Source organism: Pseudomonas sp. S8, from assembly GCF_050473925.1.
Taxonomy (GTDB): Bacteria; Pseudomonadota; Gammaproteobacteria; order Pseudomonadales; family Pseudomonadaceae; genus Aquipseudomonas; species Aquipseudomonas parakoreensis.
In genome coordinates this window covers 1152425-1267767 of record NZ_JBFDVZ010000016.1, presented here as the reverse complement: position 1 = coordinate 1267767, position 115343 = coordinate 1152425, and the positions used below count along the sequence as shown (strand labels likewise).

Below are 115343 nucleotides of genomic sequence, written 5' to 3'. Positions count from 1 at the left end.
CATGCAGAGGTGCCAAAGTTGGAATTGGCCAGTGCCAAGCACAAGCACTTTGAAGTGTTGGAAGGCCTGCGAACTCGAGATTCAGCCAAGGCCAAGGACGCGTTGCAGGCCGATATTGCTTGGGGCGATCTGATGATTGACTGGCTGGAGAAAAAAGAAAATCTGGTTGAGGCGTGAGTAGCTTTACGCGAGAAAAAAGCGCCCGAACTCCAATGCTGAAAATCGGGCGCCGTGTTTTATCGATCAGTCAAGTGTTACTGGATCTGACTCGTTGAGCCTTGCGATCCATTTCCCGCCTTTACCCCCTTGCTTGAGAGCCAGTAAAGCGTCGGGCAGTTTTCGGAAATCGAAGATCTGAAGTTCTGGTTTTGCTAAACGGCCTTCCAGCAAGCTTTCCAGCAGACGCTCTCCAGCATGTCGCAGCCGTTGCTTATCACTCGAACTGGCATGGGTATGGAAGCTGTTGAGTGCCACTTCATGCAAAGAGATCGCAGTGCCGAAAGGGGGAAGGGGGGCGACTTCCTGACGATCCTGGACGCACACCAAATGGCCGTTGTAACCCAGAAGAGGCGCAAGACCGGCTGCATGAGTACCACTCACAGTATCGAAAACGACGTGCAATCGCCGATTACCCATACCCGCTTGAAGTATCTGCTGCCAGTTGTCTTCCCGGTAATCAACAACACCGACAACACCCAGCGATTTCAGTCGCGCATGGTGCTTTTGAGCTGCAGTGGCCCACACCCGATAGCCTCGCTGTACTGCTAACTGCACAAGCACCAGACCGACCGCACCACCTGCACCCACCACTAATACGTCTTCGCTGACCTGGGGTATCTTTTCCAATGCTTGCCAGGCGGTAAGCCCAGGACAAGGCAGTGTTACCGCTATACCGTCATCAAGCGCGGAGGGCACGATTAGTACAATGCTGGCTTCCAGCAAACAGAACTCGGCAAAACTACCGTCACGTGTCAGTGATTGATGATACGCGACGCGCGTACCCGGCTTGATGGAGACATCGGGTCCTGCTGCAACGACCACACCGACGCCGTCCACCCCCGGCACGTGACCGTCCTTCCAGCTCGGGTGTCCCCAGTCGACCATTTTCCAGTCTACTGGATTCAGAGCGATTGCTCGGTTGGCAACAAGTACCTCAGACGGGCCGGGTTGCACCAGTGGCTTTCGGGTGAGTTGCAGTCCCTCAATTCCTTTCCCAGCGCTCCAAGTCCAAGCGGCAAAATCAGCATTCATTGTGTGTCCTCAGTTTTAAGCAGTTCGAACCCGTTGCGACCCTGCGACAGTATTCGAGTGGTCTACAATGACTAGCCCTTTAGACTGGAGTATCTCTGTCAGCTAGGTTCAAGAGAACCATGCTTTTAGAAAAGGTGTTGTGAAATAAAATCAATATCCGTCAGCAAGATATTATAAAGCGACCGCCCAATAACGGACTGATAAGACATTGGCTACGAGATCAATTCAACTCTACTAAATGGCTGTTTAGTAGAGCTATCAGCCTATCTGCCTTTCAATCAATGGAGCAGGCCATGAATCGAGGGAAAACAGAGATCGTGGACGTGATTGCTGCACTGGATCTGCAGCCTCATGTTGAAGGCGGCTATTTTCGCAGAACTTTTCAAACAGATCATCGTGCCATGCTGCAAACCACCCGTGGCCCACGTTACTTGGTGACTTCGATCTATTACTTGCTGACTGAAGATTCGCCGGTGGGACAGTTTCATTTCAACCAATCGGACATCCTGCATTTCTACCATCTGGGCGATCCCATCGAGTACAGCATGATCTCAGGTGACGGCTCGCTTCAAACATTGGTATTGGGTAGCGACATTCTGGCGGGACAGCTTTTGCAAATGCACGTACCTGGTGGCATCTGGAAAGCATCGCGACTGCTTGAGGGTGAACACGGGTTTGGTTTGATCAGCGAAACCGTGTCGCCAGGATTTGATTTCGCGGATATGGAGATGGGTGACAGACGCAGACTGACTGCGCAATTTCCACAGCACCGGATATTGATAGAAAAGCTGACGCGGGATGCTGATTGATGCTCACAAATTTCAGGCCATACCGAGGTTTTGGAAAATGCGGCTTCAGGTGAGCCTCTGGATTGAATGTGGCGTGCAACCGGGCTGATTCGGAAACATCCTGTTACGTGTAATGTATATTATGTTAAACAACGTATTACGTTACGTCCCTCCTGCACCAATGCCTGTAGATTGCAGACATCAAGTCAAATACAGCTAACACGCGCAACGTTTGCGATAATACCGGCCACCGCGGCGCGACAGCACATTGAGTGCTTGTGCCCCCATCTGTTAATCGGGTTTGGAGAACTTCATGCGTGACATCATTGACGGCTTTCTGCGCTTTCAGCGCGAGGTTTATCCGCAGCGTGTCGAGCTGTTCAAGCAGCTCGCGACGGCACAAAATCCCAAGGCGCTGTTTGTCACCTGCTCGGACAGTCGTGTTGTGCCGGAACTCCTTACGCAGCGTGAACCGGGCGAACTGTTCGTGATTCGTAATGCCGGCAATATTGTGCCGTCTTACGGCCCTGAGCCCGGCGGCGTTTCGGCCACCGTCGAATATGCGGTCGCTGTGCTGGGCGTCCAGGACATCGTGATCTGCGGCCATTCGGACTGCGGCGCGATGGGCGCGATTTCGCGCTGCACTTGTCTGGATCATCTGCCAGCGGTCGCTAACTGGCTCCGTCACGCGGACGCCGCGAAAGCGATTAACGCGGCGCATGAGTTCGATACGCCCGGCGCCAAGCTCGATGGCCTAGTGCGTGAAAACGTGATCGCGCAACTGGCGAATCTGCGTACGCATCCCTCAGTGGCCCTCGCGCTCGAGCAAGGCCGTCTGAATCTGCACGGCTGGGTTTACGACATCGAAGCCGGATGCATCGATGCACTTGATGGCGCGACACGGCAATTCGTCCCACTTGCAGATTCGCCGAGCACCGTCGCGATCGCTGCGCGCAACGCCCCCCAAATGTGATGGGAGAAGCCGCCGATGGCGGCTTCTTGCTTCAGATTGCCGGTCGCCTGGTTAGCCAGGCCGCCGTCTCCATCAGTGACCGGCGCTTTGGCCACCATCGACGTGCAGGATTTCGCCCGTGACGAATGGGGCGCTGTCCAGATACAACACCGCTGCGACAATGTCTTGCACGTCGCCCATGTGGCCGACCGGATGCAGGCGGCCCAGTGCGGCGTGGCTTTCCTCGCCATGCATCGGGGTCTTGATGATGCCCGGCGACACCGCGTTAACGCGGATGCCGCGCTTGGCGTACTCGATCGCCAGGGATTTGGTCGCGGCGTTCATCCCACCTTTGGTCAGCGACGCAAGCACCGATGGCACGCCCTCGATGGCGTGATCGACCAGCGATGTGGTGATGCTGACCACATGACCGCCCTCGCCTTGCTTCTCCATCTGGGCAATCGCCTGCTGCGACATATGGAAGAAGCTGCCCATGTTGGTGGCCACGGTATTTACATACTCTTCGCGGGTATAGGCCGTGAACGGCTTGGCGAGGAAGATCCCGGCGTTGTTCACCAACGTGTCGATGCGGCCAAAACGCGCTACGCCTTCGCGGATGATTTTCTCGGACGTCGCCGGATCGGCAATGTCACCGGCGACGGTCAGGATGTCCGGATCCGATGACGGCTGGATGGAGCGTGAAGTCGCCACCACTCGATAACCGAGTTTACGAAAACCTTCGACGATGCCCGCGCCCAGACCCTGGGATGCGCCAGTGACCACAACGACTTTTTTTGAATGGCTCATGATAATGCCTCGATAGTTTAAAAAAGCGGTTTCAGGTTCCTCAGCATTACCTGGGCTCCACCAGCGACTGGCGGTACTCGGTCGTGGTTATTCCTGCGTAGCCCCAGTTATCGGTATCGACTTCCTCGATCACGATGTGCGTCAGGTGCGGGTCTTTGTTGAGCACCGTCTGCATGGTTTGGGTGATCTCGGCGATCACCTGTGCTTTTTGGTCTTTGGTAACGCCATCGCGGGTGATACGAACGGTGATGAAAGGCACGGGAAAGTCTCCAGTTCGCGTCTCATCGGCATGATGAGACGGCAAGTGGAATGAACTCTATAAGCTGGCCTTGAATGAATAAATGCGCGCTCGGTTACTTCATTTATGACGCCGTGTAATGAATAAAAGCCGCGGTCCTCGCCACTGCGTCATCGACCTCGGTATGCTTTGGGCACTTCGCGAATACTCGGTGTGATGAATATGAAGCGTCATTTTGATGACCTGCAGCTAGGAAGCATCGAGCTATTTTGCCTGGCCTCGGAAACGGGCAGTTTCACAGCAGCCGCGCAGGTAGCCGGTGTGACGCCTGCAGCAGTAAGCCGCTCGATTTTGCGTCTTGAGGAGCGTTTGGGATCACGTCTCTTCGTCAGAACCACACGAAGCATCCGGATGACTGAACCCGGCCGGGTGTTCTATGAACAATGCCGACAGGCCCTGACGCAACTGGTGGAAGCACAGCAAGAAGTCATGGGCGCTCAATCGACGCCTTCAGGGCGGCTGCGCATCAGTCTTCCGACCACGTATGGGCATCACCGGATCCTGCCGCTTCTGCCGAAATTTCGGGCGCTTTATCCAGACGTCAGCGTGGATATCCATTTGGGTAACCGAAATATCGACTTTGTGGCGGAGGGCTACGATCTGGCGATTCGGGTCCGGGCTCAACCGGACTCGACCCTGATCGCCCGCTTGCTGGAGGACGCACAACTGGTCGTGGTCGCGACACCTGAATACCTGACCAGGGCCGGCACGCCAACGACACTGGATGACCTTATCACTCACGAGTGCATTCAATTTGAACTGCCCAGCAGCGGTCGTCGCATCTCATGGCTGTTCGAGGTCGATGGCAAACATCGGGAGATTTTCACAGAGGGCCGCTATTGCTGCTCGGACGATGTGCTGGGCGGCGTTACTCTGGCCAAACACAGTGCTGGTCTGTTCCAGACTTACCGATTCATTGTCGAGAACGAATTGGCCGATGGGCGCCTCGTCGAGGTACTCCAGCCCTATAATGGGCGCTCCCGGCCCTACACCCTGCTCTACCCTCATGGCCGCTACGTTCCTCAGCGGGTCCGGGCTTTCGTAGATTTTCTGCTGCAGCATCGAACCGATTGGGCGGCCACCTGAAATGACGCAAAACACGCCGGCAAGCGAATCAACAGCTCCACGGCACGCGCGGTGATGTATGGCTTTTATCAGCACTTCTGTGCAGGAGCTACAAAATGAGCATCGATTGGCTGAACTTTACGCCTTGGACTGCGTTGGGCGGAGGGGCCTTGATAGGCCTGGCGGTCGGGGTATTCGTGCTCGCCAATGGTCGCATCGCCGGCATCAGTGGCTTGATTGGCAGCGTGATGCAATTTGGCAGTGAGGGCTGGAGCGAGAAGGCATTGTTTCTTCTTGGCCTGATGCTCGCGCCACTGCTGTGGGGAGTGTTTGCCGTACTGCCGCAGATCGAGATCAAGGCAGAATGGCCGACGCTGATCATTGCGGGACTGTTCGTCGGCGTGGGCACCCGTTACGGCTCTGGCTGCACAAGTGGTCATGGGGTTTGCGGGATCTCTCGACTGTCCGCACGATCCATCACGGCAACGATGTGCTTTATGCTCACCGGTTTTGCAACGGTGTACGTCATTCGTCACATCGTGGGGGCCTGAAAATGATCAAGCTGAGCGCTTTTTTCGCAGGACTGATCTTCGGCCTTGGGCTGCTCCTGGCAGGCATGGCGAACCCCGCCAAGGTACTGGCTTTCCTGGATGTGGCCGGGGCCTGGGATCCGTCACTTGCACTGGTGATGGGAGGCGCCATCGCCGTGGCGGTCATCCCGTTGAATTGGGCGCGGAACAATAAGCAATCCTTGCTGGGAGCCCCCATGCAGTTACCGATGAAACGGGAGCTGGATGCCCGCCTGATTGGCGGCAGCCTGCTGTTCGGCATCGGTTGGGGGATGGCGGGAATCTGCCCTGGGCCAGCCGTCGCTATCCTGCTTACCGGGCACGGGCAGATCATCGTATTCGTGTTGGCCATGCTGGCCGGCATGTACCTGTTCTCTCTATTGGAACGTCGACGCAGGAGCTGATCAGGTACTTGCTTGGGGAATCCTCACATCCATTGATTTTTATCAGAAGACGCTACGAGCAATGAATTAAACCTGCCTTATCCCTTCGCTCTGATCCCGGACAGGCAGGTGATCGATGTATCAGAACCTGGCACTGCTTGCCGCTTTCCTTCTTGTCTATAGCCTGTTTGCCGGACGTTTCGAGTCGCGCCTGCTCAATGGGCCTCTGATGTTCATGCTCGCCGGGCTGATCCTTGGCCCGGCATTCCTGGGCCTGCTGCTGCCCCGGATCGACAAGGACGGCCTCCGGATCCTGGCCGAACTGACCTTGGCAATTGTGCTCTTCAGCGATGCCGCCAACGCTGATCTCAAGGTGCTGAAAGCCCACGAAGGATTACCGCTACGCTTGTTGTTGATCGGGTTGCCGCTGACCATGCTCGGGGGTTGGCTGGTCGGCATCTGGCTGTTTCCGCAGATTCCCTCGATCGAACTGGCCATCTTGGCGACTCTTCTGGCGCCCACTGATGCCGCACTGGGCAAGGCTGTCGTGAGCAACCCGAAGGTGGCGGCATCCGTGCGTGAAGGATTGAACGTGGAGAGCGGGCTCAATGACGGCATCTGCGTGCCGGTGCTGTTGATGTTCCTGGCCCTGTTGATCGAAGAACAGACGCGGTCGCCCGTCTCGCTGGCGGTGGAGCTGATTGCCGAGGAGCTTGGCATTGGTGCGCTCGTCGGCGTAGCCCTGACGTTGATCGCCTGGTTCTTGCAGCGTTACGCCGGGAAACGCCATTGGCAAACCCCCATGTGGTCACAACTGACGCTACCCGGACTGGCTCTGGTTTGCTTTGCCACCGCGCAAGCATCAGGCGGTAGCGGGTTTATCGCGGCGTTCGTTGGCGGCCTGCTCGCCAGTTATCTGTTTGCTGAACAAAAGCATGATCTGCTCAAGGCCAGTGAAGAGTTCGCCAGCCTGCTTTCCGTCATTACCTGGGTGGTGTTTGGCGCGCAGGTAATCCCCTGGGCCTGGAGCAGTTTCACGCTGAATATCTGGTTGTATGCAGTGCTCAGCCTGACCGTGGTTCGCGTACTGCCTGTGCTTATCAGTCTGGCAGGGACCGACTTCGATTTCGAAACCCGGCTGTTCATCGGCTGGTTCGGCCCGCGCGGCCTGGCAAGTATTGTCTTCGCCGTGATGATTCTGGACTACCCTCTGCAAGTCGGTCGTACGTTGGTGGCCGTTGCGGCCTGCACCGTTTTACTGAGTGTGCTGCTCCATGGTTTGAGTGCCAACCCATGGGTCTCGCGGCTGGCAAATCGTGTTCTTTGATAATTGTCAGAAATGCCACTGAGTGCCGGTGCTAGCGTTGTGACCAACAAATGGCTAAGCGTCTGTCCGAGAAACCTTCACGGAGCAGAATATGGGCAGGAACATGAGTGTTGGCAGGCAACTCGGCTTGCCCGTCGCCATTATCGTCGGCAGCCTGAGCCTGCTCGCCGGCTGCGGCAAAGAACCCCCGACCCTCGCCCGCCAAGCGCCTGATGTCACGATCATGACGGTCACCGCACGCACTACACCGGTGACCTTCGAGTTCGTTGCGCAAACCCAAAGCTCCCGCGAAGTGGAGATCCGTGCCCGGGTTGCCGGGTTCCTGGAAAAGCGGCTGTACACCGAAGGCGACCTGGTAAAAACCGGGCAGACGCTGTTTCAGATGGATCGCAAGCCCTTTGAAGCTTCATTGCTCTCGGCCCAGGGGCAACTGGCTCAACAGCAGGCACGCTGGGAGGTGGCCAAAGCCACCCTCGCCCGTGTCCGGCCGCTGGCGGCGCAGAATGCTGTCAGCAAGATGGACCTGGACAATGCCGTCGGCGATGAGCGTCAGACCAGAGCCGCCGTGCTGGCCGCCGAAGGGTCGGTGCGAACCGAACAGCTGAACCTCAGCTACACCACCATCGCCTCCCCGCTTACCGGTCTTTCAAGCTTTGCCAAAAAGCAGGAAGGCAGTTACGTCACACCCGGTGAGTCCGGACTGCTGACCACCGTCTCGCAGATGGACCCGATCTACGTCAACTTCAGTCTTTCGGAAAACGAGACGCTCAAGTTCCGCGAAGAGATTGCTTCCGGGCACCTCATATTCCCGCTGCGCAGTGAATTTGTCGTGGAAGTGGTATTGGCCGACGGCTCGGTGTTGCCTGAACAGGGGCGACTGAATTTTGCCGCGCCCTCCTACAGTCAGGACACCGGCACCTTTCTGGTCCGCGCCGTGGTCGCCAATCCCAACGGCCAATTGCGTCCCGGCCAGTTCGTGCGGGCGCGGGCCATCGGAGCTACCAGGCCGAACGCCATCGTCGTACCGCAAAAAGCCGTTCTGGAGGGGGCCAAGAGCCACTTCGTCTGGGTGATCAATGCTGCGGGCAAGCCCGAGCAACGGGTGGTCGAAGTGGGTGATTGGCACGGCGATGACTGGTTCATTACCCAAGGGTTGCAGGCCGGTGAACGGATCGTGGTCGACGGTGCGATCAGAGTCACGCCCGGAGGGCCGCTGAACATCATTGCCCCTCCTGCCCCGCCAGCTAACCAGACGCCGACAAAACCGATGGCTGCCAGCACGCAGCAAGACACCGGGCACAGCCCATGAGTATTTCCCACTACTGCATTGATCGCCCCATTTTCGCTTCGGTGATCTCAATCATCATCACCCTGGCCGGCGCGGTGGCCATGGTCAAATTGCCGGTGGCCCAGTACCCGGACATTACCCCGCCGCAAATTACCGTTTCGGCAACCTACCCCGGCGCCGATGCCCAGGTGGTGGCCAATAACGTGGCAGCGCCGATCGAGCAACAGGTCAACGGCGCCGACAACATGATTTACATGAACTCGTCGAGCTCGGCGACGGGGAACATGACCCTCAACGTGTTCTTCGAGATTGGCACCGACCCGTCCCTTGCCCAGGTCGATGTGCAAAACCGCGTCAATCTGGCCTTGCCGCAACTGCCCTCCGCCGTCCAGAGCCAAGGCATTCAGGTACAAAAAAAATCTTCCGCGTTCATGATGGTGCTTGCCGTGTATTCGGCGGGCGAGCGCTATGACAGCACCTATGTCGCCAACTACGCGAACCTCTACATTCTGGATGCAATCAAGCGCATTCCCGGGGCCAACCAGGCGAGCATTTTCGGCACGCCGGATTACGCCATGCGGATCTGGCTCAAACCCGATCGCATGGCGCAACTGGGCATTACCGCCGCTGACGTACAGACAGCGGTCGCCAACCAGAACCAGCAATTCGCCGTCGGCCGTGTCGGGCAATCGCCGACCGGCCAGGCCGTGGAGCAATCGTTCGCGGTGACCACCAAGGGCCGCCTGACGGAGCCTGCGGAGTTCGAGAACATCATCTTGCGCGCCAGCAACGACGGCGCGGCCATCGTCCGCCTGAAGGATGTAGGGCGCGCCGAACTCGGGCAGAAGGACTATTCGCTGCGCAGCACTTATCAAGGACGTCCCGCCACGCTGATCGCGGTGTATCAGCAACCGGGGGCAAACGCCCTCGATGTCTCGGCAGCGGTGACGTCGACCTTGGCACAAATGAAAACGACATTTCCCGAAGGGATCGAATACAAGATCGTGATGGACACTACCGCGTTCACCCGCGCGTCGATTTCCGAGGTGATTCACACCTTTTTCGAAGCGCTGGTGCTGGTGGTCGTGGTGGTGTTCATCTTTCTGCAGAGTCTGCGCGCCACGCTGATCCCGGTACTCGCCGTACCGGTGTCGATTGTCGGCACCTTTATCGGCATGTCCGCCCTGGGATTTTCGGTGAACATGCTCACGCTGTTCGGCATGGTGCTGGCGATCGGCATCGTGGTCGACGACGCGATCGTGGTGATTGAAAACGTCGAACGCAATATGCACGTACGCAAGATGAACCCCAAGGACGCCGCCAAACGCGCCATGGATGAAGTGGCCGGGCCGGTGGTCGCGATCGTGCTGGTGTTGTGTGCTGTGTTCGTGCCGGTGGCTTTCATGGGGGGCATCACCGGGCAGCTCTACAAACAATTTGCGATCACCATTGCCATCTCCGTGGTGATCTCCGGTCTGGTGGCGTTGACGCTTTCACCGGCCCTGGCCGCCCTGCTGCTCAAACCTCACCAAGGCGAAAAAAACGCTTTTTTCCGCTGGTTCGAGCGTAGCTTCGAACGCATGACCGAGGGCTATTCGCGTGCCGTGGCGTTCATGATCAAACGCTTTGTGCTGGCGTTGCTGCTGTTCGCCGGCATGATCGTTTTGATTGCGCTGATGGCGCAGCGCATTCCCAGTGCCTTCCTGCCACCGGAGGATCAGGGGTATCTGCTGGGCGCGCTGATCATGCCCGATGCTGCCAGCCTGGATCGCACCGCTGAAGTGGGCAAGGTCGCCAGTGACTTCTTCATGCATGACGAGGCCGTCGAGGGTGTCGCTATCGTTAACGGCTACAGCCTGCTCGATGGCCAGAACAAGAACAATGCCGGTGCCTTTTTCGTCGGGTTCAAGGATTTCGAAGAGCGCTACAAGGACTCGCAAACCATCAAGGAACAGAGTGCTCCAGCGCTCATCCAGAAAGCGGCCCGGGCCTTTTCCACGGTACAGGGCGGGATCATTTTGCCGGTCAACCCGCCATCCATACCGGGTCTGGGCACCACGGGCGGCATGGAGGTGTGGGTTCAAAGCAAGGGCGACGCCAGCGTCGGGCAACTGGCCGAGATGGTCGGCATGCTTGTCGCAAAAGCCAGGCAGCGTCCGGAACTCGGCGCCATCACCTCGACCTTCAATGTGTTTTCCCGGCAATTGCTGGTCGATGTCGACCGCGAAAAGGCCGAGACGCTGGGGGTGCCGGTGGAAGACGTGTACAGCACCATGCAAACCATGTTCGGTTCTCTGTATGTGTCTCAATTCAACAAGTTCAGCCGTCTGTGGCAGGTGATTCTGCAGGCTGAACCGAGCTACCGACTCAAGGCTGAAGACTTGCAGCAGATTTATGTACGCAGCAAGAACCCGGGGATGGTGCCGCTCAAAGCGCTGCTGACCACCCGCTACGTCACCGGCCCCGACCTGCTGACGCGCTTCAACAACTTCCCGGCAGTCAAGCTCACCGCCAACGCCGCGCCCGGCTACAGCTCCGGTCAGGCACTCAAGGCGCTGGAAGAGATCAGCGCTGAAATCATGACCAATGACTATGCCTTGGCCCTGAGTGGCGAGGCCTTCGAGGAGAAAAAAAGCGGGGGCGCTTCCTCTCAGGTGTTCATCTTCGGCCTGGTCATGGTGTTCCTGATCCTGGCCGCGCAGTACGAAAAATGGTCCCTGCCCGTCGGCGTATTGCTGGCGGTGCCCTTTGCGTTGTTCGGTGCCCTGCTCGCGGTACTGATTCGCGGGCTGAGCAACGATGTTTACTTCCAGATCGGCTTGACCATGCTGGTCGCACTGGCCGCGAAGAATGCGATCCTGATTTTCGAATTTGCGGTACTGAACCGGGAAAGCGGCATGTCTGCCTACGATGCGGCAATGACCGCCGCCAGGGAGCGGCTGCGGCCTATCGTGATGACGTCGCTGGCGTTCATTCTGGGGTGTGTCCCATTGGCCATTGCCGTCGGCGCATCGGAAAACAGCCGACACTCGATCGGCACAGGTGTCATCGGCGGGATGTTGGCGGCAACAGTCATCGCCATTTTCTTCATCCCGCTGTTCTATTACCTGGTTGAACGCTTGACCGAGAAAAAAGGCGCGCCACAACAGACCACCCCGCCGCCTTCGCTCACATCGCCCGGAGAGATCCCCGGTGGCGCTCCCCTGCACAGACATGAGGGGGAATGAATGCGCACATGCCATTTGTCGTGGTTGATTTGTCTGGGGCTCAGCGGCTGCATGCTCGGCCCGGATTACCAGCGCCCGGCCACCGACACCCCGCCGGCCTATCGCTACGCAGAGCAAGAGGCCAACGACCTGTCCAACGCGTTGTGGTGGGAACAGTTCAACGATCCGGTGCTCAATGACTTGATCCGCAGCGCGCTGGCGCAGAACAAAGACATCAAGATCGCCGCCGCCCGGGTCGAGGAGTTTCAGGGCCGTTACGGTGTGGCGCGTTCGCAGCTGTTTCCGCAAATCGGCGCCGCCGCGCAAGGCAGTCGTTCTCGGGCGCCACGCGACAATGGCCCGGTACCGCTGGACTCCAGCGTCGACCCGATTTACCAGAATTATCAGGCCACCCTGAGTGTGAGCTGGGAGCTTGACGTCTGGGGGCGCTTGCGGCGACTCAATGAGTCGGCACGGGCTGACTTGCTGGCCTCGGAAGAAGGTCGGCGGACGGTGATACTCAGCCTGGTCTCGTCGGTGGCATCGAGTTACATCGCGCTGCGCGATCTTGACCGCCAACTGGAAATCGCCCGCACCACGGCCAAGGCCCGTGGCGACTCCTACGAAATCTTCAAGCTGCGTTTCGGTGCCGGGACCATTTCTGAAATGGAATTGGCGCAAAACCTTTCGGAATTCCAGCGCACCCAGGCATCCGTTGCGCAATTCGAGTCACTGGTGGCGCAACAGGAAAACAATCTGGCGGTGCTGCTTGGGCGCAATCCGGGGCCGATCATCAGAGGCCGTGAGCTGACACAACTGTCGCTGCCATCGGTGCCCGCAGGGCTGCCTTCGGACTTGCTTGAGCGCCGCCCCGATTTGCGGCAAGCCGAGTTGAATCTGGTTTCCGCCAACGCCCGAATCGGTGCGGCCAAGGCACTGTATTTCCCGACGATATCGCTGACCGGATTGTTGGGCTCGGTCAGTAATCAACTGTCCAACCTGTTCACCGGGCCGGCCGCCACCTGGTCTTACGGGGTCGCGGCCAGCATGCCGCTCTTCACCGCTGGCGGGATCGCCGGCCAGGTGCAACAGGCTGAGGCCGTTCAAAAACAAACCTTGCTGGCTTACCAACAGTCGATCCAGTCAGCCTTCAGGGATGTTGAAAACGCCCTGGTTGCCGCGAGCAAATCCCGCGAGCAAATGACTTCTCAAGGCAATCAGGTCGAAGCCTTGCGCACCTACACCCGGTTTGCCCGGCTGCGTTACGACAACGGCTACACCAGCTACATAGAAGTGCTGGATGCCGAGCGCAGTCTGTTCGATGCCGAGCTGACCTACACCCGGACCCGGGGCTCGGTGTTCACCGCCATGATCGATGTTTACAAGGCAACAGGCGGAGGCTGGATAAACAAGGCAGACACGTTGACCTCAACCGTCGGCGAACATTGACCATGACCACGCTGCAGTGCGTTCAAGGGCTGGGCGCGGATGCACTTCGCCGATCGAGGGGTTTTCGATGACCGACACCAACAAGAAAATGAGCCTGACGGGACTCACCACTTTGGTGACCGTCAACATGATGGGCTCGGGCATCATCATGTTGCCGACCAGCATGGCGCAACTCGGGGCGGTCTCGTTGTTGTCATGGATCGTCACCGCTGTCGGTTCCATGGCCATTGCATATTGTTTTTCCCAGTGCGGCATCTTCTGTCTGCGCTCGGGCGGGTTATCCGCCTACACCGAAGAGGCGCACGCAAAGTCGGGATTCTTCCTCTGCTCGTATCTGTATTTCCTGTCACTGGCCATCGCCAACGTGGCGGTGGCCATCTCCGCAGTGGGATACATGACGTCGTTCATGCCTTGGCTGGGAAGCGGCGCCATTCCTTTGTTCATCGGAACGGTCGGCTTGCTCTGGATAACCACCGTGGCAAATTTTGGCGGCCCCGGCGTTACCGGCAAGATCGGTGCGATTACGGTCTGGGGCGTGATCATCCCGGTCGCCGGCTTGAGCCTTATCGGATGGTTCTGGTTCAAACCCGATCTGCTGATCGCCGCCTGGAACCCTTACCACCTGCCCATTTCCGAAGCGATCAGCAAAGCAATTCCGCTGACACTCTGGGCCTTTCTCGGCATGGAGTCGGCCGCCCAGGCCTCTGACGCGGTGGAAAATCCCACGCGTACGGTACCGCTGGCCTGCCTGTTCGGCACACTGGGAGCGGCGGTTGTCTACGTGCTCTCGACGACCGTCATTCAGGGGATCATTCCGAATGCCGAGCTGGCTAACTCGTCCGCGCCGTTCGCGCTGGTTTATGCGCATATGTTCAACCCGACGGTCGGCCACATCATCATGGCGTTGGCGGTGATGGCATGTGTCGGCTCGCTGTTGGGCTGGCAGTTCACCCTGGCACAAACCGCCAAGATGACGGCTGACCAGGGCATGTTTCCCAAACTGTTCTGCAAGGTCAGCGCCCGCAATGCCCCCATCGTCGGGATGCTGGTCTGCGGCGTGCTGCAGACTTTAATGGCGCTGTCGACCATTTCGCCGAACGCCAGTGCGCAGTTCGGCAAACTGGTCAGCCTCGCCGCAGTGACCAACCTGATTCCCTATGTAACAGCGGCCACCGGGCTGCTGGTCATGATGTACAAAGCCAAGGTCAGTGCCAGCGTGTACACCCGCAACACCTTGCTGTTGGTGGTGGCCGTGGCGTACTCCCTATACGCGTTGTATGCCTGCGGCAAAGATGCGGTGTTCGGCGGCATTCTGGTTCTGGTGTTCGGCTACCTGCTCTACGGCTTCCTCGCCAAACGATTTGTCGAAGTGTCTGTGCCGGTTCCCCCCCCGGGCCGACAATCCTTGACCGCCGTCTTCGTGACGGCTCAGACATCTGAATTCGAGGAACCCGCACATGAACGTAAAACTGAGCAAATCCAAACCGCTGCTACTCGTCTGCCTACTGACGCTATTGCCAGTCATGGCCCACAGCAGCACGCTTGAGCGCATCCGCACGAGCCACACGTTCACTCTCGGCTACTTGCCGGACTTCGCGCCGTTCAGCGAGCAGGTCGCCGATAAAGCCAGCGGATATGCCATCGACCTCTGTTTGAAAATAGCCGAAAAGGTCAAAAGCGAACTGGCGTTGCCCACGCTGAAGATTGCGTACCAGCCTGTGTCCCTGAACGACGAAATCAATGCCGTCAATTCGGGGAAAATCGACATTCTCTGTACACCGACCCCTCCGACACTGGTGCGGCGCTCGCAGGTCAGCTACTCGGTGCCGGTCTACACCGCCGGTCTCTCGGCCGTGGTGCGCGAGGACGCCTCCCAGCCGTTGCTTAATGTGCTCAATGGCAAGGTGGCCCATACCGGGCCAACGTGGCGTGCCACCGCGAACCTTGGGCTGTCCAATCAAACCTATGCTGCCATCGTCGGCGGTGTGACCGAGGCGTGGATACACCAGCAGATGCGTTTGCTCGGCGTGGTGGCCACGCTGGTCACGGTGGAGAACGCCGATGCAGGCCTCAAACAGGTTGCCGAAGGCAAAGCCAGTGCCTTTTTTGCTGAGCGCATGGTGCTCAAGCATCTGTTGAGCAGGAATGACCCCGAAGGTCACCTGGTGCTGCTGGAGCGGATTTTCGAGTACGCGCCGACGGCCATGGCGCTGGATCGAAACGACGAAGATTTCCGTCTGCTGGTCGACACTGCGCTGAGTGAAATGTACCGCGCCGGCGACATCGAGCAGGCGTACGACAACTACCTGGATGGCGCCGGCGAAGCGGCGAAGAAGCTGTTCAAGATCTACGCGCTACCTTGAGGGCGAGGCCACCAGAATCGGGGGCGCTCAACAGGCCTGGCGCTTCAGTTTGAGGGCCGCTGCAAAAGCCGCTTCGTCATCACCATCGAGGTCTGCAATGACTGCCCGGTGCGCTGCAGCTTGTTCAGCAGACTGGCGCCCAACCAGAGCTGGTAAAGGGTTTCTGCCAGCTGACGAGCATCAGCATCCGGCACACTTTTATCCAGCTGCCCTTCTTCCAGGCACGTCGTGATCCGCGCAACGATGCGCTCGGCGCCGTCACGCAAGGTGAGGCGCATCGACTCGGACAGGTCGGCGACTTCCGCGCTCAACTTGACCACCAGGCATTCATCGCCGTGACCTTCCAGGGTGCAGCGGTTCTGCCAGCCCTGCCAGTAATCCATCAGCCGCTCATAGGCACTGAGCCCCGGCAGTGTCAGGCGTCGCTCCATATCTGCGAGGTAGCCGACGAAGTAATCCTCCAGCAACGCCTGGCCGTAGAGTTCCTTGGATTTGAAGTAGTGATAGAACGAGCCCTTGGGCACACCGGCGGTCTGCAGGATCTCGCTCAGGCCAACGCTGGTGAAGCCCTTTTCGGCCATCATGCGGTGGCCGGTGTCGAGCAGGTGTTGGCGGGTATCGTCGTAGGTCGGTTTCATGGGCGCAAAATACCAAACATTAGACCAGTCGTATATTTCTGATGAGCAGGAGTTTGCCACAGTGATCGCGTGGAAACACGGCCGTAAAAATTTACTAGACGACCGGTCTAATATGAATCTATGCTGTGCCCGTCATTCCTTCCAAGGTGTCGCAGACGAACCCGTCGAGGACACCCGACCACCACAGGGCGCTCTATGAAAATCTTGATGGTTCTGACTTCCCACGATCAGCTTGGCAACACCGGCAAGAAAACCGGCTTCTGGCTCGAAGAGTTCGCGGCCCCCTACTACGCCTTCAAGGATGCCGGTGCACAGATCACTCTGGTATCGCCGGCTGGCGGCCAGCCGCCGCTTGATCCGAAAAGCGATGAGCCCGATGCGCAAACCGCTGAAACCGAGCGCTTTCGCAAGGACCCTGCTGCCCAACAGGCACTGGCCAACACCGGGCGCCTGGCGGATGTCAGCGCTGAGGATTTCGATGCTGTGTTCTACCCGGGTGGCCATGGCCCGCTGTGGGATCTGGCCGAGGACAAACACTCGATCGCACTGATCGAAGCCTTCGACCGCAGCAACAAACCCCACGGGTTCGTCTGCCATGCGCCGGGCGTGCTGCGCCACGTCACGGCTGCCGATGGCAAACCGTTGATTCAAGGCCGGGACGTCACCGGTTTCACCAACGCTGAAGAAGCCGCTGTGGGCCTGACCGATGTCGTGCCGTTCCTGATCGAGGACGAATTCCAGCGTCTTGGCGGGCGCTACGCCAAAGCGGCTGACTGGCAGGTTCACGTGGTGACCGATGGCCAACTGGTGACCGGTCAAAACCCTGCCAGCTCGGCAGCCGTTGCTGAAAAGCTGTTGAAGCTGTTGGCCTGAGCCACCGAGCCTCCCAGACACCGTGCGCATCACGCACGGTGTTTTTTTGCCGCATTACTAGTCGACTGGTCTAATAAGGCCAAAACAGGAACTTCATGAAAAACAGCCCTTTCTTCACGCCTTTCACCCTGGGCCAGCACACCCTGAAAAACCGCATCGTCCTGCCGCCCCTCACCCGCCAGCGCAGCACGCAACCGGGCAATGTCGCCAACGCATTGATGGCCGAGTATTACCAGCAGCGCGCCGGCGCCGGTCTGCTGGTGACCGAAGGCACGCAGATCGAGCCTCGCGGTCAGGGCTACGCCTGGACCCCCGGCATTCACACACCTGAACAAATTGCCGGATGGCGCATTGTCACCGAAGCGGTTCATGCCCGGAACGGCGTGATCTTCGCCCAGCTGTGGCACGTCGGACGTGTGTCCCACACCGCATTGCAACCCGACGGCGCGGCCCCGGTATCCGCTTCCGCCATCGCGACTGAACGGGTCAGCGTGTTCATTGAAACCACGCCGGGCGCTGGGGAGCTGGTCAAGCCATCCGCACCGCGAGCGCTGAGCACCGATGAAGTCCAGGCACTGGTTCAGCTTTATATTCAGGCGGCGCGCAATGCGATGGATGCCGGTTTTGACGGGATCGAATTGCACTGTGCCAACGGCTATCTGGTGAACCAGTTCATTTCTGCGCACAGCAATGTGCGCACCGATCAATACGGTGGCTCGCTGCACAATCGCCTGCGTTTTCTGCGCGAAGTGGTGTCGGGTGTCGCCGAGTGCATCGGCAAGGAAAAAGTCGGCGTGCGGTTCGCGCCACTGTTCACCACCACCGATGAAGCGCGCACTTATCTGGGCATGGTCGAGGAAGACCCGCACACTACTTACATCGAAGCGATCAAGGTGCTTGAGGATGTGGGGATTGCCTACCTGTCCATCGCCGAGGCGGACTGGGACGACGCGCCCGCGATGCCGCAAACATTCCGGCGCGCAGTGCGCGACACCTTCAGCGGCGCCGTCATTTACGCCGGACGCTACAACGCTGAATCCGGAGCGCAATTGCTCGAATCGGGGCTGGCGGACCTGGTGGCGTTCGGTCGGCCGTTCATGGCCAACCCGGACCTGCCGGCGCGCATCGCCAATGACTGGCCGCTCAATCCGCTGAACCCCGCCACGGTCTACGGCGGCAATGCCGAAGGCTATGTGGATTACCCGACCTACAGCGAATAATTCCGCGAATTCGCCCAGCGCTCCCACTGCCCGGGAGCGCTTTCCCCTCTGCGCCAAACGCGCGACCTCGCACGCTGCGATGTGAGGTGTTCGCATCTGCATAAAAAAGATTGCCGATTGATTGTCAGGCGGATTTTTTCAGCCTATCTTGAGTAAAACCTATACAACTAACTTAATTGCGTACAACTCTTGCGCTACGGATTGGCCCTCACGCACAGCACTGCTGCGAGTCCTCTGAATGAACCCACTACTAGCCAGCCATTACCGTGAAATTCTCGTCGGCGTCGGAGAAAACCCCGAGCGTGAAGGTCTGCTCGACACGCCCAAACGTGCGGCCAAAGCGATGCAGTATCTGTGCAACGGCTACACGATGAGCCTGGAAGACGTCACCAACGGCGCACTGTTCGAATCGCAAAGCGATGAGATGGTCATCGTCAGTGACATCGAGCTCTATTCCTTGTGTGAGCACCACATGCTGCCTTTCATCGGCAAGGCGCACGTGGCGTACATCCCCACCGGCAGGGTGCTCGGGCTGTCGAAAGTGGCGCGCGTGGTGGACATGTTCGCCCGGCGCCTGCAGATCCAGGAAAACCTCACCCGGCAAATTGCCGAGGCCATCCAGCAGATCACCGATGCCGCCGGCGTGGCCGTGGTCATTGAGGCCAGGCACATGTGCATGATGATGCGCGGCGTTGAAAAGCAGAATTCGGTCATGACCTCCTCGGTGATGCTCGGCGCGTTTCGTGACAGCACCACCACGCGTCAAGAGTTCCTGCAATTGATCGGGCGGCGAAGTTGATGTTCGACCCTCGATGGGTACGATAAACCTGTACAGCGAAAGTAGGCTGTACAAGCATGATCTTTCCAATTTCACCCTCCTGCCTGTGCCTTCAGGGAGAACGTCAATGACCCGAATTGTGCTCTTGCTGGCTCTGATACTCGGCGTTGCGAGCTGCGGCAGCGTGGATGTCAGTCGCTACGCCGATCAGCAACCGGCGTTGGATCTGCAGCGCTTTTTCAGCCAGCCGGTGAAAGCCTGGGGGATGTTTCAAAAGCGTTCCGGGGAAGTGGTCATGCGCTTCGAGGTCAACATCGTCAGCCATCGTGAAGGTGACAACCTGATTCTTGATGAGCGCTTCCTGTACAGCGACGGTACGCGCCAGCGCCGCGTCTGGACCCTGACGCCCGAGGGCCAGGGACGCTGGAGCGGGCGCGCGGGTGATGTAGTGGGCGTCGCCACAGGTCAGGTGGCCGGCAATGCGCTGCACTGGCGGTATCGCCTGAACCTGCCGGTTGATGGCTCGACCTATGAAATGAGCATGGACGACTGGATGTACCAGATGGACGAGGACACGCTGATCAATCGCACCCGCATGTCCAAGCTCGGGGTTGAAGTTGGCCAGGTGACCTTGTTCTTCCGCCGTCAGGGTGCCGGAGTCAGTCAATGAACAGCGCGTTCAGCATGACGTCCCTGGGCGATGATTATCGTGCCCTGGTGATCGGCGCCAGTGGCGCCATCGGCCGCGCGTTTTGCCAGCAGCTCAGTCAGGACCCGCGCTGTGCCGGCGTTCGTGAACTGGGGCGCCATACCGTTCCAGCGCTGGATCTCGAGCAGCCAGAATCGATCGCCAGCGCCGCCGCCGAACTGGCCGCGCAAGCGCCCTATCAGTTGATCGTGCACGCTGCGGGCCTGCTGCATCGAGAGCGGATCAAGCCGGAAAAGAGCTACAGCGCGATCGAGGCCGATGCGCTGCAAGCCGTGTTTCAAGTGAACGCGCTGGGGCCGGCGATGGTGTTGCGGCATTTTCTGCCGCTGCTTGATCCCCAAGGGGCGATGGCGATGCTCTCGGCCAAGGTTGGAAGCATCGGCGACAACCGATTGGGCGGCTGGTACGCCTATCGCGCCTCCAAGGCGGCGCTGAACATGCTGATCAAGACCGCAGCGATCGAACTGGCCCGCACCCGCCCGCAAAGCCGCTTGCTGAGTCTGCACCCGGGCACGGTCGTGTCGGGGTTGTCGCAACCTTTTCGCGGGGCATCCAGCGCCCGACCCGCGGACGTTGCCGCTGAGCAGCTACTGAACCTGATTGACCAGTTGACGCCGGCCGACAGTGGCCAGTTCTTTGCCTACGATGGACAACGCCTGCCCTGGTAGGCAAGGAGTGAAGCATGAATCTGCAAACCCTGACCGAACGCGCGGCCAACAGCGAAATTCGTGAGCTGGAGTTGCTGTCGCTCGAAGGTGGTTTTTATCTGGCCCGGGTTCGCCTGGATCACGGTCAGTTCACCTTGCTCGACGACGCGGCCAAACCGATGCACCTGCGTTCAATCACCCATCTGCGTGACTTGCTGCAGACCGTGCCGGCATTCCCATGCGTGCTGGTGCAGCAATGCGTGCACGACGAAATGTGTGGCCGTAATACCGGGCCGGTCGAAGAGCTGCGCATTCCGTTTTCGCTGGCCACGTCGTTATGAAACGAATCCTGCCGGACTGCACTGAATGAACCCGAATCGTCGGTTGTGCCTGGTGCTGGGCGATCAGTTGTCGTTCGATCTGGCCTCCTTGCAGACGCTCGACAGCGAGCGCGACACCGTGCTGCTGGTCGAGGTCATGGAAGAAGCCAGCCATGTACCGCACCATCCGCAAAAGATTGCCCTGATCTTCAGCGCCATGCGCCACTTCGCCCAGTCGCTGCGAGACCAGGGCATTCGTGTCGAATATGTGACGCTGGATGATCCGCACAACAGCGGTTCGGTGCCGGGGGAATTACGCCGTTGGCAACAGCGCTTGCAGGTCGAGCAAGTACACGTCACCGAGTGCGGTGACTGGCGCCTGGAACAATCGATCAAGGATTGTGGCCTGCCCGTTTGTTGGCACGCCGATTCGCGTTTTTTGTGCAGTCGCGCCGAGTTCGCCGCCTGGGCTGCGGGGAAAAAACAGTTGCGCATGGAGTTCTTTTATCGCGAGATGCGCCGCAAGAGTCGCTTGCTGCTCAATGGCGATGGCACGGCGGTGGGCGGTGCTTGGAACTTCGATGCCGAGAATCGCAAGTCCCTGCCCAAAGGTGTGAAAGCCCCCTACCCGATCCGTTTCAGTAACGACGCCATCACCCGCGAGGTGCTGGATCTGGTGCAGGCGCGCTTCAGCCAGCACTACGGTGCACTCGATGATTTCAATTACCCGGTCACCCATGCCGACGCGCAGGCGCTGTGGGACTATTTTCTGGATTATGGCCTGGCGGGTTTCGGTGACTATCAGGACGCCATGGCCAGTGACGAGCCGTTCCTGTTTCATGCACGCATCAGCGCCGCGCTCAATATCGGCCTGCTGGATTTGCGGCGGTTGTGCAGCGACGTCGAGTCGGCCTATTGGGCCGGCAGGATTGCCCTGAATGCCGCCGAGGGCTTCATTCGGCAACTGATCGGCTGGCGGGAATACGTGCGCGGCGTGTACTGGCTGAAAATGCCGGACTACGCACTGGGCAACGCCTTCGGCAACAGCCGTGCACTGCCAGAGTTCTACTGGACCGGTGCCACGCAGATGAACTGCATGCGCCAGGCCATCGGCCAGAGTCTGCAGCATGCCTATGCGCACCACATTCAGCGGCTGATGGTCACCGGCAATTTCGCCCTGCTCGCCGGCATTGCGCCGAGCCAGATCTGCGAATGGTATCTGGCGATCTACATGGACGCCTTCGACTGGGTCGAGTTGCCCAACACGCTGGGCATGGTCATGCATGCCGATGGCGGCTATCTCGGTTCCAAACCTTATTGCGCCAGTGGCCAATACATCAATCGCATGTCTGACTACTGCCGCGGCTGCGCCTACAAGGTCAGCGAAAGTACCGCGGACAATGCCTGCCCGTTCAATGCGTTGTACTGGCATTTTCTGATGCGCCACGGTGAACAGCTGCGCGGCAATCAGCGCATGGCGATGATGTACAAGAACCTCGACCGCATGCCGTCAGCCAAACAGGAGGCACTGTGGCAACGCGGGCAGAACCTGTTGGCGCGTCTGGATAACGGCGAATCGATCTGAAATGAACGCTCGCTTGCGCCGGTGGTGAAACTTAAGCACAACCCGCCCGGTCAACGGATGATCGGCGCTCGAGTCCTCCGCGAGCGCAATGTCCACTGCTCGTGTTGTGCTTACGCGCTCTATGCAGCCAGCCCTTGAACATTCAACAAAGCAGGTCACATGGATACCCTTGAACACCTTAGTCGCGAAGCGCTCGAGTCAGAAGTCAGGCGATTGCGTGCGGCGCTTCAAAGCACTCAGGTCGACACACAGGACGTTGACCTCGAGCGCGACATGGCGGCGCAGCTGCAAGCCAGTCGGGACGCCCTCGCCCGCAGCGAGGCTCGCTTCATCACCATTCTGGAAACCATCGAATCGGCGTTTGCCATCGTCAAGGTCAAGTTCGACGCTGACGATAAGCCGGTCGATTACTACTTCGTCGAAGCCAACCCGGCGTTCGAACACCAGTGCGGCGTCAACCTGCGCGGCAAATGGGTGACCGAGTTCGCGCCCAATCTGGAAAGCTTCTGGTTTGAAACCTACGGCCATGTGGCCAAGACCGGGGAACCGGCGAACTTCGAGAATTACGCCAACACCTTCGAGCGCTGGTTCGACGTGCGCGCCGTGCGTGTCGGCGATCCGGCCGACCGGCAGATCGCCATTCTGTTCAACGACGTCACCCAGCGGCGTGACGCCGAGGAGCGTTTGCGAGCCAGCGAGGCCATCGCGCGGGAGAACGTCGAGCGTGTGCAACTGGCGCTCGCCGCCGGCGCCATTATCGGCACCTGGCACTGGGATCTGCTCACCGATCGTTTCGCCGTGGACGAAGCATTCGCCCGGGTGTTTGACCTCGACCCGGCGCTGGGCCGCGAAGGGCTCAGCCTCGAACAAGTGATGGTGACCGTGCATCCCGAAGACCGCGATGGACTGACCAGCGCGATCAACGAAGCCATCGGCCGTGGTGGCGCCTACTCTCATCAGTACCGCGTGCGTCGCACAGACGGCAAGTACCCGTGGATCGAGGCCAACGGCCGGGTTGAGTGTGCAGACGATGGAACGCCGCTGCGCTTTCCCGGTGTACTGATCGATGTCGAGGAGCGGCGCAATGTCGAAGCGGAGCGCGACCGCGCCATTGCTGCATTGCGCGCGCTCAACGATACGTTGGAGCAGCGCGTTTCATCGCGCACCGCAGAATTGATGCAAGCCGAAGAGAAACTCCGTCAGTCACAGAAAATGGAAGCCGTCGGCCAACTGACCGGGGGCCTGGCGCATGACTTCAATAATCTGTTGGCCGGCATTTCCGGCGCACTGGAGTTGATGGGCGCACGCATCAGCCAGGGACGGCTGAACGAAGTCGACAAATACATGATGACCGCCCAGGGCGCGGTCAAGCGTGCGGCCGCCCTGACCCACCGGCTGCTGGCGTTCTCTCGACGCCAAACCCTCGATCCGCGCCCCACCGACGTCAACACGCTGATGACCGGCATGACCGAACTGATCCAGCGTACGGTTGGCCCCAGCATCGTCCTGGAAACCCGCGCCGCGCCGGGGCTTTGGCCAACGCTGGTGGATGCCAGTCAGTTGGAGAATGCTCTGCTCAACCTGTGCATCAACGCGCGCGATGCGATGCCGGACGGTGGGCGCATCACCATCGAAACCGCCAACCGCACGCTGGACGGCGAGACCGCGCGCACCCTGGACATGCCAGAGGGCGAATACCTGTGCCTGTGCGTGACCGATACCGGCACCGGCATGACCGCCGATGTCATCGCCAAGGCCTTCGACCCGTTCTTCACCACCAAACCGCTGGGCCAGGGCACGGGGCTGGGACTGTCGATGATCTATGGTTTCGCCAAGCAATCCGGCGGCCAGGTGCGCGTGCATTCGCAGGTCGGCCGGGGCACAGAAATGTGCATTTATCTGCCTCGCTATCATGGCGAACCGCTGCCGAATCAGGATCACAAGGACAACGCGCCGGCCGCCGTGCCCAAGGCAGGCGAGACCATTCTGGTGGTGGACGACGAGCCTACGGTGCGTGCGCTGCTGACTGACGTGCTCGGCGATCTCGGCTACACCTTGATAGAGGCTGCTGACAGCGTGGTCGGGCTGAAGATGTTGCGCTCGGACATTCACATCGACTTGCTGATCACCGACGTCGGCTTGCCGGGTGGCATGAACGGTCGGCAACTGGCCGATGCCGGCCGGGAAATCCGCCAGAACCTGAAGACCCTGTTCATTACCGGGTACGCGGAAAACGCGGTGATTGGTGCCGGTCAGCTTGGCCCGGACATGCAGGTGCTGACCAAGCCTTTCGCCGTCGACACGCTGGTGGCGCGGGTCAGTGACCTGATGGCGACGAAGTCCGAATAATCCGCTGCGGCGGTACGAATCCAGAGAGAGTGGCTGCGGCCAAGGAGTGATAAATGATGACGTTTCTGATTTTCCTGATCGCGTGCGGCGCTGCAGCGAGTACCGGGGTGATTTTCAAACCCGGGCCATGGTACGAAGGACTGAATAAACCCGGATTTACCCCACCCAATTGGGCGTTTCCGGTGGCCTGGACGATTATCTATCTATTGCTGGCCTGGGCCGGTTATCGCTTGAGCCTGATTCCCGGCAGTCAGACCGTGTTGGCACTGTGGGCGGCGCAGATTGCCTTGAATACGTTGTGGACGCCGGTGTTCTTCGGCGCGCATCAGGTATTGGCCGCCATGGTGATTCTGTTGGTGTTGTGGCTAGTAGTCGCGGCAATGGTGTTTCTGGCGATGCGCCTGGATGTGATCACTGGGCTGATACTGTTTCCTTATCTGGCCTGGTTGTGTGTGGCGGCGGCGTTGAATTTCTCGATTTTGCGCAACAACCGTGGGTGATCAAGCGCACCAGCCAATGTTCATTGGAGTGCTGAAGGGGGCTGGATTTCATCTATGAAAATAGAGACAGCCCCATTCTGCCAATCAGGAAAACCAGCAGAATCAGGAAAAAGATCCGAATAAAGCCACTGCCATACCGCAGTGCCAGAAAAACGCCAGTCAGCGAGCCGGCAATATTGCACAGTGCTACGACGCCACCTACAGCCCACAGAACATTTCCCGTTGGTACAAAAAACATGAGCGCGGCGCAGAACGTGCCCAGATTGACCAGCTTTGCGGAGGCGGAGGCATTTAAAAAATCAAAGCCAAAATATTTTACGAAAATGAATAGCAGAAGGCTGCCGCTACCCGGACCGAAGACGCCGTCATAAAAACCAATCAAGCCACCAAAAAAAATGCCCCACGCAATTTCCTTTGTTCCGCAATGAAATTCAGTGCTGATCAGGCCTAATCTTTTTTCCGCGAACGTATAGATCGCCATCGCTATCAAAACAAAAAAAACAACGAACTCCATGGTTTTTTTGGGAACGATTGACACTGAAAACGCGCCAATGAACGCAAAAACGAATGCCGACAGCATGGTGGGCAACATCAGTTTCCAGACAATTTTTATTCTTTTGGTATAGCTGTATATCGAAGAAAGATTGCCCGCAAGAACTGCCAGCTTATTGGTTCCAAATACGGTTGCCAAACTATATTGAGGAAGCGCATGCAAAAGTGCTGGCAGCTGTACAAGCCCGCCACCACCTACCGCTGCATCTATCAAACCACCACAGAATGCAAAAAAGCCTAAAGCGAACAACGCTTGTTCAAAATCCATTCAGGAGATCCTTTCGGGACTGAAGTTCTCCGCAAAGTATCACAACATCCTCCAGGTTAATTTTCCGCAGTAAGATATCGATGCATGGCCTCGAAAGCTCTTCCTACGCGCTCATTATAGTTGAGCATGATGCCTTTCATGCGACCGAGCTTGAAAGGTATATCCATCGCTCGACCGTACGCTTGCGCGGCGGCCAACGCATGAAGACCATGTTTGTTTTCGACTTCGCCTGAGTGCCCCATCACGTAACCTTTAGCGTTACGTAGAGCTTGAACATCCGTTTTTAGCAGAGGATTGACTTCAAGCAACTTGGCTTCAATGTACTGAGCGATGAAATTATATTCACGACCATTCCAAAGTTCTGAAGCGATAGAAACCATCATGGCATCCATGATTGAACTCTTGTGCTCTATCGAATTCAGAGCTGATTTGTGTTCTGAGACTCCAGTACTGTAAAGAAAATCTGAGAATTCATTGCATTCTCGAACTTTGTGTTGATTTTCAATCCAGGCAGTCGCGTTAAAAGCTGAAGTCATGTATTCGAACATGCCATCATGCCCAGGGTGCCCGAGCCCGAAGTCGTCTTTCGCAACTTCATGCATGTGTGCCATGACATTCAGATATTCGATGTGTCTTTCAGCAGATACGGATAGCGCGTCTGCTGAGAGTCGCATAATTATTTTTGCAGAGACCAAGCTGGTGGTTTTATGTGTTTCATTCCATCCATTAAAGAATTTCAGAACAGCCGAATCCATTGCGGCCTTTTCAAGAAACGCTTCAAATGCGTTCTCGGCATGGCGCTGGGCATCCTGGGTAATGGGATGATTAAGCACTTCCAGCATGGCATCCTGAATGTCAGGGATATGCGTGACGTTTGCCAATACGGGCTGTCTGCGCTGATTCTGCAATATCACTCGACCAGGTATTTTCAAATTCCTGATGTGCTTTGGCAGAGCGTCTATAAAAGCTTCACCAAACTCTTGCATGGATCTGTAACTATTAAATGCGTCAACGCGACTCTGCAACATGGTTGAGCTCATGAGCTTATCCTTCTCCCTAAAGATATGCCGAGTTAATCCGCTGATTTAAACTTCCACAATCAGATCAGGCTTTAAACAATATGTGACTTGAAGGGTTTCGACAAGTGACTTATAATGATCAAACCCTTCATTATAAGTGAGCAATGGCATGGAGCTTTCTCAACTTACTATGTTCAAGACTGTAGCGGATCACGGAAGTATCATTCGCGCCTCTGAATTACTGCACTGTGTGCCGTCCAACATTACCAACAGAATCAAACTTCTGGAAAAAGAACTTGGGGTATCTTTGTTTATCAGGAAAGGTCGGGGGCTTGTTATCAGCCCTTCCGGTAGATTATTTCTTGGGTATGCAAACAAAATCCTGTCTTTGTGCCAGGAATCACAAAGAGCGCTCGATCCTGCGGCGGCGCCGTCAGGACTCTTGAAGATCGGGGCAATAGAGTCATCGGCCACCGGCAGACTGCCCAAGTTGCTTTCAAAGTTTCATCAACTCTATCCGTCTGTGCAAATGCAGTTCAGCACCGGTGACTGGTCGCAGTTATTGAATGATGTGGTTGATCATAAACTCGACGGTGCCATCATTGCTGTCAATCAGGATCATCCTGATATTGAAAGTATCGAAATCTACAAGGAAGAACTGGTATTGATTGCCTCTTCAGCTGCGGGACACGTGCATAATCCGCAGGACTTGAGTGGCACGGATATATTCATGTGGCCTGAGGGCTGTCCTTATAGAAAGGCGCTGGAAAACTGGCTGCAAGCGCATGGTGTTGTTAGTCCTATAACAAGCATCGCCAGTTACGGCACCATTCTTGGGTGTGTCAGCTCTAGAGCGGGTGTTTCGTTAGTGCCCAGAGGCGTTTTTGAACAGTTTCGCAGGATCGGTGACATAAGCGGCCATGTATTTGACGACCTGTACCCAATACAGAATTATTTTATATGGAATAAAAACAGTGGACCTCATCGAGCAAAAGAAAAATTTGCGGAGCTGCTCGTAGAGGAATTCAAGGACGTCTGACGTCATTTTTACAGTTTTGCGCGCCCACTGATCTCAGTGCCTGCCCGGGGTGTTGTCCTTTCTTTGCCTTCGTTCTCGTGAGTCGAAACGGCAGCAGCCGTACGTCGGTTGATGCCTGGCACGTCGAATCGGCGTTTATCGATTCACTCTCCCTCCTTTTGATTTATACCTGTCAAAAATCCCATTTGTTCAGTCGATATAGCGACTTTGCCTCACGCTCGACCAGCCCTTGCCGGTCCCGTGAGCGCTCACGCCTGCCCGCAAACCCGCGTAGCGGCGTTGTTCTATGCTTCATTCTGAATTAGTGATTTAACTAGGTAGTTACCTAACTATATAATGCACGCCTCATTTCAACGGGACATTCAACGTGAAGCAGAGTCAACGCCTCTCGGGCATATCAAAATTCATTCTGGTCGGGCTGGGGGTGATCATCGCCCTGCTCGGCCTGGCACTTGCGGCTGGCGGAGTGAAGCTGGTCAGCCTGGGAGGGTCGTGGTACTTCCTCGTGGGCGGTCTGGTGATGGCCGTTTCCGGTCTGCTGATCGCTCGCTTCAAGACGGCCGGCGCCTGGCTGTTCGCGGCATTTCTGGTCGGGACCGCAATCTGGGCGGTGAGCGATGCCGGGCTGGTGTTCTGGCCGGTGTTCTCGCGCCTGTTCATGTTCAGCGCCGTAGGCCTGGTGGTGGCGCTGGTCTACCCGCTGCTCAAGCGTGCCAACGGTGGCGTGCCGGGGCGTGCCGCTTACGGCGTTGCCGCTGTCCTGGCCGTGGGGCTGGCGGTGGCTGCCGGCAATATGTTCGTCGCGCATCCGACTGTCGCTGCCACCGGCACGGGCCCGGGCCTGACGCCGGTTGAGCCAGACAAGGCGCAAAAAGACTGGGCGCATTACGGTAATACCGAAGGCGGCAGCCGCTTTGCTGCGCTGGACCAGATCAACCGCAACAACGTCGACAAACTGAAAGTGGCGTGGACCTACCACACCGGTGACGTCGCCGAGAGCGATGGCAACGGTGCCGAAGACCAGCTCACCCCGCTGCAAATCGGCAACAAGGTGTTCATCTGCACCCCGCACAACAACCTGATCGCGCTGGATGCCGACACCGGCAAAGAGCTGTGGAAGAACGCGATCAACGCCAAATCGAAAGTCTGGCAGCGTTGCCGTGGCATGGCCTATTTCGATGCCACCAAGGCCATCGCTCAGCCAAGCAATTCGAGCATCATCGAAGCCAAACCGGCGCCTGTCGCCAATTGCCAGCGCCGTCTGCTGACCAACACCATCGACGCTCGCCTGATCGCGGTCGATGCCGACACCGGCGAGTTCTGCCAGGGTTTCGGCAACAACGGTCAGGTTGATCTGAAGGCCGGTCTGGGCGATGTGCCGGACAGCTACTATCAGCTCTCCTCCGCTCCGCTGATGGCCGGTACCACCGTGGTGGTCGGCGGTCGTGTGGCCGACAACGTGCAAACCGACATGCCGGGTGGCGTGATCCGTGGTTTTGATGTGATCACCGGCGCCATGCGCTGGGCGTTCGACCCGGGCAACCCGCAGGATAAAAAGGCCCCGGCCGATGGCAGCACGTATGTGCGCAGCACGCCGAACAGCTGGGCGCCAATGTCCTACGACCCGGCGACCAACACCGTGTTCTTGCCGATGGGCAGCTCGTCCACCGACATCTATGGTGTCGAGCGTAGCAAACTCGATCACACTTACGGCGCCTCGGTGCTCGCGCTGGACGCCACCACCGGTGATGAACGCTGGGTGTTCCAGACCGTGCACAACGATCTCTGGGACTTCGACCTGCCGATGCAGCCGAGCCTGATCGACTTCACCAAGGACGGCAAAACCGTTCCGGCGCTGGTCATCGGCACCAAGGCTGGGCAGATCTACGTGCTCGACCGCGCCACCGGCAAGCCGTTGACCGACGTTAAAGAAGTCCCGGTCAAAGCCGCGAACATCCCGAACGAACCGTACTCGCCAACCCAGCCGAAATCGGTGGGCATGCCGCAGATCGGTGCCCAGCACCTGACTGAGTCGGACATGTGGGGCGCCACCCCGTACGACCAGTTGCTGTGTCGGATCGATTTCAAATCGATGCGTTACGACGGCCTGTACACCGCGCCGGGTACCGACAAATCGCTGAGCTTCCCGGGTTCGCTGGGCGGTATGAACTGGGGCAGCCTCTCCACTGACCCGGTCCACGGTTTCATCTTCGTCAACGACATGCGCCTGGGTCTGTGGATCCAGATGATTCCGTCGCAGAACAAGGCTCAAGCCTCGTCCGGTGGCGAAGCGTTGAACACCGGCATGGGCGCGGTACCGCTCAAAGGCACGCCGTATGCGGTGAACAAAAACCGCTTCCTGTCGGTGGCCGGCATTCCTTGCCAGGCGCCACCGTTCGGCACCCTGACCGCGATCGACATGAAGACCCAGAAAGTCGCCTGGCAGGTTCCGGTTGGCACCGTTGAAGACACCGGTCCCCTGGGCATCCGCATGCACCTGCCGATCAAGATTGGCCTGCCAACCCTGGGCGGCACCCTGTCAACTCAAGGTGGCCTGATCTTCATCGCCGGTACTCAGGACTTCTACCTGCGCGCCTTCAACAGCGGCAACGGCGAGGAAATCTGGAAAGCGCGTCTGCCGGTCGGCAGCCAGGGCGGTCCGATGACCTACGTTTCGCCGAAAACCGGCAAGCAGTACATCGTTGTCACCGCTGGCGGCGCGCGTCAGTCGACCGATCGCGGCGACTACGTGATGGCTTACGCCTTGCCGTAAACCGCAGTGCCCGTGTTGAACACGGGCGCTTTCTTTTTGCGCGCGGCACCTGAGGGTGCCGCGCCGCTTTCCGATATTGCTACCGCTTTGAGCAGGAAGATCTCCATGTTTGGTTTTACTCGTAACGGCTGGGTCAACGGCGTGCTGTTGGGCCTGACCTGCAGCGCCACCCTGCCCGCCTTCGCCGATACCGATGCAAACCTGTTGACCCGTAACACCCTGACCGGTGACTGGGGTGGCTTGCGTCACCAGATGGACCAGGACGGGATCAAGTTCACCGGCGATTACACCGGTGAAATGGCTTACAACGCCGATGGCGGCCTGCATCGCTCCGGCCGTTACTCGCAGAACATCAAGCTCGGCGCCCAGTTTGATCTGAGCAAGTTGTATGGCGTGGAGAACGCCGGCAAGGTCCAGTTGACCATCAACGACCGACGCGGCAACAGCGCCTCCGAAGACCTGGTTGGTAACCGTCTGCCGATCCAGGAAAACTACGGCGGCCTCTACACCCGACTGACGGAACTCAGCTACGAGCGCAGTCTGTTCACCCCGGCGCTCAACGTAAAACTCGGCTACATGGCCATGGGCAACGACCTCGGCGGCCTCGACAGCGGCATTCTGTGCAACTTCATGAACGCCGGTTTCTGCGGCCATCCGCTGAACATGTCCGGCGGCAGTGGCTGGACCAACTACCCCAACGCGCACCTGGGCGTGCGGGTGAAGTACGACTTGTCGTCCTCGTGGCAACTGCGCGTGGCCGCGTTCAACGTCGACCCGGAAAGCAACGGCAACTCCAGCCGCGCCTGGCATCTGGGCCCTAAACACACCACCGGCACCGTGGTGCCGATCGAGCTGGTGTACAAGCACGCGGGCCAATTGCCCGGCGAATACAAGCTGGGTTACTACTACGACAGCTCGGACGTGAAACGCATCGGCAGCGACAAAGAAGTCTCCGGGCGTGGCGGGCATTACCTGCTGATTGATCAGGCGGTATGGAGTTCGCAATCGTCCGAGGGCCGCAGCCTGCATGCGTTCGGCCAATACTCGGCAGCCAGCGAGGCGGCTTCGCCATTCAGCAAGTGGTATGGCACCGGTCTGGTGCTGTACAAACCGTTCGAAGGTCGCCCGCGTGACACCGTCGCCCTGGGCTACGGCCGCGCCGTGCCTAACCCGCGCAGCCGCGACGTGCAGCAGGACGCCGCCATGGCCAACGGCACGCAGTTCCCGAACCTGGACAGTGGCGAGCAGTTGATCGAACTCGGCTACGGCTACCAGGCCACGCCTTGGCTGACACTGCGCCCGAACCTGCAATACATCATCGAGCCGGGGGCCTTTTCCGGGCAGGACATCGACAATGCGTTGGTGTTTGGCTTGCAGGTGAAAGCTTCGCTCTGACTTCTGGCAGAACTGCAGGCAATAAAAAACCCGGCGTAATGACCGGGTTTTTTATTGCCTGACAATTGTCGTAACCAAGATGCTCAGTCAACACCGAACCTTTACCCCCAAACCTGCGTCGGAGCTAGGGCGTTAACGCTTACCGCTCGCCACGAGGTTTCCGTTTGAAAGCTGCCATCGTCAAAAAATACCGTCTGATCATCAAGACCATGGGCTACGTGGGCTGGTCGCTGTTCTGGCTGTTGCTCTGGGACATCGCCGTCACCGTCGACTTCATGTTGTTCCTCAACGCCAAGATCAACCTGCCGCTGATGCCGCTGACGCTGCTCGGTTCAGCGCTGGTGGTGCTGATCAGTTTCCGCAACAGCAGCGCGTACAACCGTTGGTGGGAAGCGCGCACGCTGTGGGGCATGATGATCAACAGCTCGCGCAGCTTCGCCCGGCAGGTGCTGACGCTGCTGGATGATCCGCAAAACGAAATCAACCCGGTGAAGGCGACGCTGTTGCGCCGCCATGTGGCGTACGTCAATTGCCTCGCCGCGCACCTGCAAGGTCAGCCTTGCCCGGAGGAGGTCCGCGCGTTTATCCCGGCAGATGAGTTCGCCCGCAGTGGCACCACCAACAACTTCGCCAACGACATCCTCACCGGCTCTGCATCGTTGCTGGCCCGGGAATACAAGGGCGGGCGTCTGGACAGCATTCGTCTGGCGCGGCTGGAATCGACCATGGTCGAGCTGTCCAACAGTCAGGGCGGGATGGAGCGGATCGCCAATACCCCGCTGCCTTACCCTTACGTGTATTTCCCGCGCCTGTTTATCTCGCTGTTCTGCCTGATTGTGCCGGTGGGGCTGGTAGAGTCGCTGGGCTGGTTCACCCCGCTCGCCTCGACCGTGGTGGGCTTCATGCTGCTGGCCATCGAGCGCATCGGCACCGACCTGCAAAGCCCTTTTCGCCATAGTGAGCACCAGATTCAGATGGAGGCTCTGTGCGAAACCATCGAGAAAAACCTGCAGTCGATGCAGCGTGATTCATTGGGGGATGCGCGCAGGGTTGAAGAGACTGTTTAAACACATGCACGCCAGGGCATGACGCCCTGGCGAGTCGCAGGTATTACTTTTTCTTTTTCGCCGGCTTGTCAGCCTTCTTTGCATCCTTGGCCTTTTCCGGCTTGCTATCGGCTTTCTTGGCAGACTTTTTCGGTTCGGCGTCTTTCTTCTTGTCTTTCTTGTCGGAAGACTTGGAAAGCGTGGAGGCTGCCGCCGATTTCTTTTCCGGCGAGGACTTTTTGTCTTTCAAGTCCTTGCTGGCTTTCGAAGCATCGTCTTTTTTGCTTTTCTTCTCGTCTTTAGCCACGTTGACCACCTCTCGGAATGTGCCGGTATTGGCACCAGGCCTGCGCGAATGAACACAAGCTGATCGTTAGGCGTGAGCGTTCGGGCGGGGTTCAGATTATTTGACTCGATCCAGCGCCCTTGACGAAGACTGGCCGTTCAACAAGTTGTCAATAGCACAGTTGTGCGACTGTTCTGGAGATAGCGCAGTGATAGGCTTTTCTGGCGTCACATTACGCGAATGCCCGATCTGTTCAGAAGGCAGGTCGGGGCCGCTGTATAAGCCCGCTGTCAGTTAACTGAAAGGATTCGAACATGAAAAAGCCCATGACAACTCTGGCCATCTGCGCGACGCTTGCTTTCGCCGCAACCGTCACAAACGCTGCCGTGCATCCAACGACCATCACTGCTCCACAGACGGTCAAGCAGGCGACCGCCTCGATTGACACGCCTTTCTCAACCCAGCGAAAAGCCGGAGAAATCCAGACGGCCAGTCTGGCCAGAAGTTGCTCCGATGAGCGCTATTCCTGGTGGGAATTCAGTGGCTGGGAAATAATCGCCTGTCTCGGAAGCGGTCAGTGGTAATTATTCAAACGAGTCTGGTGCGTGACTTATGTGCTGAGCACGCACCAGCGCCTGCCTCAAAAACCCTCCGCTCTGATGCGCCTAAATGCACGCCCCGGCTTGGGGTAATCCTCAAAACATAAAGGTAGGTATGACCGGAATGAACGACAGCCGGAAATTCCAGCGGCTGCTGATCAGGTCATCCGGATGAATCGCCGAGTACTGAATTTCCCCGGAAATTCTCACCGGCAACTTGCCGAAATTGAAGATTCGCCCAGCACCGATACCGATCGGAAACGTGACTTTATTACCGCCCTCGGCCTTCCAGTTGACCGTTACGTTGGGGGTCATGCCGATGCGCCACTGTTCCGGCCCTGGAATCGCTCGCTGAATGAAATACTGCACATTGGTCAGACTGACATCCTTGCGCTTGCTATCACCGCCAACCGACCACCAGTGCTGCGGGAAAACGCCAAGGGTCCAGTCCGGACCAAGGTACGCGGCGACGAACGCCGGGCCCAGCGAGTATTTGCCCGTGCCGAGCACGTCTTCTTCGGCAGTCGGAAACATCGCGGTCGGGCCGAACCCCCAGACCATCTTGCCACCCCCAGCAAAGCGGATCGGTTCCTTGGGCGAGAACACGCCGACGTAGGCCAGGTCACCGAAGCCGCTGGTGCGCTCGAACGGATCCTGTACAACCGAGGTGAAGTCACCGCGATCGTGCAGAATCTCGTTAGGGCCCATGCCGATCAGATTACCGGCCTTGCGGTTGACCGGGGCGCTGACGTAGCTGATCGGCAGGCGGTTGATCAGGTTCCAGTCTTCGCCAAGAGAAATCGGAAAGGTCGGCATGAAACTGTATTTACCGAGCATCCGTGTGCCGTTGCTGTGCGGTCCTTTGAGGGCGGTGTAATCGTATTGGTTGAACAGCAGGACAAGGTTGCCTACCGGATTGTCCATCAGTCTGGATATCTGTTCGGTGGACGGCTCGCAGCCGGCCTTGACCACTTCTTTCAGGTCAATGTCGAAGTCCTGTTGTAGCTGGTGACACTTTTCCGGATCGACCTTGGCCCCTGCAACTGGCGGGGAAGCCAATTCCGGCAGAGGGCTGGCGGCACAGGCCATGCCACTGAGCACGGCCGCGCAGAGTGTCAAACCTGATCGAATCCTTATCGATTGCATCGATTTGCACTCCATTTCACCAGGCGTACTGAAGGCGCAGGGTCCAAGTGTTCACGTCCGGGGAGCTTCTATTGTTTGATCAGATCACTTGGCTTCCAGCTCTGGTCAAAAAACGCCTGTTTCGGCCCATACAGCCGCACGATCACCAGGAAGCCTTTCTCCGGTACGGTCTTGATCCAGTTCTTGCCTTCACCTGGCGATTTCGGCCCGAAGTAGATGTCGGTGGAGCCGTCGCTGTTCTGCGCCGGTTTATCCATCTGATTGAGGGACGGGAACGGTTGACCATTGTCCAGACCTGAGGCGGTCAAGTTGTCATAGGCGGTGACCGACCAGAACAACGCCGCCGGGACATTGGCCGGAAGGTTGAGCTTGTAGGTCTGGGCGCCGTCGAGAAACTTGCCCTCGGCGTCTCGGGTCGTCGCGGGATACTTGGCACCGGCGCCGACCATGTTCATGACCATACCCGGACTGTCCGAATAGGCCGAGGTGAAGAACGCCACGCGCTGCTCGAGATTGGTGAAGCTGCCGCTGGATTGAAACTCGGTGTTCTCCCCGGCGAAGGTGTTCACGTATTGGCGATCCTTGTAGTACAGACCGCCCGGCTCTTTGTACAGCAAGTGACTGGTCACCACTTTGCTCATTTTGAACGCGGTGCGCGCGGCGTCATCCAGCAACTTGCGTCGCTCGGCATCCGGGGCGAAGGGCTTGCCCTTCTCGATGCCAAGGGTGTGCAAGAAGCCGCGCATGTCCATGTCCGCTGGATCGACAGCTTCGGCGTCGATAAAGCGCGACAGCATGTCGAAGTAGCGGCCGTCTTCGGGGAACAGCATGTTGATCGGTGCGCCGGTAGCGTCGGGGAATTGCATCGGCCGGGCTGAGTCCTTCTTGCCCAACGGATAGATCTTCGTGCGCTCGACTTCGGCCACCGGCACGCTAAGGTCTTTCGGGTCCTTGAAGAAGGTGCGCCAGAACAGAAACACGTTGTTGGTGCGCGAACGGTAGACGAATCCCTCGGTCGGCTCCGGCCCCTTGTAATCAGGCGGGAGCAGCACGTAGGTGCCGCCCTTGCCCTTGTCGGGGCCGGCCAGGCCAACGTCACCGCGCCAGGTCCTGCCGTCGATGGTCGGCCCGACAATCGGGCGCTGGAAGAAATCATCGAACATGCCCTGCACGCCGGGCGGTGCTTCGACCACCAGCGGACCGTACTTTGCCAGATCCAGATAGCTCATTGCGTAGACCAGATCGGAGTTTGGCGTGGTCACCAAGGTCTTGGCGTTGATGCGCTTTTTCCAGGTCGGCAAGATGTTGTAGCCCGCGCCAAACTGCTTCTCCGACGCTTCCTTCATCGACCAGATGTTGATCGCCGGCAAGGCCCACAGATACGACTGCACGGCGCGCTGGAACACCAGCTCATCGATCATGCTGCGTGCGGTCGCTTCGGTCGGGAAGCCTTTTTCAAAAGGCTGATTGGCCAGTTCTTCATAGCGCGTCGCGGCATCGGCGAGGCCGCTTAGGGAGAGGCTTACGGCCAGGGCCGTCAGTGAGGTGCGCAAACGGTTCATGGGCTGTCCTTATGAACGCAGTTGGAAAATCGGTTCAGTTGACCTTGACCACCGCCGGTGGCGTCCATTGGCCATTCATCGCGGCCGCTTCCGGCCAATAGGCGCGAACGTAGAGCGAAAAGTCCGCGCCCTTCGGCGCCGGGAGCCAGTTGCTTTCCTTGTCGGCGCCCGGCGAATCGCTCTGCACATAGAGCGTCAGCGAGCCATCGGCGTTGGTCTTGAGCGACTTGTTCTTGGTGCCGAGGGAATAACGCCCCAACGGGTTTTCGGCGAAGAAATGCTGCTGGTTGTACAGCGTCAGCGACCAGAAACCCTTGACCGGTGGCAGCGCACCTTTGGGGAAGGTCACGCTGTAGCGCTGGGCACCATTGAGCCGCACGCCGGACTCGTCCAGATCCTGATAGAAGTACTTGGTCTCGATCTGTTTGTTGACGAAGATGTTCGAACGGGCAACCGCCGTGCGCAGGAAGTAGTCGGTGCCAAACGCTGCGCCGTTGCTGATGGTGCTCCAGTGGTGTGGCAACTGTTGGCCGTAATTGCGGAACTGCAGCAGCGGCTTGACCACTTCGCTGTCAGCCTTTTGCGCTTCGTCGATCATGGCTTTTTTCAGCTCAGGATCGCGCTGAGCGATTTGTGCCAGTACCGACAATTGCGCATAGCGCGCCTCTTCTCCCGGCAGCGGTTTGGCGTCCTTGAGAATCGCCGGCAGCTCATCGAAGAACTTTTCCGGGAGCACCCAGCGCGTTTCCTCGTCACCCGACGCCTCGGCGGGGAATTTCGGCGACTGGCTCCAGTCACGCTGCTTGAGTTTGCCGTCGTATTTGGACAGCGGGTACATGTCGATGCCCGACAAATAGTGTTGGATGGCCTTGCGATCTTCGGCCGTATCGTCCTGGAATACCCGAGGGATCACGAAACCGGTATTGGTCTTTGCACGAAAGACCTGGGTGATGCCCTCAGGCACCTTGCCGTTCCAGTCCGGCCCCACCAGCAGATAGAAGCCCGGTTTGGTGCCGTACATCTTGCCCAGTTCGGCGAAGCTGTCGGAGCGCAGGTCCACCAGTTGGTAGACCCAGAATCGGTCGCCGAAGTCCGGTACCTGAATCACCACCGGTTCGATATCCAACGCAATGCTGCCCGCCCCGTAGACCACGTCCTGGTTCGGACAAGCCACCAGCCTCTCGCCGGGGGAAATGTAATCGGTGAGCATCGACAGATGATTGATCGGCGCTACGGGCACGATTCCGCCCATCAGGCCCGGCTCCGGCAGATCCTTGAATTTCTGCCGCCGGTTGAAAATATTGGCCATCGGCCAACCCCAGAAATACGCCTCACGCGCCATCATCCGTACGTAAGTTTCGGTCACCTTCACATCGGCTTCGGGGCCGGATACCTGCACTACTGGCGAAGTCTGTGCCTGCACGGCAACTGCGCCAAGCAATACAGCAGTCGCGAGCAGGCCGCTGGCGAATAAAGATGTTTTGTTCATACAGAAGGCATCCTTGCTTGGGACGGTTTCTCAGTGAATCAATCTTCCAGCGACAGATTGAACATTAGAAAAAACTAGCAGAGGAAATGAGATCGGCCAGAAAAGGTATGAAAAATTACGATCCTATTTCCATTTCTGATAACTGCTCCTCAGCTCTTGGCCGACATTCCAAGCTGAAGGCAAGAACTCTGATAAAGATCGCGACGGAAGAAAGGCATCATTCAGCCGCCTTGCGTCGCTCGGTCGAAACCGGGCTGTGGACGCCGATCAGCATTTCTGTAATTGCCACGGATCGCCAAGGCGCTCGAAGTGATAAGTGAAGAACTGCATCACTATCTGCGCTTGAACGACCACTGAGGAAACTGATCCACTGGCAATGATGGAATGTCAGTGAATGAAGTCAAACGTCCGCTTCAGCCATTCGCTGACGTTCGACTTTCTCCATCAACCAAGAACGACGATAGAGGTTTCACTCATACCTGCGCCAATCCCTGCCCGCCACAGCGGAATAATCGCGACTTATTGGCCTCGCTCTGAATCATCCGGCGCGAACGCTTTGGCAGCGGCCACGGTATCGAGGGATTCGCGCAGCAGCTGAATTTTGCCGTCTTTGGCCACCAGGCGGCCGGCGTACATTTGCCGGTAGAGGCGCCCAGTGGCAGGCACCAAGGCCTCTACGCTGTATTCGGCAAACGCCTGATCGGGTGTGTCGATCAAAAAGCGCACATTGCGAAATTTGAAATCCGGCACTTTACCGAGCAACGAGCCGATGAATCCCTCGATGGCGGCAGGGCCTTGAACGCGATGGGGTATGCCCAGCGACGCCAGGTACGGCAACTCGAGCACGCCATCCTCCGCGAAAAGTGCTGCCGCCAGGTACGGCGTCTGAATGGCATCCAGGTAATTTTGCAGTAACTCCACGGCATTTTTCATGACGACTTTCTCCGAAACGCATAAGGGACGAGCACACTGCAGGTGCTGACCTGACTACGTTAAGGGACCCCTTCGATTTCAAAAACAGACGTTAATGAAAATCATCGTTTCATAATTGAAAGCCATGTGCGCAACGTCTCATGACGGCCATCGCCATTCGGGCTGGCTTAAATGTTCGGCAAAAAAGTCCGACAGCGCTTTGATTTTCACAGGCCGTGTACGCGCCGAGGGGGTGACGAAATACAAACCGCCACGGGCCATGCTCCATTGCGGTAACACCACCACCAAACGCCCGTCTTTCAAGTACTCGCTGGCGATAAATTCCGGCAGTTCGGCGATAGCCAAGCCCTCAAGCAACACCGGCAATAACGCATCCGAGTTGGTCACCCTCAGCGGGCCGCTGGGCACCACGTCTTCTTCGCTGCCGTCTTTATGGGTGAACCGCCACACTTGGCTGCGGGCCCGGTAGGCATAACTCAGGCACGTGCGGGACGCGAGTTCGCGGGGGTGGCCAGGGTGGCCATGAGCGTCCAGATAAGCCGGTGAAGCGACCAGGTATTGAGTGACGGCACACAGTCGCCGTGCAACCAGCGAGGAATCCGGCAATACGGCGATGCGCAAGGCGGCATCGAAGCCCTCGGCGATCAGGTCTACCGAGGCATCTGAAAGGTGCAAGTCAATCGACAGCTCGGGATACTGGCGCAGCAATTGCGGCATCAGCGGTGCCACCCAACGCAAGCCAAACGACATGGGTATCGCCAAGCGTACTTGGCCGCGGGGCTGGACCGATAAATCCTGAGCCTCGCTTTCTACCTCTTCAGCCTGCCGATAAATCTCACCCGCCTTGGCCGCCATACTCGCGCCGAACTCGGTGAGCGCCAGTTGCCGCGACGTACGGTTGAACAAGCGCCCACCCAAACGCGCCTCCAACCGCGCGACCGCCCGCGATACCGTTGGCACCGACACGCTCATGACGCGCGCCGCGCCGGCGAACGAGCCCTCTTCGGCCACCTTGGCAAACATTGCCAACCCTTCGAAATCCGGAAGTCTGCTCATTTCATTTCTGCAACGATAGGTTTCAGGCAATTCTATTTTGAAAGTTTTTCCCCGTCGATAAGCTTCTCCCACACCGCAACTCACTCAATCGAAATACGGGAGAAACACCATGACTAACAAACTCGAAGGCAAAATTGCGTTGGTAACCGGCGGCACTACAGGCATCGGTCTGGCCACCGCCAAACGCTTCGCTCAGGAAGGCGCTCACGTCTATATCACGGGCCGTCGCCAAGCAGAACTGGACGCCGCTGTTACCGCAGTTGGCAACGCCACCGGCGTGCAGGTGGACTCCACCAACCTTGATCAGCTGGACGCGTTGTATCGCCAGATTGGCGCGACCCACGGCCGAATCGACGTGCTGTTCGCCAATGCTGGCGGTGGATCCATGCTGCCGCTGGGTGACATCACGGAACAGCAGTACGACGACACCTTCAATCGCAACGTAAAAGGCGTGCTGTTCACTGTGCAAAAGGCGCTGCCGCTGCTGGCTCCAAAAGCCTCGGTGATTCTCACCGGCTCTACGGCAGGCAGTTCGGGCACGGCCGCCTTCAGTGTGTACGCCGCGTCCAAGGCCGCCGTGCGCTCGTTTGCCCGCAACTGGATTCTGGATTTGAAAGACCGCCAGGTGCGCGTCAACACCATCAGCCCCGGCGCCACCCGCACGCCTGGCCTGGTTGATTTGGCCGGCCCTGATGCCGCTCAACAGCAGGGCTTGCTCGACTACCTGGCGTCGCTGATCCCCATGGGGCGTGTCGGTGAAGCGGATGAAATTGCCAGCGCCGCGTTGTTCCTGGCCTCGGATGACGCCAGTTTCGTCAACGGTATCGAGCTGTTTGTTGACGGCGGCCAAGCGCAAATCTGAGCAGTCAGCGGGCGACTGTTGCGGTCGCCCGCCACCCATTCATGAGGATCCGTTTATGAACACATTGCACTGGGCCCTGCTTGCCGCCACCCTGCCCTTGGCTGCCGGTACTTTGGCAGCGCCCTCGACTCCGCAGAGCCCACCCGCCATGAACTCCGCCGCACCGCTTCAGGTTTCAGCCATCGATCATGTCGGCATCAATGTGCCGGATATCGACGAAGCCACACGCTTTTTCTCCGCGCTGATGGGCGCACGGGTGATCTCGGATATCAGCCCTGGCAAGATCCCGGATCAGTGGAAAAGCCAATTCCGCTGGCACCGCTCCAGCGAGCTGCAACGCTTTGTGATGCTGCAAATGGACGGCGGCGCGAAGTTGGAGTTGTTTCAGTACCAAGGCTCTGAAATCAATCAGGTTCAACCCCATGGCGACGACGCCGGAGCCAGCCATGTGGCCTTGCGCACCGCCGATATTGACGGCAGCCTGGCTACCCTCAAGCGCCTGAATGTGACCATTCTCAACGAGCCCATTACCAACCCGGACGGCGTTCGCTGGTTCTATTTTCAGGCGCCGTGGGGCACGCAGATTGAGCTGGTGTCGCTGCCGCACAACGTCGGGGGCTGACCCCGCCGTTTACGAAAAACTTGTGGCTGATTAACAATCCGCCAACAGGACGGTAAGGCCCCGGTGGCAGGCACACCTATCTACATAGTTCTACCGCTGGCTTGCTCATAGCTCGAAAGGAAATGCCGCCACTGCGACTCATCCCAGAAAGAATGCCGTCTGAGTTGGGGAATGTCGTGACGCGCCGCGCCCATTGCAGTAGCACGACCGCGAGACTTCTCCAGGTCAAGCAGCGCCAGTTCGAAATCGAAGTCAGCGTCAGTAATCGACGCCTTGATAAAGATGTGTTTGGAACGCATGCAACCGTGTTGCCATTTGCCCGAGTGCAGCCGCGCCAGCATTTGCGCTAAACGTTCAAGCAGTCGCAGATGTTGCGCTGTGGTCAACAGGCTTGCAGCGCCCTGGCCATACCAGGTATCCAGATCGATGAAGCCGCCCAGGTCTTCGGTAACCAGAACACCCTGCCATAGGCCGTCAACTTTTCTCGCACCATAAAATACCGGCCTTGGTGCATTCACGCCCAGTTGCTCAAGTCTTGAAAGGGCAACGCCTTCACGCAATGCGGTGGGTCGGCCAGTGGGGTAACGCAGACTGCGGAACAAATGGCCGGTCTGACGCTTTACAAAAAACGTCTTGTCACCTTGAACAATCAGCTGGACACCGCTGGTGCCGCTGCGGCGCACATTCGGCGGTTCCACCCACGACCCGGACGTACCCCACCAAAAATCAAACTCATCGCGTGCCCTGCCCATTGTGTGCTCCATTTTTTGTAGAAATTGTTTCGTGCGACGTCGCAACAGCAGCTCAGTCTATTTGTGGACGTTAATAGTTCCCTATTTATCGTGGATGTTAGGGCCATCTTGAGGCTTTTACGCAGCGATGTGACAGAAATTGGCATGGAAGGTATTTATCCCTTCTGGGAGACCTTTGCTCGCAACGTCACATTCAGATACCGGCAGAGCGCGGTCGACACATCGAGTGACTGATGAGTGAGCCTCATAAACCCTTGCCGATTTACCCGTCTAGTACCCTTACTCACGCTCGCTTACTGTGCTCCCAACGTCTGACGGGAGATCGACATGCACAAGCGCACACTCGGAAACAGTTCACTGCAAGTGTCAGCTTTGGGCTTTGGCTGCATGGGCTTGAGCCATGGCTACGGTCCAGCGACAGAAACGGCGCAAGCGATCTCGCTGATTCGCACGGCCGTTGACCTAGGCGTCACCTTCTTCGATACCGCCGAGTTCTACGGCCCTTATCTCAATGAGCAAGTCGTCGGCGAGGCGCTGTCCCCGGTTCGTGACCAGGTCGTGATCGCCACCAAATTCGGCTTCGCCGTCGGTGCTGACAACACAAAGCAGACTCTGGACAGCCGGCCCGAACGTATTCGGGTCGCCGTCGAAGGTTCGCTGCGCCGACTGAAAACCGATTACATCGATTTGCTTTACCAACACCGCGTCGATCCGGACGTGCCGATCGAAGACGTCGCCGGGACGGTGAAAGACCTGATTAGCGAAGGCAAGGTCAAGCATTTCGGCCTGTCGGAGGCCGGTGCACAGACCATTCGCCGTGCGCACGCGGTGCAGCCGCTCACGGCGCTGCAAAGCGAATACTCGCTGTGGTGGCGCGAGCCCGAACAGGAAATCCTGCCGACGCTTTGGGAGTTGGGCATCGGCTTCGTGCCGTTCAGCCCTTTGGGCAAGGGCTTTCTCACGGGCACGGTGTCGGCGGAGGCCACTTACGGCAGCGACGATTTCCGCAGCATCGTGCCGCGCTTCAGCCAAGCGGCGCTGCAAGCCAATCAGGGGATGGTGGTACTGATTCGCCAGATCGCCGCGCAGAAACACGCAACACCGGCGCAGATCGCTTTGGCCTGGCTGCTGGCGCAGGCACCGTGGATCGTACCGATTCCGGGCACGACCAAGCTGCATCGCCTGGAAGAAAACCTCGGCGGCGCGGACATCACGCTCGATGCCGCCGAGCTGAAGGCGATTGATGTTGCGCTGGCGCAGATCCGCATCGAAGGCGAGCGCTATCCCGAGGCCCTTAAAGCGCGTGTCGGTCGATGAGCAACGATCACGATCCGCTGCGGCGCACGGTGATCGCCGCACTGGCCAGCGCTCCGCTGTTGTCGCTCGCCGACACGCAAGGCGCCAGTGAAACACCGCGCTCAGGCTCGCGGATTCTGGTCGCGTACTTTTCGCGCTCGGGCAATACCCGCGTGGTTGCCGGGCTGATCCAGCGTGGACTGGGTGCCGATCTGTTCGAGATTCGCCCGGCCCGCGCCTACCCCGAGGACTATCTGCAAACCGTGGAACAGGCGCGTCAGGAGCGTGACAGCGGCTTCGAACCCGAACTGCAAAACAAGGTTCACGCCCTCAGCGACTACGACACGATTTATCTCGGCTTTCCGATCTGGGGTGAAACCGCGCCGCCGATCGTGCGCACCTTCCTCAGCGCCCACGACCTGACCGGCAAGACCCTCATCCCCTTCAACACCCACGGCGGTTATGGCTTGGGCAACAGTCGCAGCGTGCTCGTCAAGCACGCACCGAAGACTAAGGTTCTGGAAGGTTTTGTGATGGAGGGTGAGCAAGAGCGCAAGACCATGGAGCGCGTGAATGGCTGGCTGAGCGATCACCCCCTCGCGCGTTAATCGAATTCTGTACGGAGTGACATCATGAAAATCCGCACGTTGGGCAATGGCCTGAAAGTGTCCGCACTGGGCCTTGGTTGCATGAGCATGACGTCGGCCTACGGGCCGGCTGCCGACAAAACCAGCATGATCAAGCTGATTCGTTCGGCCCACGAGCAAGGCGTCACCTTGTTCGACACCGCTGAGGCGTATGGCCCGTTCGCCAATGAAGAACTGCTGGGCGAGGCCTTGCAGCCGATCCGCGAGCAAGTCGTCATTGCTACCAAATTCGGCTTCGATATCGACCTGATCACCGGCGCACGCGGCGGCGGCACCAACAGCCGCCCGGCGCATATCCGCGCCGTGGCCGAAGCGGCGTTGAAGCGTCTGCGCACCGATTGCATCGACCTGTTTTATCAGCACCGCGTTGATCCGCAGGTACCCATCGAAGACGTCGCCGGCACGGTCAAGGAGCTGATCGCCGAGGGCAAGGTCAAGCATTTTGGCCTGTCTGAGGCGGGTGTGGAGACCATACGCCGGGCTCACGCGGTGCAACCGGTCACGGCGGTACAGAGCGAATATTCGCTGTTCTGGCGCGGCCCGGAGCTGGAACTGCTGTCGGTGCTGGAAGAACTGGGGATCGGCTTCGTTCCATTCAGCCCGCTGGGCGCCGGTTTCCTCACCGGTCAGATCGACGAGCACACGCAGTTCGACGCGAGCGATTTCCGCAATGTCGTCCCGCGCTTTTCCCCTGAAGCGCGCAGGGCCAATCTGGCGCTGGTCGATGTGGTGAAAGCCGTCGCGCAACGCAAACACGCCACGCCGGCACAAGTGGCCCTGGCCTGGTTGCTCGCACAGAAACCGTGGATTGTGCCGATCCCGGGTACGACGAAACCGCATCGCCTGGAAGAAAACCTGGGCGCGGTCGAGTTGCCATTGAGCGCAGATGATCTGCGCGTGATCAACGAGCAGATGGCGCAGATTCAGGTGCACGGTGAACGCCTGCCGGAGTCGGCACTGAAAATGACTGGACTTTGAGTCTGCCCAACGCGGCACCGCGCGCGGCGCCGCTTTCATTGACTGACCGGAGTTGATCCGATGAACCGATTGATCGCGCCACTCGTGGCTTTCTCACTCATGACCGCAGAAGCCCAGGCTGCCAGTGAAATCCGCATTACCCCGAACGGTACCCAGCCCTCGATCAAGGGCGCGGCGCAAAACTTTACCGGCGCTGTGCGCGTTGATGGCTTGTTCAAAGGTGACGCGCCCGCGCGCATCGCCGGCGGCACGGTGACCTTCGAACCTGGCGCACGCACGGCGTGGCACACCCATCCGCTGGGGCAAACACTGATCGTCACCGCTGGCGTTGGCTATGTGCAGCAAGAGGGTGGCCCGCGTCAGGAAATCCGTCCGGGCGACACTGTCTGGATTCCGCCGAACACCCGGCACTGGCACGGCGCCACGGCCAACAGTGGCATGACCCACATCGCCATTGCTGAAGCCGAGGACGGCCAGACCGTCACCTGGGCCGAGCAAGTCTCGGAGGCGCAATACGCCGGCCAATGAAGTTACAGAATGTGTCGAAGTTGTTCGTTCGGACTCTTCCGGCAAACCATCATCTGACCTCCGGGCCCCGTAACAGCGGGGCCGAGTCAGGACTCCAGCGGTTATGGCAACGTTGACTCATGAGTTTTGCTCAGGAGTGCATGCGCCTTTTCGGGGTTAATCGCCACCACCATCCTCCGTACGATCCAGCAACACCGCAGTGACCTGCAATGGATGGAGCCTTTCATGATGACCACTGACGCACGCAAGTCCACCGCCCTCCCCGCACTCATGGCGCTTTGTCTGGGCGTTGCGGCGATCTTCAGCGTTACCACTCAAGCAGCCGAGGCAGCGCAAACCATGACCAACACACCCGCCAGCGCAACGACATTGTCGAGCCAACAACAAGCGATTCCACTGATCGCGGCTTTCATGGCGACCAGCGACATGCCTCACCTCAACGCGGCGCTCAACCAGGGACTCGATGCCGGCTTGACCATCAGCGAAACCCGCGAAGTTCTGGTGCAGCTCTACGCTTATGTCGGCTTCCCGCGCAGCCTCAACGCCTTGAACGAACTGATGACGGTGGTCCAGGCCCGCAAACAGCGCGGCGTCAATGATGCGCCGGGACGCGAGCCGGGCCGCGCTGTCTCGACCGGTGACGAACTGCTGGCCGCCGGCACCGCGAATCAAACCAGAATCTCCGGCGGCCCGGTCAAAGGCCCGGTGTTCGAGTTCGCTCCGGTGATCAACCGCTTCCTGCAAACGCACTTGTTCGGCGACATCTTCGAGCGCGACAACCTCGACTGGCAAAGCCGCGAACTGGCGACCGTCGGGGCGCTGGCAGCCACGCCGGGGGTGGAATCACAGCTGCGCTCGCACATGGCGGCGAGCCTGCGCGTCGGTCTCAGCGCGGCACAGTTGCGCCAAGTTACCGAGCTGCTGAAAAAACACGGCGATGCGCAGACAGCTGAACGTGCCGACACCGCGCTGACCCAAGCCCTCGCAGCTTCGGGGGCATGACATGAAAGCTGCAAAACATTTGCTGTGCCTCTCACTGTTGAGCCTGTTGGCGGCCTGCGCAAACCCTTCCGAAGGCCCGCTGCTGATCCAGAAGCAAGGCAGCTTCGCCGCTGGCGGAACGATGATCACGGCACCGGGCACTTTCAACCCGCGCCAACCGATGGCGCCCAACGGCCAGACTTACCACGGTGACCACGCCTACGCGTTCTATCAGATCCCGGTCGATGCGCGAAAACTGCCCATCTTCATGTGGCACGGCGCGGGTCAATTTTCCAAGACCTGGGAAACCACTGCCGATGGCCGCGAGGGTTTTCAGAACATTTTTCTTCGCCGTCACTACGGCGTTTATCTGATTGATCAGCCTCGGCGTGGCGATGCCGGACGCAGCATGGTCGAGACCACACTCAAGCCTGTGCCTGACGAACAACTGTGGTTCAACCAGTTCCGCATCGGCCTGTGGCCCAACTACTTCAAAGGCGTGCAAGTGGCACAGGACGCACAAACCCGCGAGCAGTTTTTCCGGGCGATGACGCCAAACACCGGGCCGTTCGACATGGGCGTGGTCTCCGATGGCGTGTCGGCGCTGTTCGACAAAATCGGCCCGGGGATTTTGTTCACCCATTCGCAAGGTGGCGGACCGGGCTGGTTGACGGCGATCAAGAACGCCAAGGTCAAAGCCATCGTGGCATTCGAACCGGGCAGCAGTTTCGTGTTTGCTGACGGTGAAGTACCGGCGCCGATCCCCAGCGCGTTCGACACGGTGCAAGGCGCAGCGGTGCCGCTGGAGCAATTCATGGCACTGACGCGCATTCCGATTCTGATCCTCTACGGCGACAACATCCCGGAACAGGCCGTCGACCTGCCCGCTCAGGACAGTTGGCGCGCACGCTTGAAGATGGCCCGGCTTTGGCGTGACGCGGTCAATCGACATGGCGGTGATGTGCGCCTGATCCACCTGCCGGAGATTGGCATCCACGGCAACACCCACTTCCCCATGTCGGATCTGAACAACGTGCAGATCGCTGACCTGGTCGCGCAATTCCTCAAAGAAAAACAGCTGGACTGACCCCAATATTTTTGCAACTGCCGCCCTAATTGATTGCTCAGGAGCCTCATGTGAAGAACACTCTCAAAGCCACGCTCATGTCGGCATTGGTCGGCCTCTCGGCGGGCGAGGCCTTGGCCGCCGATTACAAAAAGAACCCTTTCACCCTCGCCTACGACGGCGCGATCAGCAAGAACGAACCGGGCAAGGTCAATATCCACCCGGTCAGGTACACGCTCAATGGTCTGGACATCGCCGCCAACGTGTACACCCCGGCCAACTACGACGCGAAGAAGACTTACCCGACCGTGGTCGTTGCTCACCCCAATGGCGGCGTCAAAGAACAGGTTGCCGGTCTGTATGCCCAGCGTCTGGCGGAACAGGGTTACATCACCATCACGGCCGATGCGGCCTATCAGGGCGCCAGCGGTGGTCAGCCGCGCAGCATCGATAAACCGGCGTATCGCATCGAAGACATCCACGGCATGGCCGACTTTATCAGCCAGTTTGCCGGTGTCGATGACAAGCGTCTGGGCCTGCTTGGCATCTGCGGCGGTGGCGGCTATTCGTTGGCGGCGGCGCAAACCGATAAACGCTTCAAATCGCTGGCGACCGTAAGCATGTTCAACTCGGGCCGGGTACGCCGCAACGGCTACAACGACTCGCAAATCGACAGCATCCAGCAACGTTTGCAACAGGCATCAGCAGCCCGCGCACAGGAAGCGGCCGGTGGTGCGGTGCTGTATTCGGGCGATGCCAACCTCACCGATGAGCAGATAGCCAAACTGCCCTTCGAACTGTATCGCCAGGGCTACGAGTACTACTGGAAAACCCACGCACACCCCAACTCGACCTTCAAATACACCACCAGCAGTTTGCTGGATTTGATGCGTTTCGACGCCACCGACCACATCGATCTGATCAATCAACCCTTGCTGATGATCGCCGGCAGCAAGGCCGACAGCCTGTACATGACTCAGGATGCCTTCCCCAAAGCCACCGGCACCTCGGACAAGGAAGTGTTCATTGTCGATGGCGCGACGCACATCGAAACCTACTGGGTGCCGCAATATGTTGATGCGGCGATTGGCAAGCTGAGCGAATTTTACGCACGCACCCTGTGATGAGCGCCTTGAGAGTCGCGCATCCATGCGCAACCTGCTTTCATGGAATAATCCCGCGTCCCTCATGAGAGGCCCTCATCAATGTCCCGCGCCAACCTCAACGACCTGCAAGCCTTCGTGGTGATCGCCCGCGAAGGCAGTTTTACCCGCGCAGCCGCACAGCTGGGCGTCTCGCAGTCGGCGCTGAGCCACACCATGCGCGCCCTTGAAACTCGGCTGGGCGTGCGCCTGCTGACGCGAACCACGCGCAGCGTTTCGCCGACCGAGGCCGGCCAGCGCTTGTATCAGTCGATGGCGCCGCGCTTCGATGAGATCGAACTGGAACTGGCTGCGGTCAGTGAATTTCGCGACACCCCGGCCGGTAATGTGCGGATCTCGGCGTCCGAACATGCAGCCAACAATATCCTCTGGCCGAAGCTGTTGAAGGTGCTGCCCGACTACCCGGACATCAAGGTCGAAATCACGGTCGACTATGCCCTTTCCGACATCGTTGCACAGCGCTATGACGCCGGCGTGCGTCTGGGCGATCAGGTGGCGAAGGACATGATTGCCGTGCCGATCGGTCCGTCATTGCGCATCGCGGTAGTAGGCTCTCCCGAGTATTTCAAGCACCGACCGATCCCGCAGGCACCGAGCGATCTGGCTGCGCACAACTGCATCAATCTGCGCCTGCCCACCCACGGCAGCCTGATGCAATGGGATTTTGAAAAAGACGGTCACGAACTCAAGGCGCGCGTCGAGGGGCAATGGACGTTCAACAGCAGCATGCCGATCCTGCGTGCGGCGGAGGCAGGCTGCGGGCTGGCGTTTCTGCCGGAAGACATGGTCATCAGCCAGTTGGCCAACAGCACACTGGTGCGCGTACTTGAGGATTGGTGCCAACCGTTTGCCGGTTACCACCTTTACTACCCGAATCGTCGTGAACATTCGTCAGCGTTCGGGGTTGTGGTGGATGCGCTCGTTTATAAGGAATGACGCGTTAAATTGACTCAGATCATGATTCAACTCGATTGAGGAAAATAACCCACAACTTTCTTGATCCGCATTTTCTTTGTGCTAAAAGTATTGCCGCCAGTGGCTCCTTACAGGGATGAGTAAGGGTTTGCTCATCCGCAGCCATTGCCCACGGATGCATACTTTCAACAAGGAAGTCATATGAAAATAGTTGGGCTGTCCGGGATTCTCCCGTCACGCATTATCAGCAATCAAGACGTTATAAACCTGGTCGAGGAACACTCTAAAGATACGTTCCAGGAAGACTTGCCAAAAACCTTGAAGACCATCAGCAAGTTGCTTGAAAAAAGCGGCAGCGGCACGCGGCATTGGCTGGGCGCCGACGAAACGCCGATGGAACTGATGGAGACAGCATTCAACTCCGCGCTCGCCCAGGCCAATATCGACAAGGCCGATCTGGATCTGTTGATCTATCCGAACGTTACGCGAGGCTTCATCGAGCCGGCCAACAGCACTTTCATCGCCAAGGCGCTGGGGCTGAACTGCAGAAACTTCGATGTGGTGGACGCCTGCAACGGCTGGGTGACCGCCATGGATGTCATCAACAGTAAAATGCAGGCCGGCGAGATTCGCTACGCGGCGATCGTCAATATGGAATTTGGCATGTCTGCTGGCGGGCCGGTGATGCCCAAGAACTTCTCTTTACAGTCGTCGGCGGAACTGGCTTACAAGTTTCCGAGTTTTACCATTGGCGAAGCTGTCACGGTCACCATTCTCAGTCATGAAGCCCCCGGCAACTTCAAGTTCTCGTACATCAACCGGCCGGACTTGAGTGACTTGTCGACCATCTCCCTGCCGGACTGGAAACTGTTCTGCAATGAGGAAGATATTCCGCGTATTTCACCGACCGGCGGCCAGTATCAATTCAATTCCTACGCAGCAGCCTTGCATGAAGATGGTCGCAACGAAGCGATAAAAGTCTTCAACTTGCAAAACGTCTCTGCGGCGGATGTTCATAAAGTATTTATTCATACCGGTTCACCCAAGATGTGGGAGCACATTGGGCAACTGATCGGTATTGATCACAAGCTGCACCATGTCGGGCATAAAACCGGCAACATCATTACCGCGTCCATCCCCTACGGCATCTTCGATGCGATGAGTCGTGGCGAAGCCGAGACCGGGCAGTTTTGCATGGGCTGGGCGGGCAGCGGCGGGATGGTTTTCTCCGCGCTGTCGTTTACCTTGTAGGGCCTGATGCAACTTGCCGTCGTGAGGCGGCAAGTTGCTCGTCCATGATCAAAACGGTTGATTGTTAAGACACTCTCACTGCAGACGATTCGGGCAGGCGCGGTTTCACGAATGAATGACTACAGCAACTGCGCCAGTCAGCAGGCAAACACACGCCACGGCCGTCAGGCGCAATCGCATTGGCAGGTACCAGGCTTGCAGGCTCACAACCCGAACCAACTGCCGGTCTTGCCAGAAGTGCACGACAAATCCGATGATCAACAGCAAGCAACCCACTGGCACCGGCAGTAACGTGCTGAGCCAAGCGACAAGCGCCGGCATGACACTCCACATAAGCCGGTCGCGGCGCAGTTCGTCACTCATGTTTTGCACTGACATGGCGAACCCCCAGTGCAAGGCGCCGATGAAGCTGAGGATGACAGCGCCATAGTTGACCAGCGCTACCGCCCAAAACATTCGATATTCCAAAGATGTGAGGATGAGTAGCACAAGGCCAATAAACGGTAGTAAACCGCCATAGCCCAGCAGGCAGACATACCTTGGCGGCGAGAGCGAAGATGACAGGTTCATTTCAATTGCTTCCAGTGCCCGATACACAAGACTGTAGACCCAAAAGCTCCGACCTGATGCGCACGCCGCCGCGTATAAACGCCCTTCCTCTCCAGCAGTTCGGCATGAGTGTCAGTCTGTTACGCCCAGCCCTTCCCTGACTGTATCTGTGCGTCTGGCCACTTTGCTGCGAGTATTCCTGCACTCACCTGGCGCAGTGAATTTGATGGACCTTATTGCTGATTTCCCCGAGTTTTTCCTGCCACGCTGCACGCTGCGGCGAATTCATCGTCGTGATGTCGATGCGATTTTCGCCGGGCTGTCTCACCCGCAGGTGATTGCCCACTATGGCGTGTCTTACAACAGCCTCGAAGCGACGGACGAACAGATGCGCTGGTACGACGCGTTGCTGGAAGAACGCCGGGGTATCTGGTGGGGCATCGCACTGCCGGGGCGCGATGAATGGGTGGGCGCCTGTGGCTTCAATGATTGGTCTCATGCCGATCGCAGCCTGGATATCGGCTACTGGCTGATGCCGGACTACTGGGGGCGAGGTCTGATGCAGGCTTGCCTGCCCACCCTTCTGCGCTTCGCCTTGAGCAACCTCGGCGTGCACCGCATTCACGCCGACGTCGAGCCGGAAAACCCCGCCAGCGCCCGCCTGCTGGAGCGGCTCGGTTTCGTGTTTGAGGGAACCCTGCGGGAGTTGGAGTACAAGGACGAGCGCTTCCTCAGCCTGCACCAGTACAGCCTGCTGGCCACTGACCCGGCGGCGCGAGCGTTATTGGCGGACGAGACGCCGATCCTGCGGCCATGCCGTGGCGCGGATGCACCGGCGCTGAGTGCCCTGGCCCGGCGCAGCAAGGCCCACTGGGGTTATCCCGAAGCGTGGATGGAGGCCTGGGAACCGGCGCTGACGTTAACCCCGGCACAACTGACCGGCCATTACGCGGTGCTGGTCGCGGCGGATGGCCCGCCACTGGGATTCTATGGATTGGAGCGCGACGAGGATGGCTGGCAACTGGAGCATTGCTGGGTCGACCCGTCGGCCATGAACGGAGGCCACGGACGACGCCTGGTGGAGCATGCACTGGCTGTGGCACGCGGCCTGGGCGTGTCCACCCTGTCGGTGGAGTCCGATCCGTCGGCCCAAGCCTTCTACGAGCGACTCGGTGCCCGGCATGTGCGCAATGTATCGCGCCCGGTGTGTGGCGAGCCCCGGCAACTGCCGGTACTTGAATGGTGGCTTGGTGAGTAACACTTTGTGAGAGGACAGCGGATTTATTGGCTGCTGGCGAGCTGCTTTTGGCCTATGACAGTTGTTTGTGGGTGGCAGCTATCGGCTGCGGATTCAACCGGTCGACTGATTACGGGCCCAAGGCAGTCAGTCAATAATGGATAATGGCAGAAACCGGCCCCAAGAAAACTTTAGCTGCTTAGATATCAACGCAGATTGGTCTCTGCAATGGACTGTAAATTTATGATTACTACGGTGGACCAATATGATTGCTCAAACTATTTCGTCGTCGTGCATGGCATTGACGCTCAAACCTATGAACGGATGGCTGTTCACTTTGAATGTCGTCGCGGCGGTGTGCGACCGACGGACCAAAGCAGGTTTATCTCTATCCCAGTAACAGTTGACACTCTAGGTAGCACTCTTGCTTGGGTCAAAACCGAGTTGAACGGGCGCCATTACGAGCTGCATTTGATTGTGTCCGTCGCGACAAACTTGTCTTGGGGCGAGGTTCTCATCCCCCCGCAAATAGCTTTGCTCGCTGGCCAGGCTGAAGCCGCGATTAAGATTGCGTTCCAACTCAAGCGAACTTGATCCGATGGCAGGCAGTGCCTGCTTTGTAGATCCGTCTTTCCCAAACGGCTGCTTTTGGCCGACCTATCCCAGTTGTTGCCTGTTAGCGAAGGGCTGCAATCGAATAAAAGCTGGCGTTGGCACTGCACAGCTCGCCGCCATTGCCAAGTCACTTAATCCAGGAATGGCCGCTATTTTTTCAGATAAACGCAGTCTCGATAAACGCTTCCAGCGCCTTTTCTTCGAGTATCTCGATAGAGAAATGCCCGAAGCGCTTTGGTAGCCAGATAATGCGTGCGCCGGCCGGGGATTGCAGATTCGCGCGAGGCAATGGCGCTCCATTTTCGTCTTGAGGCTGAACACCCGCGTCCATCAGCTCGTCATAGGCTTTTTCGATATCTTTCGTTGAGTAGCAGTGGCGGTAAATCATGCCTTCACCTGAAGAATCCAAAAGTTCTTTCAGATTGCCTGCCAACGGTTGCACCAGCATGAAACGTTCTTGACCTATCAGTGCAATCGCGTAGCGAACATGCAGACCGCCCCGCTCCCAGACAAGCGTTTTGGAAATCCTGGCGTTTAGTATGTGTGCGTAGTAAGCACAGGCTTCCTCGAGATTATTGACCAGTACATCTACATGACTGAACTTCAGATCCATTACATAGCCCCTGTCCAAAAGCCCCCAATCGTAATAGTCAGCCACCCGCCGGCGGACGCTATCTGATCTACCGCCCTGAATGTTGACATATTCGAATCGATCTTTTTCCCGGCTGATGCGCGGTTCGGTCGGATAGCTGAGAGATTCGTAGAAAATTCCAATACGACCTCATGGTATTCACATGTCGATATCAGACACGATCGTGGCGCAATCAGGCTACTGAATCAGCGACAAGGCCGGCTAAGGTGCCGTGTCTTCGTATCAAACGACCCCGCTCGGATCATGGGGTTGATAAGAACTGCGGCGGTTGGACGGGCTTCTTTCGGGAGTTTCAGCAGGCAACGATGGTGCTCGATCGGGTGCCCGTTCAATTCGCTTAAATGTCGATCAGCAGAGAATAAAAATACCGATGATCAGCCCGAACTCCATGGATTCGAGTAGCCAATTGGCGCAGGGCTTCAAGCCTCGTCACGTCACAATGCTGTCCATCGCCGGGATTATCGGCGCCGGTTTGTTTGTCGGTTCAGGACACGCCATTGCCGCAGCGGGGCCGGCGGTGCTGCTCGCCTATCTGTTTTCCGGTTTGCTCGTCGTGCTGGTCATGCGCATGCTCGGCGAGATGGCGGTGGCCAATCCGGACACCGGCTCGTTCTCCACCTATGCCGACCAGGCCATCGGCCGCTGGGCCGGTTTTACCATCGGCTGGTTGTACTGGTGGTTCTGGGTGCTGGTCATTCCTATCGAAGCGCTGGCAGCCGGGCATGTGTTGAACCAATGGTTTCCGCAGGTCGATGCGTGGCTGTTCGCGTTGGGATCGATCATTGCGCTGGTGGTGACCAACCTGTTCAGCGTGTCCAAATACGGTGAGTTCGAGTTCTGGTTCGCCATGGCCAAAGTGGTGGCGATCATCGGCTTCATCGGTGTCGGTTTTGCCGTGTTGATGGGCTGGGTTCCCGACCGTGAAGTCAGCGGGCTGAGCAGTCTGATGGCCACGCACGGCGGTTTTGCGCCCAACGGTTTGTCGGCGGTGGTCGGCGCTTTCATCACGATCATGTTCAGCTTCATCGGCACTGAAGCGGTGACCATTGCCGCCGCCGAATCGAATAACCCGGCGCAGAACATTGCCAAGGCCACCCGCTCGGTGATCTGGCGCATCGGCGTGTTCTACCTGCTGTCGATCTTCGTGGTCATCTCCGTGGTGCCCTGGAATGATCCGTTGCTGGCCTCGGTGGGCTCGTATCAGCGCGCCCTGGAAATCATGAACATTCCAAATGCCAAGTTCATGGTCGACGTCGTCGTCCTGATCGCCGTGGCCAGTTGCATGAACTCCTCGATCTACATTGCCTCGCGCATGTTGTACTCGCTGGGTCGTAGAGGCGATGCACCAAAAGCGCTGAAGGAGACTTCCGCGGCAGGCGTGCCGCGGGCCGCCGTGATCGCCAGCACCGTGCTGGGCGCATCGATCACCGTATGGAGCTACTTCATGCCCGCCGGACTGTTCGAGTTTCTATTGGCCAGCTCCGGGGCGATTGCCTTGCTGGTGTACCTGGCGATTGCGGTGTCGCAGCTGCGCATGCGGCGGATATTGCAACAGCGCAAGGTCGAGCTGACCTTCCGCATGTGGCTGTTTCCCTGGCTGACGTGGCTGGTGATCGGCTTCATCTGTGCGGCGCTGGCGGTCATGATGATTACTCCGCAGCACCGCACCGAAGTCACCACCACCATTGGCCTGGCGCTGGCGATTTCGTTTATCGGCTTGATGACGTCGCGTCACCCTGCCCCGGCAACGCGAGCAACGTCGGTGGGTCAGGCCTGATCCACCGCCTCGATCACGCCTTTGTCCTCACCCAGGAAGCCGCCGCTCTGATGTGCCCACAGCCGTGCATACACGCCGTTTTTCTCCAGCAATTCGGCGTGGGTGCCCTGCTCGATGATGCGTCCGTCATCCATGACAATCAGCCGGTCCATCGCCGCAATCGTCGACAGTCGATGGGCGATCGCGATCACGGTCTTGCCCTGCATCATGTCGTCGAGGCTTTCCTGAATCGCCACTTCAACCTCCGAGTCCAGCGCACTGGTGGCTTCGTCCAATAGCAGAATCGGCGCGTTCTTCAGCATCACCCGGGCAATCGCCACCCGTTGGCGCTGGCCACCGGACAGCTTGATCCCGCGCTCGCCCACCAGAGTGTCGTAACCGGTATGACCTTGGCGATCGCTCAACTGGCTGATGAATTCGTCAGCCTGGGCGTTGGCCGCCGCGCGGCGGATCTGCGCGTCGGTGGCATCGGGCCGGCCGTAGGCAATGTTGTCGCGAATCGAGCGGTGCAGCAGCGAAGTGTCCTGCGTAACCATGCCAATGGCACTGCGCAGGCTGTCTTGAGTCACGTGCGCAATGTTCTGGCCATCGATCCGAATCTCGCCACTGTCGACATCGTAGAAACGCAGCAGCAAGTTGATCAGCGTCGATTTGCCGGCACCGGAGCGGCCCACCAGACCGATCTTCTCCCCGGGACGGATGCTCAGACTCAGGCCATCGAGCACCTGACGCTCGCCACCGTAATTGAATTTCACCTTGTCGAACGTCACTGCGCCGCCCGAGGTCACCAGCACGCCGGCATCCGGCGCGTCCTGCACCTTAGTGCCCTGGGTCAGGGTCGCCATGCCGTCCTGAACGGTGCCGATGCTTTCGAACAGCGAGGTCATCTGCCACATGATCCAGTTCGACATGCCATTGATCCGCAACGCCATGGCGGTGATCGCCGCCACCGCGCCGGCGCCGACATCGCCCTGGTGCCACAGCCACAGGGCATAGCCGCCCGCTGACATGATCAATGCCACCACCAGGGCCTGATTGACGATCTCGAACAGGCTGACCAGACGCATCTGGCGAAAGCCGGTCTGTTTGAAATCCTCCATCGCCGCCCGTGCAAAGTGCGCTTCGCGGTTGGAGTGGGAGAACAGTTTCACCGTGGTGATGTTGGTGTACGCGTCGGCAATACGCCCGGTCATCATCGAGCGCGCATTGGCCTGCTCCTGGCCGACCTTGCCCAGGCGCGGCACGAAGTACCCCATGGCCAGACCGAACAACACGACCCACGCGAGAAACGGCAGCATCAGCTTCAGCGCAAAACCGCCGGCCAAGGCGATGATCGCGATGAAGTACACGCCGATCCCGGGCAGGATCTCGATCATGGTGAACAGCACGTCGCGCACGGCAAGCGCTGTCTGCATCACCTTGGTCGTGACCCGTCCGGAAAACTCATCGGAGAAAAACGAAAGGCTTTGCCGCAGCATCAGCCGATGGAAATCCCAGCGCAGGCGCAGCGGCAGGTTAATTGCCAGAATCTGGTGCTGAACCATGGTACGCAACGCCACCAGCCCGACACTGAGCACCATGACGATGCCCATGCCCCACAACACGCGACGCTCCTGTGCAGCCGCTTCCCCGCCCGCCTGCCAGGTCGAGAGCAGATCGACGACCTGGCCGAGGAAGGAAAACAGCCACGCTTCATAAACCGACACGGCGGCGCTGAGCAACGCCAGCGCGAGGACGTAGCCGCGCGCCCCCCGAGTGCAGGCCCAGAGAAACCTGGCCAGACCGCTGGGCGGCGGTGGCAACTCGTCAGGCGGGAATGGATCGAGTCTTCGTTCAAACACACGAAGCATGGTGTTCTCCAAAACAGTCAAGTCAGGGAGATTCTGCCATCGATTGGATCCCGGGAGGTGTTTGTGAAAAAGTGTGTGCTCCTGACCTGACGAGTGCCTGACATCGCTACCAAACCGCGATATGCGAATCCGCCCTCGGCTCGGTCCCGCCACACAGCACACCCGTCACCGGATCACGCAAAATGATCTGCCCGCGTCCGTAATCCGTCAGGTCACTGGCGATCTGCACCTCATGTCCACGACGGGCCAACGCATTGGCCAGATCCCTTGAAGCGCCCTGCTCGATGCCGACCTTCATGCCGCCGAGCCACTGCCAGCGCGGCGCGTCCAGTGCCGACTGCGGGTTCAGGCCGAAATCCACCAGATTCATGACCATCTGCACATGGCCTTGCGGCTGCATGTAGCCGCCCATTACGCCGAACGGTCCCAGCGCCTGGCCGTCCTTGGTGAGGAAGCCGGGAATGATCGTGTGAAAGGTCTTTTTCCCCGGCGCCAACGCGTTGGCGTGCTCGGGATCAAGGCTGAATTCCTGGCCGCGATTCTGCAGGGCGATGCCGCTGTCGGGCAGCACCACGCCTGAGCCGAAACCGTGGTAATTGCTCTGGATGAACGAAACCATATTGCCCTGCCCATCCGCCGTAGCCAGATACACCGTCCCGCTGGCATGAGGATCACCCGGCTTCGGCGGCTGCGCCTGTTCACCGATCTGAGCGCGGCGGCGGGCGCTGTACTCGTCGCTCAGTAGATCGGCGACGGCCACGCGCATGTGCAAAGGATCAGTGATGTAGTGCAGGCCATCGCTGTAGGCCAGTTTCATCGCTTCCAGCTGGCGGTGCCAGGTCTGTTGGCTGTCACGGTGGTCGAAGTCGAAGCCTTGAAGAATTTTCAGCGCCATCAGCGCCACCAGCCCTTGCCCGCTCGGCGGGATTTCCCAGACATCCACGCCGCGATAATTGACGTGGATGGGCTCGACCCACTGCGCGCGGTAATGCTCAAGATCCGTGGCGCGCAGATAGCCGCCCGTTGCCCGCGAATGCGCATCCAGGCGTTGCGCCAAATCGCCGCGATACAAACTCTCGCAACGCGTGAGGGCCAGTTCTTCGAGGGTTCGCGCCTGCGCCGGGTTACGGAAAATCTCTCCGGCCCTGGGCGCACGACCGTCAATCAGGAACGTGTCGAACCAGGCCTGCAGCCCTTCATTGCGATGGGGACTGAACTCATCCAGCGCGACCTGCCATTGATGGGCAACCACCGGCGACAGCGGAAAACCGTCTCTGGCCAGACTGATCGCCGGTTGCAGCAGATCGGCGAACGGCAACACACCAAAACGTTGCGACAGCTCGGCCCAGGCCGATGGGCAACCGGGCACCGTCACGGGCGTCCAGCCATACAACGGCATTTGCTCATGGCCGGCCGCCTTCACCGCTTCGATGCTCAGACCGGCCGGGGCATGGCCGTTGGCATTGAGGCCATGCAACTGATCCTTGAACCAGACCAGCGCAAACGCATCGCCGCCCAGGCCACACCCCGTAGGCTCGACCACGGTCAGCGCCGCCGCCGTGGCGATGGCCGCGTCAATCGCGTTACCGCCCTTTTGCAGCATCTCGATACCGGCCTGCGCGGCCAAAGGTTGGGACGCCGCAACCATGCCACGACGGGCGAAGACGCTTTGGCGTTGCGACGGATAAGGGTATTCGTGAGCAGAAAATTTCAACATGGCAAAGGCTCTTCAAATCAGCAATTCATTGGCCGGACTTGATCCGGTTCCATTCGCGGGTGATCAGACGCTGGATGTTTTCCGGCAGATCGGCGGAGACGAAGGCGTGGTTGATCAGGTCGTCAGTCGGGTAGATCCCCGGATTGCCGCTGACCTTGGGGTCCATCAGCGCCGTGGCATCCTTGTTCGGGTTGGCGTATCCGACGTAATCGCTGACCGGTGCAATCACCTCTGGGCGCAGCAGGTAATTGATAAACGCATGGGCGTTGGCGACGTTAGCGGCGTCTTTGGGGATCGCCAGCATGTCGAACCAGAGGTTCACGCCTTCCTTGGGAATCAGGTAGCGGATGTCGATGTTTTTGCCCGCCTCGCGCGCCCGGGTCTGGGCCTGCATCACGTCACCGGAGTAGCCGATCGCCACGCAAATGTCGCCGTTGGCCAGGTCGGCGGTGTACTTCGACGAGTTGAAATAGGTCACCGAAGGCCGCAACGTCATCAGCAGTTTCGACGCCTGCTTGTAATCGTCAGGCTTGACGCTGTTAGGGTCCAGCCCGAGGTAAAGCAGGGCCTGAGGAATGATCTTCACCGGTGCATCGAGAAAAGCCACGCCGCAGCTTTTCAGTTTGGCGAGGTTCTGCGGGTCGAACACCATTGACCAGGAATCGAGCGGCACATCCTTGCCCAGCACGGCGCGGACTTTCTCCTCGTTGTAGCCGATGCCTACCGTGCCCCACATGTACGGCACGGCGTATTGGTTGCCGGGGTCGGCAGCCTGCAGACGTTGCATCAAACGCGGGTCGAGGTGCTTCCAGTTATCGAGCAATCCGCGTTGCAGCGGCTGATAGGCGCCGGCGCGAATCTGCTTGGACAAAAACTGGCTGGACGGCACCACCACGTCATAGCCCGAATGCCCGGAGAGCAACTTGGCTTCGAGCATTTCATTGGTGTCGAAAATGTCGTACTGAACCTTGATCGTGCTGGCCTTTTCAAAGTTCTTCAGCGTATCGGGGCCGATGTAATCGGACCAGTTGTAGACCTTCACCACCGAGTCGGCGGCCTGAAGCATGGGGACCACGGCGGCGCAGCACAGCGCCGCGAACACACTCGATAAACGCATCGTCGATTTCCTTGTGAAATTCACAGCACGCGGCTGAGGAAGGCCTGGGTTCGGGGATGAGTCGGACGGCTGAAGATCTGTTCCGGCGGGCCTTGTTCGATCAGTTCGCCCTGATCGAGCACCACCACCCGGTCGGCGACCTCGCGGGCAAAGCCCATTTCATGGGTGACCACGACCATGGTCATGCCCTCCTCGGCCAGCTCTTTCATCACTTGCAGAACCTCGCCGACGGTTTCCGGGTCGAGGGCGCTGGTGGGTTCGTCGAACAGCATCGCCTGCGGTTTCATCGCCAACGCTCGGGCGATCGCCACTCGTTGCTGCTGGCCGCCGGAAAGCATCGACGGGTAATGCCCGGCCTTGTCTGCCAGCCCGACTCGCTTGAGCAAGGCTCGCGCCTGTTCCAGCGCAGCCTGGCGTGGCACACCCAACACCTGAATCGGTGCTTCGATGATGTTTTCCAGAGCGGTCATGTGCGGGAACAGGTTGAAGCGCTGGAACACCATGCCGATGTCGCGACGCTGGCGAGCGATGTTGCGCTCCGAATCACGCACCAGACTGCCGTCCGCCCGGGTGCGATAACCCATGGGCCGACCGCTGACCCGGATCTCCCCGCCCTGAATGTCTTCGAGCAGGTTGATGCAGCGGATAAACGTGGTTTTGCCCGAGCCCGAAGCGCCGATCAGCACCACCACTTCGCCACGGCGTACTTGCAGCGAGATGCCCTTGAGAATCTGTAGATCGCCGAAGGCCTTGTGAATGTTCAGCGCTTCGATGATCAGTTCGTCATTTGGCTGCGCCATGATTAGCGTCCCCTCAGCAGTTTCAGAGTGCTGCGACCGAACATCCGACTGGACGCCGGCGGTGGCGCAGAAGGTCGGTCGGACTGGCCGAAGCGGTTCTCCAGCCAGCGCTGAAAGAAGCCCCACAGCGTGGTGAGCAACAGGAAATAAATCGCCACCACCAGGTACAACTCGAACACCCGAAAAGTCGCCGAGGTGACCATCTGCGTGCTGAGCAACAGCTCTTGCACGCCGATCACGCTGACCAGCGTGGTGTTTTTCAGCATCACGTTGAACTCGTTGCCCAGCGGCGGCACGATCACCCGGAACGCTTGTGGCAGGACGATTCGGCGCATCAGTTTGGCGAAGGTCATGCCCAGCGAACGCCCGGCCTCGTACTGGCCCTTGTCCACGGCGCCGATACCGGCGCGGATGATCTCGGCCATGTACGCGCCTTCGTTGAGCCCCAGAGCAATGATCGCCGCCTGAATGTTGCCGGGCACCACCAGCCCGAACAGCTCAATGTCTTCGAAGCGAAAAATCCCGCCCGCCGCCAGCGCGGTGTAGAGGAAGACGATCTGCACCAGCAACGGCGTGCCGCGCATCAGCCACACATAAAAACGCACGGGCAGATGCAGCAACGGGTTCTTCGACAAACGCAACAATGCAGCGGCCAACCCCAGCACACAGCCCAGCAGCATTGCCAGCACACTGATCAGGCAGGTCAGCCAGAGCCCGGTGAGATAAACCCCGCTCGGCTGCAACAGGTATTGCCAGAACACATCCCAATTGAAGTTCATCAACGCTTACCTCAATCGAGTGTGTCGCTGGAAACGTGCCATTTGCTCAGAAGCTGGTTGTAGCTGCCGTCGCTGCGCATGTCGGTGATGATCTGCTGCACCGCAGCGCTCAGTTGCGCATCGTCCTTGCGGATGCCCAGGCCGGTAAGGATCCGGCTGAAGGCCGGGACGCCTTCTTCGAACAGATCCGGAGCCATCGCGGCGTAATAACCGGCGGTTTCCACCGTGGTGCCGTAAGCGTCGACCTGATTGATGCGCAAGGCCTGGAAGGCATCGGTGTCGGTGTTGTAGACCACCAGTTTCATCGGTGGCTTGCCGGCCTTGGTCAGGCTTTCACTTTCCGCATCGAGCAAGGTCTTGATGGTCGAGCCGTTAAGCACTGCGATCTTGTGCCCGCTCAGATCCGCCAGGGTTTTCAGCGCCTTCGGATTGCCTTTAGGCACGACGACTGCCTGGCTGGAATACATGTAGTTGACGATGTCGATCACCTCGCGGCGCTCGGGCTTGTCGAACAGCTGGTCGACGATCATGTCGCACTGTTTGGCGAGCAAGGCCGGGAGCAGTCCGGAAAACGGAATCACCCGCCAATCGACCTTCTTGTCGCCCAGGCGCTTGGCGATTTCCAGGCCCAGGTCGACGGTCAGTCCTTTGGGCTTTTGCGCTTCATCGAAAGACACCAGCGGCGGCGAATCCATGCCCGAGCAATAGGTCAGTTTGTCGACCTTGACCAGACGCTCCGGCACCGTGGGTGCAGCGAGCGCCCATTGCGAACAGAGTCCGAGGGAAATTGCAGCCAATAACAGGCGAGACGTATGCATGACCAGACACTCCAGTTCGGTTAGTAACGGGCAGTACTCAACGTCAAAACATCGGCGGACTCGTGTTCCGCTCTGTGGTTATTTTTCCGATTGCAAAAATTTGATCAGCTCGGGCACCGTGCCTTCGATGTGCTCGCGCACCACGGCTTCGGCCTTGCTGGCGTCGCCGGCACGAATCGCATCAAGGATGATCTGGTGCTCCTGGCGGGCGCTCAGGGGCTTTTCGATGTGCTGCAGCCACAGGCGCATGGGCGCTTCGATCAGCGCGTAGAGGGCGCTGATCTGCTTGAGCAACCGAGGGCGCTCGCTGAGGCTGCACAGGTATTCATGGAACTTGCGATGGCGGCTGACCCACGCCGCACTCTCGTCGCGGTAGTCATCCATTTCATCGAGAAGCCGTTCCAGCGCCGTCAACTGACGCTCGCTGATCTTGGGCACCGCGATGCGAATCGCCAGGCCCTCTAGCGCACTGCGCATCTCGAACACTTCGTGCATCTGCTCGACATCCAGACCACTGACCACCGCGCCGCGATTGGGCCTCAGCGTCACCAGACCCTGCGCATCGAGACGGCGAAACGCTTCGCGCACCGGCATGCGGCTCATGCCGATTTCACTGGCGATGTCCTCGGCTATCAACCGGTCGCCCTTGCGGTACCGACCACCGCAGATGCCCTCCAACAGAAAGTTGTAGGCCTCTTCTTCGGCGGTCATCGGTTGACGTTGATCGAAGGCAGGAGCGAATTGCATGGCAGCACCTTTTGTCTTTTTGTATCCAATTATCCACGGATACAAAAAAGCACGATGCATGCCAGATTTCGCATGAGCGTTCCATGCTTTTGATTTGTATGGTTTAAGTCGCAAATCTGCCATAAGCCCCTGCCGTGCAAGACTCGAGAGGTGCTACCCGATCGCCCATGACGAGCTCCACAAAGGTGCAATTCGGTAGCCGGGTAACACGCCACGACAAGCCCCGGCAGGGCACGGCACGCTTGCGGTCCGTTTCACTTCGTCACCATCATCTTTCTGCAGGCTCACTTAACTTCCATTAAAACCGCGATAACAACTACTAAAATTATTACCAATGACTCTTATACCCTGTCAGAACTGACAGTAGTGCTGGTTTTGAGCACGCCTTACTCTCACGCCAACACCACGCTTTTCAATTGAACACTTTTGGCCTTTGTTTATTTGGAGTGGTTCCTTAATAACAGGAGAAACATTATGTCCATAAGTGCCCCTATCATCGACACACCCGAAAATGGCGCAAGTATGCAGACGACTTCGGTTGTTCGCGGTCGCGGCAAACCCAATTGCAAAGTGACCATCAATCAATCAGGTACAGGATATGAATGGGGGGTAGGCTGGGTTGACTCGCGTGGAATCTGGGAGATCCAACTTATTCTCGCCGCAGACCCTAATGAGACCTACTGGATAACTGCTCGACAGTTTGACAGCGATGGTACCCCGTCGGGCTGGGCAAATAATGTCAGTTTTAAGGTCGTCGATGGCGACTTTGGGGTTAATCTCAGTGGCTCTATTGCAATTCAGCGCCCGCAATCAGGAGAAATCACCCCGCTTAGACCTTTAGTTGAAGGCACCGCTACGTCGCGCGCTGCGATACAGCTATATGAAGCTGGTAGCGGTAACCCTGTAGGAGGGCCTGTTTATGCAGGTGAAGACGGGCGCTGGTCTGCCGTCTACGAAGCAGCCATTATTCCTTGGCAGCAATATGGCGTGACTGCGAAACAGAGGGGGAAGAATGGGTCAGAGAGCGATTGGGCAGATAATGTGTATTTCACCGTAGAACTCATCGTTCAAGGCCCTCCTGTAATTCAACGCCCGGGCCGCGGGTCATTTGTCGATCCTAATCCTGAAGTCAGTGGCAAGGCTAAGCCCTATGCAAAAGTAGAGCTATACAAAAGCTATGTCGGGACCTTGTTGGGAACGACTTATGCCGATCAGAACGGGAATTGGTCCATTCGCTGTAACGAGGCCAGTGTCCGGGGCCAGCAATATGAGGTGACTGCCACCCAATCTGGGACAAATGGGCAGAGCGGATGGGCGGAAAATGTGTCTTTCACGGTGAATAGGTCAGCTCCAGGCAACGTCACAACTCCTCCTGAAATTCGCCAAGCAAAACTTGAATTTGGCCCACCTGGAGAAACTATTATTCATTACACAGGTACCGCTATACCCGTTGCCAAAGTGACTCTTTTCGACATAAAAGCCTCCAAGGTACTGGAGACGACCACAGCCAACCAGGACGGGAGTTGGAATATGTATCTTTATATGAAAAACATAGAGTCTGATCAGGGTCAATATAGAGTGTATGCCACGCAAGCAGGAACAGATGGAGTGCAGAGCAGTCGCTCGAATGAGTGGACTTTTCCAGTGCCTAAATAGTTCTGAGCTTACCCTCTCGACCAATAAATTATGAAGTAGAAACGTGCCATGCCTGCTTAAAGCGATCGCGAGTTAGTGGCACTCAATGTCGAAACCTCTCCACACCCTGCAGTTCAACTGCAGGTTTTTTCTCTGTTCCCTTGTTTGGCCACACGCTGTCAACCACCGTCGGATTCAAGAAATTACTGACGGGCTCATTGCAGGTCCGACGCTCAAAAACGTTCAGCATCGATTTTAAACTTGTGCAGGTGCGTATTGCTGCAGACCGCACCGTCCCCTGCGGTCCGTTTCACTGCGTCACCACCACCTTGCCGATCATCTGCGGATGCAACACGCAAAAATATTCAAACTCCCCCGGCGTATCGAATACCCAGGAAAAGCTGTCATTGGTGTCCAGCGCACCCGAGCGAAACACCTTGTGGGTTTCCGCCACCGTGTGCGGGATCTGATCATCATTGACCCACGTCACCTTGGTGCCGACGGCCACGGTCAGGTCCTTGGGGGCGAACATGAATTCCTTGATGTCGATCTTCACTTCCGCTGCCCACACCGGCATCGCCAGCAACAGGCCCACCAGTGCCAATAGTCGCGTTTTCATCGGTTTGCCCTCGGTTACACCAGTGTCGAATCAATCAGGGCCAGCGGGTGATCGCCCTGGGTCGCGCGCACATCGGTGATCCCCAGGTAATTGCGCAATTGATCCGCCGCCACCGTCATCGGTCCCGGTGACGGTGCTGCGCCCGGTGCTGGCTGCGGATAGGCGGTGCCACGGGCGGTGTGGAAGGTCATGTTGCCCTCGACTTTCTGGATCACCTGATGGATGTGCCCGTTGAGCACCGTCACCGAGCCGTACTTGCGCAGCATCGCGATCGCCTGATCGCCGTCCTCGGTGCCCCAGCCCCACGGCTGATAAACCGTCCACAACGGGATGTGGGTGAACACGACGATGGGCGTGCTGCTGCTGACTGCGCGCAAGTCATCGGCCAGCCAGGCGAGTTGCTCGGCGCCGAGGGTGGCTTCATGACCGGCCTGGAAATTGAAGACATTGATCAGCCCGATGAAATGCACGCCATGATCATCAAAGCTATACCAGCCGTTACCTTTGGTGCCCTTGCCGTAACGCTCCAGGTACAGCTTGCCGCCGCCCTCGTCGAGGGTGTCGTGTTCGCCGGGGACGTAATGCACGGTGGATGGCAGGCCCTTGAGCAACTGTGCGGCGGTGTCGAATTCTTCGGGCTTGGACAGGTGGGTGATGTCACCAGTGTGCAAGATCAGCGATGGCCGTCTGGGCAGCGCGATGACCTTGTCGATGGCCACCTGCAAGGTCTTGACCGGTTCGGGATTAGCTTCCTTGTTGAAGCCGATGTGCGAATCGCTGATCTGCACGAAGTGAAAGGTGCTGTCCAGCGCCTTGGGATCGCTGACGTTGCCTGCGTCATCCAGCGCAAAGGCTTTGGGGATGCCACCGCTCAGGGCCCAGAGAACCCCGGCCCCGGCCCACGCCGAGCATTTGAGCAGGGTTCGCCGGTCCGGGTTGAGCGGGCCGTCGGTGCGCAGCGGGTGTTTTGCTTGAATGTCCATCGATGTGTCCTCGCGGGCGAACTACAGTGAGGTAGCTGACACGAGGTAAACCTTGCGGCGTGAGGCTTTATTCCACGGCAAAAAATAAATCTTTTTGCGCGAATAAAACCTGCCGCAGCGCGGTTACAGGGGGGTGACGGTGCGGAACCGACCATGAAGCGATTTGAGGAATTGATTGCGCCCCATCTGGACGCGGCCTACAACCTTGCGCGCTGGCTTACTGGCAACGACAGCGCTGCGCGCGACGTCGTGCAGGAAAGCGCCCTGCGCGCCTTCCGGTTTTTGCAACGTTTCGCCGATGGCAACGCCAAGGCGTGGTTTCTGACCATCGTGCGCAACGAAAGCTACACCTGGCTCAAGGCTTCGGCCGGGCGCCATTGGGTCGCCATCGATGACGACCGGGTCGCTGACGAAGGCCCGCTGAGCCACAGCCAGACCCCGGAACTGCTGGCCATTCACATGGAAAATGCCGCCTTGCTCCAGCAGGCGCTGAGTGCCCTGCCGCCGGTGTTTCGCGAGGTGATTGTGCTCAAGGAACTCGAAGACATGCCTTACAAGGACATCGCCCTGGTGGTCGATATTCCGATTGGCACCGTCATGTCCAGACTGGCTCGGGCACGTGCCCTGCTCAAGCTCGAACTACTGAAGTTGCACGATCATGAATGAACTCGACTGCGCGGTTTGCCAGACACAGTTGCACGGCTATCTGGATCAGGAACTGGATCCGGCGACGGCGGCGCAGGTGACCGCGCACTTGAGCACCTGTGCCGAATGCGCGCAGCTGCACGAGCAAGCGAAATTGCTCAAGGTCAGCGTGAAGCGCCATGTACCCTACTACCCCGCGCCCGCTGCATTGGCGGCGAGCGTGTTCGCCGCAGACAAACCTGAGCCGACGTTCATCCAGCGCTGGCTAAAATGGCTGGCCCCGGCCTTTTCCGCCGCCGCGCTGGCTCTGGCGCTGGTGCTGTATGTCGCCACTCCCGGCAGCGAGCAACCCTTGATCGACGAGGCCGTGTCCAGCCACGTACGCTCGTTGATGGGCGAACACCTCAACGACGTGGTGTCGTCCGATCGCCACACCGTCAAACCGTGGTTCACCGGCAAACTCGATTTCTCGCCGCCGGTATTCGACTACACGGCGCAAGGCTTCCCCTTGCTTGGCGGGCGTCTGGATTACCTGCAACACCAGACCACCGCCGCCCTGAGCTACGGGCATGCCAAGCACATCATCAACCTGTTCATCCTGCCGACGAGCGAGGCAGACCAAGCCGTGCAGAGTCACAGCGTGCGCGGATTCAACGTGGTCTCGTGGCAGGCCGCTCATATGCGTTTCGTGCTGGTGTCGGATGTGGAGAAAGGAGAATTGGAGGTCTTGGGGCAGTTGCTCAGAGCGCAATGACGTTGCGCCAAAGGCAAAATCCCCGCGTATTCACTACGCTTGAGAAATCCGCCGCAGCGCCATTGCCAACAACAGATTGAACAATGCGCTCGGGCCGCTGTTCCAGATGAGCAAACCCTAGCTACCAAGGACGAGCATATGGACAGTTTCGCTCCTGCCACGCCGGTTCCGCCTCAGCAAAGCGCCATTACCCGCCGCCTGGCATTTGCGGTCGCCACGCTGTTCATCGTCGGGGTGATTGCTGCGATTGGCACCCTGCTCAGCATTGCCGCTCGCCTGGATCGCGAGGATGTCGAGCAAACCCGCTTCTATACGGCCCGCGCCCTGGAAAATCGCATTGCGACCTCCAAAAGCTACATCACCAGCTATGCCGACTGGACCACGGCTTACGAACACTTGCACACCCGCGTCGATACCGACTGGGCCTACACCCAGCAGAACATCGGCAAGACCCTGTTCACCAGCGACGGTTACGACGGCGTGTTTGTGCTGGATCGCAGCCGCACGAAGTACGCCGTCGTGCAAGGACAACTCGCCGACGTGGACGTCGGCAGTCTGCTCAAGGCTTCTGCCGCGTCATTGATTGATCAGGTGCAAAACCAGGCTGATCTGACTGTACCTATCAATACCTATTCGCTGTTCGACGGATGGCCGGCACTGGTTACGGCAGCGGCAATTCTGCCCAACGACGAACGTCCGGTGGGCGATCCGACACAGACCTCGGTGCTGGTGTTCGTCGACAAGCTGACGCCTGCCAAACTGCAGGCGATCGGCACTGCCTATGGCCTGCAAAACCTGAAACTTACGGCGGATGACACGCTTGCCGACGAACAGCCTCGGGTGTCGCTGAACAACACCGGTTACAGCCTCAGCGCAGACCTTGAACGTCCCGGCCGGCAACTGCTGTGGTCACTGCTGCCAACCCTCGGCGCCGTGCTGGCCGTGCTGATGCTGTTGACCGCCTATTTCTTGCGTCACGCCGTGCGATCTTCAACCTACGTCGACCACAGTTTCAGCACGCTGCAGGCTTCGAATCAGGCACTGGAGGCGGCCAACCATGCGCTGGAAGCCAGTGAAGAACGGTTTCGCGCGGTCGCCGAAGCGGCGTCGGACTGGATCTGGGAAGTCGACAGACACTTGCGCCTGACCTATCTCTCGGCGCGCTTCAGCGAAGTGACCGGCTACCCGCAAAGCGAGTGGCTGGGCCAGGGCATTGGGCAATTGGTGTCGTGCGATACCACGCCGCTGGAGCTGTGGCTGAAGAAACTCACCGAGGACAGCAATGCCAGCGACTTGCGTTGCACCTACCGCGATCACGCCGGACAGCAACGCCACTGTCGACTGTCGGCGCGGCCAATTATCGAGAAGCAAACCGTGGTCGGCTATCGCGGCACCGCCAGCGACATCACCGACGAAGTCGCCGCCCATGCGCAGATCCAGCACCTGTCGATGCACGACGCCCTCACCGGCCTGCCCAATCGCAACCAGTTGGCGCGTTATCTGGATGAAGCGCTGCTGCTCAAGGAGCACGCGCCGCCGCTGTCGCTGCTGGTGATCGACCTGGACAACTTCAAGCCGATCAACGACTCCCTCGGCCATCCGGCAGGCGACGCGGTGTTGCAGGAAGTCGCCAGTCGTCTGCGCGAATGCACCCGCGAGCACGACATCGTCGCACGCCTGGGTGGCGACGAATTCGTTGTGGTGCTCAATGGCATGGACACTCGGCAAGAGGTCGACCGCTTTTGTACCCGGCTGGTCGAGAGCCTGCATCAACCGATGCTCTTCGAGCACCATCCGTTGCACGTCGGGGCCAGCATCGGTATCGCCCTGAGCCGCCGCCAGGGCTTCGTGCCCAGCGAGTTGATCCGTTGCGCCGACATCGCGCTCTATCAGGCCAAGTCCGAGGGCAAAAACACCTGGTGCTATTTCGAAGCGCACATGAACGACCAGATCCAGACCCGCCGGCAAATGGAAAGCGACCTGCGCGGCGCGCTGAAAAACGACGAATTCATTCTGCATTACCAGCCGCGCTACACCGTCGACGGCAAGCACATCGTCTCGGTCGAGGCGCTGGTGCGCTGGCAGCACCCGACCAAGGGTCTGCTGGGCCCGGACGTGTTCATCGGCCTGGCGGAACAGACCGATCTGATCGTGGCGCTGGGACGCTGGGTGTTGCGCGAAGCCTGTGAAACCGCACTCGAATGGCCGTCAGACATCCTCCTGTCGTCAACCTGTCACCGGCACAGTTCGCCCTCAGCGATGTCGTCGAAGACGTACGCGAAGCGCTGATCCAGACCCGTTTCCCGGCCAGTCGCCTGGAACTGGAAATCACCGAAAACGTGATGCTCGTCGACACCGACGGCGCGCTGGCCACGATGAATGCGCTCAAGCAACTCGGCGTGCGCCTGAACATGGACGACTTTGGCACCGGCTATTCGTCTCTCGGCTACCTGCGCGCCTACCCGTTCGACGGGATCAAGATCGACAAGCGCTTCATCGCCTCGATCAGCAACGGCGCCAACGATCGCGCCGTGGTCCAGGCGATCATCGGCCTGGGTAAAGCCATGGGCCTGACCGTGACCGCCGAAGGCGTGGAAACCGAGGAGCAACTGGCGATTCTGGGCAAGGATCAGTGCAACGAGGTTCAGGGCTATTTCATGAGTCGGCCCATCGACAAAGCGGCATTTGCCCGGTTGCTGCAAACCGCCAGAACCGGGCCGGCCGATCATGCGCCGTCGAAGAAAGGTCGCGTCATCTAGCCGGCCTTGTATCACTGCCATTCAATCATTGAAATGCACAAAGCCCGTTTCGACACGCGTTGTTAATACGGTTTTCCTGTTGACTTCAATTGGTTTTGTTCAGGGTGTGTTTAGGGCCGTCATGCTTGAATAGTCCTCGCCGCGGGCCAGGCTCAACATCAATCTCGCGCCACACAGAAGTTCAATGCAGGCGTCACCGGACTGTCAGGATTGCGGTCAAAAGAACAACTTCACTAAAGGGTTAACGATGGATCGATATGATGCCCCGCTTGTTGTAGAGCGCACTTCGCGGGTTGGAATGTTGACGGGACTGATTACGAGAAATCCATGCCTGAGCATTTTTTTCATGACACTGGCCGTGTTCATGGCATTGCAGTACAAACCCGCGGTCCTCAACTACACAACACGCTTTGTCGACTTTGCCGATTACATGTTGCTGCACGGCATCACACTGTTCCCGATTGCCGACGACCTCAAACCCTATCCCGACTACACGGTCCTCAATACCTTGTTGGTCTACCTGGTGTCCTTGCCATTCGGCCGGGTATCCGTTCTTTCCATGGGTTTTCCGTCCTGTGTGGCCGCGTCGCTGATGCTGGTATTCATTTATCGACTGGGCGCGCTGCACAGCAAGAAGTGGGGGGCGTACGGCGTTCTTTTCAGTCTGCTGACCTGGGCTTTTCTCGACGGCGTCAACTCGCTGGCACTGGATATCTATCCGGCACTGTTAACGGTGATGTGCTTCTACTTTGCCTATACGGCCGAGATCAAAAAAGACCCGCGCCGCCTGGTGTTTCTGTACGTCGGGCTGGCACTGGGTTTCGCTTTTCGTGGGCCTATCGGCTTGATCGGACCTGCGAGTGTCATTGGCGCTTATTACTTACTGAGCCGGCAGTGGCGCATGCTGCTGTTGTTTTCACTGCTCTCGGGGGTGATTCTGACTGTTGGGGTGGTGTTACTGGCCTGGGCGGCCTACGTGCAAGGAGGGCCAGCGTTCCTCGACGAAGTGCTGAACATGCAGGGCATCGCACGCTTCGGTTCCGACCACGCGCCACGCTATTACTTCTACTTCTCGGCAGGTCTGCTGACCTACGGCATCACGGTGTTTTACGCCATCAACGTCATTCTCAAGAAGTACAAACTGTTCTTCCGTTCGAACCGCGATAGAAACATCGACCTGCTGCGCTATCTAACCGGCTGGCTGCTAGTGCTGCTGGTGCTGTTCACCCTTCCGAGTTCCAAGAAAGCACGCTATATCCTGGCAATCACCCCGGCAATTTCACTGCTGGCCGCTTACCTCTTCGTCAGCAAGGAAGCCGCCTTCGTCCGCGCCAAAAACGGCCTGCTCAACGTCTGCCTGAAGTTGCCCCTGCTTGGGTTGGGGATGCTGGTGGCGGTGCTGGTCTACAACAACTTCGCCGATGTTTCGTTACAGCCCAACTACCTGGGCGTAGTCTTGGGATTGTCTGCGCTACTGAGCTTCTACCATGGCAAACACCAGTATTTCGCCGAGCATCTCTATCGCGAGTTCATGACGCTGTCGTTTGGCGTAGCGGCTTTTCTGATTCTGGATATGTTTTTCTTCAACCCGATCACCTATCACCTGGAACTCATGATCGAACCCACACCGAAGTTTTTGCCGTATTGGTTTTGGTGAAGCCTCTTCCTGATTCATGAGTAAGCAACACGACTATTCAGTATCCACATGTTGATATCTGACAGGGTCATGACGCATCCAAGGTACTGAATCGGCGGCAGGGCCTGCACAAAAGCGGTCGTTTGGAGCGGGAAAAAATAGAGATGTCGCCCGCTATCGCGAGCGACACCTTCATCCACAGCCCCCTAATCAAGCCTTCTTGTTCGCCTCTTCCAGCGCTTTTTCAGCGTTGAACCCGTCGAAGTTCTCGAATACGCCCAGAAAGCCCGGTACGGTTACTTCTCGCGCCCAGTCGCGCTGTAGTTCGCAGTACATTTGCACCCGACTGATGAGCTTCGCGCCCGCCTGTTCCATTCTGCGCAACGCCGCCTCGTGCGCGGCGAGCGATGTGCCGCCGACCGCATCGACCGGCACATAAACGTCATAACCTTCCTGAATCGCGTCGAGCACCGGGAAGGTCAGGCACGCTTCGGTCCAGAGTGCAGTCATGATCAGCTTCTTGCGCCCGAGCGCCTTGACTGCCTGCTTGAATTGCGTGTCCTCCCAACTGTTGATCGATGTGCGGTCATAGGTCGGCAGATGGCCGAGCACCTTTTGCAACTCCTGAATCGGCGGCTTGTTGCGGCCGGTCGCGACATTGACTGTCGAGTGAATGATCGGAAGGTTGTAGTTGACCGCCGCCTTCGCGACGCTGGTTATGTTGAAGACGAGTTCATCACGCGGCATCGAGCGGATCGAAGAAACCTGAACAGGCTGATAATCGATGATGATCAACGCCGAGTTTTCCGGGGTCAGTAGCTGATCGGTATGGGGGTTGCGGAGAGTCTCGCTTGCCATCGGCAAATCCTTTTCATGGGTGACGCACGTTTGTGAATCAGGCCGGAGCCTGTGCGGGTGATGGATTCCGAGACACGTGCGAATGACGCCATGCCCGGAAAATCCATTGTGCTGTTCCCATGTTCGACGCAGTAGTAGCATTGCGCGACGTGCTGTGTCGCGAAAAGAGGAACGCAAGAGTGGACATCGAAGAACTGCAGACCTTCGTGGAAGTGGCTGATGCCGGGGGCATTTCGCAGGCTGCCCTGCGTCTTGGCGTGTCGAAATCGATCGTCAGCCGCCGCCTGGCTCGGCTTGAAACCGAATTGGGTGTGCAACTGCTGGCACGCTCCACTCGCGGGGCGGCGCTTACCGAGGCCGGTGCTACGTTCCGGGACTACGCCGCCAGGGTTTGCACCGAGATCGACATCGCCAAGGAAACGATCCTGCCCGCCGGCGCCCTCCGCGGCCGCTTGCGCGTAGCCGTGCCGCTGTCGTTCGGCCAGAGTCACTTCGCCCCGATGCTGGCAGAAATGGCGCGTCGGCATCCGCAGCTGCACATCCAGACGTGTTACAGCGATCGCTTCGTTGACCTCATTGCCGAGGGGTACGATTGCGCCATCCGGGTGGGCTATATGCAGGACTCCAATCTGATCGCCAGACGGATTGGCCCGGTCTACGCCAAGCTCGTCGCGAGCCCCGCCTATATCAACACGCATGGAGAACCCCAGACGCCGGATGAACTGATTGCCCATCAGGCGCTCATGCAGGGCACCGAAGCCTGGCAATTCATGGATGGCGACAAAGTCATCACGGTTCGTCCGCAAGGCCGCTTCAAGGCCGACAACGGCATCGCCCTGGTCGCCGCCGCGATCGCAGGCCTGGGTGTCGCCTACCTGCCCGACTGCCTCACCCATGAACACGTGGCATCCGGCGCACTCGTGCCGATCATGACAAACCATCCTCCCCCTCCGGCCGGAGCCTACATCCTCCGCCCGCCGGGTCCGCATCCTGCGCGCAAAATTCGTGTGCTCACTGAACTACTGATCGAGTTCTTCGGCGAAACGCCACACCTGGCGGTGCAGTCGCTGTCACATCAGGATGATGCGCTGGTGTGAGGTTGGGCTAAGCGAGAGCGACAGACTTCCTCTTTATCCGCCGTTCGCGTAGGGCAGCTTCCGGTCAACGCGACTCGATAATTCCCACCCGAGCGTGCATCATCGCGCTCGCCACGATCCCGTCGTGGTATCGAAGCCAACAGTGCAGAACCTGCCCATCCGCAAAACGAGCCTTTTGAAACGGAAGTCATCTCATGTTCGAACGTAACAAACTCGTTCCGGAGTTAATGGTCACCAACCTGGATAGCAGCCTGGCTTTTTGGGTTTCTCGTCTGGGGTTCAAAGTCGCTTATCAACGCCCGGAAGATGGATTTGCATATCTTGATTTGAATGGTGCTCAAGTAATGCTTGAGCAGATTGATTCGGACGCGGGTCAATGGCTGACTGCGCCGTTGGCCAAGCCGTTTGGAAGAGGCATCAACTTACAGATTGACGTTGAGGCTGTCGCACCCATCATCCAGAAACTTGATGAGTCTGGATGTCCACTCTATCGAGAATGCAAAGACACCTGGTATCGGGCTGACAATGTAGAAATAGGCCAGCGCGAATTCATCGTCCAGGATCCCGACGGTTATCTCGTAAGGTTGGTAGAGCGGTTGGGGGAGAGACCGGCATGCTCAATCTGAAACTGAGCCAAGCCTATCGTCAGCTTTGTGCCGGTGCAGCCCTTCACGACAGGCAGCAATCGGCCAAGTGCGGTCGTTCAAAAAAAGCTATTGAGGCGTGAACGATTCAGATTTTTTCTAGCTGTCAACTCCATCCCTCGCGCCAATCCTAGACGGACTAAATCCCAAGCTCTGGACAGTTCTTAAGAACCTGCTGACGTATGCAGCTAGAAATCGCTTCGAAGCTTTCGATGCGGGTAGCTTTTTTTTTGCAGTGCTGCTCATAATCTGACACCACAATTACGCGAGAATGGACATGTCTCCCAAAGTATTTGTAAGTCATGCGAGTGAAGACAAAGATCGCTTTGTTTTGAATTTTGCAAAACAGCTGCGGGCCAATGGAGTTGATGCATGGCTTGATAAGTGGGAAATGCTGCCTGGTGACAGCCTCATAACCAAAATTTTTGAAGAGGGGATTAAGGGCGCCCAAGCAGTGATAGTTGTGCTGTCGAAAAATAGCGTTGAAAAGCCTTGGGTCAAACATGAGCTTGATGCAGCATGTGTGAAGCGAATCAATAATGGGAGTAAGTTAATTCCCGTTGTTATCGACGATTGCGAAGTTCCTGAAGTTTTGAAAGCCACTCTTTGGGAGAAAATCTATGATACGGATTCGTATCAGCCCAGCCTAGAACGCATCGTTGCTTCGATTTTTGGTGCTTCGGACAAGCCGGCTCTTGGCAAACCGCCGATTTATGTCAATAACTTTGGCCCCAGTGTCGCCGGCCACAATAATATAGACAGCCTAGTATACAAGCTGGCATGCGAGTTCGCCCTGGAAACAGGTTCGAGACACGTAAGTATTTCGGCCTTTTGCAAAAATGGTAATTTGACCATCCCAGAGCATCAATTAAGAGAATCAGTTGAGGCGCTAGGTGAACACGGGACATTCGATATTCAGCATTTTTTGGGAGGGGAATTTCCATCAGTCTCAATAACGGACTCTGGTTTTGAATTGTATGCTAGTGAACATGTGGAAAACTACGGCGTCGTGTTTCGCTCAGTCGTTTCCGCCATTGTAAATAATAGCTGCACGAGTCTTTCACAAATAAACAATGAGCTTAATTTCAAGTCATTCTTGATTGAGCATGTTCTAAGAATTCTTGCGCGCCGACAAAAGATCTCTGTTACTTGGTTTCTCGGAGGAGACTGTTTAATCAGCAACGTATCCCCATCTTTGCGTCGTTCACTATCATGATCATCTATATTTGGGCTTTTTTGTTTTAAATCCAGCAAATACTAATATTCCAAAAAAGGGGGAGGTTTTTTTGGTTCACTTCTGAAAATAATTCGTCCCCTTTTTCATGAGTGAATAGCAACGACTAGAGACAGCTTTGGCCGGTCTCTACCGGTCACGACAGGCGGGAGTCGGCCAGAAGTGATCAATGACAAAGGATGCACCGGCCAGATGCAAAAAAAATACTAAAACAGAGCAAACTTACTCAACAAATTTTGCATGCGCACGTTTTTCACACAAAGCGTCCCACGTTTTATAGGGATTTAATTTTCTTGCTCAACCATAATAGCCCCAAGTTTTTGTGATATCTTTTTGCCAGCAAGCATCACATATTAACGAATGAAAATGCACTTCATTACCTATGATTTCCTGAAAAATATCATGCAGAGCTTTCGAATTATTAAAGTAACACCTGAATTTTTTGTCTCTTTTACGCTAACAAACAGGCCCTACCAGCCGTTCATAAATTTTGGGGCGGCACTTTTTAAGACACTGATTTACCGAATCAATAACATCCGTACGATTTTTATTAATGGCATTATCCGAAGATTCAGCAAGCTTTGCTCAGAGTCATATCTTCCTTGGTTGATTCGGGAAACAATTCCGCTCATGTATGACCTCAATCTGACTCATATAACGCCCATTATTTTTTGTTTCAGATATCGATAGACATCTAGCCAATCCGGAGGACGCCTTTACCTACGTAACGCTAGCCCGCAGCTACGATGCAACAATCATGTGATCGCTCTCCAGTAGCGGCGATACTAGCGCTCGACTGACTGCCTCTGTCGCAATATTTTAAGATTCTTTGCAGCCTGAATGGCCTGTTCAAGAAGCAAAGCATTCTCCTCATAAGCATATGAATCATTGGTGGCCTGTTAGAACGCCCTCCCTCCGAAACATTTCTCACAACACTATCTGCAAGCTGGCAGAACCTGAAAAAGTCTAGGAACTAGGAGCGATCAGATTCATTAACCCACGGATGACCAAAACAATTGCTTGGTCAATGTGAGGAGTGTTGGCAAGTACGACGTTTTCCTCCGTTGTAAGGCCGTTTTTCAGGTCCTCTAGTTGGTATTGTGTGAACACATTAGCATGGGGCCAGACTGGCCTCGACGGAGCGAACTGATTTTCGACACCCATTAGATCCAAGATTTCTCGACTACAGCCGCCAAACCCCCCTAGCAGAAAAACGGGTTTATGGCTTTGTAGGGATATAAAAACTTCTTCCGCAACACCTGGCATGATGCCGTTAAATTGTGAAGTTTTCCCTCCAAGGACAATCCTAGCTGTCGAGTCGTCAGTGATTGCTTTCCTCATTGCAGTAAGCCCTGAGGACCAATTAAACTTCGCACCAGGCATTAGACGACCAGCATCCTCAAGTAACAACGTGTTGGATTGTTCGTCAATAATCTTTATTTCGGCCGTACCATCCATTTCGCTCGTCAACGCGAGCAATTCGTCAAACTTTGAGTGTACGAATACTGGCCATGCAAGAAAGCTGATTACGCTTGCCAGGTTATTTTGATCATCAGAATCTTTACGATACCTGGATACAAGCTCGTATAGTATCTTTGTAAAGCCATGATTTCGAAGATCGCCTCCGTAGGTTATTGTTGCGCCTAGAGCAAGCATGTGACGTGCAGTTTCACACATTGCGTCCACGAGATGGGCCTCACTTAGACCCAGTCCTGCCATGTTCTCGCTCTCTGAAATCGATATAGAGATTTTCGAGCCGTCTAAGACTTCTTTGTAACTCACCTGGTAGCCCCCGCTTTCCATTCGGCTAGGCTTCTCAGTTGCACGTTAGGCGCAACCCTATTGATCAATCTCTCCTCCTCAGTACTCAATGGAGGATCTGGGTATATTAGTAAAATTTCTGTTTGCTGGCCTTCGATGTCTTCAGGTCCCTCAGGAACACAAGAGAGCGATATCAACTCAGGCGGACGTGGAATGAGGAATGCTTTTCCTTGAAGCTGCTTTTTTATTTCGTGGGTCTGACAGCGCCAGAGGAAGTCTTTCAAAACCTCGTCAAGAAGTCTGCTGATGACAATGTCTATGCGAGAAGCATCTGTAGCATCATAGCCGAGACGAACCACAGGCACATTCCCCATGTATGGGAACCCTCTTTCGTCCATGTTGTTTATGCTATTAGCAACTACAAGCGGGACATTCCAAGTCTTGGCTTCAATGATTTCCTTCCGGCACCACTCCCTTGACGAGTAGGAATCTGTGTGAATTGCTATCATCGCGCTGACGCGCACCTGCGCTATTAGGACCTCATCAAACCTGAGCCCTGCTGGAATGTCGTTAACGTCAAAGAACGAAGAGAGGCCATGGCCTTCGTGTATTCTCTTTCTTATGGCTGAGGCTATTTCAGTACCATCGCTATCATGTTTGGAGTGGCTTAAGAATATTTGTACTTTCTTTAGATAGTTCTCCAAATTCCTAATATCTGGGTGTTCGAGCTGCGCAAGCTGATGCCTGAGTATTCGGCAAAATTCATAGGTAAGTTCGCTGATTAAACGTTTTGTTTTTTCCTTTTTATCACCTATCCATGAATCCCATCTTAGTGCTTGCTCAACTAAGCTAGCACTATGTAGCACTTCTTTAGTTATGGACACAGGGAATAGAAGGCTGTTGAATCCAGTTTTATTAGACTCTACGGTCGTGATTGAGAGGGTCTTAAGGTAGTCAATCCAGTGCTGCGATTCACAGAGTTTCTCGTCCACCAGCGCAATGATAGCGGATGTCTGAGAGTCCTCGGTATTAATTGCTATAGGCTTTTCATGGTCAGGCATACAGGCGCTGCGAAATACCACTGGGATTCCGGCACCTCCTACGATGTTTTTGTAAATATCACGTCGAAAGTGTTGCATTATTTTATTGGCAATTTCCTCCCCTGATTTAAAGCTTGGGTGCCATACGACATAAATAACGAAAAATGGTTTTGCGAGATCGCTACAGTTTGCGTCAACCATTGCGTTTCTTCTTGTCGCGGCTATTGTCTATAAGTGATTTATATTTCCCCTTTGCTTCGCTGATGTACTTATCAAGAGATTCTGGCGACTCAGTTGCATTCTTCCAGCTTGTGAATACCGCATATCCACTTCGGACGTTGTCAGCTAATCGAATTGGTACAGTTATGTTAACTCCGTTTCTTGGTGCAGATGGGAGGTAGATACCGAGAAGAGCATGCTCTTTGTCAAGGGTTGCTTTTATCTCCCAGTCGATATACTTTCTTTGATAAGTCTCTGCGCCAATCAATACTATTGTGCAGGAAGTGCCGGTTATGTATTCCTCGCGAATCCTCCGGATTACATATTCAGTGTCGTCACTTTCTATCTCATTATCCAAGGAAGCGTCGTGTATTGCTTCATGGGTATCATGAAATTGTTTAGAGAACGCGTCGTAATAAGCTTGATCTAGTTTGTGGTGGTAGCTAACGAAAATTTTATGCTTAACAGGCTTTTCCAGAGATTTCAAAATTTCTTGGAGGTTCATTGGTTCATCGATCCTTGAGTTTCTTGTGAACGCGCGCGCGGTATAGTGCGAGGTAGCTACTAATATCAAGACCGGTACAGGGTATGCAACCCCTCGTTATTAGAATTATCGTGCGAAATTCGGAGGATTGATATTAGGATCTCGAAAGTGGTCGGACAGACTGTCGATCCCCTTGTGACGCAGGGCATCATCCAGTCAATTAACGCTCCTAGAATTGGCAGTCAATGCATTTGGGGTGATGGCTGAGAGCTGCATGGTTACGGATCCGAAGCTGTCAATTCGCGAAGCAGTAAGATGATAAGAAACACTTTGGCGGATACGGGGTACTGACTGCAATTGATTGGCATCTGTCGGTTCTGACCGGCTGAATTGGGTCGATATTGACCCTTCACGAAGGTCGGCTTCTGGCCGATAGCTGCCAACCAAAGTCAACTATTTCCAACCGGACATCGCGGCCCCTGCACCCGATTCATGTGTTGTGCTGAACCAGTGATCACAAATACCAGCGATACTCCCGCGCACTGATCTCCTGCATGAATGCCAGGTGATCCTGACGTTTGTTCTCGCAATACACGTCGACAAACTCGGCGCCCAGTCCTGCACGCAGTTGCGGCTGGTGTTGCAGAGCGCGCACGGCGTCGAGGATCTCAGTGGGGAAAGCGACGCCGCTGTTGCGGTCATCGTTGAGGGGCGGGATCGGTTCCTTGCCTGATGCCAGACCATGTTCCAGGCCCACCAGAATCGCCGCCAGCACCAGATACGGGTTGGCGTCGGCGCCGGCCAGCCGGTATTCGATGCGCAGGTTTTTCGTATCCGACTCGGGGATGCGCAGGCAGGCGTCACGATCCTCGTAACCCCAGCTCGCCTTGGTCGCGGTGTTTACCGTGCCGCTCAGGCGGCGCATGGCGTTCTGGTTCGGCGCGAAAATCGGCATGCTGTGCGGCAGCAATTCCAGGCAACCGGCCACTGCATGGCGCAGCGGCTGTTGGTGATTTGCGGCCAGCAGATTGTTGCCGGCGGCGTCATACAGGCTGACATGCACATGCATGCCGCTACCCGGATGCTGCACGTACGGCTTGGCCATGAAACTGGCGCGATAGCCGTGCTTGAGCGCAACGCCGCGGGTGCTGCGACAGAACAGCGCCGCCCAGTCGGCGGCGCGCAAACCGTCGTCCAGATGGCCGAAATTGATTTCGAACTGGCCCGGCCCCAGCTCTGCGGTAATCACCGTGGCATCGATGCCCTGCGCCCGCGTTGCTTCAACCATGTCGTCAAGCACCGGGGCGAAACGCGATAGTCGTTCGATGTGCATGTTCGGCTGATCATCGGCGTCGTCGCTCAGCTCGTCGCGAGGGAATTGCGGCAGCCCGTCGCGCAGTTTTTTGTCGAACAGATAGAACTCCAGTTCGAAGGCCACCACCGGGTGAATGCCCTTGGCCGCCAGTCGATCCAGCACTTTCGCCAATACCTCGCGGGGTTCGAATTCGATCGGTTTGGCGGTGCCGTCGGAGGTGATCAGCATCTGCCCCAGCGGTAGATTTTCCCAGGTCACGGGCTTGAGCGTGCCTGGCACCAAGCGGCGCACGGCGTCCGGATCACCGTCGTTGAAGCAGTAATCGCCGATCTTGAACAGACCGCCCTGCACGCCCAGCAACACGCAGTTCTGCGGCAGTTTCAAGGCGCTTCCCGCCGCGACTTTTTCGAGCATGTCCACCGGATAGCGCTTGCCGTAAAAATGCCCCGGAATGTCCAGGGAAATCAGGTCGACATAACGCACCTCGGGGTAACGTTGGCGAAACGCGCGCACTTCGGCGAGCAGGTCAGAGCAGACAGCGTCCATCGTGTTCATCCTTTGTTGTTATCAGGTGTAGACCCAGAGCACACGGGTGAGCTGCCCGGTGAGGTTGCCGTAGCGACAATGGGTGTGACTGTCGAATTGAAAGCTGTCGCCGGCCTTTAAGGTCACCGGCTCGTCGTCGTTGCCCAGCCACAAGGTCAGTTCTCCTTCGAGGACGTAACCGCCCTGCTCCGAGCTGTCGCTCATGTGCCGGTCGCCGCTGCTCGCGCCCGGTTCCAGATGACTTTCGAGCATCGAGAACGAGGCACGCATCTGCGGCGATACCAGAATGTCGGTAATGCCGCTGGCGTAATACAGCGTGCGGCGCTCGTCCGGACGGGTGACCCACGGCACTTGTCTGGGTTTGGGCAGGCTGTAGAAATAGGTGGTCGGCACGCCGAGGGTTTCGCTGATCGCGGTGAGGTCGGCCACGGTCGGGCGCGACAGGCCGCGTTCGACTTGCGAGAGAAACCCCACCGAACGGCCGATTTTGTCCGCCAGTTCCTTGAGGGTGCATTTCTTGTGCTTGCGCAGGTCGTGGATCAGGATCGCCAGCGCCGCGATTTCTTCTTGCTTGTTCATGGTCAAAATCTCATCAAATACTGTCGCGCAGCCGATACCAGGCCTTGCCGATGGCTTCCAGCGGTGCGGCGAAGTGCTTGCCGCCGGGGAAACGGCCATTGCTAACGCCCTGATACAACGCCAATTCATCCGTCTCGCCGAGAATTGCATCGGACACCGCACGGGCGGCGGCCAGTGTCGGCAGCACGCCGTGCCCCGAATAACCCTGAAGCCAATAACGGTTGCCCTCGCCGCCGACATCCGGCGTACGGTTCATGGTCAGGTCGATGTGCCCGCCCCAGGCGAATTGCAGTTCAACGCCCTTGAGTTGCGGGAACACCCGTTCGAGAAACGGCCGGGTCGCCGCCGCAATGTCCTTGGGCATGCCACCCAGATAGGTGCAGCCGCCGCCGAACAACAAGCGGTTGTCCGGCGTGCGGCGGAAGTAATCAAGGACGAACTGGTTGTCGGTCACGCAGACGTTGCTCGGCAGCAACGCCGTGGCTTGCTCCGGCGTCAGCGGTGCGGTGGCGACTTGATAAGTGCCGACCGGCAGGATGCAACGGGAGAGTTGCGGATCAAGTTCATCAAGATAGGCGTTGCAGGCCAGCACCAGCACGTCGGCGTTCACCGAACCGCGCTCGGTATTGACCCGGAAACCGTCGCCCTCCTGCTGATAACTCAGCGCTTTGCTTTGCTCATGAATACGCCCGCCGGCGCGCTCGATGGCGGCGGCCAACCCAAGGGCGAGTTTCAGCGGATTGAGGTGTGCGCCTTCGGCGTCAAAGAGCCCCGCCTGATAACGATCGCTGGCGACCCATTGCGGCAGGTCTTCACGGGGAATGAATTGCAGACCGTCATGGCCCCATTTGTGACTGGCTTCGTGTTGCCATTCAGTCAGCAGGCTGACCCGACGCGGCATCACCGAGGTCCACAAATGGCCGGGGCGATAGTCGCAATCAAAACCGTGTCGCCCTGGCAATTCACGCAGTTCCTGCGCGGCCCAGCGCATGCCGTCCCATAGGCGACGGGCGCGCTCATAGCCGAGCGCAGCTTCCAGCGGCGGCATGTCGCATGACCAGCCCAGAATCGCCTGCCCGCCATTACGCCCCGAGGCGGCCCATGCCACGCGACTGGCCTCCAGCACGGTGACGCGCTTGCCGGCCAGGGCCAGACGCAGCGCGGTGTGCAGCCCGCTGAATCCGGCGCCGATGATCACCACGTCGGTGTCGTGCGCGCCTTCCAGCGCCGGCCGTGTACTGAAAATATCGGCGCAACTGTGGGCGTAATAACTGGCGACATGCTGCTGGGATTGCTGAAACATTCGGCGCCTCATGAAATTTATTTCTTATAATTTCATGAAAATCTACAGAACAAATTTCATATCGGCAACCGACAACTGTTTCACTCACACAGATCAATGCTCCAGCGCATAACGCCGACAATGTTCGAGATAGCCTTTCTCATGACGACCCACCAATTGCACGACACTGGACCACAGCCACGACGGCGCATCCAGTGTCTTCGAGCGGCACGCTTGCAGTTCACGCATCCATGACGCCCGGGTGCTCATGTCCATCTGCCGGGCATGGGCCAGCCCCACGACCCGGGCCAGATAGCCGGCGGCGAGCATCGCGTCGGTCTGGCTCAACTGATCGAGCTCCAGTTTCATGTCTTGTGGCAGCAGTTCGCGGATGAAGAAGCCATGGTCGAGCAGCCGGGTGGCGATCATCCGGTTACCCAGGCCCGGGGAGAGAAAACGCGCGCCTTCGACCACACGTTTGCCGTTGTCGCGGGGCATCGCGGTGCGGGCGACGCGCGGGGCTGCGGCGGCAACGGCCTCCTTGACGTCGAGCAAGCAATATTCCTCGTCATCACCCTCGCCCACACCGAGTAGCACCGCATAACGCTTGAGCCCCAGCGAACTGCAGCCTTTGACCCAATAGGCCGAATCGAGCATTTTCACCCGGTCGTCCTTGTTGCGCCCCTTCAATGAGGTCACCAGCGTGTGCAGATCTGGCGTGGCGCAAAGGGTCTTCAGCGCACTGCGCTCTTCGCGTGACAGCGACCAGAAGTGCTTGCCCAGCGGAATGGTCGGTTTGGTGTTTTCGATGCGTTCCTGGGCCAGATGCTTCCACGTGCGTTGCACTGCGCTGCGCATCCCGGCCTTGACTTGCGCGGGGCGTGGCGGCTCTTTGTCGACGTCGTCTTCAAACGCCTGCTCGTAGCCGCGCATCATCTCCTCGAGCATGCGCGCCGTGGCCACACCGGGCAGATCGGAACCCCGGGCGGCAGTCGCCAGCGACAGTGCGAGTCGCACCAGGTCATGCGCGGGATTGCCGATAACCGTCTGGTCGAGGTCGCGGATGTGGATATCGATGCGCCCTTTCAGATCGCCGGTCGGTCCCAGATTGCCGGCATGACAATCGCCGCAGATCCACACCGCCGGCCCTTTCGGCAGGCGGCGCCCGGGCTGGCTGTGCAGCCACTCATAAAACTGCACCGTACTGCCGCGCACATAAGCGTGCGCGGAACGGGCCATTTTCAGATTGCGAAGTTGTGAAAGCGGTTCGAGGCGTGCGGAAGGCCGTGGGGTTTTCATGGACGCTTCTTGCAGAGAATGTGTCCTGTTGACCGTCCGTCACGCGCAAATGTTTCAAAGTATTACAAAGGCAACTCAACCCGAGCCTGCAAGCCGCCGCCGCTGCGATTGCTCAACGTCAGTTCGCCGCCCTGCTCGCGCACGATCGCCCGCGCCGCCGACAGCCCGAGCCCGACGCCACCGGTTTCCCGGTTGCGCGAGGTTTCCAGGCGGAAGAACGGGTCGAACACCCGCTGCAACGACGCTTCGGGAATCCCCGGCCCCTCGTCGCTGACGTCAACGCAAACGCTGTAGCCATCGCTGCTCAAGGTAATGGCCGGCTGCTGCGCGTACTTTTCGGCGTTTTCCAGCAGATTGACGATCACACGCTTGATTCCCAGCGGGCGGCCCTCGTAGACCAGATGCGCCGGGCCATGGAAATCGATGGCGATGTTCTGGTCGCGGTAGTCGTCGATGATGGTCTGCAGCAACTCCGACAGGTCGAACGCAGTGCTTTGCTCCGGTTGAGTGTCTTCCCGAAAGAACGCCAGCGCAGCGTTGATCATCGACTGCATTTCTTCAATGTCGCGGATCAGTTTGCCCTGATGATCAAAGTCCTCCATGAACTCGCTGCGCAGGCGCATGCGGGTCAGCGGCGCACGCAAGTCGTGGGAGATCGACGCGAGCATGTGCGTGCGCTCGCTGATGTAATGCTGGATCTGCGCCTGCATGGTGTTGAAAGCGATGATTGCCTGGCGGATCTCGTCCGGGCCTTCGACTTTTATCGGCGGCGCGCGCAGATCACCGCCAAAGCGGCGGGCGGCACTGGCAAAGCGTTGCAGCGGTTTGGCCAGTTGCTGCGTGGCCAGCCAGGCCACCAGCACGGTGGCGATCAGACCGAGGGCGATGATGATCGCGATGCGTGTGCCGATGTCCAGGCCCCAGGAGCGCTCAGGCGAAGAGAACAACAACCAGCTGGCATCCGGCAGTTGAATCAGCGCCGCGTAGCGCGCCAGCGGACTTCCGCTCGGCCAGTCGGCGGGATTGAACACCCGAATGTCTCGCTCATCACCCAGCAACTGATGCAACCCCGACGTCTTGTTGGCGATCAGCTGCGTACCCCCTGCTGGCAATCCGAGTTCGTCACGTTGCGCACTCCACGTCACCTCCTGCGTCGGGCCGGTTGCCGCGTGCGCGAGTTTCGGGCGTAAAGGCGCAGGTGCAGCCTCGATCACCTTGACGGTCGCCGCAATCTGCTCCAGCAACCCGGTGCGCTCAATCGGTGGTCGCGCCCAGGTCCCTGCCACCTCCACGAACAGAAAATTGAGCGCCAGCGAAGCGAGCATGGCCGCGACGATGGTCAGGGCGATCCGCCGACTCAGCGGATCACGGCGCAGGAAGCGACGGATCATGCGCGCGTGACCTTGGCGGTGAACAGGTAACCGCCGTTGCGCACGGTGCGGATCAGGTCCGGACGCTTGCTGTCCGGCTCGATCTTGCGGCGCAAGCGGCTGACCTGCACGTCGATGCTGCGATCAAAGGCGTCGTGGCCCTGGCCGCGAGACAGGTCGATCAGTTGCTCGCGGGTGAGAATGCGTTGCGGGTGTTCGAGAAACACCACCAGCAGATCAAACTCGCCACCGGACAGCGGAATCATCACGTTTTCCGGGGAGCGCAGTTCGCGACAAGTGATATCCAGATGCCAACCGGCGAAAGCAATCACCGGTCGCGAAGGTTCGCTGACAGGGCTGACCTGCTCACCGGCACGACGCTGCACGGCGCGCAGACGGGCCAGCAGTTCACGCGGGGCAAACGGTTTGGTGACGTAGTCGTCGGCACCCAGTTCGAGGCCGACAATCCGGTCGCTCAATTCGCCCATGGCAGTCAGCATGATGATCGGAATGCCCATCTGCGCCCGCACTTTCTGGCACAGGCTCAGGCCGCCTTCACCGGGCAGCATCAGATCGAGAATGATCGTGTCCGGGCGCTGCTGGGCAATCGCGGCCCACATCGCTGCGCCATCAGCGGCGACATCGACCTCGTAGGCGTGCTGGACGAAGAACTTCTTCAGCAGGGCGAGAATTTCCACGTCATCGTCGACGATCAGCAGTCTGCTCACGGGCACAGGATCCTCAGGCCAAAAAAGAACGCATCTAAAACCATTCTGGCCGCCAGGTCATATATTTCAATCGAGCAACATTCCTTCGTCGCGGACATCAAGCGGACATGCTGCGGCAAAACCCCTCAGGCACTCTGCTCGCCATCGACAACCGGGGGGCATTCAATGAGCGCATTGCACGACAGGTACACCGCCGAGGGCCACGACGCCCGCTATCCGTTGATTCTCAGCCAGCGCACCAGCGCGCCTGATCAGAGTACGCCGTTGCTGTTTCAGGAGTTCTGCCTGGGCCTGTCAGATAACCAAAGCCGTATCGTCCTGCGCCGCTATTTCGAACAGTACGACCCGGCAGACGCCCGATGGGTGGAGTACGTGCATTCGATTCCGACCGCCGACCTCATCCAGTGGATCATGAGCCACGGCCAGCTGCACATCGAATGCTCGGACAACACCCCGCCGCTCTCCTCCCCAATCACTGCCCGCGCTTGAACGACGTGGGTCAAAAGCGCAAAACAAGGATTCGCATGATAAAAAGCCATTGCTTGATGACACTGATGTGCACAGCGTCTCTGAGCCTGTCGGCCTGCAGCAGCAAAACCGTTGAACCGCAGAAGTACACGGGAATTCTGCACGATTACAGCGTGCTGAGCGAGCACACATCGCCATCCGGGCAGACTGTGCTGGGCTGGGTCAGCCCGGCGCTGGCCCGAGGGCGTTACACCCAGGCCTATCTGGCGCCCAGTCAGTTCTACCCCAGCGTCGCGCCGACCGAGCGAGTTCCGCTGAGCACGCTGTCCGGCGTCACCGACTACTACGACGCCGCGCTCAGGCTGGAACTGGGCAAGGTCATGCACCTGGTATCGCAACCCGGGCCGAATACCCTGACCGTCAGACCAGCGATTACCCGCGTCGCCGCCAGCACCCAAGGCTTGCGCTTTTATGAATGGCTGCCAGTGACCCTGGTTGCCGCCGGCGTGAGCACCGCCACCGGCATCCGCGATCAGGACAGCGAAATCACCACCGAAGTCTCGTTCGAGGACGGCTCCACCGGCGAAGTGGTCGCCGAAGTGGTGCGCAAGGGTACCGGCGTGCCGCTGGAAAACGACAAACAAGTGCTGACTGCCGATGACGTCAAAGGCGTGCTGGACGGCTGGGCCAGCGATCTGGGCAAGTCGTATGCCGCGATCCGGCGCTGACGCCCCCCAAAGAACGGCACTGACTAAGGCAAATCCTGACCCTCCGGTTTTTGTGCGGGGGCCGTGAACCACTTGTCCTTCGGCACTCGCTTCTCTTGCTGCGGGTCATCCAGATAATGCGGCGACATGATCTGCACGCCATATTCGTTGAACACATCCTGAATATTGGCGTGAAGCATGCTCAGCAACACCGCACGCGGGCGCGGCTGGCTCGGAATGGCCTGCGCCACCAAGCGATATTCGGGATAGAAATCCGACAAGGCAGTCTGGAACACCTGAGCCGGCGGGTCTTCCAGAACACCCGGCGTGCGGCGGGCCGCCTCCAGCAACATCGCCTCGACCTGCCGCCACGGGGTGTCGTAACCGATGGTGACCACGGTATCGACCACGTAACCGGGACCCTTCACGGTGCGCGAGTAGTTTTTGGTGACGGTGCCGGTGATCATCGAATTGGGCAGCGTCAGCACTTCACCCAACCCGGTGCGGATGCGTGTGGTGAACATGCCCAGCTCGGTGACGGTGCCCTCATATTCGCCGATCCTGACGAACTCGCCGGGGCGCAAAGTGCGCGTGTAGGTCAGGATCAATCCGGCTGCCGCCTGCCCCACCACACTGGTGGCACCGAGGGAAATCATCAGGCCGATCAGCACCGACAAGCCCTTGAACGCATCGGTGCCGGCGCCTGGCAGATACGGATACGCCATCGCCAGGGCAAACAGCCAGATGGCCAGCGAGGTCAGGCGTTGGGTCGGTTGCAGGGTCTCATGGTTCAGCCAACTGAAGGTGCCCGGGGTCGCCATGCGCCGCAAAATGCGCCGGGCAAACGCCGTCACCCCACGGGCGATAAAGAAAATGGCCAGCGCCACGCCGAGCCCGGGAATCGCCCCGACAATGCCATCCAGCAGATAGCCGGCCAACTCGAACAGGTAGTTGTTGAGGCTTTCACCCCATGGCCGGGTGTAGGGAAATCGCGACAGGACAAACCCGAGCCATTCATAGGTCAATAGCGCAATCACCAGCCAACGCAACACCAACAGCAGGCGACTGACCAACGGATAAAGGAAATTGGCGTCGATCAACTGGACCCGCCCGACTTTCAGCACCTGGGTATGGCGCTCCATCAACTCGGGCAATTTGCTCAGCAACTTGCGACGCAGGTAGGCCAGGCACCAGAGCAAGCCGACATAGATCACCGTGGACGCTGCGGCCAGCGCCAGAGACCTGAGGATCAGGTGCAGGCTGCGCGCCTCCCCGGTTTCAGTGACCACCTGGCGCAGTTTCTCGGCCGCGCCTTCGGCAGCCTGCTGCACTGAGGCGTATTCGAGGCCATCAACGTCCTTGGGCGCGACGATGAACGCGCGCTTGTCGCCCAGTAAAACCATGTAACTGTTCTGGATGGGGTCGATCGAGACCGTCAGATTCTCCGACTCGTCCAGCGCCTCGGTGATGACCGTCTTCGCTCGCTTGACCCGCGTCGCCGGCGATTCGCCCAGCAGCGTCGCGCGAAACAGCATGATGCTGCGGTTGGCGACCTTGAGCTCCACCGCTTCATTCGCAGGCTTTGCCGTCTCCTCAAGCGCCCAGCCACCTGCGGACCCGAGCAAGGCACAGACCATCATCGCTACCGCCAGCAGCCTGCTTCGCATGCGCGTGTTTCCTTACGCCCGGGTGTCAGAGGAATACGTAAGGCAGCGTAGTTGAGCGCTGAACGGTTGTCAGATCGGCTTGCAGGATGAGGGTGGTGACAGTATTTCTTCATTGCTGCCATTCACTCTGCGGACAGCCTTCGCCTCTGACGGGTCGGACCTGTCAGTCCGTTCAACCTTCCAGCATGCCGTGACACAACAGCGTCAGCACCCCGCGCATGTGCAAGGCATGCGCCGGTCGGTCCGGCACTTCCTGGGTCGCCAAACGGATGAACGCCATGTTCGCGTACTGGTTGAACAGCGTTGCCGCCACGTCCAGATCGACCGACGCACGCAACTTGCCCTGCGTCTGGAAATGCCCGAGCAGCGCTTTGGTCTCCTCGATCACCGCCGCATTCCACGGACTCAATGCCTGAGCCAGTTCACCCGTGAGCAGAAACGGCGCCAATTCACGCCACAGCGAGGCCGGCATCGCTTGCAGTTGGTAGTCGGTCATCAAGCCTTCAAACTCGCACAGCGCCTCCAGCGGATCACTGTCGTCGTCCAGATTGGCCCGCGCATCACGCATCGCCTGCTCGTCCGGCTGTTTGAGCAAGGCCAGCAAAATTTCCTGTTTACCACCAAAATAATTGACCACCGTTGGCGCGGAAACCCCGGCCTGATTGGCGATTTGCTCCAGCGTGGTCGCGCCGAAGCCGTTACTGATGAACAGCTCCAGCGCCGCCTGCGCAATGACTTCCCTGCGCTGTTCCTTTTGCCGTTCTCTGAGCCCGCTCATGGTGCTGGTGTCCTGTCTTGCTGATGGGCGTCAGCCTACGGATTTCTTTTTTCACCGACAAATATTTTCTTTACAAAAATATTTTTAAGTGACAAATATTAGCCGTGCACCGCTGGAATGAACGCGCACTCACTTGCCCCGTTTCTCTGGAGAACCGCCATGTCCGCCGAATTCGATCCGACCCGCAGCACCCGCGATTACCAGGCCGCCGACGCCGCCCACCACATTCACGCCTTCGTCGACCAGAAGGCGCTCAACGAGGAAGGCCCGCGGGTGATGGTCAGCGGGGATCGCCTGGCGCTGTGGGACAACGACGGCAAGCGCTACCTGGACGGCATGTCTGGCCTGTGGTGCACCAACCTCGGTTACGGGCGCAAGGATCTGGCCGCCGCCGCGACCGCGCAGCTGCAACGACTGCCCTACTACAACATGTTCTTCCACACCACTCACCCGCAGGTGATCGAGCTCTCCGAACTGCTGTTCAGCCTGCTGCCCAGGCACTACAGCCACGCGATCTACACCAACTCCGGCTCCGAAGCCAATGAAGTGCTGATCCGCACCGTGCGCAAGTTCTGGCAGGTGATGGGCCAGCCCGAGAAGAAAATCATGATTGGCCGCTGGAACGGCTACCACGGCTCGACTCTCGCCGCGACGGCGCTGGGCGGCATGAAATTCATGCACGAAATGGGCGGCACCATCCCTGACGTCGCGCACATCGATGAGCCGTACTGGTTCGCCCACGAAGGCAACCTCAGCCCCGAAGAGTTCGGCCTGCAGGCAGCGCGGCAACTGGAAGACAAGATTCTTGAACTGGGCGCCGACAAGGTCGCCGCGTTCGTCGCCGAACCGTTCCAGGGCGCCGGCGGCATGATCATCCCGCCCGCCACCTACTGGCCGGAAATCCAGCGCATCTGCCGTAAGTACGACGTGTTGCTGTGCGCCGACGAAGTGATTGGCGGGTTTGGTCGCACCGGCGAATGGTTTGCGCACCAGGCCTTCGGTTTTGAACCGGACACGCTGTCGATCGCCAAAGGCCTGACCTCCGGCTACATCCCCATGGGCGGCCTGATCCTGTCGCGACGCATGGCCGAAGCACTGGTGGAAAAAGGCGGCGTGTTCGCTCACGGCCTGACCTATTCCGGTCACCCGGTGGCGGCGGCGGTGGCCATCGCCAACCTCAAGGCCTTGCGCGATGAAGGCGTGGTCACACAGGTCAAAAACGACACCGGCCCGTACTTGCAGAACTGCCTGCGCGAAGTGTTCGGCAACCACCCGCTGGTGGGCGAGGTTCAGGGCGTCGGGCTGGTGGCAGCATTGCAGTTCGCCGAAGACAAAGCCACCCGCAAGCGCTTTGCCAACGAGAACGACATCGCCTGGCGCTGCCGCACCATTGGTTTTGAGGAAGGCCTGATCATTCGATCGACGCTGGGCCGAATGATCATGGCCCCGGCATTGATCGCTACGCGGGCGGAGCTAGATGAGTTGGTCGACAAAACGCGCATCGCCGTGGATCGGACCGCTCGCGAATACGGCCGCCTGTAACCCATAGCCCCTGTGGGAGCTAGCCGGCTAGCGAAAGCGGAGTGTCATTCAACATTAATATCGACTGGCAGGCCGCCTTCGCTAGCAGGCTAGCTCCCACAAGGGCACTCGGTTGAACTCAGCACATCGGCTCAATCCGGCCCGGTTGATCGTGCCCATCATCGGAGACTTTCCCTGATTGTCGGTCTCCCTCGATGGCTCCCTCGACACCACGCTTTGCACTGTTGGCCCTGCTTTGCGCAGCGACCGACACTGTTTTCGCCAGCGACTTCTTCAACGACGCCAAAACCGACGTGCTCAGCCGCAACTTCTTCCTGAGCAACGACTACCGCTCGCCCTCGCCTGCCGGCAAAAACTATAAGCAGGAATGGGCCCAGGGTTTTATTGGCACGTTCACCTCTGGCTACACACCGGGCAGCATCGGTTTCGGCATCGATGCCCACGCCTTTCTCGGCCTGAAACTCGACGGTGGCAAAGGTCATTCCGGCACGGGGCTGTTGCCGGTCGACAGCAGCGGTCGCAGTGAACCGAACTACTCCAGCGCCGGCGGCGCGTTCAAACTCAAGGTTTCGCGAACGACCCTCGCGTTCGGCGAGATGACCGTGGAAACCCCGGTGTTCGACACCTCGGACAAACGCCTGCAACCGGAATACGCCACAGGTTTACTGTTGAACAGCCGTGAAATCGACAACGTAAACCTCACGGCCGGACACTTCACCGCGTTCAAGAATCAGGACAGTTCTTCAAGCCACGGCGACTTTTCCGGCTACGGCGCCACCACCGAGGCCGGCGGAATCAGTTTTCTCGGCGCCGACCTGTATGGCGACAGACCCGTCGGTGGTTCGCTGTACGCCTCGGAACTGACAGACACCTGGCATCAGTACTACGCCAATCTGCACGTCAAACAGTCCGGCCTGCTGCTCGACGCCAACCTCTACCACACCCGCGATACCGGCCGCGCGCTGGCCGGCGCCATCGATAACACGGCGTTCAGCCTGTCCGGCAAGTACAACTTTGGCCCGCATGGATTGATGCTCGGCTGGCAACGCATCAATGGCGATACACCGTTCGATTTCGTGGGCGGCGACTCGATCTACCTCGCCAATTCGATCAAATACGCCGACTTCAACGGCGCCGGTGAACGTTCCTGGCAAGCACGCTACGACCTTGACCTCGGCGCCTTCGGCATCCCCGGCCTGACCTTCATGACCCGATATGTTCGCGGCAGCCACATCGACGGCACCCACGCGCCCAAGGGCGGCGCGTACAACCTGTTCGATGCCGACACCGGCGACTATCAGCCGCAGCAAGGCGCTGGTGGCAAGCATTGGGAACGGGACATTGACCTGAAATACAGTGTGCAATCGGGAGCGGCGAAGGATTTGTCGGTGCAGCTGTCGCACGTCTCGCACCGAGCGAATGAGGCACAGGCCGGCGATGATATCGACCGGATTTATGTGGTGATTCAGTATCCGCTGGGGTTTTGATGGCGGGTGGTTAAACCCAGACTCAGAGCCGACGTCGCCTACGAATCCATCGACTGGAAAGACTCCACGAAGCCGCCGACAACGCTCCCACAGGGGATTCAGTGCGTCGTGAATGCTGCGGTAATTGGCGGAAGGCAGCCGGAGTCGAACCTGCCCGGGAACGGATGCCGTCCCCAACCGGGTTTGAAGCCCGGCCGCGCCACCGGGCGCGATTGCCTTCCTTTGAACTCAGGGTGCGTCGGCACTGGCCAGCGCATTATCGTGGCGAATCACGCGGGATTCGCCAATGCGTCGGGTCAGGCCGACGCGGTCGAAGTATTCCAGGTACTGAATACAGCGTTTGCGTCCCAAGCCTAGCGCATCACGAAAAGTTGTCACCTGGATCTGTGGATTTTCCTGCTCGAGTTGCAACAGGACGTCGGCCATGCGCCGCAGTTGCCCGGCAGACAGAAACAGGTCGCGCACCACTTGGTGCATCAGCCCCAGGCGCGCCAGTTTGCGCAGCAGCAGGCGCACCCCCGCGTCGTCTTCACCGAGCATTTTCGCAACATCGCGCACCCACGGCGGATCGTAGCCGGCCTCTTCGAACAGCGGCTGCATGCGTTGCCACAGGGTTTCGTCTTCGGCATTCAAACGCACCTGATGATCTGGCAGATGCAGCCACGGCCCGCTGGCGTTGATCGATCCGGCGCTGCGCAGTTCTTCCAGCAGGCTGGCAAAGGTCGAGCGCTCCAGCGCCAGACCACTGAAGCGTCGCAGACGGTCGCGATCCGGTCCCATCTGGTCCGGTTCCAGCTCATGCAGTTTGGCCAACTGCTCCAACAGGGTGAACTTCAATTGCCCCCAGCGCTGCACGTTGAACAGCACCGGGCCTTGGCGGGTATCGATCAGGCGCACGTTGGCCGGTAGTGACCAGTCTTCACGCGGGCGATTGAACTGACGCTCCAGCCGTTGCGGATCGAGGCCGCCCGCGCTGTGGTCGAGCAGCAGTGGTAGCGCTTGCTCAAGACTGTCGCTGTCGGCCAGCGCTTGCAGCTGTGCCAACCGTTCCGGGCTGCGGCGCTGCCGGGCCGGGGCGAACGGGTCGAGCACCTGACCGCCGCCAAGGGTGCGTTGCGCGCTCTGGTCACGCAGGATCAGGCGGTCGCCCTTCACCGCGTGCACCGGGGCGTTGATCAGCAATTGCGCGAACATGCGCTCGCCGGCACGCAAACGCGGGCCTTCAAGCAATGCCACACGGGCGATGACGTCCTGAGTGCCGAGGTGCACGTGCACCGGGTGAAAGTGTTCAAACGTGCGCTCGCCAGGCAGCAGTTGAAATTCAATGTCGACCCGTTGCGTCGGTGCGTGCAGCCACTCGGCCAGCAGCCATTGGCCGCGATGAATCTGCTCCAGGGTCAACCGGTCACCACTGATATTCAGCGCCACCCGTTGCCCGGCGAAGGCTTGTTCGGCGGCTTGATTCTGCGCGTGCAACCCGCGCACCCTCACCGCTTTACCGGACGGCCCGAGGGCCAGTTTATCGCCGACGCAAACCGCGCCCGACAACGCGGTGCCAGTCACCACGATCCCGGCGCCCGCCACGCTGAAGGCGCGATCAATGGCCAGGCGAAAACCACCTTCGCGGCTGCGCTCATGGACTTCACGTTGAACCTGCAGCAAGTTCTGGCGCAGTTCATCGACGCCCTGCCCGGTCACGCTGGACACCGTCAGCATCGGTGCTTCGGCAAACGGCCCGGTTTCCAGCAGGTCGAGTACCTGACGTTCAACCTCTTCCACCCTGCCCGGTTCGACCCGGTCACATTTGGTGATCGCCACCAGCGCCCGGGGAATGCCCAGCAACTGCACAATCGCCAGATGCTCACGGGTTTGCGGCATCACCCCGTCGTCCGCCGCCACCACCAGCAACACCAGATCGATGCCCTGCGCGCCGGCGAGCATGTTGTGGGTGAATTTTTCGTGGCCCGGTACATCGATGAACCCGGTCAGCCCGGCACCGGGCTCCAGCTCCGCGTAGAGATAACCGAGGTCGATGGTCATCCCGCGCTCGCGCTCCTGCGGGCGGCGGTCGCCGGTTTGCCCGGTCAGGGCTTGCAGCAAGGAAGTCTTGCCGTGGTCGATGTGCCCGGCGGTGCCGACGATCACGACTCGACCTGCAACTGCGGCAACTGCGCCAGCCACGCCGGTTCATCGTCGAGTTGGCGTAGATCGAGCCACAGCGCATCATCGTCAATACGCCCGAGCACCGGGATCGGTAACCCGCGCAGCGCCGCTTCCAGAGTCAGCAGACAACGCCCGCGCATGCGTTTCGACACCTGCGGGCGCAGACACAGCGCCGCACTCGGCAACCGCGCCACCGGTTGGCTGCCGCTGCCGATCATGCCCAAGGCCTGCACAGCGCTGACCTGCCACGGTTCACCCAAGACGCCAGCCATCGCCGGTTGTAAACGACAAGCCTGGGCGAGGATCTCGGCTTGCGGACGAGTCAACAGCCGCAAACTCGGCAGACGTTCGGCGAGGCGATTCGGATCGCGATACAGGCCAAGCACCGCTTCCAGTGCGGCCAGGGTCAACTTGTCGACCCGCAAGGCGCGCTTCAACGGATTCTTTTTGATCTTCGCGATCAAGTCTTTGCGCCCGACAATCAACCCGGCCTGCGGCCCGCCGAGCAATTTGTCGCCACTGAAGGTGACGATGTCCGCGCCATCAAGCAGCGCCTGCCTTACTGTCGGTTCCGCTGGCAGGCCCCAGCGAGTCAGGTCGAGCAGACTGCCGCTACCCAGATCTTCCAGCAACGGCAAACCATGCCGATGGGCCAGTTCGGCCAGTTCGGCGGTGGGCACCCGGGCGGTAAAGCCTTCGATGCTGTAGTTGCTCGCATGCACGCGCATGATCAAGCCACTGCGTGGGCTGATCGCGGCTTCGTAGTCGCGGGCGTGGGTGCGGTTGGTCGTGCCGACTTCGTGCAGGCGCACGCCGGCGCGGGCCATGATGTCGGGGATGCGGAACGCGCCGCCGATCTCGATCAGTTCGCCGCGCGAGATGATGCCTTCCTTGCGCGCGCCGAGACTGTTGAGCGTCAACAGCACCGCCGCGGCATTGTTGTTGACCACGGTGACGGCTTCGGCGCCGGTCAGTTCGCGGATCAGGCCTTCGATCAGGTCGTCGCGATCACCGCGCTTGCCGGTCGCCAGATCGAATTCCAGATTGAGCGGATAACGTGCGGCCATCTGCACCGCGTCGATGGCTTCTTCCGGCAACAACGCCCGGCCGAGGTTGGTGTGCAGCACCGTGCCGGTCAGGTTGAACACCCGCCGTACGTTGCTGCGCTGCTGCTGGGCCAGACGTTCGCCGACGCGGCCGGCGAGCACGTCGGGGCTGATTTCAATCGCCGACAATTGCCCGTTCAATACGCTGGAACGCAACTCATCGAGCAACTGGCGCAAACTGGCCAGCAACGACTCACGCCCATAACGCTCGGCCAACGGCAGACAGGCCGGGTGACGTAACAACCCATCAATGGAAGGTAAACGCGGGGCCACACTTGCGGACATCAGCCACTCCCGAAAAAACAAGACTGTCCGGCGAGTGTAGACGTTCTGGTCATTCGTCTCCCGGCGCCAGCAACAGATTCGGTGCCAGGCGCTGATAACCGTCCTGCGCCAGACGCATGTCGAGCAGCAGGCTGGTGAGATCCGCCGACAGCGCTTCGCTTTCGGCATCGTTTTCCAGGTACACCAGCTTCAGATAGCTGTTGCAGCTCGGGCACACCTCCGCCCGAATCGGCGCCTGATTGGCGGCGTGGCGATCATCCTCAAGGCTCAGGTAATCCAGCCCCTTGCTTGACTCGCAATACACGCACTTGACCCGCACCACATGCCATTCACAGGCGCACAGCGAACACACCAGATAACGCAGACCGTTGTGCTTGCCGCGATGGCGGATCACCCCGGCCATCGCCGGTGAGCCGCAGCCCGGGCATTGGCTGAGGCTGTCGCCGGGTTTCAGTTGCAGGTACGGTGCGCTGAGCAGCCAATGGCTCCACGCCGCTTGCAGGCCGGCACCGAGGAACGGCACCAGCGCCGCCGGCACCATTGAATACTGACCGCTGACCAGCGCCACCGCCCACGCGCGCAATTGCCCGGCACTGGCACCGCGCAATGTGGCGAGCGCGTCGACTACGGCGGGTTGCTCGGGCGCCACGTAACGTTGCAATAAAGCATCCAGATAAGCCTGCCAAGCGTCTTCGCGCACCAGTGTGTCGGCGGCGAACGGCGGTAACCCATGTTGCTGACAGGCTTCGATCCTTTGCTGATCAAACGATGCCGTCAGCGGCGGATCATCGAAAACCTGCTGCTGAGCCCGGCACAATCCGGCGATCAGTCGCAGGTAATCAGCCAGCGGATGCCCATGAGCCAATTGCTCCAGACGCTGGGCGCGCAAAGTGAACAGGTTGTGCGGCGGCAGGTGCAGAAACGGCGGCGAACTGGCCGCCGCTTCGATTTCCCCAGGTTCAAGAATGGTTGGCAAAAGTCAGCCCTTTTTGGTGATCGGTCGCTCCGGCACGTCCGGAGTGCGTTCATTACGGGTGATGTCGCGATACCAGAGTTCGTGGTGTTTCCTGGCCCAGGCGCGGCTGACCCAGCCATGCAGCATCGCGTCCACCGAGCCCTTGATCCACAGCCCGGCGTAGATGTGAATGATGATGCTGAGGATCAGCACAAACCCCGCCAGCGCATGCAGGAGCATGGCCCAGCGAATCACGGTGATGCCGAAGTACGCGCTGAAATACGCGCGCCAGATCACCAGCCCGGTGAACAACAAGCCGAGCATGCACAGCAGTAAAGTCCAGAACAGCAGCTTCTGCCCGGCGTTGTATTTGCCCACCGGCGGCACGCTTTCTTCATCGTTGACCAGTACCCGGTCGATGCGGCGCAGCCACTTCCCGTCGTTGTCGATAAAGAAGTTCGCGCGCCAGAAACGGAACACCAGACCGAGGAACAACACGAACATCAGCACGCCCATGAACGGGTGCAGAATGCGCGTCCACGGCCCGCCGCCGAACAGGTGGGTCAGCCAGAACATCGATGGATGAAACAATGCCAGCCCGGACAGCCCGGCCATGAAGAACAGAATCGCCACCAGCCAGTGATTGGTGCGCTGGTTGGCGGTGTAGCGCAGGATCGTCTTGTTGCTCATGGCCGGTCCTCCCCGCGTGGATCGAAGGTGTGCACCGCCGGATCGACAACGTGCACCGAAGTATCCGGTGGTGTCGGATGTTCATCCTCCTCGACGCGATTCGGCCCGATACGCACGTAGTGGAAGAACCCGGCGAGCACCGCCGCACCCATTGCCAGCAAGCCCAGTGGCTTGCTGATACCTTTCCACAAGCCCACCAGCGGACTGATGGCCGGCGCCTCTGGCAATCCGGCGTAGATCTTCGGCGTGTCGGCGTGGTGCAGCACGTACATCACATGAGTGCCGCCGACGCCTTCCGGGTCATACAGCCCGGCATTGTCGAAGCCACGGCTTTTCAGGTCGACGATGCGTTCGGCAGCGTGCTCCTTCATGTCTTCCTTGCTGCCGAAGACGATGGCGCCGGTCGGGCAGGTTTTCACGCAGGCCGGCTCCAGCCCTACCGCCACCCGATCCGAACACAAGGTGCATTTGTAGGCCTTGTGATCTTTCTGCGAGATGCGCGGAATGTTGAACGGGCAACCGGTGATGCAATAACCGCAACCGATGCAATGATCCTGATCGAAATCAACGATGCCGTTGGCGTGCTTGATGATCGCCCCGGGACTTGGGCAGGCCGCGAGGCACCCCGGTTCGGCGCAATGCATGCAGCCGTCCTTGCGGATCAGCCACTCCAGGTTGCCGGCGTCGGTTTCGTGTTCGGTAAAACGCATCAAGGTCCAGGTTTCTGCGCTCAGGTCCAGCGGGTTGTCGTAGGTGCCGTGGTTGTGGCCGACCTCGTCGCGCAGCTCGTTCCATTCCGAGCAGGCGACCTGGCAGGCCTTGCAACCGATGCATTTGGTGGTGTCGATCAGCTTGGCGACTTCCTGCTGATTCCTCACCGAGGGCGGCACCGTGGTGGTGGCCGAGCGGGCAATGATGTCTTGGCTGGCCATTTACAATTTCTCCACGTTGACCAGGAATGACTTGGATTCCGGGGTCTGTGTGTTGCCATCGCCGAGGAACGGCACCAGAGTGTTGGTCAGGTAACCGTGACGCGTCTGACCGGTGAACCCCCAGTGCAGCGGGATGCCGATCTGATGCACCACCTGGCCGTTGACCTGCAGCGGCCGGATGCGTTTGGTCACCACCGCCACCGCCTCGATGAACCCGCGCTTGCAACTGACCCGCACCCGATCTCCGGCAGCGATGCCCTTCTCCTTCGCCAGCACTTCACCGATTTCGACGAACTGCTCGGGTTGGGCAATCGCATTCAACTTGCAATGCTTGCTCCAGAAGTGGAAGTGCTCGGTCAGCCGGTAACTGGTGCCGGCGTACGGGAAGTCCTTGGCTTCGCCGAGGCTTTCCCAGACCGAATCGAAGATCCGCGCCGCCGGGTTGCTGGTGGCTTTCTTGTTCTGCGGGTGCAGCGGGTTGATGCCGATCGGCGTTTCGAACGGCTCGTAGTGCTCGGGGAAAGGCCCTTCGTTCATCTTGTCGACGGCGAAGAACCGCGCCACGCCTTCGGGGTTCATGATGAACGGGTTCATCCCGGCTTCCGGCGGTACATCGGCCTTGTAGTCCGGCACATCGGTGCCGCCCCAGGCCTTGCCGTTCCACCACACCAGACGTTTTTTCGGATCCCACGGTTTGCCCGCGACGTCTGCCGAAGCGCGGTTGTAGAGAATCCGCCGGTTGGCCGGCCACGCCCAGGCCCAGCCCAGATGCTGGTGCATGCCATACGGGTCGGCGTTGTCACGCCGGGCCATCTGGTTGCCGGCCTCGGTCCAGCTGCCGGCGAAGATCCAGCAACCGGACGCGGTGCTGCCGTCGTCCTTGAGCTGAGCGAATGCCGCCAGTTGCGAACCGGCCTTGACCGTCGCGCCACTGGCATCGGTGAAGTCGGCCATGGCGCTGCCGTTGATTTCCTTCGCCAGTTCTTCCGGCGAAGGTTCGTCGGGGATCTTGTACGGCCACGACAGTTTCAGCAGCGGGTCGGGGAATTTGCCGCCCTCGGCCTGATAACGCTTGCGCAGGCGCAGGAACAGTTCGCTCATGATGCGAATGTCGGTCTGCGCTTCGCCGGGGCCGTCGGCGCCTTTCCAGTGCCATTGCAGCCAGCGGCTGCTGTTGACCAGCGAGCCGTCCTCCTCGGCGAAGCAAGTGGTGGGCAGGCGAATCACTTCGGTCTGGATCTCCGCGCTTTTCACGTCGTTGTACGGCCCGACGTTGTGCCAGAACTCCGAGGTCTCGGTGGCCAGCGGGTCCATCACCACCAGCCACTTGAGTTTGGCCAGTGCACCCATGACCCGGTTCTTGTCCGGCAGCGCGGCGATGGGGTTGAAGCCTTGGCACATGTAGCCGTTGACCTTGCCCTGGCTCATCAGGTCGAACATTTTCAGCACGTCGTAGTTGGGAATGTCGAGTTTCGGCAAATGGTCATAGAGCCAATTGTTCTCGACGGTGGCGTTGGCGCCGTACCACGACTTCATCAGGCTGACGTGGAATTTGCTGTAGTTCTGCCAGTAGGACAGCTGCCCCGGACGCAACGGCATTTGCGTGCGCTTTTTGATGAAGGCGTTGAAGTCCTGCTCGGCATCGCCCCCCAGGGTCAGATAGCCCGGCAGCGAGTTGGACAGCAGCCCAAGGTCGGTCAGGCCTTGAATGTTCGAGTGGCCGCGCAAGGCATTCACACCGCCGCCGGGCATGCCGACGTTGCCCAGCAGCAATTGCACCATCGCCGCGCTGCGGATGATCTGCGCGCCAATCGAGTGCTGCGTCCAGCCGAGGGCATAGAGGATGGTCATGGTCTTGCCCGGCGTTGAGCACGTGGCAATCTCATCCCAGATTTTCTGCATCGCCTCGACCGGCATCCCACAGATCTGGCTCGCCAGATCAATGTTGTAGCGGCTGTAATGCTGCTTCATCAATTGATAGACGCAGCGCGGGTCCTGCAGGGTCGGGTCGACCTTGACGAAGCCGTCCTCGCCCAACTCGTAACCCCAGCCGGATTTGTCGGTGTAGCTGCGCTTGGCCGCGTCATAGCCGCTGAAGAGACCGTCTTCGAAGCTGAACCCGGCTTTGACGATGAACGAAACGTCGGTGTAGTTGCGCACGTACTCGTGCTGGATCTTGTCCTGAGTCAGCAGGTAATTGATCAATCCGCCCATGAAGGCGATGTCGGTACCGGTGCGGATCGGCGCGTAATAGTCGGCCACCGAAGCGGTCCGGGTAAAACGCGGGTCGACCACAATCAGCCGGGCAGCGTTGTGCGCCTTGGCCTCGGTCACCCATTTGAAGCCGCACGGATGCGCTTCTGCGGCGTTGCCACCCATCACCAGGATCAGATTCGCGTTGGCGATATCGGTCCAGGTATTGGTCATGGCACCACGGCCGTACGTCGGGGCAAGACTTGCCACCGTCGGGCCGTGTCAGACACGCGCCTGGTTATCGAACCCCAGCATGCCGAGACTGCGAATCACCTTCTGGGTGATGTAGCCCGCTTCGTTGGACGCTGCCGACGCGGCGAGAAACCCGGTGGTGAGCCAGCGGTTCACCGTTTGCCCGGTGGCATTTTTCTCGATGAAGTTGGCGTCGCGGTCGGCCTTCATCAGATCGGCGATGCGATCCAGCGCTTCATCCCAGCTGATCCGGGTCCATTCGCTGCTGCCGGGCTTGCGCACCTGCGGGTACTGCAGGCGACCCGGGCTGTGAATGAAGTCCAGCAGGCCGGCGCCTTTCGGGCACAGGGTGCCGCGGTTGACCGGGTGGTCGGCGTCGCCCTCGATGTGAATGATATTTTGCGCGACGTTCTTCGCGGCATCGCCCTGGCTGTACATGATCAACCCGCAACCGACCGAGCAATACGGGCAGGTGTTGCGGGTTTCATGAGTGTGGGCAAGCTTGAAGTGACGCACCTGCTCGGCGAAGGCCTGCGTCGGAGCCATGCCCAACGCGCCCAGGCTAGAGCCTGCAAGGCCGATACCGGCGACCTTGAAGAATTGACGACGGCTGAGATCCATCGTGCACTCCTGATCAGGTGGAACCCGGTACTTGAGCCGGGCTTTTTCTGGACAAACACGGTTACGGCAGAATGGCTGCCGGCTTTTTCACTGTAGACAATGACCACACGTTCTGTGTGAAAACCGACCGTCGGCCGTTTGTCGGTCTATTGGCCAATGAACGCAAAACCCTGTGGGAGCTGGCTTGCCAGCGAAAGCGGTGGATCAGTCAACACTAATAGCGACAGTGACGACGCCATCGCTGGCAAGCCAGCTCCCACAGGGGTCACGTTGGGCTTAGAATGGCGCCCAGAACCAACCCCGCCTTCACGAGACCGCGCATGACTTTCGATTTTGATCAGGTATTCGACCGCCACCACACCGGCAGCACCAAGTGGAGCCGCTACCCGGCCGATGTGTTGCCGATGTGGGTCGCTGATATGGATTTCGCCGCGCCGCCGGTGATCATCGAGGCATTGCAACAACGCCTGTTGCACCCGCTGGTGGGCTACAGCGTGGCGCAGGACAATCTGCGTGAAGCCATCGTCGCCGACCTGTGGAACAAGTTCGCCTGGCAGGTCAAACCGCAGGAGCTGATCTTCCTGCCGGGCGTTGAATCCGGTTTCAACATGGCTTTGAAAGCGCTCGTGCAGCCGCAGCAAAACGTCGTGGTGCAGGTGCCGAACTACCCGCCGCTGCGGCATGCGCCGGGGCATTGGGGGCTGAACAAGGTCGAGCTGGAATTCATCCCTCAGGCCGATGGCACCTACGCCACGCCGCTGGAGACCCTGCGCGAATCGCTGAACGGTGGCGGCGCCCTGCTCCTGAGCAACCCGCACAACCCAATCGGCAAGGTGTTTGGCCGTGAGGAGCTGCAAGCCGTAGCGGATATCTGTGCAGCACAGGACGCCTGGATCATCTCCGACGAGATCCACGCCGAGCTGTGCTTCGACGGCCGCGTGCATGTTCCGACCGCCTCCCTGAGCCCGCAAATCGCCAAGCGCACCATCACCCTGATGTCGGCGAGCAAGGCCTACAACATTGCCGGCCTCAAGACCTCGTTCATGATCATCCAGGACGCCGCCCTGCGCGAGCGCGTCAACCACGCCCGTTGCGGCATGGTCGACAGTGTCAACCCGCTGGGCATGGAAGCCACCCGCGTCGCCTACAGCGAAGGTGCGCCATGGCTGGCCGAACTGAAAACCTATCTGCAGGCCAACCGCGACTGGCTGGTGGATGCGGTGCGCAGCCGCTTGCCGGGCGTGACGATCAATGTGCCGCAAGGGACCTATCTGGCGTGGCTCGATTGCTCGGCGCTGGACCTGGACAATCCGCAGCAGTTCTTCCTCGAACAGGCCAAAGTCGGCCTCAGCGCCGGACTGGATTTCGGTGATCAGCACCAACAGTTCGTGCGTCTGAACTTCGGCTGCCCGCGGTCGTTGCTCGAAGAAGGCATCCGCCGCATGGAGCGCGCCCTGACCCAGCGCAATACCTGAATCCACAGTAGATCCCCCTGTGGGAGCGAGCTTGCTCGCGAATGCGGTGGTTCAGTCAACATTGATGTCGGCTGACACTCTGCCTTCGCGAGCAAGCTCGCTCCCACAGGGTTTTGCATTGTCATCGCCAAAAAATCCAGCGCAAATCCGATCGAACTCACGGCAAACCGTCCGGGTCAACCGCCCATACCCGCCCTGAGAACCTCGGAGATTTGTGATGACCGATTACCCAAAACCACCCTTCCCCAAACAAGCTCAAGCCGTGCCGGGCTCGCAAAGCAACATGCAGCCCTACCCCGATTGCGGCGAGCAGACCTACGTCGGTTCCGGACGGCTGGCCGGCAAGATTGCGCTGATCACCGGCGCCGACAGCGGTATCGGTCGCGCCGTGGCGATTGCCTTCGCCCGTGAAGGCGCTGACGTGGTCGTGGCCTATCTGAATGAACATGACGATGCCAAAGAGACCGCGCGCTGGGTCGAACAGGCGGGCCGTCAGTGCCTGCTGCTGTCCGGCGACCTCGCACACAAGGCCCATTGCCAGGAACTGGTGGACAAGACGGTCGAACGCTTCGGGCGCATCGACATTCTGGTCAACAACGCGGCGTTCCAGATGACCCACGAAACCTTCGAAGAAATCCCCGATGAAGAATGGGTGATGACCTTCGACGTCAACATCACCGCGATTTTCCGGTTGTGCCATGCGGCGATCAAACACATGCGCCCCGGCGCCTCGATCATCAACACCAGCTCGATCAACTCGGACATGCCCAAACCCACCCTGCTGGCCTACGCCACCACCAAAGGCGCGATTGCCAACTTCACCGGCGGTCTGGCGCAGATACTCGGGCCGAAAGAAATCCGCGTGAACTGTGTGGCCCCGGGGCCGATCTGGACGCCGTTGATTGTCTCGACCATGCCCGATGAGGAAGTGCAGAACTTCGGCAGCGAAACCCCGCTCGGTCGCCCCGGACAACCGGTGGAAGTGGCGCCGATCTACGTGCTATTGGCCTCGGATGAAGCCAGTTACATCACCGGGCAGCGATACGGCGTCACCGGCGGCAAGCCGATGTTGTAAGCCTCCATGAGCTTTGTCATCTGGGTCGCGGTGCTGGGCGCCGTGTTGTTGACCCTCGCGCTGACCTCGTCGTACCTGCGCTGGATGCCGGTCACCACCTCGGCCGTGTGCCTGTTGCTGGGGATCGGCATCGGCCCCAGCGGTCTGGACCTGCTGAAGCTGTCACTGGAAGACGCCTCGGTGTGGATGGAACACCTCACGGAAGTGGCGGTGCTGTTTTCGCTGTTTGTCTGCGGCCTCAAGCTGCGCCTGCCACTGCGCGACAGGCGTTGGCGGATTGCGTTCGGGCTGGCCGGCCCGGTGATGGTGCTGACCATCGCCGGGGTCAGCGTATTGCTGCATTGGGGCCTGCAACTGTCGTGGGGCCTGTCACTGCTGATCGGGGCAATGCTGGCGCCGACCGATCCGGTGCTGGCGGCGCTGGTACAGGTCAACGATGCGCGGGACGTCGACAGTGTGCGCTTTGGCCTGTCCGGTGAGGCCGGGCTCAATGACGGCATCGCGTTTCCGTTCGTGATGCTCGGTTTGCTGCTGTTGAAGGCCGACACGCAACCCGGCGCACTGACCGATTGGGTGCTGCACGGTTTGCTTTGGGCGGTGCCGGTCGGACTGCTGAGCGGTTACTGGATGGGTCGCGGTATCGGTCGGTTGACCCTGTCGCTGCGCATTCGTAACGACGACAGCACCCTGAGCCCGAATGACTACCTTGCGCTGTCACTGATTGCCCTGGCTTACGTCGGCGCAGAGGCGATTGGCGGTTATGGTTTTCTGTCGGTGTTCGCTGCCGGTCTCGGCTTGCGCCAGGAGGAAGTCAAATCCACCGGCGCCAGCCAACCGCCGGCCGAGCATCTGGTGCAACCGGTGGTGGGCCATCAGAACATCGAACCGCAGGACGCGGTGCACGGCGATACCGAACGACTGGAAAGCAGTCAGGTCGCCGCCGGCATCATGATGGGCGACATGCTCTCGTTCGGCAGCCTGGTGGAACGGGCCATGGAAGTGTTTCTGGTAACGCTGCTCGGCGTGGTACTGGTGCCGCATTGGGACTGGCGGGCGTTGGTCATCGGCGCGGTGCTGTTTTTCGTGGTGCGTCCACTCTGCGTCGCGCTGATGCCATGGGGTAACTTGCTCGATGGTGGTCAGCGCCTGTTGATCGGCTGGTTCGGCATTCGCGGAATCGGCAGTCTGTTTTATCTGTTTTATGCCTTGAACCATGGTCTGAGTCCTTCAGTCGCGACGTTGTGCACCCACATCACCTTGTCGGTGGTGGCGCTGAGCATTTTGCTGCATGGCATCAGCACTCAGCCGCTGCTGGCGCGCTACGAGCAACGGCAAAAACGAAAAAGCTGATTTTTCCGGTGGGATTATCTTGGGAAATCCATCGAAGTTTTTTCTGAAAATAAATGGATCCCTCTTCAGATTCCGACAGTCACAACCTTAACCCCTCGCTGGATGCACTCGGCGGGGTCCGGCAGGTTCGGTTCCCCTGCGGCTTGCAGCCCATGAAGAGGAATCTTTGGATAACAAGGTCACGGTCATGAAAGAATGCTCGAATCCGGCACAAATCAAGGCTTGCAGGGCTTTGGCCCTGGAACGCAATCGTCAACTGTTCGAAGATGCCCACGCCCTCAACCGAGCGGCTTACGAGCTGCTGGAAGCGGACAATCTGGACCTCGAACAGTTTGAGCACTATCGAGCACTGCGCCGCAAGGCCGATATGAAGTTCGAAGAAGCCATCGATCACTTGTGCGTGCTCAACGAGGACTTTCCGCCAATTCCGATGTCCCCGCATCACTCGCAGGCATTGCGTCGGCAGCTTGAAACCGTCGAATAAAGCGCACAAGAAAAAGCCCGGCAGCGATGTCCGGGCTTTTTCTTTGGGCGGCGTTCAGCCCCCGGGGTTGGTCACCTGAATGAACACCGCATAAGCGCCCAGCAGGATCCAGAACGTGGCGAAAATCCACGGCGTGCGCACCGAAAACAACAGCGATTTACGATAGCCCTTATGGCTTGACTCCATCTCGCTGAACAGTGGCGACTCGTCGTAAGCCATGCCCATGATCGGTTCGCTGCGCAACAACTCACTCTGCTTGTAATGCCAATGGTCAATGATGTCGTACGCGGCACGAATCCCCGGCCACGCATTGAGCGAGCTGAGCAGCCCGAGCAGCGCCAGGAATGGCGGTACCACCAGCGTGAACAGTTTGCCCCACTCGGGGTTGAGGTTGGACATGCACGAAGCAAACGCAATCACCAGAAACGACTGCGCGGCCAGATAGGCATCGGTGCGGTTGGCCAGAATGCTGGTTTCGTACTGAATTTCCTTGCGATAGAAATCCAGCCGTTCCTTGGGTGAGCCGAACATCTTGGCATCGTGTTCGGTCAGGTGTTCTTCAGCGCTGGGCTGAGTCAGTATGCGAGGCAAGGGACGCACGCTCCGGGGCGGGGAAACCTGTTAGAAGGCCCCTGCCCCGGACAAGTTCAGGCGGATTCACTTCATCGACCGGGCGATGATTTCCATCAGGTTCAACTGGGTGAACGGCTTGGGCAGACGCGGCAATTGCGCGGCAAAACCCTCCAGACGTTCGGCGTAACCGGTCGCCAGGACGATCGGCAGATCCGGTTTGAGCAGACGCACTGCGTGCGCCAATTGCGCGCCGCTCATCTGCGGCATGGCCATGTCGGTGATCATCAGATCGATGACTTCGCCCTGCTCGAACAACGCCAGCGCCCTGGCACCGGAGGTCGCGCTGACCACACGATGGCCGAGGTCTTCGAGCAACAGCGTGGTGCTGGTCAACACCAGCGAATCGTCGTCGACGACCAGCACGCTGAGGCGTGGCACCGTGATGGGTGCGCTGCCGGGCTGCACCCGTGGAGCCAGTGCGCCATCCACCGCGACCGGTAACCAGAGTTCGGCTGCCGTGCCTCGTCCCTTCTCGCTCTTGAGGATGAAACGGCCACCGAGCTGCTCAATGAATCCATGCACCATCGACAGCCCCAGCCCGGTACCTTTGCCCAGGCCTTTGGTGGTAAAAAACGGATCCCGGGCCGAGGCCAGCGTGTGCTCGTCCATGCCTTCGCCGGTGTCGCGCAGACTCAGGCACACATAACGTCCCGCCGCCAGGGTCGAATGGCTCGCTTCAAGGACGACTTCCGCCCGGGCGCTGATCACCACGTTGCCGCCATCGGGCATGGCGTCGCGGGCATTGGTCGCCAGATTGAGCACCGCCAGTTCCAGTTGATTGGTATCGGCCATTACCGGTTCCAGTCCGTCGGGCAGTGAGGTTTCGATACTGATCCCCGGCCCCAGCGAACTGCGCAACAGCCCGGTAATGCCTTGCACCAGTTGCACGATGTCGACCGGTTCGGTCTTGAGCTCCTGACGCCGGGCAAAGGCCAGCATGCGTTGGGTCAGTGAGACGCCGCGCAGCGCACCTTGTGTGGCATTTTCCAGCAGGCGATTGATTTTCGGGTCGTCACCCACACGCTTGCGCACAATCTCCAGGTTGCCGAGGATCACGGTCAGCAGGTTGTTGAAGTCGTGGGCAATGCCGCCGCTGAGCTGACCGATGGCCTGCATCTTCTGCGCCTGGAGCAATGCCTCGCGGGTTTTCTCCAGCGCCTGCTGCGATTCATGGACCTCAGTCACGTCACGGGTAATTTTCGCGAAGCCGAGCAATGTCCCGGTCTCGCCACGAATGGCATCCACCACCACATGGGCGAAGAATCGGCTGCCGTCCTTGCGCACTCGCCAGCTTTTGTTTTCGAAACGCCCTTCCCGCGCCGCGATTTCCAGCGCCCGTTGCGGCTCGCCGCGCTCGCGGTCCTCAGCGGTGTAGAAGACCGAGAAATGCTCGCCGATGATTTCTTCCGGCCGATACCCCTTGATCCGCTGGGCGCCCTGATTCCAGTTGGATACCCGACCGTCGGGGCTGAGCATGTAAAGCGCGTAGTCCGTGACGCCCTGCACCAGCAGACGGAACTGCTGCTCGCTTTGCTTGAGGGTTTCTTCGGCCATTTTGCGGTCGGTCAGGTCGCGGGTGATCTTGGCGAAGCCCAGCAGCGTGCCGTCCGGATCGATGATCGGGTCGATCACCACATGGCACCAGAAATGCGTACCGTCCTTGCGAACGCGCCAGCCTTCGCCTTCGAATCGGCCCTCGCGGATTGCGGTGTCCAGCGCCCGTTGCGGCAAGCCCGCCGCGCGGTCCTGCTCGGTGTAGAAACGCGAGAAATGCTCGCCGATGATTTCTTGCTTGTCGTAGCCCTTGAAGCGTTTGGCCCCCGTGTTCCAGCTGGTGATGATGCCGTCCGGATCGATCATGTAAATCGCATAATCGACCACCGCATCGATCAGCAGACGGAAACGCATCTCCTCGATCGCGGCAGTTTTGCTCGGGTTGTCACTCATCAGGTTCACCGCTGGTTTTCATTAGCGCAAGTATGCGGCAATCCGGCGCCATGGGAAGGTGTAAACGCGCTTCAATTCACGGCGTGATCAGCGGATTGATCGAGGGCGCGTCTGTGCCGAGCGACCACCAGCGTGGCAACAGTTGCTGGATCCTGGGTTCGGCGAAGCGGTCATCGATCAGCATCACCACGCCGCGATCCTCACGCGTGCGGATCACCCGCCCGGCAGCCTGCACCACTTTCTGCACGCCCGGATACAGATAGGTGTAGTCGTAACCGGCACCGAAAATCGCCGCCATGCGCCGTTTCAACTGTTCGTTGACCGGGTTGAGCTGCGCCAGCCCCAGAGTCGCAATGAACGCGCCGATCAGCCGTGCCCCGGGCAGGTCGATGCCCTCGCCGAACGCACCGCCCAACACGGCGAAGCCGACGCCCTGGCTGTCGGCGGTGAACTGATCGAGAAAGGCCTGCCGCTGCCCTTCGGCCATGCCCCGGGACTGCTGCCACAGATTGATCTGCGGATGGCGTTCGGCGAGCAGCGTCAGTACCTGTTGCAGGTAATCGAAGCTGCTGAAGAACGCCAGGTAATTGCCCGGGCGCTCGCTGAACTGGCGGGCGATCAGCTCGACGATCGGTTCCAGCGACGCCTGCCGATGATTGAAGCGCGTGGAAATGCGGCTGACGATCTGCACCTGCAGCTGTTCGGCGCTGAACGGCGATTCGACATCGATCCAGACCGTGTCGGCGGGCGTGCCGAGCAGATCGGCGTAATAGCGCCGCGGGCTAAGTGTCGCCGAGAACAGCACGCTGCTGCGCGCCGCTTTCAGGCGCGGGCCGAGGAACGCCGCCGGCACCACATTGCGCAGGCACAGTTGCGAAAGCGGTCGTTTACGCTCGAGGTCGCGCTTGCTGATGTCGAACAGGTAATGCTCGTCGAACAGCTCCGCGACCCGGCCAAACTGCAGCATGTCGAAATAGAAGGTTTGCAGCGCGCTGTCGAGCCCCTGCGGATGATCATTGAGGTAATCGCCAATGGCCGCGCTGCACAGGGACACGGCTTGCAGCAGTTTCTCCGGGGCTTTGTCGTAGGCTTGATACGGCGCCAGTTGCGGCTGATGCAGCGCGTTCCACTCGCGGTTGACCCGTTGCAGGGATTTCTTCAAGGCTTCGGGGGCGGACTTGCGTACGCTGGCCAGCGCGGCCTGATCGAGACTGGCGCTGTACATCGAGCGCCCGCGTTCGACCAGGTTGTGCGCTTCATCGGCCAGCACCGCGACTTTCCACTGGTTGAGCTGAGCCAGACCGAACAGCAGCGCACTGAAATCGAAGTAATAGTTGTAGTCCGCTACCACCACGTCGGCCCAGCGCGCCATCTCCTGGCTCAGGTAATACGGGCAAACCGTGTGCTGACGGGCCACTTCGCGCATCGCCACCTGATCGAGCAGATTGATCCGGCTGGCCGCTTGTCGGGCGGCGGGCAGGCGATCATAGAAGCCCTGGGCCAACGGGCAGGATTCGCCGTGACAGGCTTTGTCCGGGTGTTCGCAAGCCTTGTCCCGGGCGACCATCTCCAGCACCCGCAGCGGCAAGGTTTGCGCTTGATCGAATAACACCTGACTGGCATCCAGCGCCAGTTTGCGCCCCGGGGTCTTGGCGGTCAGAAAAAACACCTTGTCCAGTTGCTGCGGCGCCAGCGCCTTGAGCAGAGGGAACAACGTGCCGAGGGTCTTGCCGATCCCGGTGGGTGCCTGGGCCATCAGACAACGGCCGGTGCTGACCGCCTTGAACACCGATTCGGCCAGATGCCGTTGGCCGGGGCGAAAGTCAGCATGGGGAAAGGCCAATTGCTGTGCGGCAAGGTTGCGCGCCTCGCGATGGGCCATTTCCTGCTCGGCCCAGTTCAGGAACAACCGGCATTGTTGTTCGAAAAACGCCTGCAAGACCGGCGCACTGAAGGACTCGACCAGACAGGTTTCCTTTTCGCTGACGATGTCGAAATACACCAGCGCCAGATTGATCTGTTCAAGTTCAAGCTTGTGGCAAATCAGCCAGCCGTAGATTTTCGCCTGCGCCCAATGCAACTGGCGATGGTTGGCCGGTTGCTTGCTGAGGTCGCCGCGATAGGTTTTGACTTCTTCCAGGCAGTTCTGCGCCGGGTCGTAGCCGTCCGCCCTGCCCCTGACTTTCAATTGCAGAAACTCGCCTTCCAGCGCCACCTCGCTTTGGTATTTATCGCTGCGCCGTGAAGCCACGGTACGGTGCCCGAGCATGCCTTCGAGCGCTGTCGGCGAAGGGGTAAAACGCAGGTCGAGGTCGCCGGTCTTGGCGGTGAACTCGCACAGGGCTCGGACGGCAATGCTGTAGCTCAAGCGCTCTGCTCCGCCCATTGCACGTAGCACACGGCGACCGGCATCTGGTGTTGGTGGCAGAACTCCAGCCAGCGCAGCTGGTTGTCCTGCAGGCGATCACCCGGGCCTTTGACTTCGATCATCCGGTAGGTCTTGTGCTGCGGCCAGAACTGGATCAGGTCGGGCATACCGGCGCGGTTGGCCTTGATGTCGAGCAGCAGGCGATTGAACCAGTGCTTGAGGTGCTGGGCAGGCAAGCACGCCAGCGCCTGCTCCAGCAGTTGCTCATTCAACGCGCCCCAGAACACGAACGGCGACTGCACGCCCCATTTGGCGACGAACCGCTCACGAATGGTTGCGGCGTAACGGCCATCGTCGAGCTGGTCGAGGCAGGCCTGGAACAGTTCGGCGCGGCGTGGCTGAAAGTCTTCGTTGAGCAGGTCCACCGGCCCGCGCTGAAACGGATGAAAAAACGCCCCCGGCAGCGGCGCGAATATCGCCGGCCAGCACAGCAGGCCGAACAGCGAGTTGATCAGGCTGTTCTCGACGTAATGCACCGGGCCGCTGTCTTCGTGCAGATGCGCTTGCACATGGAACTCCACTGACAATCCCGGATCAGTGCGCGGCAGTTGCAGATCGAGGCGCTCGACCGGGCGTGGCGCTGCCCGCTTGAGTGGCGGCCCGCCGAGTTTGCGCCGCAGCCGTGGCAACATCCGTTGCAGGCTCTGTTGTTCGGCGGCGCTTTCCGGCGCCTGTTCGGCAAGCGTCGCGAGCTCCAGCGCCCGTGCGTATTCGCCGCAGCGCTCCAGCACCCGGATCATTCGCTGACGGGCGCCGGGGTAGGCGCAATCGCGGTAAATGCTCAGCGCCAGGGCGAACTCAGTGATGCGTTCGCAATACTGGCCGATCTGGAACAACACCTTGCCGCGCCGCCGTTGCAGCCACGGGTTGTCGAATTGCAGTGCGCTGACCTGCTCGACAATGGCTTCCAACGGCTCACCCGCTTCAAAGCGTTGCTGGCACTGATGCAAGAACAGGCAGGCGTCGACGTCTTCGCGGCTGCGCAGGCCACGGGAGTCGGCGCACAATTCGACTTTTTCGTAGGTAAAGATGCCGAGGTCGGCGAGGACGAATTCCGACCAGTCCTGGTACAGGTTGCCGAAGAACATCAGACGCAGACGGTCGCACAGGTCCATGATGGTCAGGCTGAGCAAGCGGTCGCCGAGCGTCGGTGCCCAATCGGAGAGGCTGCGCGACTCGCTGAATTGCTCGGCGAGCGCCGGCAGCCAGTCGTCCTTGCGCCCCTTGGGCTGTTCGATGAACTGGCCGAACGCCTGCAGCAGTTCAGCCTTGAGCAACACGTCGAACACCTCGGCCACGCTCAACAGAGCCTGATCGTCGAGCCAGCCGTGACTCAACAATGGCTGCGCAGCGTCGCTGATGTCGCCGATTTCCGGGTAGTTGAGTTTGCCGAGGCGAAAATGCACGCCCTTGCGCATGACCATGCGCACCAGCAGCCCCTGCGAAGCGCGCGGCAAGATCTTGAAGTCGCGGATGAAGCCATGCTCGGATTCGCTCAACACATCGGCATAGCGAAGCTCAAGCCAATCAAGTACTTGCCGGAAGTTGTTGAGGTAATAGAACGGATCGTCGAGTGGGTTGGCAGTCACGGGAATTCAGGGCCATGGCGAGCGAGTACTGGTTATGCGTACAGATACCAGCTCTGCCCGGTCGCGTGCAAACGGAAAAAGATCAATGGCAGCGGCAATCGGGATTTTTTCAGGGTGACATCGAACTTTTCTCGGTTCGATGGCACCAACCGCGTTAGAGACCGGATACGGTCAATTCATATGGAATGAGGTATTTGAGGTGGGTATGAATATCAAGACTCTGGGTCTTCCCCTGGCGGTAGCAGCCTTACTGGCATTGGGCGGTTGCTCGACACCGACCGTGGTGACCTTGCAGAACGGTACCCAGTATTTGACCAAGGACATGCCGAAAACCAAGAACAAGGACGGGTTCTATGAGTTCGAGGACATTTCCGGGACCAAGGTGAAAGTCCGCTCCGATGAGGTAGCGACCGTACGCAAGGAAGACTGACACCCCGTTTTACCTGTAGGAGCTGCCGCAGGCTGCGATCTTTTGATTTTGATTTTAAAAACAAGATCAAAAGATCGCAGCCTGCGGCAGCTCCTACAGGGAGAGCGTGATCTGTGTGGGTTATTCGAAAGCAGGCAAGCCCACAAGGCTGTGATCACAGCTGAAATACTGTTCACCCCGGCGCGCCAGCTCGGCTTGCAGACGTCGGCAGCGCTCCAGATCCTGCTGGGTCATGCGGTCAATGCTCAGATTGCCAGTGGCCTGCTGTTGTTTGCCGTCACCCAGGCGAATGGTCACGAACGGCTGTTCGGGCTGGATCTGAAACAGGCTTTTCTCTTCGACCGGTTCGATT

At 58.8% G+C, this 115343-nt stretch carries 102 protein-coding genes, 1 tRNA gene and 2 pseudogenes (2 of these 105 running past the window's edge); 57 read left to right on the top strand and 48 right to left on the bottom strand.

Annotated features, from left to right (window positions below; all coding sequences use genetic code 11):
• Positions 1-177, top strand: the 3' portion of a protein-coding gene (locus tag AB1J88_RS06980) for a GntR family transcriptional regulator (protein WP_430290605.1). 510 nt of this gene lie to the left of the window's left edge; 177 of the gene's 687 nt are visible here — the last part of the coding sequence; its start codon lies beyond the left edge, outside the window; the stop codon is at positions 175-177.
• Between the two features lie 66 nt (positions 178-243).
• Here the strand turns inward: AB1J88_RS06980 and AB1J88_RS06975 are convergent, their stop codons facing one another.
• Positions 244-1251: a zinc-binding dehydrogenase gene (locus AB1J88_RS06975; RefSeq protein ID WP_430290604.1), complete on the bottom strand. Its 1008-nt coding sequence runs from the start codon at positions 1249-1251 to the stop codon at positions 244-246.
• A 293-nt stretch (positions 1252-1544) separates the two neighbouring features.
• Here AB1J88_RS06975 and AB1J88_RS06970 point away from each other — a divergent pair, with 293 nt between their 5' ends.
• Positions 1545-2060, top strand: coding sequence for a cupin domain-containing protein (locus AB1J88_RS06970; protein WP_041063917.1), 516 nt, complete (start codon positions 1545-1547; stop codon positions 2058-2060).
• A 292-nt stretch (positions 2061-2352) separates the two neighbouring features.
• Positions 2353-3012 carry a carbonic anhydrase gene (locus AB1J88_RS06965; protein WP_145598098.1) on the top strand — a complete coding sequence of 220 codons (660 nt, stop codon included), beginning with the start codon at positions 2353-2355 and terminating at the stop codon, positions 3010-3012.
• 72 nt (positions 3013-3084) lie between these two features.
• Here the strand turns inward: AB1J88_RS06965 and AB1J88_RS06960 are convergent, their stop codons facing one another.
• A complete protein-coding gene (locus tag AB1J88_RS06960; protein ID WP_430290603.1) occupies positions 3085-3798 on the bottom strand; it encodes an SDR family NAD(P)-dependent oxidoreductase in 714 nt (237 codons plus the stop codon).
• A 46-nt stretch (positions 3799-3844) separates the two neighbouring features.
• Complete coding sequence (locus AB1J88_RS06955) at positions 3845-4057, bottom strand: tautomerase family protein (protein WP_222019318.1); 213 nt, start codon at positions 4055-4057, stop codon at positions 3845-3847.
• 201 nt (positions 4058-4258) lie between these two features.
• Between AB1J88_RS06955 and AB1J88_RS06950 the strand changes: the two genes are divergently transcribed.
• The 9 genes and pseudogenes from AB1J88_RS06950 (at position 4259) to AB1J88_RS06910 (ending at position 15746) form a co-directional block, all read left to right on the top strand.
• Positions 4259-5182, top strand: a complete 924-nt coding sequence (locus tag AB1J88_RS06950) for a LysR substrate-binding domain-containing protein (RefSeq protein WP_430290602.1) — start codon at positions 4259-4261, stop codon at positions 5180-5182.
• Positions 5183-5277: 95 nt separating this feature from the next.
• Positions 5278-5712: a YeeE/YedE family protein gene (locus AB1J88_RS06945; RefSeq protein ID WP_430290600.1), complete on the top strand. Its 435-nt coding sequence runs from the start codon at positions 5278-5280 to the stop codon at positions 5710-5712.
• A gap of 2 nt (positions 5713-5714) precedes the next feature.
• Entirely contained in the window at positions 5715-6134 is a 420-nt protein-coding gene (locus AB1J88_RS06940; RefSeq protein WP_086791216.1) for a DUF6691 family protein, read from the top strand.
• Positions 6135-6249: 115 nt separating this feature from the next.
• Positions 6250-7440, top strand: a complete 1191-nt coding sequence (locus AB1J88_RS06935; RefSeq protein ID WP_430290599.1) for a cation:proton antiporter — start codon at positions 6250-6252, stop codon at positions 7438-7440.
• A gap of 223 nt (positions 7441-7663) precedes the next feature.
• On the top strand, positions 7664-8749 hold the full coding sequence (locus AB1J88_RS06930) for an efflux RND transporter periplasmic adaptor subunit (RefSeq protein ID WP_052510577.1): 1086 nt from the start codon (positions 7664-7666) through the stop codon (positions 8747-8749).
• Complete coding sequence (locus AB1J88_RS06925; RefSeq protein WP_430290598.1) at positions 8746-11955, top strand: efflux RND transporter permease subunit; 3210 nt, start codon at positions 8746-8748, stop codon at positions 11953-11955. Before AB1J88_RS06930 ends, AB1J88_RS06925 begins: the two co-directional genes overlap by 4 nt.
• Positions 11956-13383, top strand: a complete 1428-nt coding sequence (locus AB1J88_RS06920) for an efflux transporter outer membrane subunit (RefSeq protein WP_041063940.1) — start codon at positions 11956-11958, stop codon at positions 13381-13383.
• A 67-nt stretch (positions 13384-13450) separates the two neighbouring features.
• Positions 13451-14752 (top strand): annotated as a pseudogene (gene potE / locus AB1J88_RS06915) (putrescine-ornithine antiporter); the annotation flags it as partial.
• An 88-nt stretch (positions 14753-14840) separates the two neighbouring features.
• On the top strand, positions 14841-15746 hold the full coding sequence (locus AB1J88_RS06910; protein ID WP_430290597.1) for an amino acid ABC transporter substrate-binding protein: 906 nt from the start codon (positions 14841-14843) through the stop codon (positions 15744-15746).
• 44 nt (positions 15747-15790) lie between these two features.
• Here the strand turns inward: AB1J88_RS06910 and AB1J88_RS06905 are convergent, their stop codons facing one another.
• Positions 15791-16384: a TetR/AcrR family transcriptional regulator gene (locus AB1J88_RS06905; RefSeq protein WP_095669313.1), complete on the bottom strand. Its 594-nt coding sequence runs from the start codon at positions 16382-16384 to the stop codon at positions 15791-15793.
• 195 nt (positions 16385-16579) lie between these two features.
• Between AB1J88_RS06905 and AB1J88_RS06900 the strand changes: the two genes are divergently transcribed.
• The 9 genes from AB1J88_RS06900 (at position 16580) to tspO (ending at position 25365) form a co-directional block, all read left to right on the top strand.
• The gene (locus AB1J88_RS06900; protein WP_430290596.1) at positions 16580-17257 is read left to right on the top strand and encodes a type 1 glutamine amidotransferase domain-containing protein; all 678 of its coding nucleotides are present in this window, start codon (positions 16580-16582) and stop codon (positions 17255-17257) included.
• 95 nt (positions 17258-17352) lie between these two features.
• Positions 17353-18477 carry an alkene reductase gene (locus AB1J88_RS06895; protein ID WP_430290595.1) on the top strand — a complete coding sequence of 375 codons (1125 nt, stop codon included), beginning with the start codon at positions 17353-17355 and terminating at the stop codon, positions 18475-18477.
• Positions 18478-18715: 238 nt separating this feature from the next.
• On the top strand, positions 18716-19276 hold the full coding sequence (gene folE, locus AB1J88_RS06890) for a GTP cyclohydrolase I FolE (protein WP_041063950.1): 561 nt from the start codon (positions 18716-18718) through the stop codon (positions 19274-19276).
• Positions 19277-19382: 106 nt separating this feature from the next.
• Positions 19383-19925, top strand: a complete 543-nt coding sequence (locus tag AB1J88_RS06885) for a DUF3833 domain-containing protein (protein ID WP_430290594.1) — start codon at positions 19383-19385, stop codon at positions 19923-19925.
• Positions 19922-20632 (top strand): SDR family NAD(P)-dependent oxidoreductase, encoded by a 711-nt coding sequence (locus AB1J88_RS06880; protein ID WP_430290593.1) that lies wholly within the window; start codon positions 19922-19924, stop codon positions 20630-20632. Before AB1J88_RS06885 ends, AB1J88_RS06880 begins: the two co-directional genes overlap by 4 nt.
• A 14-nt stretch (positions 20633-20646) precedes the next feature.
• Positions 20647-20952, top strand: a complete 306-nt coding sequence (locus AB1J88_RS06875) for a DUF6482 family protein (RefSeq protein WP_430290592.1) — start codon at positions 20647-20649, stop codon at positions 20950-20952.
• A gap of 25 nt (positions 20953-20977) precedes the next feature.
• Positions 20978-22516 carry a cryptochrome/photolyase family protein gene (locus tag AB1J88_RS06870; RefSeq protein WP_430290591.1) on the top strand — a complete coding sequence of 513 codons (1539 nt, stop codon included), beginning with the start codon at positions 20978-20980 and terminating at the stop codon, positions 22514-22516.
• Between the two features lie 159 nt (positions 22517-22675).
• Complete coding sequence (locus AB1J88_RS06865; RefSeq protein WP_430290590.1) at positions 22676-24865, top strand: ATP-binding protein; 2190 nt, start codon at positions 22676-22678, stop codon at positions 24863-24865.
• Positions 24866-24921: 56 nt separating this feature from the next.
• Positions 24922-25365, top strand: coding sequence for a tryptophan-rich sensory protein TspO (gene tspO / locus AB1J88_RS06860; protein WP_047294693.1), 444 nt, complete (start codon positions 24922-24924; stop codon positions 25363-25365).
• Positions 25366-25417: 52 nt separating this feature from the next.
• On the opposite strand, the gene AB1J88_RS06855 is transcribed toward tspO, so the two are convergent.
• Positions 25418-26185: a sulfite exporter TauE/SafE family protein gene (locus AB1J88_RS06855; protein WP_430290589.1), complete on the bottom strand. Its 768-nt coding sequence runs from the start codon at positions 26183-26185 to the stop codon at positions 25418-25420.
• Between the two features lie 56 nt (positions 26186-26241).
• Positions 26242-27225, bottom strand: a complete 984-nt coding sequence (locus AB1J88_RS06850) for a hypothetical protein (protein ID WP_430290588.1) — start codon at positions 27223-27225, stop codon at positions 26242-26244.
• 148 nt (positions 27226-27373) lie between these two features.
• On the opposite strand from AB1J88_RS06850, the gene AB1J88_RS06845 reads away from it, so the two are divergent.
• The 4 genes from AB1J88_RS06845 (at position 27374) to AB1J88_RS06830 (ending at position 33478) form a co-directional block, all read left to right on the top strand.
• Positions 27374-28243: a LysR family transcriptional regulator gene (locus tag AB1J88_RS06845; protein ID WP_430290587.1), complete on the top strand. Its 870-nt coding sequence runs from the start codon at positions 27374-27376 to the stop codon at positions 28241-28243.
• 367 nt (positions 28244-28610) lie between these two features.
• Entirely contained in the window at positions 28611-31016 is a 2406-nt protein-coding gene (locus AB1J88_RS06840) for a glucose/quinate/shikimate family membrane-bound PQQ-dependent dehydrogenase (RefSeq protein ID WP_430290586.1), read from the top strand.
• 105 nt (positions 31017-31121) lie between these two features.
• On the top strand, positions 31122-32411 hold the full coding sequence (locus AB1J88_RS06835) for a carbohydrate porin (protein WP_108182723.1): 1290 nt from the start codon (positions 31122-31124) through the stop codon (positions 32409-32411).
• 164 nt (positions 32412-32575) lie between these two features.
• A complete protein-coding gene (locus tag AB1J88_RS06830; protein WP_430290585.1) occupies positions 32576-33478 on the top strand; it encodes a bestrophin family protein in 903 nt (300 codons plus the stop codon).
• A gap of 43 nt (positions 33479-33521) precedes the next feature.
• Here the strand turns inward: AB1J88_RS06830 and AB1J88_RS06825 are convergent, their stop codons facing one another.
• Positions 33522-33773, bottom strand: coding sequence for a hypothetical protein (locus tag AB1J88_RS06825; RefSeq protein ID WP_174376762.1), 252 nt, complete (start codon positions 33771-33773; stop codon positions 33522-33524).
• A 284-nt stretch (positions 33774-34057) separates the two neighbouring features.
• Here AB1J88_RS06825 and AB1J88_RS06820 point away from each other — a divergent pair, with 284 nt between their 5' ends.
• Positions 34058-34327 (top strand): hypothetical protein, encoded by a 270-nt coding sequence (locus AB1J88_RS06820; RefSeq protein ID WP_108182725.1) that lies wholly within the window; start codon positions 34058-34060, stop codon positions 34325-34327.
• Between the two features lie 111 nt (positions 34328-34438).
• On the opposite strand, the gene AB1J88_RS06815 is transcribed toward AB1J88_RS06820, so the two are convergent.
• The 3 genes from AB1J88_RS06815 to AB1J88_RS06805 form a co-directional block, all read right to left on the bottom strand.
• Complete coding sequence (locus AB1J88_RS06815; protein WP_198758069.1) at positions 34439-35488, bottom strand: hypothetical protein; 1050 nt, start codon at positions 35486-35488, stop codon at positions 34439-34441.
• 68 nt (positions 35489-35556) lie between these two features.
• Positions 35557-37050: a DUF1254 domain-containing protein gene (locus tag AB1J88_RS06810; protein WP_108182726.1), complete on the bottom strand. Its 1494-nt coding sequence runs from the start codon at positions 37048-37050 to the stop codon at positions 35557-35559.
• A 34-nt stretch (positions 37051-37084) separates the two neighbouring features.
• The gene (locus AB1J88_RS06805) at positions 37085-38539 is read right to left on the bottom strand and encodes a DUF1254 domain-containing protein (protein WP_430290584.1); all 1455 of its coding nucleotides are present in this window, start codon (positions 38537-38539) and stop codon (positions 37085-37087) included.
• 107 nt (positions 38540-38646) lie between these two features.
• On the opposite strand from AB1J88_RS06805, the gene AB1J88_RS06800 reads away from it, so the two are divergent.
• Positions 38647-38859: a hypothetical protein gene (locus AB1J88_RS06800; RefSeq protein ID WP_430290583.1), complete on the top strand. Its 213-nt coding sequence runs from the start codon at positions 38647-38649 to the stop codon at positions 38857-38859.
• Positions 38860-39058: 199 nt separating this feature from the next.
• Here AB1J88_RS06800 and AB1J88_RS06795 read toward each other — a convergent pair whose 3' ends face one another.
• Positions 39059-39472, bottom strand: coding sequence for a nuclear transport factor 2 family protein (locus AB1J88_RS06795; protein ID WP_182401144.1), 414 nt, complete (start codon positions 39470-39472; stop codon positions 39059-39061).
• A gap of 138 nt (positions 39473-39610) precedes the next feature.
• Positions 39611-40528 (bottom strand): LysR family transcriptional regulator, encoded by a 918-nt coding sequence (locus AB1J88_RS06790; protein ID WP_086791248.1) that lies wholly within the window; start codon positions 40526-40528, stop codon positions 39611-39613.
• A gap of 109 nt (positions 40529-40637) precedes the next feature.
• Here AB1J88_RS06790 and AB1J88_RS06785 point away from each other — a divergent pair, with 109 nt between their 5' ends.
• Positions 40638-41390: an SDR family NAD(P)-dependent oxidoreductase gene (locus AB1J88_RS06785; RefSeq protein WP_041063981.1), complete on the top strand. Its 753-nt coding sequence runs from the start codon at positions 40638-40640 to the stop codon at positions 41388-41390.
• 55 nt (positions 41391-41445) lie between these two features.
• A complete protein-coding gene (locus AB1J88_RS06780) occupies positions 41446-42012 on the top strand; it encodes a VOC family protein (protein ID WP_041063983.1) in 567 nt (188 codons plus the stop codon).
• 80 nt (positions 42013-42092) lie between these two features.
• Here AB1J88_RS06780 and AB1J88_RS06775 read toward each other — a convergent pair whose 3' ends face one another.
• Positions 42093-42764 (bottom strand): lipopolysaccharide kinase InaA family protein, encoded by a 672-nt coding sequence (locus AB1J88_RS06775; protein ID WP_041063985.1) that lies wholly within the window; start codon positions 42762-42764, stop codon positions 42093-42095.
• Between the two features lie 327 nt (positions 42765-43091).
• Here AB1J88_RS06775 and AB1J88_RS06770 point away from each other — a divergent pair, with 327 nt between their 5' ends.
• The 9 genes from AB1J88_RS06770 (at position 43092) to AB1J88_RS06730 (ending at position 51589) form a co-directional block, all read left to right on the top strand.
• Positions 43092-44081 (top strand): aldo/keto reductase, encoded by a 990-nt coding sequence (locus tag AB1J88_RS06770; protein ID WP_430290582.1) that lies wholly within the window; start codon positions 43092-43094, stop codon positions 44079-44081.
• Positions 44078-44668 carry a flavodoxin gene (locus AB1J88_RS06765; RefSeq protein WP_430290581.1) on the top strand — a complete coding sequence of 197 codons (591 nt, stop codon included), beginning with the start codon at positions 44078-44080 and terminating at the stop codon, positions 44666-44668. Before AB1J88_RS06770 ends, AB1J88_RS06765 begins: the two co-directional genes overlap by 4 nt.
• A gap of 24 nt (positions 44669-44692) precedes the next feature.
• Positions 44693-45685 (top strand): aldo/keto reductase, encoded by a 993-nt coding sequence (locus AB1J88_RS06760; RefSeq protein WP_430290580.1) that lies wholly within the window; start codon positions 44693-44695, stop codon positions 45683-45685.
• Between the two features lie 60 nt (positions 45686-45745).
• Complete coding sequence (locus AB1J88_RS06755; RefSeq protein ID WP_315437731.1) at positions 45746-46213, top strand: (R)-mandelonitrile lyase; 468 nt, start codon at positions 45746-45748, stop codon at positions 46211-46213.
• 225 nt (positions 46214-46438) lie between these two features.
• Entirely contained in the window at positions 46439-47215 is a 777-nt protein-coding gene (locus AB1J88_RS06750; protein ID WP_430290579.1) for a carboxymuconolactone decarboxylase family protein, read from the top strand.
• A 121-nt stretch (positions 47216-47336) separates the two neighbouring features.
• Positions 47337-48281 carry an alpha/beta hydrolase gene (locus AB1J88_RS06745; protein ID WP_430292670.1) on the top strand — a complete coding sequence of 315 codons (945 nt, stop codon included), beginning with the start codon at positions 47337-47339 and terminating at the stop codon, positions 48279-48281.
• A gap of 50 nt (positions 48282-48331) precedes the next feature.
• The gene (locus AB1J88_RS06740) at positions 48332-49384 is read left to right on the top strand and encodes an alpha/beta hydrolase (RefSeq protein ID WP_430290578.1); all 1053 of its coding nucleotides are present in this window, start codon (positions 48332-48334) and stop codon (positions 49382-49384) included.
• Positions 49385-49465: 81 nt separating this feature from the next.
• The gene (locus AB1J88_RS06735; protein WP_430290577.1) at positions 49466-50359 is read left to right on the top strand and encodes a LysR family transcriptional regulator; all 894 of its coding nucleotides are present in this window, start codon (positions 49466-49468) and stop codon (positions 50357-50359) included.
• Between the two features lie 180 nt (positions 50360-50539).
• Positions 50540-51589 (top strand): 3-oxoacyl-[acyl-carrier-protein] synthase III C-terminal domain-containing protein, encoded by a 1050-nt coding sequence (locus tag AB1J88_RS06730; RefSeq protein WP_047294472.1) that lies wholly within the window; start codon positions 50540-50542, stop codon positions 51587-51589.
• A gap of 105 nt (positions 51590-51694) precedes the next feature.
• Here AB1J88_RS06730 and AB1J88_RS06725 read toward each other — a convergent pair whose 3' ends face one another.
• Entirely contained in the window at positions 51695-52159 is a 465-nt protein-coding gene (locus tag AB1J88_RS06725; protein WP_041064004.1) for a DUF3429 domain-containing protein, read from the bottom strand.
• 205 nt (positions 52160-52364) lie between these two features.
• Between AB1J88_RS06725 and AB1J88_RS06720 the strand changes: the two genes are divergently transcribed.
• A complete protein-coding gene (locus AB1J88_RS06720; RefSeq protein WP_430290576.1) occupies positions 52365-53396 on the top strand; it encodes a GNAT family N-acetyltransferase in 1032 nt (343 codons plus the stop codon).
• Between the two features lie 751 nt (positions 53397-54147).
• On the opposite strand, the gene AB1J88_RS06715 is transcribed toward AB1J88_RS06720, so the two are convergent.
• A complete protein-coding gene (locus AB1J88_RS06715; RefSeq protein WP_108182736.1) occupies positions 54148-54603 on the bottom strand; it encodes a VOC family protein in 456 nt (151 codons plus the stop codon).
• 409 nt (positions 54604-55012) lie between these two features.
• Between AB1J88_RS06715 and gabP the strand changes: the two genes are divergently transcribed.
• Entirely contained in the window at positions 55013-56419 is a 1407-nt protein-coding gene (gene gabP, locus AB1J88_RS06710) for a GABA permease (protein ID WP_430290574.1), read from the top strand.
• On the opposite strand, the gene AB1J88_RS06705 is transcribed toward gabP, so the two are convergent.
• From AB1J88_RS06705 to AB1J88_RS06675, 7 genes are all read right to left on the bottom strand, one after another.
• Complete coding sequence (locus tag AB1J88_RS06705) at positions 56410-58269, bottom strand: ABC transporter ATP-binding protein (protein WP_430290573.1); 1860 nt, start codon at positions 58267-58269, stop codon at positions 56410-56412. The genes gabP and AB1J88_RS06705 overlap by 10 nt on opposite strands.
• A 106-nt stretch (positions 58270-58375) precedes the next feature.
• Positions 58376-59986: a gamma-glutamyltransferase family protein gene (locus AB1J88_RS06700; protein WP_430290571.1), complete on the bottom strand. Its 1611-nt coding sequence runs from the start codon at positions 59984-59986 to the stop codon at positions 58376-58378.
• A gap of 25 nt (positions 59987-60011) precedes the next feature.
• Positions 60012-61103: a polyamine ABC transporter substrate-binding protein gene (locus AB1J88_RS06695; RefSeq protein WP_430290570.1), complete on the bottom strand. Its 1092-nt coding sequence runs from the start codon at positions 61101-61103 to the stop codon at positions 60012-60014.
• 20 nt (positions 61104-61123) lie between these two features.
• On the bottom strand, positions 61124-61903 hold the full coding sequence (locus AB1J88_RS06690; RefSeq protein ID WP_041064030.1) for an amino acid ABC transporter ATP-binding protein: 780 nt from the start codon (positions 61901-61903) through the stop codon (positions 61124-61126).
• Between the two features lie 2 nt (positions 61904-61905).
• Entirely contained in the window at positions 61906-62682 is a 777-nt protein-coding gene (locus AB1J88_RS06685; protein ID WP_007967116.1) for an amino acid ABC transporter permease, read from the bottom strand.
• Between the two features lie 11 nt (positions 62683-62693).
• Positions 62694-63500: an ABC transporter substrate-binding protein gene (locus tag AB1J88_RS06680; protein WP_430290569.1), complete on the bottom strand. Its 807-nt coding sequence runs from the start codon at positions 63498-63500 to the stop codon at positions 62694-62696.
• 78 nt (positions 63501-63578) lie between these two features.
• Complete coding sequence (locus AB1J88_RS06675; RefSeq protein ID WP_041064037.1) at positions 63579-64247, bottom strand: GntR family transcriptional regulator; 669 nt, start codon at positions 64245-64247, stop codon at positions 63579-63581.
• A gap of 474 nt (positions 64248-64721) precedes the next feature.
• Here AB1J88_RS06675 and AB1J88_RS06670 point away from each other — a divergent pair, with 474 nt between their 5' ends.
• Complete coding sequence (locus AB1J88_RS06670) at positions 64722-65903, top strand: Ig-like domain-containing protein (protein ID WP_430290568.1); 1182 nt, start codon at positions 64722-64724, stop codon at positions 65901-65903.
• A gap of 289 nt (positions 65904-66192) precedes the next feature.
• On the opposite strand, the gene AB1J88_RS06665 is transcribed toward AB1J88_RS06670, so the two are convergent.
• Positions 66193-66501: a plastocyanin/azurin family copper-binding protein gene (locus AB1J88_RS06665; protein WP_041064040.1), complete on the bottom strand. Its 309-nt coding sequence runs from the start codon at positions 66499-66501 to the stop codon at positions 66193-66195.
• A gap of 14 nt (positions 66502-66515) precedes the next feature.
• A complete protein-coding gene (locus tag AB1J88_RS06660; RefSeq protein ID WP_086791274.1) occupies positions 66516-67484 on the bottom strand; it encodes a metallophosphoesterase family protein in 969 nt (322 codons plus the stop codon).
• Positions 67485-67637: 153 nt separating this feature from the next.
• On the opposite strand from AB1J88_RS06660, the gene AB1J88_RS06655 reads away from it, so the two are divergent.
• The 4 genes and pseudogenes from AB1J88_RS06655 to AB1J88_RS06640 all read left to right on the top strand — a co-directional run bounded on the left by AB1J88_RS06655 (position 67638) and on the right by AB1J88_RS06640 (position 73299).
• Complete coding sequence (locus AB1J88_RS06655) at positions 67638-68150, top strand: sigma-70 family RNA polymerase sigma factor (RefSeq protein WP_041064046.1); 513 nt, start codon at positions 67638-67640, stop codon at positions 68148-68150.
• Positions 68143-68883, top strand: coding sequence for an anti-sigma factor family protein (locus AB1J88_RS06650; protein WP_430290567.1), 741 nt, complete (start codon positions 68143-68145; stop codon positions 68881-68883). The genes AB1J88_RS06655 and AB1J88_RS06650 overlap by 8 nt, the downstream gene beginning before the upstream one ends.
• Positions 68884-69021: 138 nt before the next feature.
• Positions 69022-71642: pseudogene (locus AB1J88_RS06645) on the top strand (bifunctional diguanylate cyclase/phosphodiesterase).
• A 346-nt stretch (positions 71643-71988) separates the two neighbouring features.
• Positions 71989-73299, top strand: coding sequence for an ArnT family glycosyltransferase (locus AB1J88_RS06640; protein WP_430292669.1), 1311 nt, complete (start codon positions 71989-71991; stop codon positions 73297-73299).
• 189 nt (positions 73300-73488) lie between these two features.
• On the opposite strand, the gene AB1J88_RS06635 is transcribed toward AB1J88_RS06640, so the two are convergent.
• Positions 73489-74136 carry a hydrolase gene (locus tag AB1J88_RS06635; protein WP_239776868.1) on the bottom strand — a complete coding sequence of 216 codons (648 nt, stop codon included), beginning with the start codon at positions 74134-74136 and terminating at the stop codon, positions 73489-73491.
• Between the two features lie 179 nt (positions 74137-74315).
• Between AB1J88_RS06635 and AB1J88_RS06630 the strand changes: the two genes are divergently transcribed.
• From AB1J88_RS06630 to AB1J88_RS06620, 3 genes are all read left to right on the top strand, one after another.
• On the top strand, positions 74316-75233 hold the full coding sequence (locus AB1J88_RS06630; protein ID WP_430290566.1) for a LysR family transcriptional regulator: 918 nt from the start codon (positions 74316-74318) through the stop codon (positions 75231-75233).
• Between the two features lie 194 nt (positions 75234-75427).
• A complete protein-coding gene (locus tag AB1J88_RS06625; RefSeq protein WP_430290565.1) occupies positions 75428-75859 on the top strand; it encodes a bleomycin resistance protein in 432 nt (143 codons plus the stop codon).
• A gap of 295 nt (positions 75860-76154) precedes the next feature.
• A complete protein-coding gene (locus tag AB1J88_RS06620) occupies positions 76155-77093 on the top strand; it encodes a toll/interleukin-1 receptor domain-containing protein (RefSeq protein ID WP_430290564.1) in 939 nt (312 codons plus the stop codon).
• A gap of 984 nt (positions 77094-78077) precedes the next feature.
• Here the strand turns inward: AB1J88_RS06620 and AB1J88_RS06615 are convergent.
• The 9 genes from AB1J88_RS06615 to AB1J88_RS06575 form a co-directional block, all read right to left on the bottom strand.
• Positions 78078-78893: a hypothetical protein gene (locus AB1J88_RS06615; RefSeq protein WP_430290563.1), complete on the bottom strand. Its 816-nt coding sequence runs from the start codon at positions 78891-78893 to the stop codon at positions 78078-78080.
• Positions 78890-80113 (bottom strand): toll/interleukin-1 receptor domain-containing protein, encoded by a 1224-nt coding sequence (locus tag AB1J88_RS06610; RefSeq protein WP_430290562.1) that lies wholly within the window; start codon positions 80111-80113, stop codon positions 78890-78892. The genes AB1J88_RS06615 and AB1J88_RS06610 overlap by 4 nt, the downstream gene beginning before the upstream one ends.
• On the bottom strand, positions 80106-80636 hold the full coding sequence (locus tag AB1J88_RS06605) for a TIR domain-containing protein (protein ID WP_430290561.1): 531 nt from the start codon (positions 80634-80636) through the stop codon (positions 80106-80108). Before AB1J88_RS06605 ends, AB1J88_RS06610 begins: the two co-directional genes overlap by 8 nt.
• A 493-nt stretch (positions 80637-81129) precedes the next feature.
• The gene (locus tag AB1J88_RS06600) at positions 81130-82476 is read right to left on the bottom strand and encodes a glutamine synthetase family protein (RefSeq protein ID WP_430290560.1); all 1347 of its coding nucleotides are present in this window, start codon (positions 82474-82476) and stop codon (positions 81130-81132) included.
• A gap of 21 nt (positions 82477-82497) precedes the next feature.
• Positions 82498-83055, bottom strand: a complete 558-nt coding sequence (locus tag AB1J88_RS06595; RefSeq protein WP_430290559.1) for a helix-turn-helix domain-containing protein — start codon at positions 83053-83055, stop codon at positions 82498-82500.
• 13 nt (positions 83056-83068) lie between these two features.
• On the bottom strand, positions 83069-84358 hold the full coding sequence (locus AB1J88_RS06590; protein ID WP_430290558.1) for an NAD(P)/FAD-dependent oxidoreductase: 1290 nt from the start codon (positions 84356-84358) through the stop codon (positions 83069-83071).
• A 93-nt stretch (positions 84359-84451) separates the two neighbouring features.
• Positions 84452-85636 (bottom strand): DUF2252 family protein, encoded by a 1185-nt coding sequence (locus tag AB1J88_RS06585; protein WP_430290557.1) that lies wholly within the window; start codon positions 85634-85636, stop codon positions 84452-84454.
• Between the two features lie 62 nt (positions 85637-85698).
• Positions 85699-87027 carry an ATP-binding protein gene (locus AB1J88_RS06580; RefSeq protein ID WP_430290556.1) on the bottom strand — a complete coding sequence of 443 codons (1329 nt, stop codon included), beginning with the start codon at positions 87025-87027 and terminating at the stop codon, positions 85699-85701.
• Entirely contained in the window at positions 87024-87734 is a 711-nt protein-coding gene (locus AB1J88_RS06575) for a response regulator (RefSeq protein ID WP_041064082.1), read from the bottom strand. Before AB1J88_RS06575 ends, AB1J88_RS06580 begins: the two co-directional genes overlap by 4 nt.
• A 165-nt stretch (positions 87735-87899) precedes the next feature.
• Here AB1J88_RS06575 and AB1J88_RS06570 point away from each other — a divergent pair, with 165 nt between their 5' ends.
• Both AB1J88_RS06570 and AB1J88_RS06565 read left to right on the top strand, forming a co-directional pair.
• Complete coding sequence (locus tag AB1J88_RS06570; protein WP_430290555.1) at positions 87900-88223, top strand: hypothetical protein; 324 nt, start codon at positions 87900-87902, stop codon at positions 88221-88223.
• 65 nt (positions 88224-88288) lie between these two features.
• Entirely contained in the window at positions 88289-88930 is a 642-nt protein-coding gene (locus tag AB1J88_RS06565; protein ID WP_430290554.1) for a DUF3313 domain-containing protein, read from the top strand.
• Between the two features lie 23 nt (positions 88931-88953).
• Here AB1J88_RS06565 and AB1J88_RS06560 read toward each other — a convergent pair whose 3' ends face one another.
• Positions 88954-90576: a mechanosensitive ion channel family protein gene (locus tag AB1J88_RS06560; RefSeq protein WP_430290553.1), complete on the bottom strand. Its 1623-nt coding sequence runs from the start codon at positions 90574-90576 to the stop codon at positions 88954-88956.
• Between the two features lie 172 nt (positions 90577-90748).
• Entirely contained in the window at positions 90749-91354 is a 606-nt protein-coding gene (locus tag AB1J88_RS06555; RefSeq protein WP_041064099.1) for a TetR/AcrR family transcriptional regulator, read from the bottom strand.
• A gap of 159 nt (positions 91355-91513) precedes the next feature.
• Here AB1J88_RS06555 and AB1J88_RS06550 point away from each other — a divergent pair, with 159 nt between their 5' ends.
• Both AB1J88_RS06550 and AB1J88_RS06545 read left to right on the top strand, forming a co-directional pair.
• The gene (locus AB1J88_RS06550) at positions 91514-92896 is read left to right on the top strand and encodes an aspartate aminotransferase family protein (protein WP_430290552.1); all 1383 of its coding nucleotides are present in this window, start codon (positions 91514-91516) and stop codon (positions 92894-92896) included.
• A gap of 194 nt (positions 92897-93090) precedes the next feature.
• On the top strand, positions 93091-94383 hold the full coding sequence (locus tag AB1J88_RS06545; RefSeq protein ID WP_430290551.1) for an OprD family porin: 1293 nt from the start codon (positions 93091-93093) through the stop codon (positions 94381-94383).
• Positions 94384-94508: 125 nt separating this feature from the next.
• On the opposite strand, the gene AB1J88_RS06540 is transcribed toward AB1J88_RS06545, so the two are convergent.
• From AB1J88_RS06540 to fdnG, 7 genes are all read right to left on the bottom strand, one after another.
• A tRNA-Sec gene (locus AB1J88_RS06540) sits at positions 94509-94604 on the bottom strand.
• A gap of 7 nt (positions 94605-94611) precedes the next feature.
• On the bottom strand, positions 94612-96528 hold the full coding sequence (gene selB / locus AB1J88_RS06535) for a selenocysteine-specific translation elongation factor (RefSeq protein WP_430292668.1): 1917 nt from the start codon (positions 96526-96528) through the stop codon (positions 94612-94614).
• On the bottom strand, positions 96525-97937 hold the full coding sequence (gene selA, locus AB1J88_RS06530) for an L-seryl-tRNA(Sec) selenium transferase (RefSeq protein WP_430290550.1): 1413 nt from the start codon (positions 97935-97937) through the stop codon (positions 96525-96527). The genes selB and selA overlap by 4 nt, the downstream gene beginning before the upstream one ends.
• 49 nt (positions 97938-97986) lie before the next feature.
• Complete coding sequence (gene fdhE, locus AB1J88_RS06525; protein ID WP_430290549.1) at positions 97987-98913, bottom strand: formate dehydrogenase accessory protein FdhE; 927 nt, start codon at positions 98911-98913, stop codon at positions 97987-97989.
• Between the two features lie 3 nt (positions 98914-98916).
• On the bottom strand, positions 98917-99582 hold the full coding sequence (locus AB1J88_RS06520; RefSeq protein WP_414904611.1) for a formate dehydrogenase subunit gamma: 666 nt from the start codon (positions 99580-99582) through the stop codon (positions 98917-98919).
• Positions 99579-100514, bottom strand: coding sequence for a formate dehydrogenase subunit beta (gene fdxH / locus AB1J88_RS06515; RefSeq protein ID WP_430290548.1), 936 nt, complete (start codon positions 100512-100514; stop codon positions 99579-99581). The genes AB1J88_RS06520 and fdxH overlap by 4 nt, the downstream gene beginning before the upstream one ends.
• On the bottom strand, positions 100515-103580 hold the full coding sequence (gene fdnG / locus AB1J88_RS06510; protein ID WP_430290547.1) for a formate dehydrogenase-N subunit alpha: 3066 nt from the start codon (positions 103578-103580) through the stop codon (positions 100515-100517).
• 320 nt (positions 103581-103900) lie between these two features.
• Here fdnG and AB1J88_RS06505 point away from each other — a divergent pair, with 320 nt between their 5' ends.
• The 4 genes from AB1J88_RS06505 (at position 103901) to AB1J88_RS06490 (ending at position 107964) form a co-directional block, all read left to right on the top strand.
• Positions 103901-105055, top strand: a complete 1155-nt coding sequence (locus AB1J88_RS06505) for a MalY/PatB family protein (protein ID WP_430290546.1) — start codon at positions 103901-103903, stop codon at positions 105053-105055.
• Between the two features lie 217 nt (positions 105056-105272).
• On the top strand, positions 105273-106130 hold the full coding sequence (locus tag AB1J88_RS06500) for a glucose 1-dehydrogenase (protein ID WP_430290545.1): 858 nt from the start codon (positions 105273-105275) through the stop codon (positions 106128-106130).
• Positions 106131-106136: 6 nt separating this feature from the next.
• Entirely contained in the window at positions 106137-107480 is a 1344-nt protein-coding gene (locus AB1J88_RS06495; protein ID WP_430290544.1) for a cation:proton antiporter, read from the top strand.
• A gap of 187 nt (positions 107481-107667) precedes the next feature.
• The gene (locus AB1J88_RS06490; protein ID WP_041064652.1) at positions 107668-107964 is read left to right on the top strand and encodes a hypothetical protein; all 297 of its coding nucleotides are present in this window, start codon (positions 107668-107670) and stop codon (positions 107962-107964) included.
• 54 nt (positions 107965-108018) lie between these two features.
• On the opposite strand, the gene AB1J88_RS06485 is transcribed toward AB1J88_RS06490, so the two are convergent.
• The 4 genes from AB1J88_RS06485 to AB1J88_RS06470 all read right to left on the bottom strand — a co-directional run bounded on the left by AB1J88_RS06485 (position 108019) and on the right by AB1J88_RS06470 (position 114561).
• The gene (locus AB1J88_RS06485; RefSeq protein WP_041064140.1) at positions 108019-108555 is read right to left on the bottom strand and encodes a hypothetical protein; all 537 of its coding nucleotides are present in this window, start codon (positions 108553-108555) and stop codon (positions 108019-108021) included.
• Positions 108556-108621: 66 nt separating this feature from the next.
• Positions 108622-110544, bottom strand: coding sequence for a PAS domain S-box protein (locus AB1J88_RS06480; RefSeq protein WP_430290542.1), 1923 nt, complete (start codon positions 110542-110544; stop codon positions 108622-108624).
• A 76-nt stretch (positions 110545-110620) separates the two neighbouring features.
• A complete protein-coding gene (locus AB1J88_RS06475; protein ID WP_430290541.1) occupies positions 110621-112912 on the bottom strand; it encodes an ATP-dependent DNA helicase in 2292 nt (763 codons plus the stop codon).
• Complete coding sequence (locus tag AB1J88_RS06470) at positions 112909-114561, bottom strand: VRR-NUC domain-containing protein (protein WP_430290540.1); 1653 nt, start codon at positions 114559-114561, stop codon at positions 112909-112911. The genes AB1J88_RS06475 and AB1J88_RS06470 overlap by 4 nt, the downstream gene beginning before the upstream one ends.
• A gap of 205 nt (positions 114562-114766) precedes the next feature.
• On the opposite strand from AB1J88_RS06470, the gene AB1J88_RS06465 reads away from it, so the two are divergent.
• A complete protein-coding gene (locus AB1J88_RS06465; protein WP_262947815.1) occupies positions 114767-114991 on the top strand; it encodes a YgdI/YgdR family lipoprotein in 225 nt (74 codons plus the stop codon).
• Between the two features lie 120 nt (positions 114992-115111).
• Here the strand turns inward: AB1J88_RS06465 and AB1J88_RS06460 are convergent, their stop codons facing one another.
• On the bottom strand, positions 115112-115343 hold the 3' portion of the coding sequence (locus AB1J88_RS06460) for a hypothetical protein (protein WP_041064152.1). The gene runs 143 nt beyond the window's last position; 232 of the gene's 375 nt are visible here — the last part of the coding sequence; the start codon falls outside the window, past its right edge; it ends in the stop codon at positions 115112-115114.

Excerpts from the sequence above, each read along its gene's own strand:
- AB1J88_RS06975 (WP_430290604.1), bottom strand. The coding sequence starts at position 1,251 with ATGAATGCTGATTTTGCCGCTTGGACTTGGAGCGCTGGGAAAGGAATT.
- AB1J88_RS06970 (WP_041063917.1), top strand. The coding sequence starts at position 1,545 with ATGAATCGAGGGAAAACAGAGATCGTGGACGTGATTGCTGCACTGGAT.
- AB1J88_RS06965 (WP_145598098.1), top strand. The coding sequence starts at position 2,353 with ATGCGTGACATCATTGACGGCTTTCTGCGCTTTCAGCGCGAGGTTTAT.
- AB1J88_RS06960 (WP_430290603.1), bottom strand. The coding sequence starts at position 3,798 with ATGAGCCATTCAAAAAAAGTCGTTGTGGTCACTGGCGCATCCCAGGGT.
- AB1J88_RS06950 (WP_430290602.1), top strand. The coding sequence starts at position 4,259 with ATGAAGCGTCATTTTGATGACCTGCAGCTAGGAAGCATCGAGCTATTT.
- AB1J88_RS06945 (WP_430290600.1), top strand. The coding sequence starts at position 5,278 with ATGAGCATCGATTGGCTGAACTTTACGCCTTGGACTGCGTTGGGCGGA.
- AB1J88_RS06940 (WP_086791216.1), top strand. The coding sequence starts at position 5,715 with ATGATCAAGCTGAGCGCTTTTTTCGCAGGACTGATCTTCGGCCTTGGG.
- AB1J88_RS06935 (WP_430290599.1), top strand. The coding sequence starts at position 6,250 with ATGTATCAGAACCTGGCACTGCTTGCCGCTTTCCTTCTTGTCTATAGC.
- AB1J88_RS06930 (WP_052510577.1), top strand. The coding sequence starts at position 7,664 with ATGACGGTCACCGCACGCACTACACCGGTGACCTTCGAGTTCGTTGCG.
- AB1J88_RS06925 (WP_430290598.1), top strand. The coding sequence starts at position 8,746 with ATGAGTATTTCCCACTACTGCATTGATCGCCCCATTTTCGCTTCGGTG.
- AB1J88_RS06920 (WP_041063940.1), top strand. The coding sequence starts at position 11,956 with ATGCGCACATGCCATTTGTCGTGGTTGATTTGTCTGGGGCTCAGCGGC.
- AB1J88_RS06910 (WP_430290597.1), top strand. The coding sequence starts at position 14,841 with ATGAACGTAAAACTGAGCAAATCCAAACCGCTGCTACTCGTCTGCCTA.
- AB1J88_RS06905 (WP_095669313.1), bottom strand. The coding sequence starts at position 16,384 with ATGAAACCGACCTACGACGATACCCGCCAACACCTGCTCGACACCGGC.
- AB1J88_RS06900 (WP_430290596.1), top strand. The coding sequence starts at position 16,580 with ATGAAAATCTTGATGGTTCTGACTTCCCACGATCAGCTTGGCAACACC.
- AB1J88_RS06895 (WP_430290595.1), top strand. The coding sequence starts at position 17,353 with ATGAAAAACAGCCCTTTCTTCACGCCTTTCACCCTGGGCCAGCACACC.
- folE (WP_041063950.1), top strand. The coding sequence starts at position 18,716 with ATGAACCCACTACTAGCCAGCCATTACCGTGAAATTCTCGTCGGCGTC.
- AB1J88_RS06885 (WP_430290594.1), top strand. The coding sequence starts at position 19,383 with ATGACCCGAATTGTGCTCTTGCTGGCTCTGATACTCGGCGTTGCGAGC.
- AB1J88_RS06880 (WP_430290593.1), top strand. The coding sequence starts at position 19,922 with ATGAACAGCGCGTTCAGCATGACGTCCCTGGGCGATGATTATCGTGCC.
- AB1J88_RS06875 (WP_430290592.1), top strand. The coding sequence starts at position 20,647 with ATGAATCTGCAAACCCTGACCGAACGCGCGGCCAACAGCGAAATTCGT.
- AB1J88_RS06870 (WP_430290591.1), top strand. The coding sequence starts at position 20,978 with ATGAACCCGAATCGTCGGTTGTGCCTGGTGCTGGGCGATCAGTTGTCG.
- AB1J88_RS06865 (WP_430290590.1), top strand. The coding sequence starts at position 22,676 with ATGGATACCCTTGAACACCTTAGTCGCGAAGCGCTCGAGTCAGAAGTC.
- tspO (WP_047294693.1), top strand. The coding sequence starts at position 24,922 with ATGACGTTTCTGATTTTCCTGATCGCGTGCGGCGCTGCAGCGAGTACC.
- AB1J88_RS06855 (WP_430290589.1), bottom strand. The coding sequence starts at position 26,185 with ATGGATTTTGAACAAGCGTTGTTCGCTTTAGGCTTTTTTGCATTCTGT.
- AB1J88_RS06850 (WP_430290588.1), bottom strand. The coding sequence starts at position 27,225 with ATGAGCTCAACCATGTTGCAGAGTCGCGTTGACGCATTTAATAGTTAC.
- AB1J88_RS06845 (WP_430290587.1), top strand. The coding sequence starts at position 27,374 with ATGGAGCTTTCTCAACTTACTATGTTCAAGACTGTAGCGGATCACGGA.
- AB1J88_RS06835 (WP_108182723.1), top strand. The coding sequence starts at position 31,122 with ATGTTTGGTTTTACTCGTAACGGCTGGGTCAACGGCGTGCTGTTGGGC.
- AB1J88_RS06820 (WP_108182725.1), top strand. The coding sequence starts at position 34,058 with ATGAAAAAGCCCATGACAACTCTGGCCATCTGCGCGACGCTTGCTTTC.
- AB1J88_RS06815 (WP_198758069.1), bottom strand. The coding sequence starts at position 35,488 with ATGCAATCGATAAGGATTCGATCAGGTTTGACACTCTGCGCGGCCGTG.
- AB1J88_RS06810 (WP_108182726.1), bottom strand. The coding sequence starts at position 37,050 with ATGAACCGTTTGCGCACCTCACTGACGGCCCTGGCCGTAAGCCTCTCC.
- AB1J88_RS06805 (WP_430290584.1), bottom strand. The coding sequence starts at position 38,539 with ATGAACAAAACATCTTTATTCGCCAGCGGCCTGCTCGCGACTGCTGTA.
- AB1J88_RS06800 (WP_430290583.1), top strand. The coding sequence starts at position 38,647 with ATGAAAAATTACGATCCTATTTCCATTTCTGATAACTGCTCCTCAGCT.
- AB1J88_RS06795 (WP_182401144.1), bottom strand. The coding sequence starts at position 39,472 with ATGAAAAATGCCGTGGAGTTACTGCAAAATTACCTGGATGCCATTCAG.
- AB1J88_RS06790 (WP_086791248.1), bottom strand. The coding sequence starts at position 40,528 with ATGAGCAGACTTCCGGATTTCGAAGGGTTGGCAATGTTTGCCAAGGTG.
- AB1J88_RS06785 (WP_041063981.1), top strand. The coding sequence starts at position 40,638 with ATGACTAACAAACTCGAAGGCAAAATTGCGTTGGTAACCGGCGGCACT.
- AB1J88_RS06780 (WP_041063983.1), top strand. The coding sequence starts at position 41,446 with ATGAACACATTGCACTGGGCCCTGCTTGCCGCCACCCTGCCCTTGGCT.
- AB1J88_RS06775 (WP_041063985.1), bottom strand. The coding sequence starts at position 42,764 with ATGGGCAGGGCACGCGATGAGTTTGATTTTTGGTGGGGTACGTCCGGG.
- AB1J88_RS06770 (WP_430290582.1), top strand. The coding sequence starts at position 43,092 with ATGCACAAGCGCACACTCGGAAACAGTTCACTGCAAGTGTCAGCTTTG.
- AB1J88_RS06765 (WP_430290581.1), top strand. The coding sequence starts at position 44,078 with ATGAGCAACGATCACGATCCGCTGCGGCGCACGGTGATCGCCGCACTG.
- AB1J88_RS06760 (WP_430290580.1), top strand. The coding sequence starts at position 44,693 with ATGAAAATCCGCACGTTGGGCAATGGCCTGAAAGTGTCCGCACTGGGC.
- AB1J88_RS06755 (WP_315437731.1), top strand. The coding sequence starts at position 45,746 with ATGAACCGATTGATCGCGCCACTCGTGGCTTTCTCACTCATGACCGCA.
- AB1J88_RS06750 (WP_430290579.1), top strand. The coding sequence starts at position 46,439 with ATGATGACCACTGACGCACGCAAGTCCACCGCCCTCCCCGCACTCATG.
- AB1J88_RS06745 (WP_430292670.1), top strand. The coding sequence starts at position 47,337 with ATGATCACGGCACCGGGCACTTTCAACCCGCGCCAACCGATGGCGCCC.
- AB1J88_RS06735 (WP_430290577.1), top strand. The coding sequence starts at position 49,466 with ATGTCCCGCGCCAACCTCAACGACCTGCAAGCCTTCGTGGTGATCGCC.
- AB1J88_RS06730 (WP_047294472.1), top strand. The coding sequence starts at position 50,540 with ATGAAAATAGTTGGGCTGTCCGGGATTCTCCCGTCACGCATTATCAGC.
- AB1J88_RS06725 (WP_041064004.1), bottom strand. The coding sequence starts at position 52,159 with ATGAACCTGTCATCTTCGCTCTCGCCGCCAAGGTATGTCTGCCTGCTG.
- AB1J88_RS06720 (WP_430290576.1), top strand. The coding sequence starts at position 52,365 with ATGGACCTTATTGCTGATTTCCCCGAGTTTTTCCTGCCACGCTGCACG.
- AB1J88_RS06715 (WP_108182736.1), bottom strand. The coding sequence starts at position 54,603 with ATGGATCTGAAGTTCAGTCATGTAGATGTACTGGTCAATAATCTCGAG.
- gabP (WP_430290574.1), top strand. The coding sequence starts at position 55,013 with ATGATCAGCCCGAACTCCATGGATTCGAGTAGCCAATTGGCGCAGGGC.
- AB1J88_RS06705 (WP_430290573.1), bottom strand. The coding sequence starts at position 58,269 with ATGCTTCGTGTGTTTGAACGAAGACTCGATCCATTCCCGCCTGACGAG.
- AB1J88_RS06700 (WP_430290571.1), bottom strand. The coding sequence starts at position 59,986 with ATGTTGAAATTTTCTGCTCACGAATACCCTTATCCGTCGCAACGCCAA.
- AB1J88_RS06695 (WP_430290570.1), bottom strand. The coding sequence starts at position 61,103 with ATGCGTTTATCGAGTGTGTTCGCGGCGCTGTGCTGCGCCGCCGTGGTC.
- AB1J88_RS06690 (WP_041064030.1), bottom strand. The coding sequence starts at position 61,903 with ATGGCGCAGCCAAATGACGAACTGATCATCGAAGCGCTGAACATTCAC.
- AB1J88_RS06685 (WP_007967116.1), bottom strand. The coding sequence starts at position 62,682 with ATGAACTTCAATTGGGATGTGTTCTGGCAATACCTGTTGCAGCCGAGC.
- AB1J88_RS06680 (WP_430290569.1), bottom strand. The coding sequence starts at position 63,500 with ATGCATACGTCTCGCCTGTTATTGGCTGCAATTTCCCTCGGACTCTGT.
- AB1J88_RS06675 (WP_041064037.1), bottom strand. The coding sequence starts at position 64,247 with ATGCAATTCGCTCCTGCCTTCGATCAACGTCAACCGATGACCGCCGAA.
- AB1J88_RS06670 (WP_430290568.1), top strand. The coding sequence starts at position 64,722 with ATGTCCATAAGTGCCCCTATCATCGACACACCCGAAAATGGCGCAAGT.
- AB1J88_RS06665 (WP_041064040.1), bottom strand. The coding sequence starts at position 66,501 with ATGAAAACGCGACTATTGGCACTGGTGGGCCTGTTGCTGGCGATGCCG.
- AB1J88_RS06660 (WP_086791274.1), bottom strand. The coding sequence starts at position 67,484 with ATGGACATTCAAGCAAAACACCCGCTGCGCACCGACGGCCCGCTCAAC.
- AB1J88_RS06655 (WP_041064046.1), top strand. The coding sequence starts at position 67,638 with ATGAAGCGATTTGAGGAATTGATTGCGCCCCATCTGGACGCGGCCTAC.
- AB1J88_RS06650 (WP_430290567.1), top strand. The coding sequence starts at position 68,143 with ATGAATGAACTCGACTGCGCGGTTTGCCAGACACAGTTGCACGGCTAT.
- AB1J88_RS06640 (WP_430292669.1), top strand. The coding sequence starts at position 71,989 with ATGACACTGGCCGTGTTCATGGCATTGCAGTACAAACCCGCGGTCCTC.
- AB1J88_RS06635 (WP_239776868.1), bottom strand. The coding sequence starts at position 74,136 with ATGGCAAGCGAGACTCTCCGCAACCCCCATACCGATCAGCTACTGACC.
- AB1J88_RS06625 (WP_430290565.1), top strand. The coding sequence starts at position 75,428 with ATGTTCGAACGTAACAAACTCGTTCCGGAGTTAATGGTCACCAACCTG.
- AB1J88_RS06620 (WP_430290564.1), top strand. The coding sequence starts at position 76,155 with ATGTCTCCCAAAGTATTTGTAAGTCATGCGAGTGAAGACAAAGATCGC.
- AB1J88_RS06610 (WP_430290562.1), bottom strand. The coding sequence starts at position 80,113 with ATGGTTGACGCAAACTGTAGCGATCTCGCAAAACCATTTTTCGTTATT.
- AB1J88_RS06605 (WP_430290561.1), bottom strand. The coding sequence starts at position 80,636 with ATGAACCTCCAAGAAATTTTGAAATCTCTGGAAAAGCCTGTTAAGCAT.
- AB1J88_RS06600 (WP_430290560.1), bottom strand. The coding sequence starts at position 82,476 with ATGGACGCTGTCTGCTCTGACCTGCTCGCCGAAGTGCGCGCGTTTCGC.
- AB1J88_RS06595 (WP_430290559.1), bottom strand. The coding sequence starts at position 83,055 with ATGAACAAGCAAGAAGAAATCGCGGCGCTGGCGATCCTGATCCACGAC.
- AB1J88_RS06590 (WP_430290558.1), bottom strand. The coding sequence starts at position 84,358 with ATGTTTCAGCAATCCCAGCAGCATGTCGCCAGTTATTACGCCCACAGT.
- AB1J88_RS06585 (WP_430290557.1), bottom strand. The coding sequence starts at position 85,636 with ATGAAAACCCCACGGCCTTCCGCACGCCTCGAACCGCTTTCACAACTT.
- AB1J88_RS06580 (WP_430290556.1), bottom strand. The coding sequence starts at position 87,027 with ATGATCCGTCGCTTCCTGCGCCGTGATCCGCTGAGTCGGCGGATCGCC.
- AB1J88_RS06570 (WP_430290555.1), top strand. The coding sequence starts at position 87,900 with ATGAGCGCATTGCACGACAGGTACACCGCCGAGGGCCACGACGCCCGC.
- AB1J88_RS06565 (WP_430290554.1), top strand. The coding sequence starts at position 88,289 with ATGTGCACAGCGTCTCTGAGCCTGTCGGCCTGCAGCAGCAAAACCGTT.
- AB1J88_RS06560 (WP_430290553.1), bottom strand. The coding sequence starts at position 90,576 with ATGCGAAGCAGGCTGCTGGCGGTAGCGATGATGGTCTGTGCCTTGCTC.
- AB1J88_RS06555 (WP_041064099.1), bottom strand. The coding sequence starts at position 91,354 with ATGAGCGGGCTCAGAGAACGGCAAAAGGAACAGCGCAGGGAAGTCATT.
- AB1J88_RS06550 (WP_430290552.1), top strand. The coding sequence starts at position 91,514 with ATGTCCGCCGAATTCGATCCGACCCGCAGCACCCGCGATTACCAGGCC.
- AB1J88_RS06545 (WP_430290551.1), top strand. The coding sequence starts at position 93,091 with ATGGCTCCCTCGACACCACGCTTTGCACTGTTGGCCCTGCTTTGCGCA.
- selA (WP_430290550.1), bottom strand. The coding sequence starts at position 97,937 with ATGTCCGCAAGTGTGGCCCCGCGTTTACCTTCCATTGATGGGTTGTTA.
- AB1J88_RS06520 (WP_414904611.1), bottom strand. The coding sequence starts at position 99,582 with ATGAGCAACAAGACGATCCTGCGCTACACCGCCAACCAGCGCACCAAT.
- fdxH (WP_430290548.1), bottom strand. The coding sequence starts at position 100,514 with ATGGCCAGCCAAGACATCATTGCCCGCTCGGCCACCACCACGGTGCCG.
- AB1J88_RS06505 (WP_430290546.1), top strand. The coding sequence starts at position 103,901 with ATGACTTTCGATTTTGATCAGGTATTCGACCGCCACCACACCGGCAGC.
- AB1J88_RS06500 (WP_430290545.1), top strand. The coding sequence starts at position 105,273 with ATGACCGATTACCCAAAACCACCCTTCCCCAAACAAGCTCAAGCCGTG.
- AB1J88_RS06495 (WP_430290544.1), top strand. The coding sequence starts at position 106,137 with ATGAGCTTTGTCATCTGGGTCGCGGTGCTGGGCGCCGTGTTGTTGACC.
- AB1J88_RS06490 (WP_041064652.1), top strand. The coding sequence starts at position 107,668 with ATGAAAGAATGCTCGAATCCGGCACAAATCAAGGCTTGCAGGGCTTTG.
- AB1J88_RS06480 (WP_430290542.1), bottom strand. The coding sequence starts at position 110,544 with ATGAGTGACAACCCGAGCAAAACTGCCGCGATCGAGGAGATGCGTTTC.
- AB1J88_RS06465 (WP_262947815.1), top strand. The coding sequence starts at position 114,767 with ATGAATATCAAGACTCTGGGTCTTCCCCTGGCGGTAGCAGCCTTACTG.